The sequence below is a fragment of the Micromonospora sp. NPDC050276 genome (assembly GCF_044459545.1).
GTDB lineage: Bacteria > Actinomycetota > Actinomycetes > Mycobacteriales > Micromonosporaceae > Micromonospora.
This window is the reverse complement of sequence record NZ_JBITJA010000008.1, coordinates 216,686-302,671: the sequence shown is the minus strand read 5'-3', so window position 1 is coordinate 302,671 and position 85,986 is coordinate 216,686. Positions and strand designations below refer to the sequence as shown.

The following is an 85,986-nucleotide window of genomic DNA, read 5'->3' as shown; positions in this document are numbered from 1 at the left end:
CACCGCACGCGTCGGATGGGCGGGCACCGCACGCGTCGGATGGGCGGGCACCGCACGCGTCGGATGGGCGGGCACCGCACGCGTCGGATGGGCGGGCACCGCACGCGTCGGATGGGCGGTACCGCGCACGCTGGCTGGGCGGTACGGCGCACGCTCGAGGCGTACTCGGCGGCCGACGCTGAGCCCGTCTGCACGCCTCAGAAGGCGGAGATGTGCCGAACTCGCTCGCTACGACTCAGCGCGCTGATCAGCGCGGACTGGCCATTGCGCCGCACGGCCAAGCGGACCAGCAGGTCGCGTACGGGGTCGAAGACCTCGGCCGGGAACTCCGGTGTGGGTACGCCGATGCTCACCGCCAGGTCGTCGGAGTGGACCACGATCTCCAGCTGGCGGGTGAGCAGGAACTCGCTGCGCGGAAGGGCCCAGCCCTGCCACGGGATCGGCACGACCTCACCGGCGGCCCGTCGCGACAGTAGGTCGCCGACCTCCTTCAGCGCCTGGGCGGACCGGGCGTGCAGGTCGGCCGGCCCGCGTGCGGCGTCGGCCTCGTCGGGGCCGGAGGCGACCGAATCCTTGTCCGGGGAGCCCTCGGTGACCCAGGCGGCCCGCTGGTAATGGTTGTCGGCCGACTCCAACACCGGCAGGTCGGTCGGCATCGGCAGCAGCTCCGCCGCGCGTACCGCCTGACGCCCGAGGTGGCACGCCAGGCCACCCACGGACAGGTGTGGCAACGCGCTGGGGCTCGACCACTGCTCGGTCACCTCGGGGCGTCGGATCAGGTCCAGCGCGATCGAGGCAGCGATCGGAAACGCGGCATCCAGGGCATCGACAGGGCGAAACATTCGCACATTCTGGCAGGCCCGACCGACCCGCGCCGAGCTGCGCGGCCCCGGCCCGGCGGCGCGACACGCAGCGGCGCGGCACGCACGTCACAATGTGATCGACTCGGCCTTCAGGAAGTCGGGGGGTCCCCAGCCACGGGACACCCCGACTTCAAGAAAACCGAGTCGATCAACCGCAAGCAGCCAATGAGGGTCAGCGCAGGCCGGCGGCGGCGAGCAGGTTGCCCTCGGGGAGCGCCGGGAGCGCCCGACCTCGCGACATCCGCTGCTCGGCCCGCTCGGCGGTAAACGCGGCGTCGTGCTGGATGGCGGCGGCGTAGCTGCCGGCGGTGCGCTGGGCGATCGCGGCCCAGCCGTACTGGTCGTGGACCATCCGGCGGGCGCGTCGGGCCATGACGCGGGTGCGGTCGGCGTCCGACAGCAGCGCGTCCACGGCGTCGGTCAGGCTGTCCGGGTCGTGTGGACGGAAGGTCATCCCGGTGACGCCCGGTTCGACGATCTCGGCGAGGCCACCGGTGGCGGCGACGGCGAGGGGAGCGCCGGCCGCAGCGCCTTCCAGGGCGACCATGCCGAACGGCTCGTAGATGCTCGGCACGGCGAAGCAGTCGGACGCGGCCATCAGTGCCGGCAGGTCGGTGCCGCCCAGGAAGCCCGGCATGCTGACCATCCCGCCCAGGCCGCGGCGGTGCACCTCGGCCTCCAACTCGGCCCGGTACGGGCCGTCGCCGGCGATCACGGCACGCAGCCCGGGGTGCCGTTCGCGCAGTCGGGGCAGCGCGGCGATCAGGTGCTGCACGCCCTTCTCGTAGACGAGTCGGCCGGCGAAGGTGACCAGTGGGCCGTCCCCGGCGAACCGGGCGCGGGCGGCCGCCACCGCGCTCGCGGGCACCCGCCAGCGGTGCGGTTCCACCCCGTTGGCGACCACGTCGACCCGCCCGGCCGGTACGCCGAACAGCGCGTTCACCTCGTCACGCATGTAGCCGGAGCAGACGATCACCCGGTTGGACTCGCTGTTGAGCCACTGCTCGACGCCGTGGATGGTGCGGTTCATCTCCTCCGGCAGCCAGCCCTGGTGTCGACCGGCCTCGGTGGCGTGGATCGTGCTGACCAGCGGGATGTCCAGGTGGTCGCGCAACGTCATCGCGGTGTGCGCGACGAGCCAGTCGTGGGCGTGGATGACGTCGTAGGCGCCGGCCTGGGTGGCGCGCAGGGCGGTGCGGGTGAGGGTGTGGTTGAAGGCCATGGTCCAGGCCAACAGCGACTCGGTGGCGAGCGGGAAGGCCACCGGGTCCTCTGGGGCGCGCAGGATGCGCACGCCCTCGGCGTACTCCTCCAGGGGTGCGCCCTCGGAGTGGCGGGTGACGACGGTGACCTCATGCCCGGCGGCGGCGAGCGCCACCGACAACGCGTGCACGTGTCGACCGAGACCACCGACGAGCACCGGCGGGTACTCCCAGGACAGCATGAGGATGCGACGGGTCTGCGGGGGCACCCCGGGGCCGGGCTGCGCCGGCACGACCGCGCCGGGCTGCGCGGACAGGCCGGACTGCGCGGAAAGACCGGGCTGGGTCGAAAGCTGGGGCCGGGAGGTCACGGTGGGCCGGTGGGCCCGGTCCTTGGTGGCAGCGAGCTGCTCGTCGACCCGCAGGGTCGTCACATCAATCTCCGTCCATGCATGGTGGTACGCGCCGGCGGCAGTGGCGGCGGAGCGAGAGGTGTAAGGGTGGCTGAGGGCCTGGCGGGACGCGCGCGGGCGCTTGCCCCCGAACAAGGAAAGTGCATCCGGGCCAAGAACGCATCTCGAAAAGGGCCATCGTGACGGAGGACACCCGATCGGTGTAGCGCGCATCAGACAGGTGGTTTCCGGTCATCGCCTGGAAGGATGGATTGGCGTGCCCGGGGGCAGGGCAATACCCGCGCACATGACCGTGCTTTGAAGGAGCGACATGCAGGTCTGGCCGGGCGAGCGGTACCCCCTGGGCGCCACCTACGACGGGATGGGCACCAACTTCGCCATCTTCTCGGAGGTGGCCGAGCGGATCGAGCTGTGCCTCTTCGACGAGTGGGACACCGGCGCGGAGCGCCGCGTCGAGCTGCGCGAGGTCGACGCGTACGTGTGGCACGCGTACCTGCCGGGCATCGAGCCGGGCCAGCGGTACGGCTACCGGGTGCACGGCCCGTACGACCCGGCGTTCGGGCTGCGCTGCAATCCGCACAAGCTGCTGATCGACCCGTACGCCAAGGCCATCGACGGTGACGTCGAGTGGGACCCGGCGGTCTACGACTACGACCTGGCCGAGCCGGAGCGGATGTCGGAGACCGACTCGGCGCCGTTCATGCCGAAGTCGGTGGTGGTCAACCCGTACTTCGACTGGGGCAACGACAAGCCGCCGCGCACCCCTTACCACCACTCGGTGATCTACGAGGCGCACGTACGCGGGTTGACCATGCGCCACCCGGACATCCCGGAGGAGCTGCGCGGCACGTACGCGGGCATCGCCTCCCCACCGATGATCGACTACCTGACCCGGCTCGGGGTGACCGCGATCGAGCTGATGCCGGTGCACCAGTTCATCCACGACAACCGCCTCGTCGACCTGGGGCTGCGCAACTACTGGGGTTACAACACCATCGGCTTCTTCGCCCCGCACCACGGCTACTCGGCGCTGGGCCGGCTCGGCCAGCAGGTGCAGGAGTTCCGGGGCATGGTCAAGGCGCTGCACGCGGCCGGCATCGAGGTCATCCTCGACGTGGTCTACAACCACACCGCCGAGGGCAACCACCTCGGGCCGACGTTGAGCTTCAAGGGCGTGGACGCCCCGAGCTACTACCGGCTCAGCGAGGAGGACCGCCGCTACTTCGTCGACTACACCGGCACCGGCAACAGCCTCAACGTCCGCAGCCCGCACTCGCTGCAACTGATCATGGATTCGCTGCGCTACTGGGTGACCGAGATGCACGTCGACGGCTTCCGCTTCGACCTGGCAGCCACCCTGGCCCGGGAGTTCTACGAGGTGGACCGGCTGTCCACCTTCTTCGAGGTGGTGCAGCAGGACCCGGTGGTCAGTCGGGTGAAGCTGATCGCCGAGCCGTGGGACGTCGGCCCCGGCGGCTACCAGGTGGGCAACTTCCCGCCGCTGTGGACGGAGTGGAACGGCAAGTACCGCGACACCGTGCGGGACTTCTGGCGCGGTGAGCCGGCCACCCTGGCCGAGTTCGCCTCGCGCATCTCCGGTTCCGCCGACCTCTACCAGGACGACGGCCGTCGACCGTTCCACAGCATCAACTTCGTCACCGTGCACGACGGGTTCACCCTCAACGACCTGGTGTCCTACAACGACAAGCACAACGAGGCCAACGGCGAGGAGAACCGGGACGGCGAGAGTCACAACCGGTCCTGGAACTGCGGGGTCGAGGGCGACACCGACGACGAGGCGGTGCTCGCGCTGCGGGCCAAGCAGCGGCGCAACTTCCTGGCCACCCTGATGCTGTCGCAGGGCGTGCCGATGATCGGCCACGGCGACGAGTTGGGTCGCACCCAGCACGGCAACAACAACGTCTACTGCCAGGACAGCGAGCTGGCCTGGGTCGACTGGGACAACGCCGACGAGCAACTGCTGGACTTCGTCCGCACGCTCACCGCGTTCCGCAAACGGCACCAGGTGTTCCGCCGCCGCCGGTTCTTCACCGGCCTGCCGGTGGGCGGGCGCGGCATCGACGAGCCGCTACCCGACCTGGCCTGGTACACCCCGGACGGGCGGGAGATGACCGGCGAGGACTGGGGCAACGACTTCGGCCGCTCGGTGGCGCTCTTCGTCAACGGCGAGGGCATCCGCGAGCGCGGCCAGTACGGCCAGAAGCACCACGACGCGTCGTTCCTGCTCTGCTTCAACGCCCACGACGCGCCGCTGGACTTCACCATGCCGGGCAGCGAGTACGGCCAGAAGTGGGAACGGGTGATCAGCACGGCCGAACCCGAGCCGGGCGACGCCACGGTGATCAGCGCGGGCGGCACCATCCGGGTGCCGGACCGCTCCCTCGTCGTGCTGGAGAGGATGATCTGACATGCCGGCCACCCCTCCACAGGCCACCTACCGGATCCAGGTGCGCCCCGGCTTCGACCTGGACGCCACCGCCGCGATCGTCGACTACCTCGACGACCTCGGCGTCAGCCACCTCTACAGCTCCCCGCTGCTGACCGCCACACCCGGCTCCCCGCACGGCTACGACGTCGTCGACCACCGGGCCGTCAACCCGGAGTTGGGCGGGGAGGCCGCCCGGCAGCGGCTGCTGCGCGCGCTGCGCGACAAGCGGCTCGGGCTGGTCGTCGACATCGTGCCCAACCACGCCGGGGTCGCCGTCCCGGCCGCCAACCCACCCTGGTGGGACGTGCTGCGCCGGGGGCGCGACTCGGCGTACGCCGACTGGTTCGACATCGACTGGGACCGGGGCCGGCTGCTGCTGCCGGTGCTGGCCGACGACGAGGCCGCCCTGGACGACCTCAAGGTGGTCGACGGGGAGCTGCGCTACCACGAGCACCGCTTCCCGATCGCCGACGGCACCGGCGACGGCAGCGCAGTCGAGGTGCACGACCGGCAGCACTACGAGTTGGTCTCCTGGCGTCGCGGTGACGCCGAGCTGACGTACCGTCGGTTCTTCGCCATCGCGGGCCTGGCGGGCCTGCGGGTGGAGGACCCGGCGGTGTTCGCCGCCACCCACGAGCTGATCCTGCGCTGGGCCGCCGCCGGGGAGGTCGACGGCATCCGCGTCGACCACCCGGACGGTCTGCGCGACCCCGCCGGCTACCTGACCCGGCTGCGGGCCGCCGCGCCGCACGCCTGGCTGGTGGTGGAGAAGATCCTGGAGTACGGCGAGGAGCTGCCGGACTGGCCGGTGGACGGCACCACCGGCTACGACGCCCTGGCCGCGGTCAGCGGGCTCTTCGTCGACACCGACGCCGAGGGCGACTTCACCGCGCTGGACACCCGACTGGCCGGGCGGCACACCTCCTGGGAGGACCTGACCCACGCCACCAAACTGGCCGCCGCCACCCGGCTGCTCGCCGCCGAGCTGACCCGACTGGCCGCCCTCGCCCCCGAGGTGCCCACCGAGCAGGCCCGCGCGGCACTCGCCGAGCTGGCCGCCGCGTTTCCGGTCTACCGGGGCTACCCGCCGCACGGCGCCCGACACCTCGCCGCCGCCCGCTCCGAGGCCGGACGCCGCCGCCCCGACCTGGCCGGCGCCCTGGACGCGATCACCCGCCGGCTGCGCGACCCCGCCGACGAGCTGGGCATGAGGTTCCCGCAGCTCACTGGCGCGGTGATGGCCAAGGGCGTGGAGGACACCGCGTTCTACCGCTGGACCCGGTTCGTGGCCCTCAACGAGGTCGGCGGCAGCCCCGCCCACTTCGGGGTGCCACCGGCCGAGTTCCACCGCTTCGCCGCCGCCCGCCAGGTCCGCTGGCCGGCCAGCATGACCACCCTCTCCACCCACGACACCAAACGCGGCGAGGACGTCCGGGCCCGGCTCGCCGTGCTCAGCGAGCTGCCGGGCCGCTGGGCCGAGCAGGTCAAGACCTGGATGGCGTACGCGCCGCTGCCCGACCCGGCGTTCGCCCACCTGCTCTGGCAGACCGCCGTCGGCGCGTGGCCGATCGAACGGGAGCGGCTGCACGCGTACGTCGAGAAGGCCGCCCGGGAGGCGGGGGCCTCGACCAGTTGGGCGGACCCCGACGCGACCTTCGAGCAGGCGCTGCACGCCGTGGTCGACCGGATGTACGACGACCCGAGCCTGCACGACGAGCTGACCGAACTCGCCGCCGCGATCACCCCGGCCGGCTGGTGCAACGCGCTCGGGCAGAAGCTCGTGCAGCTCACCATGCCCGGGGTGCCGGACACCTACCAGGGCACCGAGCTGTGGGACAACTCCCTCGTCGACCCGGACAACCGCCGCCCGGTCGACTTCGACGTACGCCGAGAGCTGCTGGCACGCATCGACGGTGGCTGGCGTCCCCCGATCGACACCGACGGAGCGGCGAAGCTGCTCGTCGTGTCGCGGACCCTGCGGCTGCGGCGGGCGCACCCGGAGCTGTTCACCACCTACCGGCCGGTGCCGGCACACGGCCCGGTGGGCCGACACGTGGTGGCCTTCGACCGGGGCGGTGCGATCACCGTGGCCACCCGCCTGCCGCTGGGTTTGGCGCGTGCCGGCGGGTGGTGTGACACAGCCCTGTCACTTCCCGTTCACGAGATGAAGGACCTGTTCACCGGCCGGGTCTACAGTGGCGGGGAGACGTCGCTGGACACTCTTCTGGCCGACTATCCCGTCGCTCTGCTGGCTCCTCTCACCGCTGCCGAGGAGGCCGTTTCATGACCGAATTCTCCGTCTGGGCGCCGGACGCCAGCCAGGTGCGGCTGCGCCTGGCCGGCGACACCGACCACGAGATGCGCGCTGCCGCCGACGGCTGGTGGCGGGTCGAGGTGCCCGACGCGGGCCCCGGCACCGACTACTCCTTTCTGCTGAACGACGACGCAACCCCCCTGCCCGACCCCCGGTCACCGTGGCAACCTGCGGGAGTGCACGGGCCCAGCCGCCGCTACGACCATTCCGCCTTCGAGTGGTCCGACAGCGCGTGGACCGGCCGGCAACTGCCCGGCAGCATCCTCTACGAGCTGCACATCGGCACCTTCACCCCGGAAGGCACTTTCGACGCGGCCATCGACCGCCTCGACCACCTGGTCTCCCTCGGTGTCGACCTGATCGAGTTGCTCCCGGTCAACGCCTTCAACGGCGAACACAACTGGGGGTACGACGGCGTCTGCTGGTACGCCCCGCACGAGCCCTACGGCGGGCCCGACGGCCTGAAACGGTTCGTCGATGCCGCCCACGCCAAGGGGCTGGGGGTGATCCTCGACGTCGTCTACAACCATTTCGGGCCCTCCGGGGCCTACGCGCCGCGGTTTGGGCCCTACCTCGCCGAGCAGAGCAACAGTTGGGGCCGCTCGATCAACCTGGACGGCCCGCACTCCGACGAGGTACGCCGCTACATCATCGACAGCGTGCTCATGTGGCTGCGCGACTACCACGTCGACGGGCTGCGCCTGGATGCTGTGCACGCGCTGCCGGACACCCGGGCGGTGCCGCTGCTCGAAGAGCTGGCCATCGAGGTCGAGTCGCTGTCGACGCACCTGGGGCGGCCGTTGTCGCTGATCGCCGAATCGGACCTCAACGACCCGCGGCTGATCACCCCTCGGGAGGCGGGCGGCTTCGGGCTGCACGCCCAGTGGAACGACGACGCGCACCACGCGCTGCACACGTTGCTGACGGGTGAGCGGCAGGGATACTACGGCGACTTCGGCTCCCTGGAGACGCTGTCCGACGTGCTGACCGGCGGGTACTTCCACGCGGGCACCTGGTCGAGCTTCCGCAACCGGCACCATGGGCGGCCTCTGGATTCCCGCGTCCCTGGTCATCGGCTGGTGGCTTACCTGCAGAACCACGATCAGATTGGGAACCGGGCTACCGGGGACCGGATCTCGGCTTCGCTGTCGCCTGCGCTGCTGCGGGTGGGGGCCATGTTGCTGCTGACGGCGCCGTTCACTCCGATGCTGTTCATGGGGGAGGAGTGGGCGGCTTCCACGCCGTGGCAGTTCTTCACCTCGCACCCCGAGCCGGAGTTGGCCTCTGCGGTGCGGACCGGGCGGCGGCGGGAGTTCGCGGCGCACGGCTGGCCGGAAGGGGACGTGCCGGATCCGCAGGACCCGGAGACGTTCGTACGGTCCCGGTTGGACTGGGCGGAGCTGGACAAGCCTGAGCATGCTTCGATGTTGTCGTTTTACCAGCGGCTGATCGCCCTGCGGCGGTCGTGCCCTGACCTGTCGGATCCTCGGTTGAACGCTGTTTCGGTGCAGCACGGGGACCAGTTTTTGGTGATGCGGCGGGGGGAAACGCTGGTGGTGGCGAACCTGGCTGGGCGGGGGCAGGGAGTGTCGCTGCCTGGGGTGGCTCGGCGGGTGCTGCTGGCCACGGGGGAGGGGGTCACCGTCATGCGGGACCGGATCCAACTGCCGGCGGAGACTGCGGCGATCGTGGCGCTCTAATGCGTAACGGCAGCGGAGCGAGTCCGGAGAAATCGCGCGAGGTCCACTCATGGCAGAAGAGGTTGTTCACCGCTATAATCGAGCGCCGCGAATAGCGGCTTAGCAAATTCAAGGAATCCACCCCTCGGTGTCCTGAGTTTCTCTGCTGCCAATGCGGCCAAGGCCGCACGAGAATCATGCGGAGTCAGGTAAAAAAGAATTGCTAGAGCGCCGCTATGCAAAAAAGACTGTTCTCTGCCGCTGTACTGAAGCCACCGGTTGGCAAGGTCGATCGCCTGCTCCCGCTCGGCATCTCCTAAATTCCATTGGCCGACCAATGGGCACTCTTTCATTGCCCATGCACAGAAACGCGAAAATTCTAGCGTACGCGACTGCTTCCATTGCCGAAGCAGTGCGATTTGAAGAGAATTGACCTGAGCTTTGCCAAGCTTTACGCGCTGCGCTGCCCATGCCATTGCCCATACATACATAAATGCAGCATCTTGAGGTAAGTCCTCGGTGTCTACCAAGCGCGCTATGACCAGCTCTACTGACTGTGTCGACTCAATGCGGTCTTGATAGAGGAACTGCATCAGTGCTCCGGCGCCATAAAGTACGACTTCGCGCTCTTCGCTGTTCAGCATTTCTAATGCCCACACGTCGGGTGAGGGCGGAGGGCTGGTTGATTTTTCAAAGTCCAGGGCCGCGAATACGGCAATAGCCGAACCGAACGGGTCAAGCGGTTCTTCCGTGTTCATTAGACGGTCAATCGCAATCTCGCGCACTGCCGCATCATACCGCCCGCCGTATAACATGTGTGCCGGATCTTGGTTGGGGTGGAATTCGTCCTGTGCCAACAGGCAGGTGACGATTGCCTTCCGGGCGAGTTCTGGGGCGATTGATGCTTCATCTACAAGGCAGCTTAAGATGTTGCTGTAACGCGCTGAGCTGGCATCCCGCCCCCAAGAGCCGTCCAGGCTGCCTTCCGGCCTATCTTCGAAATTGGGCGACAAGAGCGCTTGGACGATTTCGGAAGCCCGCTTGCCGGCCAGGACTGCTGTCAATGCGACGACTTCGGACCAAGATTCACTATTTAGTCTTCCCCTCAGCACCTCGGCCGGGCTTCGATCTTGGAGTGCCTGTGGCAGCCAGCCGTTAACGATCGCGAGTGCTGCGAAGTATTCTTGAAATGTGAGGTGCTTAAATTCGTATGTCGGCTTCAGTTCGCCGTTTATCAGCTTATGGCCGCTAAGCGTGAGAAGGCTACTCCGCTCCTCGACGCGTGAAATGAAGTCGCCCACTGAAATGCGTGCATAGCCAAGCAGTTCAGGCATGCTGCGCCGCGCATCCGCAAAGTGTCTTCCGAGTTCCGTGGCAGTGACCGTAGTTGCGCCTTGGGTCATCATCAGGAACGCCGCGTAGGCAAGTTGAGGGATTGTCTCATCCTGATCGAGGGGCTCGTGACCCTCGACATTCCAAGTCATTAGTAGGACCTCGACCGCCTTTTGATAAAGTACCGTTCGCTTGCGCGGAAGCTGCCCGACCCATCGCTTGACCAGCAGCAACGTCGTCAGCATAAGTGGATTTACGGCAAGACGGCGAACTCTGTCAGTACTTATTATCGACTCTGAGAGTCGGCTTGCTTCATCCGCGACATCTCCCGTCCTCCCGATGACTTCAGCATGCCACGCGTAAGTCAAGCTATGAATTGCTTCGTCAGAGAGGTTGCGGACCCTATAAGCGTCGCAAACTGGTTGAACGGCGGCAGCGACTGCGCGGAACCCTGCCTCCCGTGAGGTCATTACTACAGTGCAGTTCGGGTAAGTGCCGATAAAGGTCCGGAGTTGAGCGACGAATGCGGCCCGGTCTCCCGTAGAGCTGATTTCGTCGAGTCCGTCAATCAGTAGGAGTAGCCGTCCAGCGATCAGCTCGTTAGAGATTAGAGCTTGGAAAGCATCTCCCGCATCGATCAACTCCGCCTGGGCTGCTTGTGCCGAAAGTAAGTTCACGATGGGCTGACGGACGCTGGTGCCGAGGGAGCGGCATCGCAACAGCATCGGGAACCAATCTTTATCGGGAAGTTCATCCGTGCTGGCAGGAAGCCTGTCATGGCTCGCGTATGCAACAGCTAGGCGCTTCAACATCGTCGTCTTCCCGGAGCCGGGCAGGCCGAGAATAGCGATTCGTGAACTTATGGTTACTACTTCACCGAGACTAAAATTCGTCGTATCATCTTGAGGTGCGTCCTCGTCGTCGTAACTTATGGCATCATCCTCATCCTCCGTGTACGCTTCCTCCTCGGTCATCACTTCAACAGGGCCATCGGTCCCGTGCAGTGATTCCTCCGGGTCGGACGCGGGTTCGGAGGAGAGTGGGGCGGGCGACAGTGTTAGAGGGACGTAGAGATTCTCTAACTTGAATTGACGAGAATGGACTTCTTGATCAGCCGGCATGCCCTCGAGGGTGATAGCACCAAACTCCTTCGTTATAAACTCAAGGTATTGCACGCGAAGCGTAGAAGCGTGAGCAGAGTCGGGAATCAGTTTCAGGTTGATCGGCGGAGCGAACGTCAAGTTGTCGTCCGAAGAAAGAATCAGTCCGAGTAGGTCATTGGCGATGTTTGCTGCAACCGGTGTTCCATCGGCGTGCACGAAGCATGTTGCTGCCTCTGTCCTGGACGCTGAAGTCAACCCAATCAGCCAAATCCAGCCACCCTCGTGTCCTACCAAGATGGCTGTCTCGTCTGATGCCATTCTCAAACCGATTTTGGCGGCCGTGGACTCTGCGATGCTCGCAGCTCGATCTGCAGATATCACAATTTTGCCCGCAGCGAGTTCCGCAATGACGGCCGGGCCGTCTAACATTACGAATCTCTGGCCGCCGCACTCAAGCTCCTGCTCCACGGCCGAAGATGTAAACCCCGAGAGCGACACGAAGTAGCCATGGATAGTCGAGTCGGGATTTTTTCGACGCTCCGCGTCCAAAACTCCCGCAAACTTGTTTGTATCGGCTCCGCCGATAGGTCGCGCGTGATTCTTGCATTCTGCCACCATCGTTCTTGCTTCGAATCGATGCTGGGCTATTAGATCGACTTCCCTGCCGGCCTTAGAGACGTTGGTGCGGCACTCGTCGTAACCCAGTGTAAAGAACAAGTCCTCGGCCAGGCGGGTTAGGACGTCTCCCTTGCTGTTGATGTCAGGAGCTACAACTCTGATCGTGGCCCTCATGCGCCCCTCCCGCGTCGTTCGGACGTCCCAGTCAATGCTCGCGGATCCGCGAGGTCATGTCACCCACCGGAGGCTGTCCACTTGATGTGTCGTCCCTCTGGGCCCGTGTGCTGCCCGGAGAAGCGTGGGAAGGGTGCTGGAAGGCCCACAGGGCGACTCGTTCCCCTGCTAGGTCCACTGCGAAGGAGATGGAGTGGGTAAGCGTGTTGGCTTCAGGCGGATTGGTCCGTCCCCTGTCTAGTAGTTGCGGACTGGGGGTAGTCTCACATGTCGATAATTTTGCTTATGTCTTATTAAGCGACAATTGTGGTAGAGCATGGGTCGCTATGGCAGGCAGATATTTCGCCTTGGTGCATCGCCGCCGGGAGAGGGTGGAACTGTCGAGCCGCTAGCCAGGTATACCGGAGCCTCTTGGCCGCGTGCGCGCGTCGCTGCATCAACTCGGGTAGCGACGTTTCCGGGAAGAAGCTGCTCGGCCTCTGGGCGCGAAAAAAAGGCGATGTCTTCCAACTCCCGCCCCTGGAGTGCGAAGCCGTCAAGGCTCGCAACGTACCCGCAGTCGAAAGTGAAGCTGATAATAGGGCGTGGTCGGGGCCCGGCGGGCGGTGCCCAGTCGATCACGAGAAGTTGGCCCACCCCCACATTGACACCCAACTCCTCTCGGATCTCGCGAGCACACGCGTCGTGTGGGTACTCGCCCTCGTCCACGTAGCCCCCAGGGAAGGTCCAGTACTCGCGGTATGTGGGTTTCACGAGCAGAACGTTGCCGTCTGGATCGGTGATGAAGGCGGCGGCAGCAGCGTAGAAGGAGGCCAAGTTCGCATACCATGTGGCAGGTTCCGTCCAGGTCACCTCCATGACGCTAGCGGACCTGTCTAGCCGTGCTCGCGCTCTAAGGAGGCGGCCGCGAGGGCATGAAGAACTTCGGCGACCTGGGATGATGTCTGCTTCGGGCTGAGAGCGGCGGTGAGTTCGCGGACGCGCTGCTGCACGCGTGCCGAGCGGATGCCGTCAGTTTGCCGGGCTAACCGCCGACTCCAATTGCAGGCGGCATCTGTCTCTCCCCCACGGGCATGAGTCAACGCGATTAGGGCGGTATGCAGGGCACGCGTCCGTAGGTTCTGGCTGTTGAGGGTGAGGGCGTCGGGGGCGTGTCGGAGGGCTGGCTTGTATAGACGTAGATCGCTCAGGCATCTCAGCGCAGCCCCGGCCAGATGGGCCGGGCTGAAGTAGCCAACCCACCGCGGGCCAGGGTCATCTCCCGTCCGGTCGAGAGCGTTCTCAGCCCTAATTAGGGCGATTTGGCAGGCGCGCCGCTCGCCTGACTGTGCATACGCGGTGGCGGCGGTTGCATGCAACCGAGCGATCACGGCTGCCGGTGCCTGGCCGGCCCCGTCAATGGCTGCCTCGGCGAGCCGGGCTGCCTCTCGGGCGTGCCCCAGAAACACGGCCTGGGTGGCCAGGTTGGCCAGCAGGTGAGCGCCGTAGAGGCGGTCGCCAGCGGCCTTGGCGAGTCGCAGACCGAGGGTCACGTGATGTTGTGCCGTGGCATGCTCGCCCGCGTCGTACGACATGTAGGCGAGTTGGCCGGAGAGCGTTGCCGCTGCACGCATGAGGTCGCGCCCCACGGCGTCGGTGTAGGTGCCGCGCAGCATGGGCGCGACCTGACGGACGAGGAAGTCGGCCATGACGGCGCGGGTATGCGGCGAGCCGCTGCCGTGCCGCCGGTCGAGGTCGGTGAAGTGGTCCGCGAGCGCGTACAGCGATTGAACGTCGGTGGAGGTGACCTGTTGCCGGCCGTTCCGGCTGGTCGACCCGTCGGGCAGGTCATACCGCCAGCCGAGTGCTGCCTCCATCGCTTTGCCGCTATCGAACGTCCCGCTGGCTTGTTGGTTGAGGTGCTTGGCCAGCCTCGTCCAGATTTGCTCGGCCTTGTCGATTGCCCCATCGATTGACGTGGGGTAAGCGCACTCTCCGATGCTCTCGGTTGCGCCGAACCCCAACTCCATCACGCCGACTGAGCGACCGAGCTTGCGGGCAAGTGTTTCAGCCATCGCGGCCTGTACGTGCTCACCAGGCCGGCGACCGCGCAACCACCAGTAGACGCTGGCAGCGTCGTAGCGCCAGGCGCCCTCGTTGCGGCCGGCGTGATTGAGCTGCCGAGCAAAGGCGGCGTGAGCATTACCGTAGCCAGCGGCAAGTAGCAGCCTCTCGAACGCTGCGTTCGTCACCGGTCGCGCCATGGTTCCGCCTCCAGGCATCAGCCAACTACCAACAGTCACGAGCCTATGGCTTGGATCGGTCCTATGGAGACCCGCGCAACCCTGCGCAACCCACGCCCTGAGCAGCGCAACCGAGCGCATCGCTTGCCATCTGGTCCGTCGACCGGCAGCCCGCTTCGCTGATCGCAGGGGTCCTGAGTGACGGCGAACTCTGAACGTCACGCCCCGGCCAGCGGAGGTGTCGATGCAGGGCGACGAGTTAGCAAACAAGGGCGAGCAGTCAGAGGCAGCCGAGCGAGAGGCTGCCAAGCAGCGTCTCCTGGCGCAGGCCGAGGCGGAGCGCGTACCCGTGGAGGACACGACCCGCGCGGTCCCGGACCGGCGGTGGCGGCGTGACCAGCGATGACCTCCCGATCGGCCGCCGCGTGGCCCGGTGGCGGGTGCGGCGGTCGATGACACAGCAGATGCTCGCCGACCGGCTGCGCAGGTCAAAGAGCTGGGTGGACAAGGTGGAGCGGGGCGTACGCACCCTGGACCGGTACTCGGTGATCCAGGAGCTGGCCCACGTCCTGCGGGTCGACCCGGAAGTGCTGCTCGGCCAGCCTCGGAGCATTCCGGCGGGGACGCCGGACGGGGTGGACGACATCCGGGCCGCGCTCGCCCGCTACGACACCCCGCAGGCCCCACCGGAGGCGGACGAGCTGAGAAGGCAGGTCGGGTACGCCTGGTTGAGCTACCAGCACGCGCACTACGGGCAGTTGGTGCGAGTTCTGCCGGGTCTGCTCGACGCCGTTCAGGGTGCGCGATCATCGGAGTTGCTGGTGCAGGCGTACCGGATCACCTCGTCGCTGCTGGTGAAGCTCGGCGAGGCCGACCTGGCCTGGCTGGCCGCCGACCGGGCGATGTCCACTGCCGCCGACGACCCGGTCCTGGCGGCAACGGCGGCCATCTCGGTCGCCGAGGCGCTGCGCGCGTCGGGCCGCGACCGCCTGGCCCTGGCCGCGACGCTCGCCGCCGCGAACCGCATCACCTCGGCTCCGCAGCGGTGCGCGGGGGAGTGGGCTGTGGGTGGGACGTTGCTGCTCCAGGCCGCCCTGGCCGCCGTCGGCTGCGGCGAGCACCGCCGCGCCGACGAGTCGATCGACCGGGCCGCGGGGATCGCCGCCGGGCTGAGGGGGTACGACGATCGGCACCACACCAGCTTCGGGGGGCCGATCGCCGTCGAGCTGGCGCGGGTGGTGGTGGCGACGCAACGGGGTGACGCCGACGAGGCGCTACGAAGGCACCCGACGGTGGTGCGGCGGGAGGCGTGGCGGCGGTTGCCGGCCGAGTACCGGGGCGCGTATCTGGTCGACGTCGCGCGGGCGTACCTCCAGGTGGGTGACCTGCGCGGCGCTGCCCGCGCGCTCGTCGACGCGGACAGTGTCGCGCCGGCTGAGGTCCGGTGCCGGCCGTTGGCGCGTACCGTGATCGCCGATGTCGCCCGCGCGCAGCCGGCGCCGGCCGGTGTGGCGCGACTGGCGACGCTTGTCGGCCTCACCCGCTGACCGGCCTACCCGCCGGTCGCGGATGGCCTCACCTCGTCGCCAGCACGCGTTGGCCGTTGGCGAGCCGGGCGCTCTTGGCCTGCTCGTAGCGTTCGATGTCGGCGGACCGGCTCGCGATCGTGCGCCGCTGGTGCTCCACCATCGCCGCTTGCCAGATCGTCACGAGATTCGTGCTGTCCTTGCACGCGACGTCGGCCACCGCGGTCCGGCGCTCCACGTCGCTGGGATGGTCGGTGCTCCACCTCGGGTCGTCGTTGGCCTGCCAGGGGTCGGCGTAGGCGAAGCCCTTACCGGCCATGCACGTCGACCAGGCCCGGAAGCCGGCCTGAACGCGCGCGTCCTGCTCTGCCTGTTGGCCGGCCCGCAGGGCCATGTCGTACAGGAACGTTTCGCCGACCGGCGGCGCGCCCTCGGCCAGGCGCCGGGTTGCCTCGCCGAGGCAGCCGCCCGCAGGGATCCGGCCACCGGCCGGCTCCGGTCCGCCGGCGCCGAACCGGGTGCCGCTGAGCGCCACCGCCGTCTTCTCCGGCGGCGGTGGGCCCTTGTCCTCAGCCGCGTCACCGCCGGGTGCGGCGTGGTAACCGAGGCGCTGCGCCTGGTCGTGCTCCACCAGGCCGTACAACCCGTCCCGGGTGGCAGCCGGGTCGGTGTGGTGCGGTTCCGGCGGCCGGTAGGAGATGCCGAGCCGGCGCATGCAGGACACGACAAGTTTCGCCTCGGCCCGCTGGAGAAGGAGGTCCTCGTCCCGGGACGGAAACAGTCGGTCCAACGGAAGGCTCATGGTCGCCACCGGTGATGGCCCTGCGGGCCGCTGCGCGGGGCCGCTCGGGTCACAGGCGGCCCCGGCGCCAACGGTCAGGCAGGCCAGCACCAGGGCAGCGAATTCCTTGCGGATCGTGGGCATGGAGACCTCGCTCAGGGTGGAGGGGCTCGCGTGGACCGCTACCTCACGGCCGACGCGAGCCCCTCGATGCGGTCCTACGGGCGGCAGCGGGTCTGCGGCTGGCCGGCCCAGACGAAGCAGAACGAGCTGAATCGGTCGTTCCAGTCCGCCCCGTTCTGGTCGCGGTCCAGCGTCAGGTTCAGGGCCTCGTCGGACTGGCCGCTGTTGGCCTTCTGACGCCAGAAGTAGAGGCCCCGGTAGTTCTCGTGCTCGAAGAGGCGGACCGCATTCACCGGGTCGTAGTTGCGCAGTGAGCTGACGTTGTCCTGGAGCGAGCAGTCCGAGGTGCAGGCAGCCACGAACGACCATTGCCGAAAGTCCGCAGTGGTCGAGAGGGTGTCGTAGCGACCGCCGCGCAGGTCGTTGTGCTGCCACATGCACAGTTCGCCGCTCTCGCATACGCCGTTGCGCGACGTCGCTGCCTGGGCCGGGCTGGCCACGGCCAGGAGCCCGCCGGCCGCCAGCGCCAACGCACCGAAGAACGCCAGGATTTGTCGCTTCATGAGTCTCCTTAGCTGGGGGATCTTTCCGCCGGAGCTGCGTGATTGTGCTGGTGGCACCGGTGTGGACGAGGTCAGTCAACCCTGGGGGTAGCGGCGCAGCCGAGACATTCGAACCAGTTCGAATCTCGACCCTGTCCGGCGATGCCCGGGCTGCCGCTGAGGGGCCGCCCGGGTCTGGTGAGGGGCGGCCAGGTGCGCCCGCGCGGGCGTGGTCGGTGGGCGGCCGTTGGCGCGTACCGTGATCGCCGACGTTGCCCGCGCGCAGCCGGCGCCGGCCGGCGTGGCGCGACTGGCGACGCTGGTCGGCCTCACCCGATGACCGGGGTGACTCGTCCGAACGACAAGCTGACCCCGCCCAGCGGCGGTACGGCGCGCAGGGACCACCCGTCAGAGTGGTCCCTCCGCTGGTTCGCAGGTGGCTAGACTTCAGGCTGGTAGTTCACCTGTGCTCTGCTGCGGCGGGCGCAGCCTCGGGAGGGTGTTCCCGCACCCTCTCGAGGGGCCGTCCCATCAGACGGCGCCTACTCGCAGAAGACCCGCACGGTGGCATCGGGTGAATCCACCTCCACGGTCACCTCGTCGAGGTGCTCCACGAGCGCCTCCAACTGCTCGGGCTTGAGCTGCGTCAGGTCGATCGGCACACCCGATTCGCTGAGTGAGACATTGGCCTTGACCAGGGCCTGCGGCGGGACCAGCGCCGCCAGCCGGACACCAGCCCGCAGCAGTTGCAGTGGCACCCGCACGTTGACCCGCGACGGCTCGCCGTTGTCGGTGGCGTCCACCATGACCCGCAGGTACTTCACCTTGCCCTTCGGCCGGGCGTCGTGACTCGCCGTTGCCGGTGCCTGGTCCCGGTCCAGTGCGGCGATGAGCTGCTCCGCCTCCTCGGCGGTGATCTTGCCGGCGGCAAGCATGTCGAGGATGTCCTTGCGTTGTTCGGCCATTCGGACCTCTCCTATCGGATAGCCACGAGCACGGCCGTGCGGCCCTGCTCGATGTCGAAGCGGGCGCCGGGCAGCGCGGAGATGACACGCCAAGTGGCGCCGAGTGCCCGCACCACACCGATGCGGAACACGACGCAGGCCACGATCGCCGCCAGCACGACCAGGACCACGACCGGGAAGAGCACGAGCGCCACGGGGAGCACCGGAACCCAGACGCGGATGGGCCGGCGGTCCGGGCGGTTGACCTTGACGGTCACCAACTGCGGCATCACGCCCGGCCGTCCAGCTCGGCCAACGCCTGCTGTGCGGTGATCTCACCGCGGCGCAGCCGGTCGATGATGTCGGCTCGCGACGGCGCCGGGTCGGTCTCGACGAAGTCGAGCAGCTGTGTGATCCGGTTGAGTCGTGACTTGATCGTCGGGTAGCTCACCCCGAAGATGCGTTCCATCTCCTTGATCGAACCGTGGCAGCGCACGAACGCCGTGACGAAAACCTGATCATCGATGTTGAGCTGGGCCAGTTGCGGTGGCTCGAACTCGCCCTCGATCGCGACGCCGTTGCTCGCCAGGCGCACCCGCTCGACGACGAACGGCTGCCCTCGCGTCAGGCTGGTCAACTCCTGCCAGTCCATCGCCTGTTCTGCCATACCTGAATTTGTAGCTCAGGAATCCTCAACTTCCAAGAGGTTGATCTTAATTTTCTTAAGATCAGCCGCGAGGGCCGTGGGCCGTGGGCCTGGGTGGGCCGTCGGTAGGCTGCCGGGATGGGCAGGTTCCTTGCGCTCGTCAACGGCGCGGCTGACGAGGTCGGCAAGGCCGAACTCACCGAACAGCAGCAGACCGAGTTCATCAACGCGTGGGCGTCGTGGGCGCAGGCCAACGAGAAGGCTCTCGTCGACCCCGGCGCGCCACTGAACGCGAAGAAGCTGGTCACGGCGCAGGGCGTCGAGGACTTCACCGACGCCCTGACCGGCTACACCATTGTGGAGGCGGCCTCCCACGACGAGGCTGTTCAGATCTTCTCCGGGCACCCGCACCTGAGGCTGTTCCCCGGAAACTCGATCGCGGTCCTGGAGTGCCCGCCGCCGCCCAGCTGACACTCGCGAGCCGGCCGGGAAGAGAAGGGCTCAGTCGAGCACCGACTCACCGCCCGGATAGGCGAACGACGCGCGCGGTGAGTAGAAACCCCAGACGATCTCCAGCGGGTTGGCTGGACGCAGCGCGTACACCGGGTGGTCGGGTTCGAGGAACTCCAGCGACTCGACAGCGAACGGGTCGACCGGCTCCGCCACGAACGGGTAGTTGCCGCTGAGCAGCTTGCCGTCCAGCCGGGTGAGGTAGCGCAGCTGACCCTGGTTGACGGCGTCGCCGGTGCGCCCGACACGGGCCGTCGTCCTGATCACGGGTACGCCGTCCGCCTCGGTGGTGGCGATCAGCCGGTGCCCGCGTACCTCGATGGTGGTCTGTCCCGGGGTCGCCGGCACGCCCCGGGCGGCGGCGTACGCCCGGACCACCGGGCTGGAATTGAAGTAGTGCGTCCACCAGCGACCGGGCGTGACACCGTCGGGGGCGTCCACCCCGGAGAGGTCCGGCCCGATGTACGTCAGGGAGTACGCGCCGAAGCCGGAGGTCTGCCCCGCGTCGTCGACGACGTACTGGTTCATGAAGACCTGGTGGTTCGGCGCTGGCCTGAGCCCGTCGGGGACCAGGGCGGCCACGGCGTCGGGGTCGGCCGGCAGCCAACCGAAGTAGATCATTCTGCTGTTGACGACGAGCTGCGGAGCGACGAGTTCGGTCACGAGGGGTCCTTCCGCTGGGCATCGATGCGTAGTCGCGACGCTACGGAGTCGCCCGACGCCCCGACAACGACGGATTGCCGACATGCGAGGGGATGGCTCGGTGTCGGGTGTCAGGTTGTCGCGATGCGGTCGAGGAGGAACCGCGCGGTGGCGTCGTCAGTGTCGGTTGGGCCTGCCGATCCTGCTCGCGGTGCGGATCGCCTGCTTCGCCGCGATCGGCTGGGGGCTGTTGGCGGGCCCACCAGGGCCTTCGTCGACCCTGACGGTTCGGGTAGCCTCCCGCCGGCCTCGCTCTGGCCGGGCCGCCGCCTCGCACCGGGGCGCGATCCACTCACCTTTCAGGATCGACTCGCCTTTACGGAAATCGGGGTGTCCCTGCTGCTCGGACACCCCGATTTCCAGGAAGCCGAGTCGATCAACCGCCGACTACGGGGCGAACCAGGTGACGGCCTGGTTGTTCGACGTCGTGTAGCAGGTGAACTGCATCATGTCGGCGCCGTTCGCCGTCGAGTTGCCCTCCACCGCCAGGCACTTGCCGGTGCTCCGGTTCTCCAACTGGTAGTAGTCAGAAGTCCCGGAGGTGAAGTTCAAGATCGGCAGCCACTGGTCGTTGAGGCGGGCGTCGCCGCACACCTGCGTGACGAGCTTCGCCCGCTCGGCGGACGAATCGCCGCGGACGGCCATGCACCGTCCGCCGGCGACGTCCTCCAACTCACCGGCGCCCTGTGGCGGGCCGCGACGGGCTCAGAGGAGCGCATGCTCGGGCTGATCCTCGACGGCCTCAGCACGCACCCGCGCTGACCGAGCGCCGGTGGCGCGGAGCCGATCCTTGGCCGTGCGGGACTGACGCGCGACTGCACGGCCAACCCCACCGAGGCGCACGAGCACTGCGCCACGGCCCAGCTCACCGAGGCAGGCGAACCACTGGTCCGCCGCGCCGCCCAGATCGGCACCCTGGCGCCGGACGTGACCATCACCGATCTGCTCACGCTGATCAGCCCCGAGCGCGCCTGATCCTGACCGTGATCATGGAGTTGTGGTGCCGGTTTGGGGGTAGGCCGCGGCTTTCGCGTCCCACCACAACTCCATGATCGACCGGCCAGGGTGGGTGGACGTCAGGGTGCGGCTGGTTGGGGTGCGGGGGTGAACGGGGCCAGGAGCAGCTCGGTGAGCCGCCGCTGGGCGTCCTCGTCGCCACGCAACCGCACCGCGCCCGATTCCACCGCCGCCGCCATCGTGATCTCGTGGCCGCAGACGGCCCGAAGGGTGTCGATGTCAGTGGTGAGCGCCGCATCGGCCTCGGACGCCCTGCCGCGCCGAAGCTGCACCGCGCCGTCGGCGACCTCGGCTAGGTACGTGTCCGCGTCGATGTGGAACTCGTAGCTGCCGGCGAGGTCGGGGGTGCGCGCCGGATCGAAGGCCGCCTTGATGCTGAGCAGCAGGGAGTCGATGCCGAGACTGCCGTCGGGCAGTTGGGGGGACTGGCTTCCCCAGCGCCCGAACTGCAGCAGGATCGGCTCCAGGGCGCGGCCCCAGTCGGTGAGCTCGTACAGGTGCACCCGCGTCGGCGGGCCCAGGTCCCGCCGCCGCACCACGCCGTGTTCGGTCAACTGGCGCAACCGCTGGCTCAGCACGTTGGGGCTGACCCCGGGCAGGCCGCCGAGCAGGTCGTTGAAGCGCCGGGGGCCGAGCAGCAGGTCGCGTACCACCAGCAGCGCCCACCGCTCACCGATGATGTCCAGTCCACGCGCGACACCGCACGGGTCTCCGTAACTACGCATGCCGCTCATGGCATCCACACTACCCGGATCCTAATTTAGGAGTATCACTTGTTCTGTAGGAGTTGAACCCCTAGCGTGGGTCCCATGAACCTGCCACCGCAAGGTGACGTGAAGCTGCTGGACACCCCGTTGGCGCAGCGGCTGCTCGCCACCTGCCCGGTGGCGCGCCTCGCGTACACCAGCCGGGACGGGACGCCGCGGCTGATCCCGGTGAACTTCCTCTGGACCGGCGACGAGCTGGTCGTCGGCGCGTTCGCCGGCACCTACAAGATCCGTGACCTGAGCGCCCGGCCGGACGTGGCGGTTTGCATCGACACCGCGGACGGGCTTCCGGAGGTGCTCATGCTGCGCGGGAAGGTCACCCTCGCCGAGGTGGAGGGCGTCCTACCGGAGTACGCCACGATTCAGCGCGCGGGGATGGGTGACGACATGGGCAACGCCTACCTCGCCGCGATCGACACACCGGGCCTGCGGATGGTCCGGATCGGCCTGCGCCCCACCTGGGTCGGAGTCGTCGACTTCCAGGACCGGTTCCCCGGCCGGACACCGGAACCGGTCCGAGCCGCGCTCGGGGGCGGCCAGTAACCAGCACGCCGAGGGCCCGGATCCCCGGGCTCACCGCACCATGACGGAGGACGACGTTGCGCAAGATTGTCGTGTCGATGTGGACCACCCTGGACGGATTCGTCGCCGGCCCCGACGACGAGATGGACTGGCTGCTGATCGACGACCACCTGCAGAAGTACGAGCGGGACCTGGTGGACAACGCCGGCAGCCTGATGCTGGGCCGGGTCACGCACGCCGACTTCGCCGGCCACTGGCCGCTGGTCGCCCAGGACCCCGACCAGCCGGACGAGGTACGAGGGTATGCCCAGCGGCTCGATGCGCTGGAGAAGATCGTCGTCTCCGCCTCGGGGAACACCGCGACCTGGGGTGACAGCCGCAGGCTCACCCACCTCGACCCCGAAGAGATCACCCAGCTCAAAGGTGAGCCCGGCGGCGACATCGTCGTCTACGGCAGCCTCACCCTGATCCGGTCCCTGGCCGACCTTCGGCTCATCGACGAGCTGCACCTCCTGGTGCATCCCGTGTTCCTGCGCCAGGGCAAGGCGCTGTTCGGCGGTGACCGACCGCCGGCACGACTGGAACTGGTGTCCGCCGAACCCTTCGCCTCCGGGGTCGTCCTGCTGAAGTACCGCCCCGCCTAGGGCGTCAGAGCTGGGCGACGACCACCCGGGTGGCCTCGGCGATGAGGGCGTCGTCCGGGGTGGCGTCCTTCGTGTCCCGGGTGGACAGCACCGCGAGCACGATGGGGGCCCGATCGGGCGGCCAGATCACCGCGATGTCGTTGCGGGTGCCGTACCCTCCGGTCCCGGTCTTGTCCCCGACCACCCAGCCGGCCGGCACCCCGGCGCGGACCAGCGCCGCGCCGGTGGTGTTGCCCCGCAGCCAACCGCGCAGCACGTCACGGTCCGCGGGCGTCAAGGCTTCCCCCACGGTGTACGCCCGGAGGTCGCCGGCCAGGGCCCGCGCGGTGCTGGTGTCCCGCCTGTCGCCCGGCGTCGCCTCGTTCAGCGCCGTCTCGTAGCGGGCGGGGTCGGTGGCCGTGTCGCCGAGCGCGCGCAGCCTCGACTCGAACCCGGCCGGCCCGCCGAGATGACGCAGCAGCAGGTTGCCGGCCGTGTTGTCGCTGTAGCGCACGGCGGCGTCGGCGAGGGCACGCAAGCTCATGCCCTCGCCGACGTGCTTCTCGGTGACAGGGGAGCGGGCCACCAGCTCCTGCGCCGAGTACCGCACGATCCGATCGAGCTGGGCGTCGGTGGTCCCGTCCAGCACCTCGGCGGCGGCGAACGCCTTCCACGTCGAGGCGTACGCGAACCGGTCGTCGGCGCGGTATTCGACAGTGCGGCCGCTGCCCGTGTCCACGGCGAAGATCCCCAACCGCGCCCCGAACTGCTGCTCCAACTGCCGGAACTCCTGATCGGCGGCCGGTGATGGCGACGGCGACGGGGGGAGCGACACCTGCGGGCTCGGTGTCGGGCGTGCCTCGGTGGCGTCGCCGGTGCTGCACCCCGTCGACCAGATCAGGGTCGACGCCGCAACCACCACGCTCGCCAGACGTCGGACAGAGACCACCACGTGTCGTTCCTCCTGTGCCGTCGGTCAGGGCAGGATCTCGACGTACCCGTCACTGCCGTGCACGCGGATCCGTTGCCCATCCTTTATCAACCGGGTGGCGTCGAGCACGCTGACCACGGCCGGCAGGCCGTACTCCCGAGCGATCACCGCGCCGTGCGTCATCAACCCGCCGACCTCGGTGACCAGGCCGGCGATGCCGACGAACAGGGGCGTCCAACTGGGGTCCGTGTGGGCGGTGACGAGGATGTCGCCCGCGTCGAGATCGGCCTGCGCCATGTCCAGGATGACCCGGGCGCGTCCCTCCACCGTGCCGGCGGACACCGGCAGACCGACCAGCGCGCCGGCCGGCACGTCGTCACGACGGTACGCCCCGGTGATCACCTCGCCGTCCGAGGTCAGCACGCGGGGCGGCGTGAGCGCCTGGTACGACCGGAACGCGTCCCGGCGCTGCCGGATCAGCTCGTCGTCCACCTGCCGCGAGCGCACCACCTCGTGGAACTCCTGGAAGGTGAGGTGGTAGACGTCGTCGATCTCGGTGAGCACGCCGGCGCGCACCAGGCGTTCGGCCTCGTCCAGCAGGGCTCGCTTGTAGATGAAGTAGCGGCTGATGATGTCGTACTTCGGGTACTCCCGATAGCCGATGAACGTCCGCACCCGGTCGATCATCCGCGCGGTTTCGTCGGCCTTCTGCTCCCCTTGCGGCAGCGCCCGCAGGCGTTCCAGCACCTCCTGTGCCTTCTGCTGGGCCTGCTGCCGGCCCTGCTCGAAGCGCCGCCGGGCCGCGCCCGGCTCGAAGAGCTTGACGTTGTCGAGGAGTACGGGCACGAGCGTGCTGGGGCGTTCGCTCCACCGCGGCCTGGTGATGTCGATCTCGCCGACGCAGCGCATGCCGTACCGGTCGAGGTACGCCTCGAGCGCGGCCCGCGCCTCGGCCCCGCCCGCGACCTTCGGCAGCTCGTCGAGGATGCCGTCGTCCGTGACGCCCTGCAGGAACGCCACCACCTCCGGGTGCGGACGGATCACGTCGGCGACGTCGAGCAGCGCCAGCCCCATCTCCGAGGTGATGTTGCCGGGGGCGGACAGGGTGAGGGTGTCCGCGGCGTTCTTCTCGCCCAGCCACTCGTGCAGCCGCTCGTTGAGCCACCAGGTGGCCTCTATCCCGGCCATGATCGCCTGCATGTTCAGCGGATCACCGAGGACCCGCTTGTGCTCTTGGAACGCCTCCAGCAGGAAGTCGAACAGGGCCGGGCCGGTCACCGTCGCGATGTCGCGCCGCAGGGCGGCGATGGACGCCTCGCTGCGCGCGATCAACTCGGTCACCACGGCCGGATCGGTCTCGATCGGCGCGGACGCGCCGCCGGTCGTCGGCCGGCCGGGACCACCGCCGTCCGGGAGCGTCGGAATGAAATCGTGGCGGTCGAGAAGGGTCTGCAGCGCGTCCTTCATCAGCGGATCGTCCCGCCCCGCCATCTTCAGGAAGCCGGCGCGGTTCGCGGGGGAGGCCAGCAGCCGGGTGGCGTCGACGAACAATCTCCCGCCGGCCTCCAGCATCGGGGCGATGGCCGTCAGTTGCCACATGGAGAGCCCCAGCGGCCGCATGGCGTCGGTCATCATCTGCTGGTGACCGACCGACAGGTAGACGTGGTTCTCCTGGTCATCGGCGGCGGGGATGGGGAAGAGCGTGGTGATCGGCCGGCTCTGCACGATCTGGAAGTCGTCGTCCACCAGGCACCACTCGATGTCCTGCGGGCGGCCGAAGTGCGCCTCGATCCGCCGCCCGAGCCGCACCAGCCGCACGACCTGCGCCTGCGTCAGCGCCGGCTGCTCCTGCCGGTGCGCTTCGATCGCCACCTCCCGCGTCCCGCCACCCGGCAGGGCGGTGACGGCACGCTGTTTGGCGGCGACCGCCCTGGCGACGACCTCCCCGTCGCGCACCGTGAAGACGTCCGGGTTCACCAGGCCGGACACCAGGGCCTCGCCGAGGCCGAAGCTGGCGTCCACGGTCGCGACCTTCCGGTTGCCGGTGACCGGGTCGGCCGTGAACAGGACGCCGGCCGCGTCCGGAAAAACCATTTCCTGTACGACGACAGCCATCTGGACCGTGCGGTGGTCGACGCCGTTGCGCAGGCGGTAGCTGACGGCCCGTTCGGTGAACAGCGACGCCCAGCACCGGCTGACGTGCCGCAGGATCGCCTCCGGTCCCACCACGTTCAGGTACGTGTCCTGCTGGCCCGCGAAGGACGCGGTGGGCGTGTCCTCCGCCGTGGCGCTGGACCGTACGGCGTAGGCGGCCTGCTCGCCGAACCGGCCAAGCGCCCGGGTGATCGCTGCGGCCAGGTCGTCCGGGATGGGCGTCTCCTCGATGCTTCGGCGAATCTGCGCGCTGAGCGTGCCGATCGCCTCCCGGTCATCCGGGTTCAGGCGCGACAGTCGATCGAGCCGCTCGTCGATCGACGGTGCCTGCGCCATCACCCGCCGGAAGGCGGCCGTCGTCACGCAGAACCCGGCCGGCACCCGGATGCCGTCGATCCGGGACAGCGCGCCCAGGTGCGCCGCCTTGCCACCGACCACCGACACCTGCGTCTCGTCGACCTCCCGAAGATCCACCAGCGGTGCCGGCTCGCGGCCCTCGTCCATCGACAACACACCCACGCCGTGCCCCCGTTACCTCGTCTGTGCAGGTCCGGCCGCCGATTCTGCGCCATGACCGGGGTCTTGCGGCAAGCCCCCAGGTGCGATATACGTTAGAAGTGGCAGGGAGAGTGATCTCCTTGCCGTTTGCTTTTTGCGCAGCCGATCGTGCCGTTCAGTCGAAGGAAAGTCGGCGTGGCTCGATGCTCAACCCTCGGCCGATCTGCCAGGAGGCGGTCGGCCAGGCCGCGATGAAGCCGGCTATCAGTCCGATCTGGCCGACGAACCAGAACGTCGGGCTGTCGGGCCGCAAAGGCGGCTCCGGAAAGACCACGCGATGCGCGAGCGTCAGCCACGCGAACAGCGCCACCTCGAACGCCGTGATGGTCAGCAGTTCAACCTTGACGACGGTCGACAGTGCGTGCCAGATCTTCGTGAGGCGGCGACCAGGCCCGGCGAAGTACCGAAAGAGAACAGCTATCGTCACCGCCATCAGGTAATCGCCGGCGTAGCCGACCCATATCGGGTCCGCAGCCGGGTCGAACCGCACGGCGTACAGGGCGATCTCGGCGACAACGAAGCCGAGAGCGCAGTGGGCGCCGCAGCGGGACACGTGGGTGACGACGATGCCCCGGTGCGGCCTTCGCGGTCGACCCTCCTGCCGCTGTCGAGCGAATGCCTCGGGTCTACCCCAGTTCCAGTAGAGGCGGACGGCGGCCAAACCGATGTAGAGGACGGTCACCAGCCAGACGATCTCCATGACCCGGACCGGCTGACGGTGTCCGCGGAGATAGGTGTCGGCCAGGACGATCGCGAAGCTGGCGACGCCGACGGCGAGCGAAGCCCACGAGAGCGCCACGAGCCAGGTTGGTTGCATTCCCGCCCCTTCCGCGCGCCGGGCCTCCCGGAACCGAACGTGAAGGGGAATTCGCTGGCCGGTGTCGGCGGCCGAGGGCACCTCGCAGTCTGTCATGCCGTACCCGTGGCGGCCGGACGATCGGGTGTTCCCGCCGGGCCGCTGGCCCACGGTGCGGAAGTGACGACTCCCCCTCGGGAAGCGGAAGCCCCTCGCTGTAGGTAATCACCTGGGCGGAGAGGATCGCCGGATAACTCCTCGCCCCGTGGGCGTCGGAATGCTACGAAGGGGCGTGCCTGACCTGACACGCTCCCTTGATGCCACGTCCCTGGAGACTCCGCGGCTGCTGTTGCGCCGCTGGCGCAGCGATGATCTGGACGGGTTGGCCACGGTCAACGCGCAGCCCGAGGTGATGCGCTACATCCATGACGGCCGAACGCTGGACCGGGCCGCGACCGCGCAGCGGCTGGCCACCTATCAGCGACACTGGGATGAGCACGGCTTCGGCCTGTACGCGGTGGAGGTCAAGGAGACCGGTGAGCTGGCCGGTTTCACCGGACTGGCGGTGCCGACCTTCCTGCCCGAGATCATGCCGGCCGTGGAGATCGGCTGGCGGCTCGGCCGCGTGTACTGGGGCCGGGGCCTGGCCACCGAGGCGGCCCAGGCCGTCGTCGCCCACACTCGTACCGAGCTCGGCCTGCGGCGGCTGGTCAGCATCCACGTCGTCGGCAACGAGGCGTCCGCGCGGGTGATGGTCAAGCTGGGCATGTCACTGGAGCGGGAGACCGTGCAGCCGGACACCGGTCGCCAGGTCCGGGTCTACGCGATGGACCTGTAAAGACCTTCGCGGCCAGAAGAACCGGACTGATGTCACCAACGTCCCGACCGAGCTGCTGCGCGCCGCCCACCAGGGCAACGGGACGCTGGTCGGCGGGTCGGGTTGACCGACGCTGCCGGTGGGCCGATCTGCGCCCGGGTGCGCCCGCCCGCCATCGCCTGGACGGTGGAGTGAGCGTCTTTCAGCTGCCGAAGTCGACTCCGGCGAGCGAGGCGGAGCGGTGCGCGGCGAGGTGTTCGGCCTGCGCGGTGATGGCCTTACGGGTGGCGTCCGACAGCTTCTGCCAGGGCTGGACGGCGACCGTGAACGTCTTGCCGGACTTGCGAGGGCGCCAGGTGCCGACCAGCTCGCCGTCGACCAGGACCGCGCCGGGGCGACCCAGCACCGGCCACAACTCCTTGGCGCGAGGGGCGTCCGGCACCAGCGTTGCCCGGTCCTTGGCCTGCAGAAACAGGTCGAACGGGCCGAGCAGGCGGGTGCCCCTGCCGTCGGCCGACTCCAGCGCCTCCTCGTCGGCGGCCAGCAGTGAGCGCACCTCCCGACCCACCGTCACGTCGACCACGTCCGCGGGCCAGTGCGCCTTCACGTCCTTCACCGGAGCATCGAGATAGTCGGCCACCTGTTTCGGGGTGGCCGGGCCGAGCAGGCGAAGGTACGCGCGGATGAGGTCGAATCGGTCGCCCGGGGTCGCCGCCTTTCGGAACCCGGTGATGCGTTGCAAGACCGGAGGTGAGGTGTCGAGCTGCAACTCCAGGCCGGCCCGCGTGGCGGCGAGTCGGAACGGCATCTCGTAGAGGTGCGTGGCGTCGCACGGCCGGCAGAACCGCAGATACGGCTCGGGCAGCACCGTCGCGAGGCGACCGGAGGCGTCTCCCTTGACGGTTGGCGTGCTGACGATGGCCCGCAGGCCGGCGGCGACCTCGTCGAGGGCGGCGAGGTTGCCGATGCCAGCGGCCTTCAACGGCTTGGACGCGTCGTAGATGCGCTTGCCCGCGTCGGCATCGGAGAAGGGCTCGAGCGCGGCCACCACCTTTCCCACGTCGGCCCGGCGGTAGAGGTGGGGGGCGCCGCGCACGGTCCACAGCAGGACCACGTCCGTGTCGGACAACGTCGTCACGTCGACCCCGCGTACCGCCAGCGCCCACCGGGCGCCGTCCGGACCGGTGTTCTGCACGCCGATGTCCAGGACAGCGGTGTCGGCGAGCGTGCCCTCGTCCCGGTCGAGCTGCTGGGCCTGGACCCGGAAGCTCATCACCTGGTGCCGATCGACCATGTCTGAACCCTAGTCGCGCCGGCGTCGCCGGTGGGTCCAGGCGCGCAGCGTACCCGTCTGCCCGGACGCGACCGGCCGCGCTGGTCGGCGTCATGTGGATGACCGACCAGCGCCGCTCGGCCGTCAGGCCACCAGCGAGACCCGGCCGTTGTCCAGGTCGTAGCGGGCGCCCACCACGCGCAGCGTGCCCTCGTGCACCTTCTCGGCGATGATCGTGCTGCGTGCCGAGAGCGCCCGCACCTGCGTGACGATGTTGGCGCGGACCGCGTTCTCCACCGGGTCGCCGGGCCGGTCCAGCACCGGCTCGACGACCGGGCGCAGGGCGTCCACGATGGTGCCGATGTGTCCTGGGGCGGCGCCGCCGGTGTGGATGGCGTCGATGGTGGCGGTGATCGCGCCGCAGCGCTCGTGCCCGAGGACGACGATCAGCAGGCTGCCGAACTCCTCCACGGCGAACTCGACGCTGCCGAGCAGGAGGTCGTCGACGATGTTGCCGGCCACCCGGTTGTCGAACAGGTCACCCAGGCCCTGGTCGAAGAGCACCTCGGGGGCCACCCGGGAGTCCGCGCAGCCGACGGTGATGGCGAACGGGTGCTGGCCGGCGGCGAGCCGGTGCAGGTCGGTCAGGCCCTGGTGCGGGTGCCGGCCGTGGCCGGAGGTGAACCGCCGGTTACCGTCCAGCAGCTGCCGCAGTGCCTCCGCCGGCGTACCGATCGGGTCGTCGGCGGGCTTGGCGGCGGTGGCGGCGGACGGGGCGACTGCGGTCGCGCCGAGCGCCACGGCGGCGGCGCCACCGGCGGTCAGCAGTGAACGGCGGGACAGGTGGGAACGAACCACGATCATCTCCCTGAGGTGAGGCAACTCGCCTCTTCCTACCAGCCCGCCGTCCACATGGGTGGTTGACGGGAGGTGGTCAGTAGGCGACGGCGAAGCGCCGCTGCCGGTGCTGCGGCTGCTCCACCTCGTCGATCACCGCCACGGCGTAGTCCTCGTCGGACACCATGAAGGTGTTCCCGTCGATGCACGCCACCGTGCCCGCGATGTCCCTCATCGGTCACCAGCCCGTTCACCTCACCGCGCGCCAACGCGTCCGTGACCTGCGCGGACACCTTGATGCCGACCGTTGGCTAGCTGGCGGGCTCGCCGAACCAGCGCGACAGGTGGGCGTCGAGGTCCCGCTGATCGTCGCCGATCCAGGCGACGTGGCCGTCGGGGCGGAGCAGCACGCCCGGAACGTCCAGCTCCGCGGTGGGATCCCCGAGGTAGTCGACCCGGTCCGCCCACCCGCCGACGGTCAGCCGTTCGGTCCGGTCCAGCAGCAGGCCGCGACCACGGTGCAGCAGACCGTAGAGGTGGCCCTGCCGCACGGCGATGTCGCGCAGCCGGCGACCGAGCAGGTCGGGGCCCGCGCCGAAGTCGTAGCGGATGCCGATTCCGGTGATCTTCTCGATCAGATGACGGTTGACCTCGTCGAAGTCCATCAGTTCGATGAGCAGCCTGCGCACGGCCTGCGGGCCTGACCCGGTGGACGACAGCTCCGTCTGGGCGCGGGTGTTGTCCAGCACGTCCGCGGCGACCGGTCGACGTTCGGCCTGGTAGGTGTCCAGCAGTGTCTCGGGTGCCCAGCCCCGGATCTGTGCGGCGAGTTTCCAGCCGAGGTTGAACGCGTCCTGAACGCCCAGATTGAGGCCCTGTCCGCCGAGGGGCGGATGGATGTGCGCCGCGTCGCCGGCCAGCAGCACCCGCCCGACCCGATAGCGTTCGGCCAGCCGGGTGGCATCCCCGAAGCGGGACAACCAGCGGGGGGAGTGCGCGCCGAAATCGGTCCCGGCGATGGCGCGCAACTGGTCGTGGAAGTCCGCGAGGGTGGGCGGTTCCGCGCGATCGCTGACACCCGCGGCGGGGACGACGACGCCGTAGACCCCATTGCCGAAGGGCCGGAGCCAGAATCTCCCACGGGTTTCCCGGGTCCTCGCCATCGCGGCGCCGATCTCCTCCGGCGGCGCGTCCAACATCATCTCGCCCATCAGCGTCTCGGTCCGGGCGGGCTCGCCGGGAAAGCCGACGCCGAGCAGTTTGCGCACCGCGCTGCGGCCGCCGTCGCAGCCGACGAGATAGCGCGAGCGCAGTTGTTCCCCGTCGGCCAGCTCGACGGTCACCCCGTTGGCGTCCTGCCGCAGACCGGTCACCGCGGCACCGCGCCGGGCCTGCGCGCCCAGGTCGATCGCATGCTCTTCGAGCAGCCCGACGATGACCGGATGGGGGATGCCCAGCAGGTAGGAGTGCGCGGAATCCAGGCCCTCGGGCGCGGGTTTGTCGATGGCCGCGAAGAAGCCGCCGGCCGGACGCCGCCGCCCGTGTTCGGCGACACGGTCCAGCAGCCCGCGCATCGCCATCAGCTCGATGCTGCGAATGTGCAGGCCGACGATGCGGGTGAAGGACGCGGGCGTGGTGTCCCTCTCCAGCACGAGTACCCGTACGTCGTGCAGCCGTAGCTCGGCGGCCAGCATCGCGCCGGTCGGCCCGCAGCCGGCGATGATCACGTCGAACATGGGGGACGCGTTGTCGATGAACGTGGTCGAGCGCATGTGTGTTGCCTTTCGGGAGTGCCTGGGTGGCGAGGCACTCCCGGCGACACCTACGTCAATCGCCCGACCGTGACGGCGAGGGGGAGCACCCACATCGGTACAGCGTTCATGGGTCTCACCTCCTCGGGCGGTGTCACGGGTCAGCTGCAAGCTACAAGCCGGGCATGACCCCGTCCAGTTCTTTACCCGCCCCGACCAACCCGGAGATTCTGCCCCGAACCGGGCGCACGCGCTCCGCGTACGACATAGCGTCACGGGGGCGGTGACCGCCGCCTCCGCCGTCGGACCGGCGGCCCACCGGAAGGGACCGGACATGAGTCGCGTCGACACAGTGCTCCTGCCGGAGCTGGACGGGCCGGTGCCGGCGACGCTGCCGAGCGCGCTCGGCCTACTGAGCCTGGCCCTGGGCGTGGGCGCCCTGGTCGCCCCCGGACCCGTCGCGCGGATGACAGGGGTGGACGACTCGCCGGCCGCCCGCTCCGTGCTTCCCGCCATCGGCCTGCGCGAGTTGGGCAGCGCCGCCGGCCTGCTCAGCGGCCGGCGCCCGGCCGGCTGGGTCTGGAGCCGGGTGGCCGGCGACGCGCTGGATCTCACCCTGCTCGGGCGAGCCCTCGCCGACCGCAGCGGTGACCGACGCCGCCGGGTCGCGCTGACCACCATCGCCATCGCCGGCATCGCCGCCGTCGACGTGCTCGCCGCCGTACGCGTCGGGCGGGCCCGACGGGCCCGCGACCGGGTGATCCGGATGGAGATCGCGGTGACGGTGAACCGCTCACCCGCCGAGGCGTACCGGTTCTGGCGGGACGTGGAGAACCTGCCCCGGTTCATGGCGCACCTGGAGTCCGTACGCGCCGACGACCTGCGCCGCTCGCACTGGATCGCGCGCGGCCCGGCCGGGCACCGGGTCGAGTGGGACGCCGAGATCATCGACGACCAGCCGAACAAGTCGATCACCTGGCGTTCGCTGCCGGGGACCGGGGTGCCCAACGCCGGCCGGGTCCGGTTCGTGCCCGCGCCCGGCGACCGGGGCACCGAGGTCCGGGTGGAGCTGCGCTACGCGCCGCCAGCCGGCGCGCTCGGCCGGGTGGTGGCGAAGCTCTTCGGCGAGGAACCAGAGCAGCAGGTCCGCGACGACCTGCGCCGGTTCAAGCAGGTGCTGGAGACCGGCGAGGTCGTCCGTTCGGAGGGCAGCCCCAACGGCATCTCCGTCCGCCAACAGGCAATGCAGCGCCCCGCCCAGCCGCTGCCGGCGTCGCGCCGCTGACCGGGTGAGCTTTTCCGAAGGGGACCAAGAATGAAGGCCACCGCCTGGATGGGCACCGACAGCGTCAAGGTGATCGACGTACCCGAGCCGAAGATCATGAATGCCCGGGACGCGATCGTCCGGATCAGCACCACCGCGATCTGCGGCTCCGACCTGCACCTGTACCACGGCTACATCCCCGCGATGCGCAAGGGCGACATCCTCGGCCACGAGTTCATGGGCGAGGTGGTGGAGGTAGGCCCGCAGGTCCGCAACCTCCAACCCGGCGACCGCGTGGTGGTGCCCTTCCCGATCGCCTGCGGGCACTGCTCGTCCTGCCAGCGCGGCCTCTACTCGGTCTGCGAGAACTCCAACCCCAACGCCGGTATCGCCGAGAAGATCATGGGGCACTCGCCGGCCGGCATCTTCGGCTACTCCCACCTGCTCGGCGGCTACGCCGGCGGTCAGGCCGAGTACGCCCGCGTGCCGTTCGCCGACGTCGGCCCGGTCAAGGTGCCTGACGAGATCAGCGACGACCAGGCGGTCATGCTGGCCGACGTGTTCCCCACCGGCTACATGGGCGCCGAGATGTGCGACATCAAGCCGGGGCAGGTGATCGCGATCTGGGGCGCCGGGCCGGTTGGGCTGCTCGCCGCGGCCAGCGCCCGGCTGCTCGGTGCGGAACGGGTGATCGTCATCGACCGGTTCCCGTACCGGCTGCGGCTGGCCGCGGAGCACGTCGACGCCGAGACGATCAACTACGAGGAAACCGACGTGCTGGACACGCTCAACGAGATGACCGCCGGCCGAGGTCCCGACGCGTGCATCGACGCGGTGGGTCTGGAAAGCCACCACGGCAATGCCGCCATGTACGCGTACGACCGGGCCAAGCAGGTCGCGCGGGTCGAGACGGAACGGCCGTTCGCCCTGCGACAGGCGATCCTCGCCTGCCGTTCGGGCGGGGTGGTCTCGGTCGTCGGCGCGTACGGCGGCTTCGTCGACAAGTTCCCGATGGGCGCGTTCATGAACCGGTCGCTGGTCATGCGGACCGGTCAGTGCCACGTCCAGCGCTACACCCGACCGCTGCTGGAGCGCATCCAGCGCGGGGAGATCGACCCGAGCTTCATCGTCAGCCACCGCATGCCGCTGCGCGACGCCCCGAAGGGCTACAAGCTCTTCCAGAAGAAGCAGGACGACTGCACGAAGGTGCTGCTCAAGGTCTGAGCGGGACGGTGGCGCCGCGTTGCTCGGTGCACCGGTCGACGGGCGGGCGGGGGGTCCAGGCCGTAGCCAGGCGTGGGTAGCCTCGCGTCATGTCGAACAGCACTCACCGAAGCCAGATTCGGGCAGACGTCCGCGCGGGCACGTCGGCTGATGCCGATGTGTTGGCGGGCCTTCGATGGCGGCGGCTGACCGAGGAGGGCGGCTACACGGGCAATGACCGCGACGACTTCGTGCAGCTGTTCACCACGTGGGTCACCGAGCATCTGTCGACCCACCGGCCGTTCGTCGCCGAGGTCGACGGCGAAGTGGTCGGAATGGCCTGGCTGATGGTCGCTGACCGGGTGCCTGCCCCCACGCACCGGCACCGTCGGACCGGGGACGTCCAGGCGGTGTACGTGGTGCCGGAGCGGCGCGACAGCGGGATCGGCGGGGCCTTGCTGAGTCTGGTGCTTGCCGAGGCGCGCGAGCTCGGCCTGGAACATGTGACTGTCCACTCCAGTGAACGGGCGGTGCCCCTCTATCAGCGGGTGGGTTTCCAGCACGGCCAGACCTGGCTCAGCTGGCAGCCCGAGTGACGTGAACGGCGTGCCGTCAATGGACTGCGGCCGTCCAGCAGTCCACGCGGCCGCGTCGCGTACGGTGGCGGCCGCAATCGGAGGCGTCCGGACCGCCTCCCGGAAGGGGCTCCCGTGCAGGCATACCGCCACCCAGGCACCGTCATCACCGACCACCGCTTCCCGGTGCCGCTCGACCACGCCGACCCGGCCGGAGAGCGGATCGAGGTGTACGCCCGCGAGGTCGTGGCCGCCGGTAAGGAGCGCGAGTCGCTGCCGTGGCTGCTGTTCCTGCAGGGTGGCCCCGGCGGCCGGTCGCCCCGCCCGGTGGGCCGGGACAGCTGGCTGGACCGGGCGCTGGACGACTACCGGGTGCTGCTGCTGGACCAGCGGGGCACCGGCCACTCCACCCCCGCCGACCGGCAGACGCTGCCGCTGCGTGGCGACGCGGCGGCCCAGGCCCGGTACCTGGCGCACTTTCGAGCCGACTCGATCGTCCGGGACTGTGAACTGATCCGCCGAGACCTTCTCGGCGTCGACGGCCGGTGGAGCCTGCTCGGCCAGAGCTACGGCGGCTTCTGCACCCTCACCTACCTGTCGTACGCGCCGGACGGCGTCCGTGAGGCCTTCGTGACCGGCGGTCTGCCCGGTCTGCGCAGCACGGCCGACGATGTCTACCGGGCTGCCTACCCGAGGGTGCGGCGCAAGGTCGAGGCGCACTACGCGCGTTACCCGGAGGACGTCGAGACCGTCCGGGCGATCGTGCGACACCTGCGGGAGCGGGAGGTGCGCCTGCCCGGCGGTGGGCTGCTGACCGCCGAGGCGTTCCAGGCGATCGGCATCATGCTGGGCACCGGTACCGGGTCGCACGCTCTGCACTACCTGCTCGAAGACGCCTTCCGGGCCGGGGTGCCCGGCCAGCCGCTGTCCGACCCGTTCCTCGCCGAGGTCCAGGGCCACCTGTCGTACGCGGGCCGCCCGCTCTACGCGCTGCTGCACGAGTCGATCTACGGCCAGCGGTCGGTGACGCCACGCGCGACGGATTGGGCGGCCGAGCGGGTACGGGCCGAGTTCCCGCAGTTCGACGTCGACCGGGCGTTGGCGGAGGACCAGCCGGTGCTGCTGACCGGCGAGATGATCTACCCGTGGATGGTCGTCACCGACCCCGCACTGGCCCCGTTGGCCGAGACGGCGGAGCTGCTGGCGCGGCGGACGGACTGGCCGGACCTGTACGACCTGGAGCAGTTGGCCCGCAACGAGGTGCCGGTCGCCGCCGCGATCTACCACGACGACATGTACGTCGACACCGACGACTCGTTGGCCACCGCGCGAGCGGTGCGCGGTCTGCGCCCCTGGATCACCAACGAGTACGAGCACGACGGCCTGCGGGAAAGCGAGGGTCGCGTCCTCGACCGGCTGATCCGCCTGGTTCGCGGCGAGGTGTGAGGCCGTGCCCTCCGATCGCGCGAAGTCCGGGTCGAGGGGTGACCTCGTTTGCGGCCAGGGAGCCTGGGAACTCGCCCCGTTCGTCCGCCGGCAGGCCTGACGGGCCGGTCCAGGAGACGGAAGGAGCGGGTCATGGAGTACGAGCAGATGATCGCCACGGTACGGCGGCGCGCGGGCCTCGGGGAGAACGAGGCCGTGCGGTCCGTACAGGCCGTTCTGTCGGTGCTCGGCGAACGGCTCGCCGGCCAGGAGGCCGACCACCTGGCGGCGCAGCTACCGGATCGACTGGACGCGTCGGTCACCCGTAATCCGCAGGGCCGCCGGTGGGACATCGGCGAGTTCCTGAAGCACGTCGGCGACCGGGAGCAGGTCGCGGACGCCGACCAGGTGCGTCAACACGCCCAGGCGGTGTTGCGGACCGTCGCCGAGGCGCTCGACGACGACGAGCGGCACGACCTGCTCGCGCAGCTTCCCGCCGGCATCATCGATCTCTTCGGCGTTCCCACCCCGCGCGGCTGAGCACCGCCACCGCGGGCCCAGCACCGAGGCCGACGCCGGAGCAACCGGTGTGCTGGTCGAGTCACGGCTAGCGGGGACGGACTCCGGACTCCACCGTCAGGGTCCCCGCCGTGGCATCGATGGTGGCCCGTGAACCGAGCGGAACGGTGAGCTGGCCATTGCCGTGGCCCAGTCGGAGCCCACCGAGGACCGGCACGCCCAGGTCGTAGAGGCGATCCCGCAACACCGCCGCCGCGTCCCATTCGTCGGGCCCACCGACGCTGTTGGTGATCTGGCCGATGGCCACCCCGGCGACCCTGGACAGCACGCCCACCCGGCGCAACTCGGTCAGCATCCGGTCAATGCTGTACGGCGCCTCGTCCACGTCCTCGAAGAACAGGATGGCGCCGTCGAAGGCCGGAGCGTCGTCGGCACCCAGCGATGTGGAGATCAGCGTGAGGCAGCCCCCGAGCAGGGGACCCGTCGCCCGCCCCGGCACCAGCACCGGGGCGGCCGTCTCGGCGGGATCCCGGGTGATGGTGACGGGGGCCGTCGTCATCACCGCTTGGCGGAGCGACTCGGCCGACTCCGGGCCGGTGCGGCTGTCGCTCCAGTTGACCATCGGACCGTAGAACGTGGCCAACCCGGTCTCGCGCCAGAGCCGGCCGTGGATGCTGGTGATGTCACTGAACCCGACGACCACCCGGGGATCGCGCCGGATGCCGGCCACGTTGATCTGATCGACGATCCGCTGGGTGCCGTAGCCGCCACGGGAGGCGAAGACGGCGCGGACTCCCGGGTCGTTGAGAGCGGCGTTCAGGTCGGCCAGCCGCTGCGCGTCGGTGCCGGCCAGATAGCCGTACCTGGCGAAGACGTGCGCGCCCAGCTCGACCTCCAGGCCCCAGCTCCGCAGAATCTCGATGCCGCGCGCCATGTTCGCGGGGTTGGGCGTGCCTCCCGGCGAGACGACCCGGACCCGGTCCCCGGGCGCCAGTGCCGGCGCGCGCAGCACCCGCTTCGGGCCGCCCGGCGCGGCCTGCGCCGCCTCGGCCGTGCCGACGAGCAACGCCCCGCCAGCGGCCGCCGCCCCGGCACTCAGCACGTGCCGTCGGGACAGGGCTCGGCTTGCGGATCTCGGGGTCGGGGTGCGGTCCGTTCCGGAAGTGGTCACAGGCGGTCCCCTCATCGGCGTCGATGTCCGCGCCGCAACAGCCTACGACAAACATCTTTGACTCGGGGGGCCGCGAACGGTGGGGGCGGCCGGTCCGGCGCGGAGTCGCTAGCGTGTCCGCAATGGAGGATGGTGACCCCGTCGTGCGGGCCAGCGAGTTCCGGGCGGGCCGGTGGCGCGACGGGTGCCTCTACAGCAGACTGCGCGACGACCCGTCACCCTGGGACCGACCGGGGGAGTGACGTCAGATCAGGGGATGGGCCACTCGTGCACCGGGCGGTTGCTGTGCATCAGGTCCACGTAGTGGCGGACCACCTCGCGCAGCGCCGCCGGCCGGTCCAGGTGGTCGGCGGTCTCCAGCCGGTGCAGCGTCTCCACCTGCCAGCTCGCGCCGTTGCGGCCGGTCAGGCAGCGCTGCTCGATGATGCCGAGCAACCGGTCACGCTCGGCCGGGTCGAGCCCCCACCGATCCAGGCCGTGATGCGCCATCGGCAGCAACCGGCGCAACACCAGCTCGGTGACGGGCAGGTAGCCGAGACCAGGCCAGAAGACCTGCGCGTCGATGCCGTACCGGGCGCAACTGGTGAAGTTCTCCTCGGCGGCGCTGAACGACATCTGTGACCACAGTGGCCGGTCCGATTCGGCGAGGGCCCGGACCAGCCCGAAGTAGAAGGCGCCGTTGGCGATGGTGTCCAGCACGGTCGGGCCGGCGGGCAGCACCCGATTCTCCACCCGCAGGTGCGGCCGGCCCCGTGACACGTCGTACACCGGGCGGTTCCACCGGTAGACGGTGCCGTTGTGCAGCCGCAGCTCGGCGAGATTGGGCACCTCGCCGGCCGCGAGGGCCTGCGTCGGGTCCTCCGGGTCACACACCGGCAGCAGCGCCGGGAAGTAGCGCACATTTTCCTCGAACAGGTCGAACACGCTGGTGATCCAGCGTTCGCCGAACCAGACCCGGGGGCGTACCCCCTGGGCTTTGATCTCCTCCGACCGGGTGTCGGTGGCCTGCTGGAACAGCGGGATGCGGGTCTCGCGCCACAGCTCCCGGCCGAAGAACAGCGGCGAGTTCGCGCCGACCGCGACCTGGATGCCGGCGACGGCCTGGGCGGCGTTCCAGTAGTCGGCGAACTGGGCCGGGCTGACCTGGAGGTGGAACTGGGTGCTGGTGCAGGCCGCCTCCGGCGTGATCGTGTCGGCGGCGACCGCCAACCGCTCCACCCCGCTGATGGCGATCGGCAGATCCTCGCCACGGGCCGCGAAGATCTGCTCGTTGAGCAGCTTGTAGCGGGGGTTCGCCGAGAGCGTCTCGGCGGTCAGGTGCTCGGGGCGCAACGTCGGCAGGATGCCGATCATGACCATGTGCGCGCCGATCGTCCGGGCCTTCACCTCGGCGGCGTTGAGGCTGGCCCGCACGTACTCCTCGAAGTCCGCCGTGCCGGTGCCGGTCAGCCGGCGCGGCGGCACGTTGATCTCGATGTTGAACTGGCCCAGCTCGGTCTGGAAGCTCGGGTCGGCGATGGCCGCCAGCACGTCGGCGTTGCGCATCGCCGGGTTCGACGCCTCGTCGACCAGGTTCAGCTCGATCTCCACGCCGGTCATCGGCCGGTCGACGTCGAAGCGGGACTCGCGCAGCATCTCGGCGAAGACGTCCAGGCAGCGGCGGACCTTGTCGCGGTAGCGGGCGCGATCCTCTCGACTGAAGGTTCGTACGCCGACGTCCTCGCCCATGGTCACCACCCTGTCACCGCTGGTCCCCCTAACCTCGCACGTGATCGCCGGGCGGGGGAAGACCCGAGGACCCTTTCCTACCCAACCGCCCGCCCCGTTAGCCCAGCCAGGGCGCACCGATAGCATTGCGGCCCGAGAGGTGGTGGCGTGCGGATGCGCGAGAAGGTGACCCGGCTGTTCGTCGCGGCGGCGATCGCCGAGGCCTGCTCCTGGCTGGCCCTGCTGGTCGGCATGCTGGTCAAGTACGGCCCGACCGACAACGAGCTGGGCGTGAAGATCTTCGGTCCGGTCCACGGCGGCCTGTTCATCGCGTACGTCCTGCTGGTGCTGGCCGTGGCCCGGCTGCACCGGTGGGGCCTGCTGGCCACGGCGCTGGCGCTGGCCAGCGCGGTGCCGCCGTTCGCCACCCTGGCCTACGAGCGCTGGGCCCGCCGCCGGGGAATGCTCGGCGTCGACCGGCAACCCGCCCGCGAGCCCACCCCGGTCGGCTGAGCCGCCAACCGACGAGCGCGCCGGCCCCGGGGGACTGCGCTGACCGGCCCTGATCGGGCCGGGTCGGGTCAGGTCAGCGCGGAGCAGGCCACCACGCCGGCCAGCAGCAGCGCGCCCAGGAACGCCTGCAGCAGCAGCGGCGGCCCGAGATGCGACCACAGCGTCGCGGTACGCGGGGTCAGCAACTGCCCGGTGGTGAGGTTGACGATCCGCTCGATCCGGGGTGGCAGCTCCGGGTCACGTTGCGGGCGCAGGGTGAGCTGCACCTGGTCCGCCGGGTGCAGGGCGCTCTGCGGCAGGTGGCCGTGCAGCTCCACCTCGCAGAGCTGGCCGGCGGTGTTGCGCAGCCGCACCGGAGTGACGAGATATTCCGGGCCCTGCTTCAGCTCCTTCCAGCGCCGACGGGTGCCGCCACCGCCGAACGAGAAGAGCGCGCGCAGCAGCAGGGCGGGCAACCGGGCGATGGCCGCCGCGGCGAGCACCGCCACCAGCACCGGCTGGCCGATGCGTACCTCCCGGGTGTAGCCGTCGAGCAGGCGGATCAGCCGCCCGGTGACGATTCGTTCCGTCGGGTGCACGATCCGTCGGGTATCGAGTCCGCTGTCCATCTCCACCACCGAGAGTTCGCTTGTGTTCACAGATCGTATCGACGTCCTCGGTTGAACGACGTGAATGAAACCTGGTCACGGGCTCACGACCGCGAGGTGACATCCCCGGCGACCCGGGTAAGCGGGGGGCCGAGCTGGAAAGGGGTCGAGCATGCAGCTGTCCTTCCTGCGCCCGCTCTACGACCGTCCCGGGCCGTGGTGCTCGGTGTATCTGGACGCCTCCGCGGACACGGAGGACGCCCACCCCGCGCTGGACCTGCGCTGGCGCGCCCTGGAGCGCAGCCTGGCCGAACAGGGGGCCGACGAGGCGAGTATCGCCGCACTGGACCGGGTGATCCGTGGGCACGACCCGATGGTCGGGGACTACGGTCTGGCGGTCTTCGCCAGCCACGGGCGGGTGGTGCTCTCCGAGTACCTGTCCGCGCCGCCGCGACGCGATCTGGCCAGCTTCGGGCCGTTGCCGCACGTGATGCCGCTGCTCGCTCAGCGGGGTGAGCAGGTGGCCTGGGTCCGCGTGGTGGCCGACCGGGTCGGTGCCGACGCGATGGCGGTCAGCGCCGGCGGGGTGCCCCGACGGGCGCACGTCGCCGGTCGGGACGAGTACCCGCTGCGGCGGGCGAAGCCCGGCGGCTGGTCCCAGTCGCGCTACCAGCGGGCCGCCATGGAGGCGTGGCACCAGAACGCCGGCGACGTCACCGCGGCGACCGTGCAGCTGGCCGACCGGGTCGGCGCGGATGTGGTGGTGGTGGCCGGTGACGTGCGCGCCACCGGGATTATCGCCGCCCAGATGCCGGAGCGCTGGCAGGACCTCGTGGTCCGTACCGACGCCGGGTCCCGGGCCGGTGGCGCCGACCAGACCATGCTGGACGACCTCACCGTGCAGACCATCGCGGAGCTCGCCGACCAGCGGATCAGCGCCGCCCTGGACAAGTTCGGCGTGCAGGAGGACGTGGGCGGCGGTCTCGACGCGGTCGTCTCGGCCCTGCAACGCAACCAGGTGGACATGATGCTCATCGTGGACGACCCGTCGGCCAACGGTGAGCTGTGGATCGGCGCGGAACCCACCGAAATCGCCGTCGACCCGGGACAGCTGGCCGCCATGTCGGTCACCGACCCGCAGCGGGTACGCGCCGACGCGGCACTGGTCCGGGCGCTGGTCGGCACCGACGCGGCGCTGACCGTGCTCGGCCCCGACGAGGCGCCCGACCTCACCGACGGCGTCGGCGCGGTGCTGCGCTACGTCGACCCCAGCACACCGGGGCGCGGCAATGGCTGAGCGGTCGGTGGCGGACGTCGTGGTGGAGCGACTGCTGGCCTGGCGGGTGCCGCGCGTCTTCGGGTACCCGGGGGAGGCGATTGCTCCGCTGGTCGAGGCGCTGGACGGCACCGGTGGGGAGCCGGCGTTCATCCCGGCCCGGCACGAGGAGACCGCCTCGTTCATGGCCACCGGGCACGCCAAGTTCACCGGCGGCATCGGGGTCTGCCTCGCCACCCAGGGGCCCAGCGCCGTCCAGCTGCTCAACGGCCTGTACGACGCCAAGCTGGACAGCAAGCCGGTGGTGGCGATCGTCGGGGAGGACATCTCCGGGCCGCTCGGCGGCGCGCACCAGGAGATCGGCCTGAGCCGGCTCTTCGGGGACGTGTGCAACCAGTTCGTCCGGTACGGCCGCAGCCCCGGGGACGTGGGGGCGCTGCTGGACCAGGCGTTCCGGACGGCGGCGGCGACCCGCAGCCCGACCTGTGTCGTGCTGCCCCGGCAGTTGCAGGAGACGCTCGTCCCCGACCTGCAGACGTACGCCGCCGGGGTGATCACGGCGACCCCCGGCGAACCGCTGGCCCGGGTCCTGCCGCACGAGGCGGACCTCGACGCCGCCGCGCAGTTGCTCAGCGGCGGCCAGCGCACCGCGATCCTGGTGGGTCAGGGCGGTCGGGACGCGGCCGCCGAGATCATCGATATCGCCGACCGGCTCGGCGCCGGAGTGGCCACGTCACTACTGGGCAAGCCGGTGCTCGACGAGCGGCTGCCGTTTCACGCCGGGGTGCTCGGCGAGGTCGGCACGCCGGCGGCGGCGGAGCTGATGGGCGGTTGCGACACGCTGCTGATGGTCGGCACCAACGACCCGTGGACCGACTACTTCCCGATGCCCGAGCAGGCCCGCACCGTGCAGATCGACATCGACGGCCGCCGGATCGGCACCCGCTACCCGGCCGACGTGCCGCTGGTCGGTGACGCCGCCGAGACGCTGCGGGCGCTGCTGACCCGACTGCGCGGTCGCCCCGAGCAGCAGTGGCGCGCCACCGTGGAGAGTTCGGTGGACCGGTGGCGGGAGGTCGCGGCCGAGCGGGCCGCCGCTGCCGCCGACCCGGTCAACCCGCAGCTGGTGCTCCAGGAGCTGTCCGCCCGGATGCCCGACACCAGCGCGGTCGCGGTCGACGTCGGCTCGGTCCTCTACTGGTACGCCCGACACCTCGTCCTGCCACCCGGGGTCAACGCGCAGCTGTGCGGCACCCTCGGCTCGATGGGCTGTGCGCTGCCGTACGCGGTGGCCGCGAAGCTCGCCGCGCCGGACCAGCCGGTGATCGCGCTGGTCGGCGACGGGGCCATGCAGCTCAACGGCCTCGCCGAGCTGATCACCGTGTCGCACCTCTGGCCACGGTGGCGCGACCCTCGACTGGTGGTGCTGGTGCTCAACAACCGGGACCAGAACGGCATGGGTGGCGGGCGCGAACCGTCGTCCGACCCGACCCATCGCCGCCCCGACGTGCCGTACGCCGGGTGGGCCCGGCTGTTGGGGCTGCACGGGGTGCGGGTGGACCGCCCGGAGCTGGTCGGCGCGGCGTGGGACGAGGCCCTGGCCGCGGACCGCCCCTGCGTGCTGGAGGCGGTTGTCGACGCGGCGGTGCCGCTGGCCCCGCCGGAGCCCGCGTTCGCCGACCTGCGTGGCCTGTACGCGGAGGGCGCTCCCGCCCGGAAGGTCCGGGAGCAGGTGGAGGTCACCGTGAACGCCGAAGACCTCGTTTAGCCGCTCCGGACCAGGGCATCAGTAGCGGCCCGACGACGCTGGAGGTCCCATGTCCGAGCCCGCTGACCGCCGCTACGGTCCGGCGACCCTGCCGGGGGCCCGCGGCCCGCTCTCCGCGGCGGTCGGCGCGGCTCTGCGGCGCCCGCCGCACGACCTGCCGGCCGATCTCGGCGTCGACCTCGACCCGGTGGATCCGATCACCGACGAGGACCTTCAGCTGACGCTGTTCCTCTGCTACGAGCTGCACTACCGGGGCTGGCTCGGGGTGGACGAGGCGTGGGAATGGCAGCCGAGCCTGTTGGCGCTGCGCGCCCGCTGCGAGCGGGTCTTCGAGGCGGCGCTGCGCCGGCTGGTCGGTTCGCCGCGGGTGCCCGCCGCCGGTGTGGCGGCCGGCCTGGCCGAGTTGGTCGCGGCCGACGACGGGCCGCCGCTGGCCGCCACGCTGCAACGCCGGGCCGACCTCACCCGGTTCCGCGAGTTCGTCATCCACCGCTCCGTCTACCACCTGCGCGAGGCGGACCCGCACAGCTGGGTGTTGCCCCGCCTCGGCGGTCCGGCCAAGGCTGCCCTCGTGGAGATCCAGACCGACGAGTACGGCAACGGGCGGCTGGACCGGATGCACGCCGAGCTGTTCCGGCGCACCCTCGACCGGCTGGGTTTGGACACCACGTACGGCGCGCACATCGACGTGGCGCCAGCGGTGACGTTGGCGACCAACAACCTGATGTCGCTGTTCGGGCTGCACCGACGGCTGCGCGGCGCGGTGCTCGGGCACCTGGCGGCGTTCGAGATGACCTCCTCGCTGCCCAACCGTCGCTACGGCAACGGGCTGCGCCGGCTCGGCTTCGACGAGGTGGCCACCGGCTTCTACGACGAGCACGTCGAGGCCGACGCGGTACACGAGCAGATCGCCGCCCACGACATGTGCGCCGGCCTGGTCCGCGTCGAACCGGCCCTGGCTGCCGACGTGCTCTTCGGCGCGGCGGCCGGGCTCGCGGTGGACCGGCTGTTCGCCGCGCACCTGCTGGACAGCTGGGCCGCCGGCCGCAGCTCCCTGCGCGCACCCGCCCCGCCGACCCTGCCGCCTACCGTCTCGCTTGTCGCGTCGACCGCGTCGACCGCGTCGACCGCGGCGGCCCCGCCGGCCCCGCCCGCGCTCGTCTGATCCGAGCGGCTCGCCACATCGGCGACGTGGGGTCAGCCCTCGCGGGTGGTGCCCGCGCGGAAGTTGATCGCCTTGTGGGTGCCGTCGCAGAACGGCTTGAGCGCCGACTTGCCGCACCGGCACAGCGCCACCGTGCCCCGGCGGGCGTCGATGTGCTCGCCGTCCGGCGTGACCAACGCGAAGTCACCGCGGACCAGCAGCGGTCCGTCCTCGTACGGGGTGATCGTGGCGGCGGCTGGCTCGCTGGTGTCGTCGGTGCGCATGGCCCCGGAAGTGCCCGCCCTGGCCCTGGCGAAACCGGGCCGTCCGTCGAGATCGACTCGGATTTGGCAAAACCGTGGTGTCCCGTCGACGCGGACACCCCGGTTTCAAGAAATCCGAGTCGATCGCCCTCGGCCGACCCCCTCCCGACGCCCGCTGCGGGATCGTCGCCGAACGCCGGTGATGACCGGGGCACCCCGCTGACCAGCGGAATGTGCCGCCGGGTGGGTGATGCCCCGTTTGAACCCCATCGGGACGGGAAGCCGGGCCGCGTGGTGAGCGAACGAGGCAAGGTGGGGCCGGTGCACAAGATGCACAAGGGGCTCACGGCCGATGGTGCCGGTCTCGCCGGCGACCGGGTCGTGGCGGCCGGCAGCGCCGCCCGGGTGCTGGTCGCCGCCACCGCCCGGGCGCTACGCGGGGTGGACTGCGCCGACCTTGGGCACACCGGGCCGACGTCGCGGTTCCCCGGCGCCCCCGAGCCGGTACGCCGTGCCGCCGTCACCCGCGCCGCCGGCCGGGTCGCGCTCACCGTCGACCAGGTCGGCGAGGTGGACGCCGCCCGGGTGGCCCGTTGGTTCGTCGACCAGTACCCCCGTCGGCGCTACCCCGGGCTGCTGATCGGCTCTCCGCACGGCGCGGCGGCGCACCTCGCGGTGGCCCTTGGCGTGCCGTGGCTACCGGCGGGCTTCGAGATGACCGTGCACTGGTCCGACGGCGGGGTGGACCGCCCGGCGGACGCCCTGGAGCACGGCGCGGCACTCGCCACCCGACTGCTCGCCGGTAACGCCGACCTGCACCTGCGTCAGGTGCACTGCCCGGCCAGCCGTGGTCCCCTGACCGGGGCGACGGTGTCGCTGACCGCCGCGTGGCGGGCCCTACCGGCCGCGTACGCGCAGTTCCTGGCCGACCGGCTGGTCCCGGGTGCCCCCGTGCTGCTGGTCCGCGACGCGCGCACCTGGCCGGTGCTGGAGTGTGGGCCGGGGCACAGCTTCCAGGTCGGCTGCCCGGGCAGCGGGCTGGACCCGGTGGACTTCCACCCGGACAGCCACGCCCTGCGGCAGGTGCTGCGGTCCGTGGGCGGCGACGCGACCCGGTGGGAGCCGCCCGCGGTGTCCGTCCCGTCGGCGTACGCCGAGCACGGCGTCGACTCGGGCTTCGAGCTGGCCGCACGGGACTGGTCGGCCCGGCACGAGCACCCCCTGCACCGGCTGCTGGTGCCCCGGCCGGCGGCCCTGAGCGCGGGCGTGGCCGACCTGTACCGGCGGTGGCTGCGGCGTGCCGGCAAGACCGGTGACCGGTTGGTGGTGGAGTGCGGCCGGCTGCTCGACCCGTGGCAGGTGGTGCGGGCGGGGCTGGTGCCGTACTGGTGTGAGAACGCCACCCGGCGCAGCGTCGACGAGGCCGAGTGGTGGCTGGCCGGCAGCGAGGCGTTCAGCTCGGTGGACGTGCTGCCCGAGCCGCCCGGGGTGCGCTCGCCCGCCCTGGCCGGGCTGCCGCAGTGGCTGGCCGTGGCCGGGTTCGGCCGGCGGCGTCGGGCACTGGACCGCGCCACCGCCCGGGGCTACCCGGTCACCTCGGTGCCCACCCGCCGGGCCACGGAGGTGCTGCGGGCCCAGCCGTACGACCTGCCCGCGCCGCCCCCGCTGGGGGTCGCCGAGGCCCTCTCCGTGCTCCGCGACAGCGGCGGCCACCAGGGGTTGTTGGTCTCCTGAGACGGAGGACGCCGAAACATCCTCGCGAACCCGGGGTCCCGTGATTGAGTACCTACGGAGCGGGAACATCGCTGGCTGCGACGGCCTGATTGCGCTGCGTAGAGGCGGTGTCGCCCGCTGGCATCCCAGTCACTGACCCACTTTCCGGCCCGGTGCGTGGCTCGACCACGCGCACGACCGGTTTCCCGATCCGGGCGGGGGACCTTCCTGAGGGAGGCGCGGATGTTCGGACAGACGAGCACGACCACGACCACACCACCACCCACCGATCGGGGTCTGGAGGATCTCGACGCGGCGGCACTGGCGTACGCGGCCCGGATCGCCGGGCTGCCGCCCGAGCGGCGCGGGGAGGCCCGGGAGGACCTGGTGCGCTTCGCGCTGCCGTTCGCCGGGCGGCTCGCCCGCCGGTACCGGGGGCGGGGCGAGCCGCTGGAGGACCTGGAGCAGGTGGCCCGGCTGGGGCTGGTCAACGCCGTCGACCGCTATGACCCGGAACGCGGCTCGTTCACCGCGTACGCCGCGATCACCATCGTGGGCGAGATCAAGCGGCATTTCCGGGACCGCACCTGGGGCGTACACGTGCCGCGTCGGCTGCGCGACCTGATCCTCGAGGTGGGGCAGGCCACCGCCGCCCTGACCAGCGAGTTGTCCCGGGCCCCCTCGGTGGCCGAGCTGTCGGCCCGGTTGGAGACCCCGGAGGAGGAGATCCTCGCCGCGCTGGAGTCGGCGGCCGGTTACAGCCCGGCCTCCCTCAACGCCCCGGTGGGCGGCGAGAGCTCCGCCGAGTTCGGGGACCTGGTCGGCGAGTCGGACAACGCGTTGGAATCGGTCGACGACCGGGTGACGGTGAGCGGCCTGCTGCACCGACTGCCCTGGCGCGAGCGACGGATCCTCGCGATGCGCTTCTACGGCAACCAGACCCAGGCCGAGATCGCCGCCCGGTTCGGCATCTCGCAGATGCACGTGTCCCGGCTACTGTCGCGGGCGCTCACCTGGCTGCGACAGGCGATGCTCGCCGACGCCCCACCGCCGTGGCAGAACGGCGCCGCCGAACCCGACCCGGGCAAGACCCGGATCTCGGTGAAGCAGAACGGCGACTCGGTGGTGGTGGAGGTGGGCGGCGAGATCGACCGCGACGGCGCGGACCAGCTGCGCCGGGCCATGCTGGAGGCGGTCACCGGCCAGCCCAGCGAGGTGGTCGTCGACCTGGTCGGTGCGGGTGGCTTCGACGCCGGTGGGATCGCCGCGCTGATGGCCGGACGGGACGCGGCGGAGCGGACCGGGGTGCCGCTGCGGCTGACCCGGGTCCAGCCCGCGGTGCGCCGCTCGCTCACCGCCGCCGGCCTGGCGCCGGCCCGGGACTGACCGCAGCCGGACGACGGAAGGGCCGACACCCCCTGCGGGTGTCGGCCCTTCGCTGCGCGTACCCCTGGTCAGCGCTCGTCGGGGTTGCGGTTGCTGCGCGGGTGGCGCCACCGCTCGTGCGGCTTCGGCGCGTCCTCGGCGTCCTTCGGCGAGTCGCTCTGCTCGAAGCTCGGCCGGCGGACCCCCTCGGGCTCCGGGACGTCCACCGGCCGGGCGCCGGAGCGTGGCGCCGGCTGGTAGTCGACCGCGTCGCGGGCACCGTGCGCGCCCTCGGCGGACGGCGACTCCGGGGCGTGGTGTTCCATTCTCAGCTCCTCGACGAACTGCTGTGGTGGCTTGGTGGTGCGCTGCGGCAGGTCGCGGCCCAGATCGGCGACGAGCGGGCCGTACTTCAGGTCGAAAGCGGGGCGCTCGGAGCGGATCCGGGGCATCCGGTCGAAGTTGCGCAGCGGCGGTGGGCAGGTGGTGGCCCATTCGAGGGAGTTGCTGAAGCCCCACGGGTCGTCCACCGTCACCATGGCCCCGTACCGCCAGGACTTCCAGGCGTTGTAGATGAAGAACAGGGTGGACAGGCCGAGGATGAAGGCGAAGATGCTGGAGATCGTGTTCAGCGTGGTGAAGCCGTCGGTGGGCAGATAGTCGGCGTACCGGCGTGGCATGCCCTCGCTGCCCAGCCAGTGGTGCACCAGGAAGGTGCCGTGGAAGCCGATGAACATGGTCCAGAAGTGCGCCTTGCCGAGCCGTTCGTCGAGCAGCCGCCCGGTCATCTTGGGCCACCAGAAGTAGTAGCCGCCGAAGAGGGCGAAGACCACGGTGCCGAACACCACGTAGTGGAAGTGCGCCACCACGAAGTAGCTGTCGTGGGTGTGGAAGTCCACCGGAGGGCTGGCCAGCAGCACGCCAGTGAGACCGCCGAGCAGGAAGGTGACCAGGAAGCCGATGGCGAACAGCATCGGTGTCTCGAAGGTGAGCTGGCCCTTCCACATGGTGCCGATCCAGTTGAAGAACTTCACCCCGGTGGGCACCGCGATCAAATAGCTCAGGATGCTGAAGAACGGCAGCAGCACCTGGCCGGTGGCGAACATGTGGTGCGCCCAGACCGTCATGGACAGCACGGTGATGGCGATGGTGGCCAGCACGATCCCGGTGTAGCCGAAGAGCGGCTTGCGGGAGAAGACCGGGATGATCTCGGTGATGATGCCGAAGAACGGCAACGCGATGATGTACACCTCGGGGTGGCCGAAGAACCAGAACAGGTGCTGCCAGAGCATCGGGCCGCCGGTGGCCGCGTCGTACACGTGCGCGTTGAGCAACCGGTCGGCGGACAGCGCCAGCAGCGCGGCGGCCAGCAGCGGGAAGACCAGGATCACCAGCACGCTGGTGAACAGCATGTTCCAGGTGAAGATCGGCATCCGGAACATGGTCATGCCGGGCGCGCGCAGGGTGAGGATCGTGGTGATCAGGTTGACCGCGCCGAGGATGGTGCCGAGCCCGGACACGATCAGGCCGACCACCCACATGTTCGCGCCCACGCCGGGGCTGTTCTCGACGCTGCTGAGCGGGCTGTACGCGGTCCACCCGAAGTCCGCCGAACCGCCCGGGGCGATGAACCCGCCGATCACCATGAGGCCGCCGAAGAGGTACAGCCAGTAGGCGAGCGCGTTGAGGCGGGGGAACGACACGTCCGGCGCGCCGATCTGGATCGGCACGATGAAGTTGGCGAACCCGAACGCCGCGGGAGTCGCGAACAGCAGCAGCATCACCGCGCCGTGCGAGGTGAAGAGCTGGTTGTACTGCTCCGAGGAGAGGAACTGCATCCCCGGTCGGGCCAGCTCGGCGCGCATCACCATCGCCTGTAGCCCGGCGACCAGGAAGAACCCGAAAGAGGTCAGCAGATACAGCAGGCCGATCTGCTTGTGGTCGGTGGTGGCGAGGAACTTGATCAAAGAGTTGCCGGGGATCGGGGTGCGTACCACCCCGGGGAAGCCCCCGAAGCGGGCCGGCGCCAGGATCGCCGGGCCCCGATCGCGACCGGGCTCCGTGGTTACCCGCTTGGGCATGGCTGCTCACCCCGTCGTGACGGCAGAAAGGACGGGCGTGCCTACCCGACCCTCGCACCATGTAACCAGGCCAGAGCGGTAATTTCGGTCAGAACGCTGGTACCGGTGGCAAGCGCCTCGAACGCTCAGGTTGCCGGCAGCATCGCCCAGACGGCCTTACCCTGACCGGCCGGCACGCTGCCCCACCGCTGGGCCAGCTCGCGGACCAGCATCAGCCCCCGCCCGCCCTCGGCGTGCAGGTCCGTGCCACCCGGGCGGGCCTGCGCGCTGCTGCCGTCCACCACCGCGAGGTGCAGGTACGGCCGGCGCAGGGTCACCGTCACCTGCATCGGCGTGCCGGCGTGCCGCACCACGTTGCCGACCAGCTCGCTGAGCACCAACGCGGCCGGACCGGACGCGTCCGGCAGGTTCCACCGCGTGCAGGCGTCGGTGACCAACTCCCGGGCTCGCCGGCACGCCTCGGCCACCGGCTCCAGCCGGGCCCGCATCCGCAGTGCGGACGTCGCCCCCGCCAACCGGGTCGCCTCCGCGCAGTCGGCGGACACGGGCAGCACCCGGCACGTGGTCGACTCGGCCAGCCAGCGCGCGGCCAGCGGCGACGGTGCGCAGAGCAGCACCGGCACGGCCGGCCACTCCTCGGCCCGGCGGGCGGTCGCGGCGAAGACGGACAGCGCCAGTCGGTCCTCGACGTCAACCCCGCCCATGTCGACCACCAGCGCCTCCGGCTGGTCGACGAGCGCGTCGTTCAGCGCATGGTGCACCGAGCGCATGGTGCCCAGGTGCAGCGCGCCGGTGAGCCGGACGACCGCCACCGGTGCCGTGGTGCGCACCTCGCAGGTGATCCGGCTGGACATCGTCGCCTCGATTCGCTGCTGGGTCGGGATCTGCCAAGTACCCGAGGCCGTTCCGGATAAAACCGGACCAACGGCCGGGGGAGGCAGGTCACGGCCCCGCTGGGCCTGGTCACGGCCGGGGTCGGCCGGTCAGGACGCCCAACGCGATCATGCCGGCGCCGAGGCCCAGGTGCAGCCAGTCGTCGGCGGCGTTGACCGGTAGCACGTTCGCCCCGGTGTCGTGGTCCACCGCCAGCCCGTAGAGCCAGAGCACCAGGTAGACCGCGCCGCCACCGATCAAGAACGTCCGCGCGCCGGTGACCGTCCGCGCCAGCACCAGACCCGCCACCCCGAACGCCAGGTGCACCAGGTTGTGCAGCACCGACACCTGGAAGACGCCGAACAGGAACGCGCCCGAGTCGTGGCCGGCGACGCGCAGCGCGCTCGTGCCGCTGGTGATCCCCGGCACGAAGCCGAGCACGCCGACCAACAGGAACAGCACCCCCACCGTCGCCGCCGCACGACGGACCGGCGGCTTGCCGTCGGCCGGGTTGGCCCGGGCCCGGGAGTGCGCCATCGGTCCGACCATCACCGGCTCCTCATCGCGCGACGGCATGAGCGCTGCCGGCTACCCGCTGCCGCGGTCGACAAACCGCCGCCACGGCGACGGGTCAGGCCGGCAGCAGCCTCGGCGCGCTCGCCAGCTGCCGGACCCGCTCGTACAGCTCCACGTAGCGCTGGGCCATCACCGCCGGCGTGAAGCGCTGCGCGGCCACCCGCCGGCACTCGTCGGGGTCGAGCAACTCGGCGGCGAGTACGAGGTCAGCCAACTCCTCCTCGTCGGTGGTGAGCAGCCCGGTGCGGCCGTGCTCGATCAGCTCCGGCAGGCAACCCCGGGCGGTGGCCACCACCGGCGTGCCCAGGGCGAGCGACTCGACGACCGCCGTGCCGCCCGGCTCCTCCCAGCGCAGCGGGAACAGCGACGCGCGGGCGCTGGCGAGCAGGTCGTCGCGGTCCTGCCCGGCCACGGTGCCGACCCAGCGGACCAGGTCACCGTCGACGTGCGGCGCCACCTCGTCGAGGAAGAACCGCACGTCCGGGTTCTGCCGGGCCTCGTCGCCGGCCGCGGCCAGGTCGGCCGGTCGATGGTACGGGCCGACGGGGCCGGCCAGCACCAGCGGAAGCCCGACCCGCTGCGCGAGCCGGGCACCCACGTCCTGCCCCTTGCCCGGGTTGATCCGGCCCAGGATGAGCAGATGCTCGCCCTTGCCCGGTCGGGGGCGCCGGTCGGCGTCCACGGCGAGCGGCGTGGACAGGTGCACGTGCCCCACCGAGTGCTCCCGCAACGCCTGCGGGGCGCGGGCCAACTGCGACGCGGAGACACCGTTGACCCGTACCCGGTCGCCGCCGTCCAGCCCGCCGTAGAGGGCCGGGTGCTTGGCCAGGTCCCAGTGCAGGGTGTGCAGGGTCGGTGGCCCGGCCGGCCCCATCGCGGCGAGGGTGGCCAGCCCGACCGCCTCGACATGGTCGTGCACCAGGTCGATGTCGTCGCGGGCGTGCAGCTCACGGACCACCCCGGCCAGGTGCGCCTGGGCGATCCCGCAGACCTGGTTGTACGGCCGCTGCAAGGCGGCGAACTGCCCGTCGGGGAAGACCGACACCTGCTCGTCCACCGGCAGGGTGCTGCTGCCCACCGAGGCGAGCACCACCCGTACGCCGAGTCGCCGCAGCTCCGGCACCAGCGTGGCGATCACGTTCTCGATGCCGCCGTAGCCGGGCGGTGGCACGGACAGCCACGGGCCGGCGTTCATCAGCACGGTGAGGCTCATCGGGCCCGCCCCTTCCGGACGCTCACTGGTTGGTCGGTTCGCGACTGCGGGGCTCGCCGGACCGGCTCACTCCTCGCGCTCACTGGTTGGTCGGTTCGCGACTGCGGGGCTCGCCGGACCGGCTCACTCCTCGCCCTCACGCGGCGGCCACCCGCCGCCGGGGCACCCGGTGGCGCAACTCGGCCAAGGGTGGGCGCTCCTCGATGGACACGTCACTGACCACGATCTCGCGGTCCAGGTTCGGCAGGGTGTCCGAGCCACCACGACGGAACTGGGTCAGCAACGCCTCCGGTGCGAACCCGGGCGTCGCCCAGCCGCGCCGCTGCAGCCGGGACCAGGCGGTCAACATGATCTGGGCGGACATCCGACCGAGGGCCGCGGTGTCCTGGTGCCGGTGCTTGCGCTCACCGAGGTCGACCTGCGCCAGCGCGTCCAGGCCGACCAGATCGAGCAGATCGATCATCATGGCCGTCTCCACCCCGTACCCGGAGACGAACGGCACCTGGGCCAGTACGTCCCGGCGACCCGCGTACTCGCCGGCGAGCGGCTGCACGAAGCCGGCCAGTTCGGGCCAGAAGAGGTTGAGCAGTGGTCGGGCCATCAACTCGGTCACCCGGCCCCCGCCGTCCTGCTCCACGCTGGCGGTGCCCATCAGGGGCCGGTGGTAGAAGCCCTTCACGAAGTCGACCGACGGGTCGGTCAGCAGCGGGCCGAGCAGCCCGCTCACGAAGTGTGGCCGAAACTCCCGCAGGTCGGCGTCGATGAACGCCACCACGTCCCCCTCGGCGGCGGCCAGCCCGGCCCAGAGCGCGTCGCCCTTGCCGGTGAGCCGGGGCAACCCCCGGGTCATCGCGTCCTGGCTGACCACCTCCGCGCCGGCGGCACGGGCCACCTGCGCGGTGCGGTCCGTCGACCGCGAATCCACCACGATCAGCTCGTCGACCAGGGCGACCCGATCCATCAGGTGTTCCCGGATCGTCGACACGATCGCGCCGACGGTGGCCTCCTCGTTGCGCGCCGGCAGCACCACGCTGACCCGGGTCTCTCCCTTGGCACGCAACAGTCGACGAGTTGGCCAATCGGCCGCCGACGTCGTCCGGTACGTGGCCCACGCCTCCACCACCGGTGACACGCTCGATGTCGTATCCCGCACGGGCACCCCTCCGTTCGTGCGTGGAAAAACCGAAATTGGTTGTTCCCATTCCTCATCACCCGCTAACCGCTTTCTCGGCAACAGCTTGATCACAGAGGTGACGTCAACGGGTTCCCGGGGGATGAACGTTTGATTGCGCACACCCCAGGGGACTGCTCCCATCGCACATGAATAAGTCTTCGAAGGGGTGTCGGGATGCGGAGATGCCGGGTGGGTCTGGTCGGTGCCGGCGGCGTGGCACAGCGACACGCGCGGGTGCTGGCCGGGTTCGACGACGTGGAGCTGGTCGGGGTCACCGACGTGGCGCCGGAGGCGGCGTCCGCGCTGACCGCGCAGCACGGCGGGCGGGCCTGCGCCGACGTGGCCGAGCTGCTGGCCACCAGCCCGGACGCCGTGTACGTCTGCGTGCCGCCGTTCGCGCACGGCCCCGCCGAGGAGGCGGTCATCGAGGCCGGGGTGCCGATGTTCGTGGAGAAGCCCGTCGCGGTCGACCTGGGCACCGCCGAGCGGATCGCCGAGCTGGTCGCGCGGCGCGGGCTGCGCACCGCCGTCGGCCACCACTGGCGCTATCTGAGCGTGCTCGATGAGGCCCGCGACCTGCTCGCCGACCGTCCGGTGCGGATGGTCAGCGGTGCCTGGCTGGACAAGGTGCCCCCGGTGGCGTGGTGGTCGCGGCGGGACCGCTCCGGCGGCCCGGTGGTCGAGCAGGCCGCCCACGTGCTCGACCTGATCCGCGTGCTGGCCGGGGAGGTCACCGAGGTCGCCGCGTACGGCAACGGCACGCCGCCGCCGGTCGACGGCGCCGACATCGACTCGGTGACCACCGCCGCGCTGCGCTTCGCCGACGGCGCGGTCGGCACGCTCAACGCCGCGTGCGTGCTGGGCTGGAAGCACCGCGCCGGCCTGGAGATCCTCGCCGACGGGTTGGCCCTCGCGATCACCGAGGACGGGCTGTCGATCCGCGACGCCGACGGCGAACGACACGTCGCCGCCGACCCGGAGGCCGCCCGGGTGGCGGTGGACCGCGCCTTCGTCGACGCCGTTCGCGGCACGGGTGACGACGTACGCGTCCCCTACGCCGAGGCGCTCGCCACCCACCGCCTGGCCCTCGCGGTGGCCGACTCGGCCCGGACCGGATCGACCGTGCGGCTCACCACCCCGACCGCGCCGACGGTGCTGGCCACCGGGGTGACCGTCGATGCGTGACAAGGTCGTGGTCGTCACCGGCCCCGGCCGGGTCGAGCTGGTCGAGCAGGACGCCGCGCCGCTGCGCCCCGGCACGTTCCGGGTCGAGACGCTGTTCAGCGGTGTCTCCGCCGGCACCGAGCTGAGCTACGTCAAGGGCACGAACCCCTACCTGAACGTCACCTGGAACCCCGACCTGGGCCTGTTCCAGCCCGGCCCGGCGAGCACGCCGTACCCGGTGACCCGGCTCGGCTACATGCAGGTGGGCCGGGTGGTGGAGAGCGAGACCCCGGCGATCGCGGTGGGCACGGTCGGCGCGATGACGTACGGGCACCGCACCGGCTGGCTGGCCGACCCGGTCGCCGAACGGTTCGTGGCGCTGCCCGACGACCTGGACCCGCTGCTCGGCGTCTACGTCGCACACATGGGCCCGATCTGCGCCAACGGTCTGCTGCACGCCGCCGCCGACCTGCACGGCGCCGACGTCCGCGCGCTCGGCGACGGGGTACGCGGCCGACGCGTCGCCGTCGTCGGCGCCGGGGTGGTGGCGCTGCTGACGGCGCTGTTCGCCCGGCGCAACGGTGCCGCCTCGGTGGTGGTGCTCGACCCCACCCCGCACCGCCGCCAGGTCGCCGAGGCACTCGGCCTGGAAACCCTCGACCCCGACCCCGACGCCGACGACCCGGCGGTCGTGCTCAAGACCCGCTGGGCGCACACCGCCGGCGACCGGGGCGCCGACGTGGTGTTCCAGTGCCGGGGGCAGGCGTGGGCGTTGCACCTCGCCCTGCGGCTGCTGCGGCCCCAGGGCACCGTCATCGACCTCGCCTTCTACCAGGGCGGCGCGGACGCGGTCCGCCTCGGTGAGGAGTTCCACCACAACGGCCTGTCGCTGCGCTGCGCGCAGATCGGCCGGGTGCCGCGCGGGCTCGCCCCCAGCTGGGACCGCGAACGGCTCTCCGCCGAGACCGTCGACCTGCTCCGCGCGTACGGGGACGCGATCCGCAAGCACCTCGTCTCGGCGGTGGTGCCGTTCGACGAGGCGCCCACCCTGCTCACCGACCTGGCCGACCGTCGCCGCCACGAGCATCAGGTGGTGCTCGCCGGCTGACCTGACCCGAGCGCACTCGGCGGGGTGACGAGGCCGGCTACCGTTCCCGGCATGAGCACTGTGCAGGACCGGCCGGCCGCCCGCCGCACCTCCAACGGCCGGCCGATCGGCCTGACCGCGCTGCTGCCGTACCTGCGGGAGCACCGCGGCACCCTGGTCGTGGTGGGCGCGCTGTCGCTGGCCGGCTCGGCGGCGTCACTGGCGCAGCCGTTGCTCACCCGGTCGGTGCTCGACCGGATCGGCGCCGAGCAGGGCGTGTCCCAGCTGGTGGCGGTGCTGGTGGCCCTGGTGGTGCTCGGCGCGGCGATCGGCGGGCTGCGCGACTATCTCCTGCAACGCACCGCCGAAGGTCTGGTGCTGGGCACCCGGCGACGGCTGGCGGGGCACCTGCTGCGGCTGCCCATCGCCGAGTACGACCGCCGCCGCACCGGCGACCTGCTCTCCCGGGTCGGCTCGGACACCACGCTGCTGCGCGCGGTCGTCACCTCCGGGCTCTTCGAGACGGTCACCGGGGCGGTGACGGTGGTCGGCGCCGGCACCGCCATGGTGCTGCTCGACCCGCTGCTGTTCGGCGTCACCCTGCTCGGGGTGGCGCTGGGGCTGGCCTTCGCCGCCACCTTCGCCCGCCGGGTCCGGGCGCTGGCCCGAACCGCCCAGGAGCGGATCGGCGAGATGACCTCGGCGGTGGAGCGGGCCATCTCCGCGGCCCGGACGATCCGGGCCAGCCGCGCCGAGAGCCGGGAGACGGAGACCGTCACCGGCAGCGCCCGGGAGGCGTACGCGGCGGGGCTGCGGGTGGCCCGGGTGCAGGCGCTGGTCGGCCCGATCGGCTCGGTCACCGTGCAGGGCGCGTTCCTGCTGGTGCTCGGCATCGGCGGGGCGCGGGTCGCCGCCGGGGCGATCTCCGTCGGCGACCTGGTCGCGTTCGTCATGTACCTGTTCCTGCTGGCGCTCCCGCTGGGCCAGGTGCTGCGGGCGTACACCCAGTTGCAGTCCGGCCTGGGCGCCCTGCAGCGGATCGAGGAGATCCTCGCGGTGCCCGCCGAGGGCGCGGACGACCGCCCGGCGCCCGCCGCCGCGACGGCGACCCCGCGCCGCCCGACCCCGATGATCGAGTTCGACCGGGTGGCGTTCGGCTACCCGGGTGGCGAGCCGGTGCTGCACGAGGTCAGCTTCGCGGTGCCCGCCGGCACCCGGACCGCCCTGGTCGGCCCCTCCGGCGCGGGCAAGTCCACCCTGCTGGCCCTGGTCGAACGCTTCTACGAGGTGAGTGCCGGCGCGATCCGACTGGACGGCAACGACGTCCGGGACCTGCCCCGCGACGCGCTGCGGGCCCGGCTCGGCTACGTCGAGCAGGAGGCGCCGGTGCTGGCCGGCACGCTGCGGGAGAACCTGCTGATCACCACCCCGGACGCCACCGACGACCGGTTGCGCGAGGTCCTCGACGAGGTCAACCTGGGCCACCTGGCGCAGCGCACCCCGCAGGGCCTGGACGTGCAGGTGGGGGAGGGCGGCGTCCTGCTCTCCGGGGGTGAACGGCAGCGACTGGCCATCGCCCGCGCGCTGCTCGCCGGCCCGCCGGTGCTGCTGCTCGACGAGCCGACCAGCAACCTCGACTCCCGCAACGAGGTCGCGCTGCGCCGCGCCATCGACGCCGTGGCCGTCCGCCGGACGCTGTTGATCGTGGCGCACCGGCTCGCCACCGTGGTCGACGCCGACCAGATCGTGGTCCTCGACGGTGGCCGGGTGGTGGCCGTGGGCACCCACGCCGAGCTGACCGCCACCGACCCGCTCTACCGGGAGCTCGCCAGCCACCAGCTGCTGGTCGGCTGACTTCGTCGCCGCGAGGCCAACTTGCCGGGCGACCGGGCCGCGCACGCCGGCCCGAATCGCGTACCGTTGCCGCTCATGGGTGTGTCGCAACGGTTCAAGAGCAAGTTCCGGCGGTTCCTCCAGCGCCCCGGCTCGACCGTGGATCTTGCTCCGCTGGAGAAGCTGCTCCCCGCGATCGAGGCGCGCGAGGCTGACCTCGCCGCGCTCGACGACGCCGAGCTGACCGAGGCCGCGGGCGCCGCTGTCGGTTACGAGGAGATCTGCGCCGTCGGCCGCGAGGCCGCCCGCCGTGGCCTCGACCAGCGGCCGTACGACGTGCAGCTGCTCGGTGCGATGTCGCTGCTCTCCGGCAAGGTCGCCGAGATGGCCACCGGTGAGGGCAAGACGCTGACCGCGACGATCGCCGCGTACGGGCACGTTCGGCTCGGCAACGGGCCGGTGCACGTGCTCACCATCAACGACTACCTGGCCCGCCGCGACGCCCAGTGGATGGAGCCGGTCTACACCCTGCTCGGCCTCACCGTCGGCTGGGTCAACGAGGCTTCCACCCCGCAGGAGCGGCGCGACGCGTACGCCTGCGACGTCACCTACGTCTCGGTCAGCGAGGCGGGCTTCGACTACCTGCGCGACCAGCTGGTCACCGACATCGAGGACCGGGTGCAGCCCACGCTCAGCACCGCGATCGTCGACGAAGCCGACTCGATCATGATCGACGAGGCGCGGGTGCCGATGGTCCTGGCCGGCGCGGTGCCGGGCGAGCAGGACCCGGTGCACGCCGCCGCCGCGCTGGTCCGTGGCCTGCGCAAGGGCAAGCACTACACGGTCGCCGAGGACGGGCGGAGCGTGGCGTTCACCTCCGCCGGCCTGGCCGCCATCGAGGCCAAGCTCGGCATCGACCTGTACGACGAGGAGCACGTCGCGCAGCTCTCCGCGGTCAACGTGGCACTGCACGCCCAGGCCCTGCTGCACCGTGACGTGGACTACATCGTCCGGGACGGCTCGGTCGAGCTGGTCGACGAGATGCGCGGCCGGGTGGCCCAGCGCCGCCGCTGGCCGGACGGTCTGCAGGCCGCTGTCGAGGCCAAGGAGGGGCTGGACGCCACCGCCGAGGGTGAGGTGCTGGGCACAATCGCCGTGCAGGCGTACATCGCCCTCTACCCGAAGGTCTGCGGGATGACCGCCACCGCGGTGCTGGTCGGCGACCAGTTGCGGGAGTTCTTCGGCCTTGAGGTCGCGGTGATCCCGCCGAACACGCCGTGCATCCGTGAGGACGAGCCGGACCGCATCTACGCCACCCGGGCCGAGAAGGACGAGGCGCTGATCGACGAGATCCAGCGCTGGCACGCCAAGGGGCGGCCGGTGCTGGTCGGCACCCTGGACGTCAAGGAGTCCGAAGGGTTGGCCGCCGGGCTGAACGCCGCCGGGGTGCCCTGCGTCGTGCTGAACGCCAAGAACGACGACGAGGAGGCGGCGATCATCGCCGAGGCCGGCGCGTACGGCGCGGTGACCGTCTCCACCCAGATGGCCGGCCGGGGCGTCGACATCCGCCTCGGCGGCAGCGACCAGAGCGACCAGGAGCGGGTTGCCGAGCTGGGCGGGCTCTACGTGATCGGCAGCGGCCGGCACGACAGCCGCCGGGTGGACGACCAGCTGCGCGGTCGCGCCGGCCGGCAGGGCGACCCGGGTGGCTCGGTCTTCTTCGTCAGCCTGGAGGACGACCTCGTCGTCCGGCACGCGGCCGACTCGGTGCCGGCGTCACCGCGGATGAACGCCGACGGCCTGGTGACCGATGAGCAGGTGGACTACGCGGTGGAGCACGCCCAGCGGGTCGCCGAGGGCGTCAATCACGAGATCCACCGCAACACCTGGCGCTACAGCGTGGTGATCGAGCAGCAGCGCAAGGCGCTGGCCGCGCGCCGGGAGCGGCTGCTGACCAGCGACGTGGCCGCCGTGATGTTGCTGGAGAAGGAGCCGGAGAAGGCCGGCGAGATGGACGAGGACCTGCTCGCCCGTGCCGCCCGGTCGATCGCGCTCTACCACCTGGACCGGCTCTGGGCCGAGCACCTGGCCGAGTTGTCGGAGGTCCGCGAGGGCGTGCACCTGCGCGCACTGGGCCGGCTGGACCCGCTGGACGAGTTCCACCGGGCCGCGGTGCCGGCGTTCAACGACCTGATCCCGGAGATCGAAGCCCGCACCATCGCCACCTTCAACGAGACCGAATTCGATGAGGACTGGCAGCCCGACGACGGGACCCTGGTCCGGCCCACCGCCACCTGGACGTACCTGGTGCACGACAACCCGTTCGGGTCCGAGCTCGACCGCCTGATCGCGTCGATCGGCCGGCGGCTCAGCGGCGGCTCGCGCTGACGTAGATCGCCGGGGCCCCGGCCGCGCCCGCGGTTGCGGCAGGGTCCCCGATTTACGCCGTTTCGACCCGTGTTTCCCAGGGTAGTAGGGCTGGTCGGCCGAGTCGGGAGAGAGCAGACGATGACACAGGTGACGATGCTTGCCGGGCAGGCGCGAGAGGGCACGGAGGCGGCGAACCGGTGAACCTCGACACGCGGGAACCGGTGGTGCACACCCTCGGCGTCCTGGAAACAGCCGCACTGTTACGGGAGCTGACCGCCGGTCTGATCGCCCTGACCGACTTTGATGAGGCGCTGCTGGCGCTGGTCCGGGTCACCCGGGACGCGGTGGCCGGAGTGCGCTGGTGCGGCTTCACCGCCCTCCGCGCCGGCGAACCGGCGGGAGTGGCCGCCTCCGACGAGCGGTTGGCCGGGCTGGATGACCTGCGCCACGAGCCGGACTCGCCGGCGATGAGCGCGATCCAGCGCCGCGAGATGATCCTCGCCGCCGACCTGGCCGGTGAGCCCCGCTGGCCGGCCTGGACGGCGCGCGCCCGCGACCTCGGCGTACGCGGGGTGATCTCCGCGCCGGTGGACATCGACGACCAGGTGATCGGGGCGATCAACCTCTACGCCGCCGCCCCGGACCTGTTGACCCCGCAACACCAGTTGACCGCCATGCTGCTCGCCGAACACGCCGGCCTGCTGCTCGCCGCCGTCCGCGACCGTGGCCGGCAGCTCACCCTCGCCGGCGAACGGGACGCCTCGCTCCTGCAGGACGGCGTGGTGGGCCAGGCCGTCGGTGTGATCATGACGCAGCGGGGGTGCCCGCCGGCCGAAGCCCTCGACGTGCTGCGTACCGCCGCGTCGTCGCTGGACATCCCGCTGCGCGAGGTGGCCGAACGGCTGGTCCGCACGGTCTCCCGCCAACGCGACAGCTGACCTCGCCAGCGGCGTGGGCGCCGTCGGCCGTGTTGGCCGCGTGGGCGCCGTCCGCCGCGTCGGCCGTGTCGGTCGCGCCGGCCGTGTCCGCCGTGTCGGCTGCGTGGGCGCTTTGATCGACTCGGGTTCTTTGAATCCGCGGTGTCGCCCGCGGATGGCCCGATTTCCCGAAACCCGAGTCGATCACCCGCCGGTCCGGCCGTTCGGCCTCGACGGGCGGTGGTCACCGTGCCCGTTCTCCCCGTGACCGGCGAGTCGGGCGGCATCGTTTCGCGTCGACCGACCTCGGGTAGCACTCTGGTCAGGTGAGCTGCGCCGACCCGGGGGAGGACCGATGCAGAGCCGGCTACGGGTGCAGGGGCATCCGATCCAACCGATGCTGGTGACGTTCCCACTCGGGCTCTTCGTCAGCGCCACCGTCTTCGACCTCACCGACGTCGTCGGCGGGCCCGCGTTCCTCGGCGAGGTCGGCTACTGGACCGGCGTCGCCGCGCTCGTCGCCGCCGCGCTGACCGCCGTGGCCGGCATGGTCGACCTGTGGGACGTGCCCGGCGACCGCACCCGCCGTACCGCCGTGGCCTTCAACCTGGTGAACGCGGTGATGGCCGCCATGTTCCTGCTCACCTGCCTGGTCCGGTCGCACTCCCCGCAGCGCGGCGCGTCGGTAGCGATCCTGGTCACCGAGCTGGTCGCACTGGCTGTTGGCGGGGTCGGCGTGCACCTGGGCGCCCGGCTGATGCGCCAGTTCGACTCCGGCCGCGCCGAGACCGGCGGCCTGGATGCGCTCGCCGGCGTCGATGCGGCTGGTCGGTCCACCAGCCGCGGATGACCTCGTCTCTGGACACCCTTCCGAAGATCGGTGCGCCGGCGACCCGCGCCCTGCACGGCGCCGGCTACACCGCGCTGCGCCAGCTCGCGGGCGTCCCCCGGGCGGATCTGGCCAAGCTGCACGGCATGGGCCCGAAGGCGCTCGGAATCCTCCAGGCCGCCCTCGAAGAGCACAGGCTCAGCCTCGGCTGACGTTGACCGCTGACGCCCGGGTTGGGCGGCAAATGGGGTTGCGGCCCGGGTGACCGGCCGCGAGGCTGACCGCCATGATTGCCGAGCGTGACGCCGAGGAGTTGATCGCGGAGGCCGCCGCCGCGCCCGTCGATGGGTGGGGCTTCGGTTGGCTGGCCGGCCGGGCCACCGAGGAACGGCCACCCTGGGGGTACGCCCGGCTCGTCGCCGACCGGATGGCGCAGGCCGAAACGGCCCTGGACGTGGACACCGGCGGCGGGGAGGTGCTCGCCGGGGTGCCGCGTCCACCGAAGCTGTTGACCGCCACCGAGGCGTGGCCGCCGAACGTCGAGGTCGCCCGGCGCACCCTGCGTCGGGTCGGCGCGACGGTGGTGGCCGTCGCACCGGATGGGCCGCTCCCGTTTCGTGGCGCCTCGTTCGATCTGGTGGTCAGTCGTCATCCGGTGCGTACCGACTGGGCCGAGACGGCGCGGGTGCTGCGCCCGGGCGGAACGTTCCTGTCGCAGCAGATCGGCGCGGGCACCATGCGGGAGTTGAGCGTGGCGATCCTCGGTCCGTTGCCGCCGCCGACCCAGCGACACCCCGAGGACGCAGTCGCCGCCGCCGAGGCCGCTGGGCTGCGGGTCGTCGACCTGCGCCGGGCCACCCTGCGGGCGACCTTCTCCGACATCGGCGCGGTGGTCTGGTTTCTGCGCAAGGTGGTCTGGACGGTGCCCGGCTTCACGGTCGACCGCTACCGCGCACCCCTGCACGCGCTGCACGCCCGCATCACCACCGAGGGCCCCTTCGTCGCCCACGCCCAACGCTTCCTCATCGAAGCCACCCGCCCCTGACCTCTCACTCCGCGCCGATCTTGCACTTGCTGTGCTCGCAAAAGCCGCGTACCCGGTCATTTAGACCACCGAAACTGCAAGATCGGCGCGGCGGGGGCTGGCGGCGGGGGCTGGCGCGGGGTGGGGCGGGGCGGGGGAGGGGTTAATGGGGGTGGGTTTTTCGGTGGGTTGCTAGGACGTCGGCGCCGAAGTCGCTGGCGGGGCGGCGCAGCACGGTGTGCGCGTGGTTGCCGTCCGCGCTGGTGTTGTCGTACTCGATCAGCAGGTCGTCGCCCTGCACCCGGTAGTAGTGCCGCTGCCCGGGGACGGTCGGGCCGGCCCAGGCGAAGTGCAGCGGGCCGGCGTCCAGCCGCGCCGCCTCCCGGATGGCCAGCTCGGGCGGCAGTCGGTCGAGGTAGAGCGCGACCACCTGGTCGAGCAGCGCACGGCCGGTGGGTCCCAGCCGCTGCGCCGGTACGCCGAGCGGTTCCAGCGGCGCGTCGACCCGTGCACGGGTGGCGCTGATGATGTCCGCCGGCGCCTCGTCGGCGATGATCGCGGCGGCCCGTTCGGCCGGCCCGAGCGCGTCGAGCAGGGCTCGGGCCAGGTCCTCTTCGACGCCGAGTGGGCGGGAGACCGGGCGACCGGCGTAGCGGACCGCGGCCGGGTTCGCGCCGAAGAAGATCGGCGCGGGGGACACCTGACCGTCCACCACCGTCATGTTCACCGACAGGTGGTGTCCTTCGAGTCGCCACGCCCAGCGGTCGTCGCGCGCCGGGTCGCCGAACACGGCCACCCAGTAGTCGGCGCTGTGCCGCCCGCGCTGCCAACCCTCGGCCCGGTCCAGCACCTCCTCCAGCGAGATGATCGCCATCGCCTGCGCGTACGCCGAGGGGCTGAGGGCGGTGGCCAGCAGCCGATGTGCGGCCTTGCGGCCGGCGACGTCGAGCTCGGCGAGGCAGACCCCCGGTCGGGGCCGCGGCCGGTATTCCAGCCAGCGTCGCGCCGACTCGTCGTCGAACGGGTGCACGGCGCTTTCGCGGGCGGCGGGGTCGAGAGCGGCCAGCAGGGCGGTGCTGGCAGCCCGCATCTGCTCCGGCAGAGGATCTTCCACCGACCCTGTATACCGGCCGGCCGTGCCGGTGTCAGCCGACGCGCAGCAGCTCGGTCATCTCGGGCAGGTCGAAGAACTGCGCGCACTCGATGGCCGACGGGTTGCCGTGTGCCGGGTCCGCGCCGGCGGCGAGCAGCGCGCGGACCGCATCGGCGCTGCTGCGGAAGACCGCCGCGGCCAACGCGGTCTGACCCCGGTCGTTGGCCCGGGAGTGGTCGGCGCCGCGACTGAGCAGGGCGGCCACCGTGTCCGGGTGGGCGTGGTACGCGGCCAGGATGAGCAGCGTGTCGCCCTTGTCGTTGGTGAGGTTGACCGGCAGGCCGGCGTCGACCTGTGCGGCCAGTTCCTCGGTGGAGCCGGCTCGGGCCAGGTCGAACATCCGGTGCGCGAACGCCAGCGTCTCGGCGTCGAGGTCCTCGGTCACCGAACCAGGATAGGGCGTGCCTCCCGGTCTCGCCGGGACGAGATCCAGGAGGCCCGCACCGGCCCTGATAGGTTGCTCGGCCGGCGCGCTGGGGGAGGGTCCGATGGGTGAGACGGTGTACGTGGGCAACGCGGGCGTCGACGGTGCCACCAACGCGGGTTGGCTGCTCGGACACTTCGCGCCGCCGGGGGAGATCCGGCACAGCGCCGACGTCGAGGTGAAGTGGGGCGTGCATCCGCCCGGGCAGGCCCGGTCCCGGTGGGCGACCGGGGAGGTGCGGACCACTCTGCTCGTCCTCGTCGAGGGGTGTTTCCGGGTGGAGCTGCCGGACCGGACGGTGCGGCTGGCCGCGCCCGGCGACTACGTGGTGTGGGCCCGTGGGGTGGACCATTCCTGGTTCGCCGCGCGGGACTCGGTGGTGTTGACCGTGCGCTGGCCGTCGCTGCCGGGTTATCGGGCGGACCCGCCCGTACTGCGCTGATCGGCCCGGTGCGGACGACTCGCGTCCCAACAGACGGAATTACCTACTAAACCTATAGGCTTTGCCGTCTAGAGTACGAGGGCAGCCCGCCGAACGACCCGCGAGGAACCGCCATGACGCACCACCGGAGCCCGACCTGCTCACCGTTGCCGCCGGGTGGGCCGACCCGGCGGGCTGGCCGGTCGCCTTGTGCTTCGACCCCGCCGAGCGCTGGTACGCCCGCCTCGCCGTCAGCGACGAGCACGAGGTGTGGGCGCTCAGCTGGCTGCCGGGGCAGGGCACCGACCTGCACGATCACGGCGGCTCCTCCGGAGCGTTCCGGGTGGTCGGTGGCGTGCTCACCGAGGAGACGGTCGCCGCCGGCCGACTGCGCCCCCGACTGCTTCCCGCCGGCGCAGGTCGCCGCTTCGGCCCCCGACACGTGCACCAGGTGACCAACCGGGGCTCGGTGCCGGCGGTCAGCGTGCACGTCTACCGGCCGGCGCTGCTGCGGATGACCCGCTACCACCTTTTGGACGGGCGGCTACGGGTCGCCGAGGTCGCCGAGGCCGGCCGGTCCTAGTAGGCCGCGCGCACCGAGATCCCCTGTCACCGGAAGGAACCGAGAATGCAACTAGCCGCCGAGCCCTGTCCCGCTCCCGTGCCGCCGCCGGGCTCCCGGGGCATCGACGAGATCCTGGCCGCCGCGCGGGCCCGACTGCACCGACTGGAGCCGGAGCGGGCCCACCTCGCGTACCGGACGGGAACGCTGCTGGTCGACATCCGCCCGGCCGCGCAGCGCGCCGCGCACGGCGTGGTGCCGGGCTCGCTCATCGTCGAGCGCAACGTGCTGGAGTGGCGCTTCGACCCACGCTGCCCGGCCCGGCTGCCGCAGGCCGTCGACTACGACATACCGGTGATGATCCTCTGCCAGGAGGGCTACACCTCGTCACTGGCCGCCGCCGCGCTGCAGGACCTCGGCCTGCATCGGGCCACCGATGTGGTCGGTGGGTTCGCGGCCTGGCGGATCGCCGGCCTGCCGGCCCTCGGCCCCATCCCCCTGCACCATCGCTCGCCCCTCGCGTCCCCGGTCAACGCCGGGTGGGCGCGCCACTGACCGTCACGCCACACCCGGCGTGGCGGGCGTACCGCCACTGGAGGCACCATGTCCGTCGTCGCCATCCCGACCCGCCGCCACCCAGGGTTGCGCCCGGCCCGACCGCGCACCGGCCCGACCCTGACCATCACCCTCGACCTCGCCCCGGGCCCGCTGAGCCCTCGGCTGGCCCGGTTGGTGCAACTACTCGGCGAACTGGCCGAATCGGGAGAGGGTCAACTGCGTGCCGGGCAGGACGGAGCGTCGGCGCCGGGGCCGGCCGCGCGCCCCGCCTCCGCCGAGCCGGACCACATTCGCATCCTGGCCGGCTCGCGGATGGTCCGCCAAGGTGGTCGGGTCATCCCGCTGACCCGCATCGAGTACGAGCTGCTGCTGTTCCTCGCCGAGCGGCCCCGCCGGGTCTTCACCCGCCTGCAACTGCTCTCCAGCGTCTGGGGCTACGAGCACGCGGTGGCCCGGACCGTGGACGTGCACGTCCGCCGGCTGCGCGCCAAGCTGACCGGCGTCGAGGTGGTCACCACCGTCTACGGGGTCGGTTACCGGCTGGCCGACGAGGCCCCGATCACCGTGGATCACCGCAGCTGAGCCCTGGTCCGGCGGCGATGTGACCGGCCTGATGGACCGGTCGGGGACCCCCGTATCGGGGCATCTCGACGACTCTGCTGTAATCATCAGGCCTCGTACGCAGAGCGAGCATCTGGCTCCGATGTGTTCGTCAATTGTCACATTCATGCAACGCAGCCGCCTCTTGACCCTCGCCCAGGCGCCGGGAAGCATCGATGAAGCGGCGTCCCGGGCCGTGGGGAGATACCCGGACCAGCCCAAGGAGGACCATGTCGGTCAGCCCTGCCTCGTCGCGCGCCGGATGGCATACGTCCCAACCCGCGGTGCCCGGTCGACCTCCGGGCGGCCAGCGTCGCCCGGCGCACACCGCCGCTCCCGTGCTCACCGTGACGCTGTCCATTCCGCTGGCCTGTGAGGAGTCGCTGACCCCGGCGGCGCGTCGGCTGCTGGAGGCCGCCCGGGAGATGCTGGAGCGGGGCGAAGGCGTGATCATCGGCTCGGTTCCGGCCGAACGCCGCCCCGACCAGGCGCCCGCCGGCCGGTCACCGGCCCGCCCGCTCAGCTCGACAATTCCCGCCCTGCACATCCTCGCCTCGTCGCGCTCGGTGCTGCGCGACGACGAGCCGCTGCCGCTGACCCGACTGGAATTCGACCTGCTGCTGCACCTGGTCGCCCACCCACGCCGGGTGTTCACCCGGCTGCAACTGCTCAACGCCGTCTGGGGCTACGAGCACGCCGGTGTGCGGACCGTCGACGTGCACGTGCGTCGGTTGCGCGGCAAGGTCGGCGTGGACGTCCCACTGGTCACCACCGTCTACGGCGTGGGCTACCGGCTGGCCGACGACGCCCGGGTCACCATCGACCGCACCGGCTGACCAGCGTCACCCGCTCACCCGACCCGGGGCAGGATGGTCCGGTGCGTATCCGCCCCATCTCGCCCGACCTGCTCGTCACCGAGTTGACCGGCCGGCTGGCCGACGCGGCGGCCCGCGTCGCGACCGCCACCGCCGGGCCCGCGCGGCTGCGGGTGGCGGTGGACGGCGCTCCCGCCGCCGGCGTCGACGAACTGGCCGCCGCGCTGGTCGACCCGCTGCGCGCCCAGGGCCGCCCGGTGCTGCACGTCCGCGCCGCCGACTTCCTTCGCCCCGCGTCGCTGCGCTTCGAGTTGGGGCGCACCAACCCGGACTCCTTCTACGAGGGCTGGGTCGACGAGGCCGGGCTGCGCCGCGAGGTGCTCGACCCGGCCGGCCCGGGTGGCAGCGGCCGGCTCCTCCCGTCGCTCTGGGACGCCGACGCCGACCGGGCCAGCCGCGCCGGCTACGTCGACCTGGCACCCGGTGGCGTCGTCCTGGTCAGCGGTTCGCTGCTGCTCGGTGGAGGTCTGCCCTTCGACGTCACCGTCCACCTGGAGCTGTCCCCGGCGGCGCTGCGCCGGCGTACCGAACCGGCACAGCTTTGGGCGCTGCCGGCCTTCGACCGGTACGCCGAGGAGGTCGTCCCGGCGAGCTTCGCCGACGTGGTGGTACGGGCCGACGACCCCCGCCGACCCGCGCTCGTGGAGCCCGGCGAGGACGGCTGACCCGCACCGAAAATTTGTCGGTTTGCGCGGCTGATCCGGCGGGTACTCGCCCGGCTCACAGAGCGCGGGTGATCGCCCGCGTACCGAACGCGACCGTGACCGGGGCCCCGCGCCGCCGGCACCCGGTTCACCTTGAGCCACAGGCCCAGGAAAGGCAGGCAGCGATGCTCGTCCACGACACGGTCGGTGCGACCCGGTCCCAGACGGAGATCGATCAGATCCGGCAGTCCCTCCAGGCGCGCTACGACGAGCTGACCGAGGAGTACGACCAGGCCGTGCTCCAGAGCCAGGTGCTGCGGCTGGTGGAGGTCGGCGACACCGCCGGCGACGACCAGGCCGACAGTGGCACCAAGACGGCCGAGCGGGACACCGCCCAGTCCCTGTTGCGCACCATCCTCGACCGCCGCGCCCAGTACGAGCACGCCCTCGGCCGGTTGGCGGAGGGCACCTACGGCTGGTGTGAGGGCTGCTCGGCGGCGATCCCGGTGGAGCGGCTGGAAATCTTCCCGTCCGCCACCACGTGCGTGACGTGCAAGCAAAACCGCGAGCGGCGGGCGGCCTGAGCGAGGCCAGCGGTTGCCGGTCGGTCCGCGACGCGATGGACTTCAGCCATGGGTGACATCCTGGTGGGCACCGCGTCCTGGACCGACCGCACGCTGCTGGACTCGGGGTGGTATCCGCAGACCGCGGACACCCCGGAGAAGCGGCTGGCCTACTACGCCCGGAAGTTCCCGCTGGTCGAAGTGGACGCCACCTACTACTCGCCGCCGGCCGAGGCGACCGCGCGGCTGTGGGCCGAGCGCACCCCGGCCGGCTTCACCTTCAACATCAAGGCGTTCAGCCTGTTGACCGGGCATCCGACCCGGGTGAGCGCCCTCTACAAGGACCTGCGCCCGGAGACCGACAAGAAGAACGTCTACCCCGACGACCTGCCCGCGCAGTCGTACGAGGAAGTGTGGACGCGCTTCCTGTCCGCCCTGGACCCGCTGGTCGAGGCGGGCAAGCTGGGCGCGCTGCTGTTCCAGTTCCCGCCCTGGTTCACCATCAAGCGGGCCAACAAGCAGTACCTGCTGGAGGTGGCGAAGCGCTGCGCGCCGCTGCGCCCGGTGTTCGAGTTCCGGCACGCCTCCTGGTTCGACGGCGACAACGCCGACGAGACCCTGACCTTCCTGCGCGAGCACCACCTGCCGTACGTCTGCGTGGACATGCCGCAGGGCCACCGCTCGTCGCTGCCCCCGGTGCTGGCCGCCACCGCGGACCTCGCGGTCATGCGTTTCCACGGCCACAGCGACAAGTGGACCAGCAAGGACATTCACGAGAAGTTCGGCTACCACTACTCCAAGCGGGAACTGGCCGACTGGGCACCGAAGCTGCGGGAGTTGGCCGACGAGGCCGGGCAGACCCACGTACTCATGAACAACTGCTACCGCGACTACGCCCAGACCAACGCCGCGACGCTCATTGGCTTGCTGAACAGGTAAGATGTACCGATCCGCCGTGCTGGGAGTGTGGCATGTCGCTCCTGGTTCCGATAAACGCGCGCCTCATGATTTCACGGCCGCGACAGCCGCACCCGGATTTGCTGTCCGGGCACGGCGGGGCGTCGCCGCTACGGCACGACGCCGCCGGTGGGCCTGTGGTGTGTCGCAGGCGGCGGGGAAGCGTGACGGGTGGGCACACCGGCAGTACCGTCGGTGATGGTGGCCCGTCGGTGTAGAAGTCGGCGGTGCCGCTGCCCAGTCCTCTACCTGGGGTGGCAGTATGACTGAACCGTCGTTTCCTGGCCGGATGCTCGAGCTCCGCAGAGAGCGAGGCTTGTCTCTGCGCGACTTGGCCAGGCTCACCTACCACGGGAAGACGTACCTGCACGAGCTGGAGACCGGAGTGAAGGTGCCCACCCCGCAGGCCGCCCAACGCGTCGATGATGCTCTCCAAGCCGGCGGTGAGCTGGCCGCGCTCGCCGCCGTGCGTCCGGGTATCCGACGCCGCGAGTTCGTCGCCGCTGCCGGACTGGCCGCTGCTCTTCCGCACACCGTGCTCGCCCACGGCCGCCACGTCGGCAAGGCCTTTCCCGGCCGGCTCGCTGATCGCACTGCACGGCTTCGCCGGCTCGACAACTACCTCGGCGGCGCCGACACCCAGCCGCTGTACACCGCTGAGGTTGCTTCCACGACACGACTGATTCAGGACGGTTCTTACAGCGAGGCCACCGGCCGGCAACTGCTGGCCATTCTTGCCGAACAGGCGCAGTTGGCCGGGTGGGCCGCGTTCGACGCTGGTGACCATTCGGACGCCGAGCGGCTCTACCGGGTCAGCCTCGCGGCAGCCCGCGACGCCGAGGACCAGGCGCTCACGGGCAACGGACTGGCGTTCCTGGCCTATCAGCAGCTCGCCAGCGGTGGCAAGGCGGCCGATACCGCCAGCGCGGCCTGCGACGCTGCTGGTACCACCGCTACGCCGGGAGTGCGGGCACTTCTGCATCTGCGGGCCGCGTGGGCATTTGCTGTCACGGGTGACGCGATGGCGGCGGACCGGCACCTCGGCATCGGCATGACCTTCCTCGTTGGGCATGATGACCGGCCCGAGCCGGATTGGGTGTACTGGGTCGATCGCCTCGAAGGCGAGATCATGACGGGTCGATGCTGGACGGTACTTCACCGGCCGATCCGCGCGATTCCCGTACTGGAGCGAGCTCTGGGCACCTATTGCGACACGCAGGCCCGCGACAAGGCGCTCTACCTGTCGTGGCTTGCCGACGCCTACCTCGACGCGAACGAGATCGAGCAGGCCTGTCAAGCGGCCGGTAGCGCCGTCCGCCTTGCCAGCGGCGTCGGCTCCATCCGCCCGGGCCAACGCCTCGACGCGTTCCTGCACCGCCTGGAGCCGCACGCCGCGATGCCTTGCGTCGTCGAGCTGCAGGCCCTAGCGGCCGCCGCGTCTACCCGTCCTCGACTGAGCGGCTCAACCACGTCAGGTACTCCGTAGAACCCTGCACGATAGGCACTGCGCTGAGTTGCGGGTTCGTCCAAGGATGCTCATCAAGAACGAACCGCTCTAGCTGCGCGTACCGCTCTGCTGTCGTGTAGAGCAGCACCTGCCACTCTTCGCCCGAACCCTGCTCCCCGTGGTGCCAGAACACGCTCGTGACCGGCCCGATGACTTGCGCGCTGGCGGCGAGCCGAGCGCCGACCGCCCCTTCAGCAAGTCGCACGCCGACGTCGCGCGTCTCGGTGGCCGTTGACACCTGCAGGTAGTCGCTCACCCGCCACACCCTAGCGGCGTTGCTGTCCGCGGACAGCGAGGACAACCAGCGGACACTGCCAGCCTGGATCACCCCGGCTGCCGCCGAGATGCTATCTGCACAGGCAGGGCGCGAGGCCCCGGCGAACGATTCTCTGATCGAGGCCCGGCCGCGTCCGCGAGTGGAGGGAGCAGATCCCGATGGACACCATCGTCGAGCTGTGGCGGCTGCTGTGGCACCGACCGGGGCCCCAACGGCAGGCACCGATGCCCCCCGACAACGGCCAGCGCATCCAGGAACGCGAGCAGGCTGCAGCCCAGCAGCGGGTGTTCGCGTTGGCTCGGCAGCGGCGGGCCGAGCACCTGTACGACGGGCTGAACCGGTGACCGCCAGGACGATGCCTGCCCCGGGCACGTGCCTGTCGGTGCGGGCCGGCGAGTGGCAGATCGCGCCTGGGCAGCCCGGCCACACCTGCCACGACATTCGGATCGTGTCCGTCCACGACTCCCATGACCCCGCCTGGGCCTGGGTGTGCGGACACGGGCTGGAGTGCGCATGGGAGTCCTCCGACTGCACGAAGCCGTGGTGCTGGGAGCTGCTGGTCAAGGTCGACGTCCTGGCCGCGACCGCCGCGGGTGACCGGCGGTGACGGCCGACGCCCTGGTCCGGTTGGCGGCACGGTGGCGGCAGACCCTCGTCGAGCACCAAGGTGTGAAGGGCCGCTGCCCGCGTTGCCGGACCGCCGCCCGGTGCTGGGAATGGGCGGAAGCGTTCGGCCAACTCACCGTCCATGACCTGCTACTCCCCGAGTAAGCCGCATCGATGACCGGCCGTACCCGACGGCCGGCTGAGAGAAGGAGATACATCGTGGACCAGCTCAACTTCGTACGGCCCGAGAAATGCGACAACTCCGGCTCGAACTGCTTGGAGGTCGCCATCGACAGGGACCGCAGCCGGATCCTCCGGAACTCGCAGCGCCCGGAGACGCAGATCGTCGTCGATGAGGACGAGTGGTTGGCGTTCGTCGATTCCGTCCGCGCGGGCCAGACCTTCTGACCGATGGAACACGAGGGGTCGGCTCCCAATTCGGGGCCGGCGCCCCAGCCGCGCCCGTCGAAGTGTCTCGGCTGCATGACCCGGATCTTCGTCCCGAAGCACACCTGCGGCGGCGACCGTATCCCGAGCGACGAACTCGGCTGGTACTGCGACTGCCCGGAGCCGGAGTGCCGGCTGCGGCAGCGGGGCATCTGGCCGACCGACCCGGGGGCCGGTCGATCCCGGCGGCGCCGGGCTGTGGGAACTGATGACTTCGTCGCGGGGGTGTAGGAGTTCCGGCGACTTGGCGGCGACGCCGAGGGCGAGGACCAGGCGCGGTTCGGTGGTAAGCAGGTCGCTAACGCCCAAACAGACAACTGCTACCGCGACCACGACCCTGGGCGGGCTCCTCGGCACGGACTGATCCGGCGTTCCCGCCTCACCCGATCGGGGTGAGGCCGCCTCACCCGACCCGGGAGCAGGGTGGACGCGGTGGGTACGGCCGTCCGTGGACGGTCGACGCCGGAGACGACACGGAGGTGACGGGGATGACGGTTCGACTGGTGACGGATCGACGGCGCGGTGCCGTCCTGCACGTGGTCGGCACGGCCGACAACGCCCGGCGCGCCCCGCAGGGCAGCCCGGTGCGGGCGCGCCGTGGCCCGGTGGGGCCGCCACGGCGCGCCGACGACCGACGGTGGGACACCACGGAACGGGGGTCGACCGATGGCTGACTCGATGATCTCGGCGTTCGAGTCCTCGCTGGACAAGACGAACCTCATTCTCAAGGACATCGAAAACGCCTACGGCTGGCCGAAGGAGCGACGCAACCAGTCGTACGCGGCCCTGCGCACCGTGCTGCACCTGCTGCGCGACCGGCTGCCGGTGGACGAGAGCGTGGAGTTCGCCCAACAGTTGCCGGTGCTGGTCCGGGGGATCTACTTCGACGGTTGGGTGCCGTCCGACGTACCGATCAAGCTCAACCGCGACGACTTCCTCTACGAAGTGCGGCAGGGCTTCCCGTACGACGTGGAGGGCGGCCCGGAGCGGGTGACGCAGGTGGTGTTGGACACGTTGCGCCGACACGTCACCCAGGGCGAGTGGCAGGACGTGAAGGACACCATGCCCAAGGATCTCGCCATGATGTTGCCGTGACGGCCTGACGCCGTGAGCCCGCCCGACCGCCGTCGGGCGGGCTCAGTCGTCGGAGGCGTCCGCCTCGGCGGCGCTCGGTACCCGCGACACCGGATGCCCGGCCCGTCGGGCCAGCGCGGCGAACGCGACGGCATCCACGATCGCGGCGCCGCCCGGGTCGTTGTTGAAATACACGTACGCCGGCTCGTCCGCGCCGAAGGCGTCGGTCAGCCGCCCCAACCAGGAGCGCAGCGCGGCACGACCGTAGCGGGGCCAGGGCCGCGCCCGACCCTCGTGCAGCCGCAGGTACCCGAAGTCGGTGGTGCGCCAGTGCGGCGCGACCGGGCGGCCCAGCCGGTCCGCCCAGACCAGCGACGCCCGACGCCGCTCCAGCACCGCCCGGGTGGCGTCGGTCCACCAGGAGGGGTGCCGGGGCTCCACCGCGACCCGCACGTCGGCCGGAAACAGGCGCAGCGTCGCGTCCAGCGCCTCGACGTCCGAGCGCAGGTTCGGCGGGAGTTGCAGCAGCACCGGGCCGAGCCGGTCGCCGAGCGCGGTGGCGCGACCGAGGAACCGGGCCACCGGCTCGGCCGGGTCACGTAGCCGCTTGATGTGGGTGAGGTAGCGGCTCATCTTCACCGCCACGCAGAAGTCCGCCGGGGTCCGTGCCCGCCAGGCGGCGAAGGTGTCCCGCTCGGGCAGCCGGTAGAAGGCGTTGTTGACCTCGACCGTGGCGAACCCGGCGGCGAAGTGCTCCAGCCAGAGTCGCTGCGGCAGCCGTTGCGGGTAGAAGCGGCCGCGCCAGTCCCGGTACTGCCAGCCGGATGTGCCCACCAGGATCACCACCCCATCCTGGCACTGACCCCGCCGCGAGTGAACCGCCCGTGTCGCCCCGGTTCGGCGTCTACGGTGAGGGTTAGAGAAGATCGCGCGTGGGGTACCACCCGCAGCATGACGGACCCCGGCGCTACGGCGGGGCGGCACACCCGAGGGAGTACCGATGGCACTCAACGATGACGACATGCAGACCACCGGCGGCGGCGGCGCGGAGGGCCCGGCCGACGGTGGTGCCACTCCGGGTCAGTACGACGGTGGCGCCGATGGCGGCGCGGAGGGTCCCGCCGACGGTGGTGCCACTCCGGGTCAGCACGACGGTGGCGCGGACGGCAGTGCGGAGGGTCCCGCTGACGGTGGTGCCACTCCGGGTCAGCACGACGGTGGCGCGGACGGCAGCGCGGAGGGTCCCGCCGACGGTGGTGCCACCCCGGGCCAGCAGGACGGTGGCGCTGACGGCAGCGCCCGGTAGTAGCGGCACGCCATGACGTACCTCGACCCGCCGGGCGGCCATCACCGCCCGGCGGTTTCGTCCCCGGCTGCCGCCGCGGCGCTGGCCCGCTGCGTCTCGGTGGAACCGGCCAAGTTCGCCGCGGCGCACTGGGGACACACGCCGCTGCTGTCCCGCGCCGCCGACCTGCCCGACCCGGCCGGCTTCACCGACCTGCTCAGCCCCGCCGACGCCGACGAGCTGCTGAGCCGGCGGGGTCTGCGTACCCCGTTCCTGCGCGTCGCCAAGGACGGCCAGTTGGTCGCCGCGTCGCGCTGGACTGGCGGCGGCGGCGCGGGCGCCGAGATCGGCGACCAGGTGCTCGACGAGCGGGTCCTGGAGCAGTACGCCTCCGGCGCCACCCTGGTGTTGCAGGGTCTGCACCGGATCTGGCCGCCGCTCGTCGACTTCGCCCGTGACCTGGGCCTCGCGCTCAACCAGCCACTGCAGGTCAACGCCTATCTGACCCCGGCCGGCAGCCAGGGGTTCGCCACCCACTACGACACCCACGACGTGTTCGTGCTCCAGGTCGACGGCCGCAAGCACTGGCGGATCCACCCGCCGGTGCTGCCCGACCCGCTGGAGAAGCAACCGTGGGGTGGGCGCGCCGACGAGGTCGGGGCCACGGCGCAGGGCCCGGCCGCGCTGGACGTGGTGCTCGCCCCCGGCGACGCCCTCTACCTGCCCCGGGGTTGGCTGCACAGCGCGCAGGCGCAGGACGCCAGCTCGCTGCACCTGACCGTGGGCATCCGCGCGCTCACCCGCTACGCCCTGGTCGAGGAGTTGCTGGCGCTGGCCGCCGAGGACCAGCGGCTGCGGGCCACCCTGCCGTTCGGCACCGACGTCGCCGACCCGGACGCCATCGAGCCGGAGCTGACCGAGACCGTGGAGGCCCTGCGGGACTGGCTGCTGCGCGCCGACCCGAGCGCGGTCGCCGCGCGGCTGCGACAGCGCGCCTGGCCGGCCGCCCGCCCGGCGCCGATCCGACCACTCGCCCAGGCTGACGCGCTGGCCACCCTGGACGCCGACTCCCGGGTCGCCCTGCGGCCCGGCCTGCGCTGGCAGTTGGTGCCGCACGGGTCGGACACGGTGGCGATCCGGCTGTTCGACCGCACCATCACCCTGCCGTCGAGCTGCGAGCCGGCCGCACGCGCCCTGCTCACCGGCACCGTCACCCGGGTTGGTGACCTGCCCGGCCTGCCCGACGACGCCGACCGGGTCACCCTGGCCCGCCGGCTGCTCCGCGAGGCCGTGTTGGTCCCGGCCTGACCGGCAAATGCTCGACCGCTCCCGACCGGACGGGCGGGTCGCTGATCGACTCGGTTTTCAGGAAGTCGCGGTGTCCGGAGGGCGGGGACAGCGCGGTTTCCAGAAAGCCGAGTCGATCACGCCGCCGCCCGCCCGGCGGGAGGGCCAAACCGGCGCGCGCCGCCCGACGCGCGTCGCCCGGCGCGGGCCGGCGGGCGCGGGCCGCCGCATGCGGGGGTCAGCGGCCGAGGATGAGCAGCAGCGCCGTGGTCAGCAGACCCGCGCCGATCACCACGGTGATCGGTCGGGGGCCGAGCACCGCGTGCCGGCGATCGGCCAGCACCCGGGCCGGCACCAGGCCGACCAGGGGCCCGAGCAGCGTCACCACCAGCGCCAGCACCGGCAGTCCGACCGCCAGGTCGCCGCCGTAGCCGGCGCCGAGCGCACGGGCGCCGGCACCCAGCGCGTACGCCAGCACACCGCCGGCCACTCCACAGAGCGCCAACAGCGGGTTGACCGAGCCCGGCAGCTCACCCGGCTGCCCGGCCCGGTCGAGCAGGTCGCGGGCCTTGGCGAGCAGCGGCACCGGATCGGTGGCACCGGTGCCGTTCGTCGGGGCGGGCGGGCCGCCGAGACGGCGGGCACCGAGGCGCGAGCGGACCTGCTGCCACAGGTGAGCCACCTCGGCGTCGACCCGTTCCTGCTGCTCACGGGCGGCGACCAGCTCCTCCTCGGCGCTCTGGAGCTGCTCGGCCGCGTCGGCGACGGCCCGCTCGGCGGCGGCGCACTGCCGCTCGTGCCAGGTGTGCGCCTCGGCGCGCTGCTCGCGCACCCGCGCGGTCAGGTCGGCCAGCCGTCGCAGCTGCGCGGCGTACGTCTCGCTGGTCACCGGTTCGTTCATCGCGAGGGTCCATACGGAATGATCACCTGTCCGGTGCGGTGGACCGCCCGGTCGAAGAAGAGCCCCCGCCAGGGACGGGGATACCAGTCCGGGCCGCCGGTGCCCGGGTAGAGCGAGGAGCCCAGCTCGCCGCCGTGCGCGTCCAGGGCGACCCAGGCGCCGATCTGGTCCGTGCGGGCGGCCGGCCCACCAAGGTCGGCGCGCATCCGGGCGACGCCCCGCCACCAGGCCAGCACGTGCGTCCGTCGTTCCGGCCCGTCGTGCAGGATCCGGCGCAGCTGCTCCAGGCCGGTCCGCCGTCCCGCGCGGGCGGCCAGCGCGCCCGCTGCCGCGTCGACCGCGAACAGCAGCAGATAATGCGGGCTGCCCGGACCGCTGAGCCCGTCGGCCGTCTCGGCCATCAGCTCACCGACGGTCTCCTCGTCGTACCAGGCGGCGTCGTCGGCCAGGTCGTCGTAGAGGGCGCGGGCGATCGGATCGGCGTCCGGGTCGAGGCAGGCGATGGAGAACCGCGCGGTGCCCGGCGGGTGCTGGCGGGCCAGCGACCGGGCCGCCGCGTCCAGCACCGCGCACGCCTCGTCGACACGGGTGCCCAGCACCGCGAGGTTGCGGCCCGGGGCGCGCGGCAGCCGCAGCGCCGCCGAGCGGGACTGCACGTCGATGATCTCGCCGAGCAGCGCCACCGGGTTGCGCGGCGCGGTGCCGTCCGGCGGCGCGGCGAGCGCCCGGAAGTCCGGGGCGTCCGCCAGCTGGGGGATCGCGTCGCCGTCGAAGAGCCGGGCGGGTGCCGCGTCGGCGGGGCGCATCCGCCACAGCCGGTGCTGCAACCCGCTCCAGGTCTCCCAGTCGCTGGCCGACGGGATGCGGGCGACCTCGTTGCCCTCCACCATGCCCGACTCGGCGTTGACCACCGCGTGCCAGCGCGGCAGCGACTGCGCGGCGTCGTTGCGCTCGGCCAGGATGCGCAGCGCCTTGGGCAACGCGATACGCAGGGTGAACTGGGCGACCAGCGCGGGGCGGCCCCACAACGCCTCGATGCCCCGCACGTCCTGGGAGGCGAGGACCAGGTGGATGCCCTGGGAGCGGCCGCGCCGGGCCAGGTCCTCCAGCAGGTCGGCCGCCTCCCGGGCGACCACGTCCCGGCCGGCCAGCAGCATCTGGAACTCGTCCACCACCGCGACGATCCGGGGCCAGTGCCCGGTCGGGTCGACCGCCCGCAGCTCGGCCAGCTTGGTCACCTCGTGTTTCTTGGCCGCGTCGGCGCGCCGGCGCAGCTCCTCGGCCAGGAAGCGCAGCAGCGCCAACCCGAACTCCCGGTCGGTGTTGACGTTGATGCCGACCAGGCGCATGTGCGGCAGCCAACTCGGGTCGCGCCGGCCCTGCGCGAACCGTGCGAAGGAGACCCCCTCCTTGAAATCCAGCAGGTAGAACTCCAGCTCGGCGGGGGAGTAGCGGGCCGCCAGGGCCCCGATCCACGCGAAGATCAGGTTGGTCTTGCCGGTGCCGGACGGCCCGCCGATCAGCGCGTGCGGCGGATAGTCGCCCAGCGTCAACCGCACGGGCCGGCCGTGCGGACCCTCACCGATCGGCGCGGTCAGCCCGTCGGCGGAGTCCTCCCGCCACATCAGCTCCGGCGGCGGCAGCAGGTCGGTGAAGGGGGTCGGCGGCGGGCCCGCGTTCACCCGGGCGGCGACGTCCCGGCAGGTCTCGGTGACCAGCGTCGCCGGCGGCGGTGGGTCGAGCCGGACCGGCAGCCCGGCCGACCCGCCGATCCGCGCGCCGGACACCCCGGCCACCACCCGGGTCACCGTCGGATCCTCCGGCACCGGCACACCGTGCACCACCAGGTGTACGCCGCAGGCCGCGCCGGCGCGCACCACCCGGTCCAGTTGCCCGCGCTCGTGCCGGTTCAGCTCCTCGCCGCCGAGCAGCACCGCCACCCGCCACGGCTCGGGTCGTCGACCGGTCGCCGCCGCCAGCTCGCGCAGCGACGCGTACTCGCCGGCGAGGACCGTCTCGTTGATCCGGCGGATCTGCTCCACCAGGTCGTCCAGCAGCGGGCTCAGCCCGCCGGGGCCGACGAAGGTGAGTAGCCCCGCCGTGCCCAGCGGGGCGAACCCGGCCAGGCCGCCACCGAGCTGATCCGGGTCGTACCCGATCAGGCGTACCGCCCCGGGGTCGGCGCGGCCGACGGCCCGCAGCAGCAAGGCGGAGACCACCGCGTCGCAGCCGGCGCGGTCGTCTCCGGAGAGGTGGACGTGCCCGGCGTCGAGGAGCGGCACCAGCGCGGGCACCGGGTCGACGCCGTCGATCCGGACCGTGCCGACCCGCAGCGCGCCGGGCGGCTCGGCCCGCCGGGCGGGCGTCGGCGCCCACCCCGCCCAGTCGGCCCCCGCGCAGCCGGGCGCCTCCTGACGGGCCGCGTCGGCGGCCCGCCGGGCCAACTCGGCGATCCGGGTGGAGTAGCGGGCATCGATCTCGGCGATACGGCGGTCCCGTTGGGCGCCCACCCGCTGCGGTACGGCCGCTGCCGCCCGCTGGACCCGGGCCAGGCGTTCCCGCCCGGCGGTCAGGTCGGCCTGCGCCGCGGACAGCCGGGTACGGGTGGCGCCCAACGCCTCGGCGAGGGTGTCGCGGACCCGGCTGGCCAGCTGACCGCGCCGGTCAGCCATCGGAGCCCCGACGCGTCGGCGCGTCCCGCCAGGGGCTGCCCGAGCGTGCGGGCAGCCCGCCGGAGCGCGGTGGAAGGCCACCCGAACGCGGCGGCAGACCACCGGAGCGCTGCGCACCGGCGGTGCCCGGCCGCTGAACCGCGCCGCCGGCGCGGGGAACCGCGCCCGCCGGCCGCCCGGTCCCGCCCGGCTGCACCGCGCCCGCCGTTTGTCCGGCCCGCGCCGGCTGCCCCGCGTCGCCTCGCTGCCCCGCGCCGGCCGGCTCTCTCGCGCCCGCCGGCTCTCTCGCGCCCGCCGGTTCTCTCGCGCCGCCGGCCGGCAGGTCCCGGCCGAGGCGGGCGAGCAGCAACCCGGTCGCCACGCCGGCGGTCACCGCGGAGTCGGCGGCGTGCGGTGGCTCCCCGGACGCGCGCGGCGGCGGCATCCGGCACACCCGGGTCAGCAGCGTCTCCAGCACCGGCGGTGGCAGCCCGGGCAGCAGGTCGCGGACGCGCCCGTCCAACTCACCGCGCAGCCGCCCGAGGTCGGTGGCGCGAGGCGGGTGCCCCAGCAGCTCACCGGCCAACTCGCGCAGCAGCGGTGGCGCCAGCGCTGCCATGCCCAGCCCCACGTCGGCCGGGGCCCGGCGCAGCTCCGTGCGGAGCCGGTCCCGGTCGCCGGAGCGGACACCACCCACCACCCGGCGCAGCAACTCCTGGGAGTCGTCCACCCGCTCGTCGGGTTCGTCGTCGGTGCCCGCTCGCCCGCCGGTCAGCTCGGCCACCCGCACCGACCACCAGCGGCGCATGCGCACCTGCTCAGCCGGCTCCGGTGCCACGGCGGTCGGCCCGGCGTCGGGCGGCGTGTCGTGTCGGGGAGCGCGTTGCTCACCGCGAGGAGCCGGGGCGCCGTCCGCGCCGAGCCCGATCGCCGTCAGGTACGCCGACAGCTGTTCCTGTGCCACCCGCAGCGCGTAGCCGGCGCTCTCGGCGTGCTCGGTGGCGGCGGACAGCTCGGGCACCCCCATCGGGTTGGCCGACTCCTGTCGTACCCAGCGCAGCCGCTCCGCGGCCAGGCCGAACTTCTCCAGCGCCTGCCCGAGCAGGGCCACCGGGAACTCCTCGGTGGCGGCACGGACCTGCCCGCCGACATCCTCGATGATGGACATGGCGGCCTACAGGGTGGAGACGTAGAGCTGCGCCTGCTCCACCGCGACAAGTGTCGCGGCGAGGCAGTCCTCCAGCTCCTGACTGGCCTGGGTCAGCGACGCCTGGGCCGCCTCCACGGTCTCGTGCCCGCTGCCCTCCAGCGCCCCGGCCAGGGTCTGCTGTGCCTCGGACAGTTTCTCGCCGGCCGCCTGCACGGCTGTCTGCCCGTCCCCGATCTGTTGGAGGGCGACATCGATGGCAGCCTTCAGCTCGGCGACGCTCGCCACGGCGGAACCTCCTGGGGGCGGGGAGATCTCCATTAGAGCCTATCGCCGGTCGCGAAAGAACATCCGCCCTGTCGGTGTTCCTGCCCGCCTGTCCGGTAGGCCCTCGGAAGTGCCGGGAGTCCGATCTGTGGGAGTCCCAGTGCGAGAATTCCTCAGTTGCTGGTCGGGGTCTCGCGGAGCCAGCGCGGGCCGTACACCTCGGCGCCCAGCGCCGTCACCCGCCCCCGCAACTCCCGGTCGGCGGTGATCACCAGCCGGCGACGCCGTGGCGCGCCCTCCACCAGCTCGACCACCGTGTCGTCGCCGGAACCGGCCGCGGAGACCACCCGCACGCCGTCGGTGCCCGGCACGTCCCGTGCGGCCCCCTCCACCACCAGGACCACCTCCACCGGGGCGGTCAGGCGGGCCGGCAACCCGACGGTCGCCACCGGGGCGAGCGAGTCGCGCAGCCGGGCCGCGGCCCCAGCCCGGTCGCGCCACCACCCGTTCGGGCGGGAGCCCACCACGTTGGCGCCATCCACGATCAGCAGCGGGGTCTCATCCATCCCGTCAGCCTGCCACCAACGACCCGTCCCGGCCCGACGCCACTCCCGACCTGCCGGTGCCCCGCCGGCTGCGGCGTTTGTCGGGGCGCGCGCCGGGTAGCCCCTGCCGACCGTGCCGAGCCCTACTGCGGAGGACAGACATGATGGGACCCGGTGACATCGGCTCCGACCCGTGGGACGAATTCCTGGCCAGGTACTTCGGCCGGGGCGAGGGAGGGCGCCGACCGCCGCACCGGGTCGACATCACCCGACTGATGACGGCCGACGCTCGGGAGATGCTGGCCGACGCGGCCCGGCGGGCCGCGCAACGGCAGAGCAGCGACCTGGACACCGACCACCTGCTCTGGGCGGCGCTGCAACGCGAACAACTACGGGACCTGGTACGCCGGGCCGGCGCCGACCCGGACACCCTGCTCAACGCCCTCGGCGGCAAGGGCGACGGCGCGCCACGCGGGGAGGTGCCGCCGAACCTGTCGTTGACCCCGGCCGCCAAGCGGGCGCTGCTCGACGCCCACCAGCTGTCCCGGGCGATGGGCGCGAACTACATCGGCCCCGAGCACATCCTGATGGCGTTGCCGCTCAACCCGGAATCGCCGGCCGGGCGGATGCTGGCCGCCGGCCGGATCCAACCCGAGTCGTTGCAGGCCGCCAACGCCGAGCGCGGGCCGATGACCGGGCCGAAGCCGGACCGGGGCACCCCCACCCTGGACCAGTACGGGCAGGACCTCACCGACCTGGCCCGCAACGATCAGATCGACCCGGTGATCGGGCGGGCCGACGAGATCGAGCAGGCCGTGGAGATCCTGTCCCGGCGTACCAAGAACAACCCGGTGCTGATCGGCGAGGCCGGCGTCGGCAAGACCGCCATCGTCGAGGGGCTGGCCGAACGGATCTGCGACGGCGACGTACCGCAGACCCTGCTCGGCAAGAGGGTCGTCCAACTCGACCTGGCCGGCCTGGTCGCCGGCACCCGGTACCGGGGCGACTTCGAGGAACGGCTGAAGAAGGTGATCGACGAGATCCGGGCGCACCGGGACGAGCTAATCATCTTCATGGACGAAATCCACACCCTGGTCGGGGCCGGTGGCGCCGGCAGCGAGGGCGGGATGGACGCGTCCAACATGCTCAAACCCGCCCTCGCCCGAGGCGAGCTGCGGGTGATCGGCGCGACGACGCTGGACGAGTACCGCAAGAGCATCGAGAAGGACGCCGCCCTGGCCCGACGCTTCCAGCCGGTGCTGGTGCCCGAGCCCAGCGTCGACGACACCATCGCCATCCTGCGCGGGCTGCGCGACCGCTACGAGGCCCACCACCAGGTGCGTTTCACCGACGAGGCGCTGGTCGCCGCCGCTGAGCTGTCCGACCGGTACGTCACCGACCGGTTCCTGCCGGACAAGGCGATCGACCTCATCGACCAGGCCGGTGCCCGGGTGCGGTTGCGCACCCGTACGCCCGCGTCCGACGTGCGGGAGCTGGAGCAGGAACTCGACGAGGTACGCCGGGACAAGGAACAGGCCGTCACCGACGAGCAGTACGAGCGGGCCTCCGCGCTGCGCGACCGGATCGCCGAGCTGGAGGCGGACATCCGGCGCGCGAACGGCGAGAACGGCTCGTCCAGCTCCCAGGTGCCCGAGGTGGGCCCGCAGGAGATCGCCGAGGTGGTCTCCCGGGCCACCGGCATCCCGGTCAGCCAGCTCACCGAGGAGGAACGCGACCGGCTGCTGCGTCTGGAGGGCCACCTGCACCAGAAGGTGGTCGGTCAGGACGACGCGGTCACCGCGGTCGCCGAGGCCGTCCGTCGCTCCCGGGCCGGGTTGGCCGACCCGGAGCGGCCGATGGGCAGCTTCCTGTTCCTAGGCCCGACCGGCGTCGGCAAGACCGAGCTGGCGCGGGCGCTGGCCGAGGCGTTGTTCGGCGAGGCGGACCGGATGGTCCGGGTGGACATGAGCGAGTTCCAGGAGCGGCACACGGTCAGCCGGCTGGTCGGCGCGCCGCCCGGATACGTCGGCTACGAGGAGGCCGGCCAGCTCACCGAGGCGGTGCGTCGCCGACCGTACGCGGTGGTGCTGCTCGACGAGATCGAGAAGGCCCACCCGGACGTGTTCAACATCCTGCTCCAGGTGCTCGACGACGGGCGGCTCACCGACAGCCAGGGGCGGACGGTGAACTTCAAGAACACCGTCCTGATCATGACGAGCAACCTCGGCTCCGAGCTGATCACCGGTACCCAGCGTGCGGTGGGCTTCGGCACCGGCGCTCCGGGCAGCGACCAGGAGAACGACGAGCTGCGCGAACGGTTGATGCGTCGACTCCAGGAGAACTTCCGACCGGAGTTCCTCAACCGCATCGACGAGGTGATCATCTTCCGCCGGCTGGAGGCCGAGCAGTTGCGCGACATCACCGCGTTGCTGCTGGAGGAGACCCGTCGCCGCATGCACGCCCAGGATCTCCAGGTGGAGTTCACCACCGCCGGCATCGACTGGCTCGCCGAACACGGCTACCAGCCGGAGTTCGGCGCCCGCCCACTGCGCCGGGTGATCCAGCGGGAGGTGGACAACCACCTGTCCCGAATGCTGCTGGAGTCGGCGATCTCGCCGGGGCAGAAGGTCACGGTGGACGCGCGTGACGGCGCGCTCACCTTCGACGTGACCGCGGGCGAGCGGGGGTACACCGCCGCCACGACCACACACCCGCGATGAGTGGGCCGGCGCGAAGGGACGAACACGAGGACCCGCACGAGCCCGCGGAGTCCGCGAAACCCCGGGACGAGGACGACCATCCCGGCCCGATCCTGGCGCCGCCCACCGCGAACCCCCGCCGCACCCGGGTGCCCGCCGAGGGCCTGCATCCGAAGACCGACCAGGACGACCCGGAGACGTCCGGGCCACCACCCGGAGAGGAGACCTGATGGTACGCGAAGCGCGGCTCGACCCCGAGGTGGAAGTGCTCTGGGAGGACTTCCACGCCGAGGTCAACGTCCCGTCGGAGCAGCTGCGGACCTGGCTGCTGACCCGGGGTTCCGGGGAGGAGTCGTTCGGCCCGAACCCGAATCTCGACCTGCCCCAACCGGGACGGGAGATCCTCAAGGTGCTCAACAAGCGCAAGGTGGACCTCACCCCGGAGGACATCGAGGTGATGCGGGAGGCGGTCGAGCGGATCCGCGAGCTGATGGACGCCAAGCCCTCGCGCGGCAACGCCGACGACACCTGGCGGCACTCGCTGCTGGACCTGGGCCACGACCCGCTCGTCGAACGCTGAGCGAGGCCACCCGCGGCGGGGGGGGGCGGCCCCCCGGGGGCCCCCCCCCCCGGGGGGGGGGGGCCCCGGGGGGGGGGCGGCGGGCGGCGGGGGAGAACCGCCCCCGCCGCGGGGGGGGCCCGGGGCCCCGGGG

General features: G+C 71.3%; 86 protein-coding genes. 48 read left to right on the top strand and 38 right to left on the bottom strand.

What is annotated here, in order from left to right; all coding sequences use genetic code 11:
• Window positions 1–197: 197 nt before the first annotated feature.
• Window positions 198–842 (bottom strand): maleylpyruvate isomerase N-terminal domain-containing protein, encoded by a 645-nt coding sequence (locus tag ACIBF8_RS20095; protein WP_396784725.1) that lies wholly within the window; start codon window positions 840–842, stop codon window positions 198–200.
• A 193-nt stretch (window positions 843–1,035) separates the two neighbouring features.
• Entirely contained in the window at window positions 1,036–2,499 is a 1,464-nt protein-coding gene (locus ACIBF8_RS20090) for a glycosyltransferase family 4 protein (protein ID WP_396784723.1), read from the bottom strand.
• 289 nt (window positions 2,500–2,788) lie between these two features.
• On the opposite strand from ACIBF8_RS20090, the gene glgX reads away from it, so the two are divergent.
• From glgX to treZ, 3 genes are read left to right on the top strand one after another with little or no spacing between them, the layout of a single operon-like run.
• Window positions 2,789–4,906 (top strand): glycogen debranching protein GlgX, encoded by a 2,118-nt coding sequence (glgX, locus tag ACIBF8_RS20085; RefSeq protein WP_396784721.1) that lies wholly within the window; start codon window positions 2,789–2,791, stop codon window positions 4,904–4,906.
• Between the two features lies 1 nt (window position 4,907).
• Window positions 4,908–7,214 carry a malto-oligosyltrehalose synthase gene (treY, locus tag ACIBF8_RS20080; protein WP_396784720.1) on the top strand — a complete coding sequence of 769 codons (2,307 nt, stop codon included), beginning with the start codon at window positions 4,908–4,910 and terminating at the stop codon, window positions 7,212–7,214.
• A complete protein-coding gene (treZ, locus tag ACIBF8_RS20075; RefSeq protein WP_396784718.1) occupies window positions 7,211–8,941 on the top strand; it encodes a malto-oligosyltrehalose trehalohydrolase in 1,731 nt (576 codons plus the stop codon). Before treY ends, treZ begins: the two co-directional genes overlap by 4 nt.
• A gap of 47 nt (window positions 8,942–8,988) precedes the next feature.
• Here the strand turns inward: treZ and ACIBF8_RS20070 are convergent, their stop codons facing one another.
• The 3 genes from ACIBF8_RS20070 to ACIBF8_RS20060 all read right to left on the bottom strand — a co-directional run bounded on the left by ACIBF8_RS20070 (window position 8,989) and on the right by ACIBF8_RS20060 (window position 14,390).
• Entirely contained in the window at window positions 8,989–12,147 is a 3,159-nt protein-coding gene (locus tag ACIBF8_RS20070) for an NACHT domain-containing protein (RefSeq protein ID WP_396784717.1), read from the bottom strand.
• 324 nt (window positions 12,148–12,471) lie between these two features.
• Complete coding sequence (locus tag ACIBF8_RS20065) at window positions 12,472–13,005, bottom strand: NUDIX domain-containing protein (protein WP_396784716.1); 534 nt, start codon at window positions 13,003–13,005, stop codon at window positions 12,472–12,474.
• Window positions 13,006–13,022: 17 nt separating this feature from the next.
• Window positions 13,023–14,390, bottom strand: coding sequence for a hypothetical protein (locus tag ACIBF8_RS20060; protein ID WP_396784715.1), 1,368 nt, complete (start codon window positions 14,388–14,390; stop codon window positions 13,023–13,025).
• A 371-nt stretch (window positions 14,391–14,761) separates the two neighbouring features.
• Here ACIBF8_RS20060 and ACIBF8_RS20055 point away from each other — a divergent pair, with 371 nt between their 5' ends.
• Window positions 14,762–15,916, top strand: coding sequence for a helix-turn-helix domain-containing protein (locus ACIBF8_RS20055; RefSeq protein WP_396784714.1), 1,155 nt, complete (start codon window positions 14,762–14,764; stop codon window positions 15,914–15,916).
• Between the two features lie 28 nt (window positions 15,917–15,944).
• Here the strand turns inward: ACIBF8_RS20055 and ACIBF8_RS20050 are convergent, their stop codons facing one another.
• The 5 genes from ACIBF8_RS20050 to ACIBF8_RS20030 all read right to left on the bottom strand — a co-directional run bounded on the left by ACIBF8_RS20050 (window position 15,945) and on the right by ACIBF8_RS20030 (window position 18,952).
• Window positions 15,945–16,820, bottom strand: coding sequence for a hypothetical protein (locus tag ACIBF8_RS20050; RefSeq protein WP_396784713.1), 876 nt, complete (start codon window positions 16,818–16,820; stop codon window positions 15,945–15,947).
• Between the two features lie 74 nt (window positions 16,821–16,894).
• Window positions 16,895–17,362 carry a peptidase inhibitor family I36 protein gene (locus tag ACIBF8_RS20045; protein WP_396784712.1) on the bottom strand — a complete coding sequence of 156 codons (468 nt, stop codon included), beginning with the start codon at window positions 17,360–17,362 and terminating at the stop codon, window positions 16,895–16,897.
• 521 nt (window positions 17,363–17,883) lie between these two features.
• Entirely contained in the window at window positions 17,884–18,306 is a 423-nt protein-coding gene (locus ACIBF8_RS20040) for an SHOCT-like domain-containing protein (RefSeq protein ID WP_396784710.1), read from the bottom strand.
• Window positions 18,307–18,317: 11 nt separating this feature from the next.
• Window positions 18,318–18,575 (bottom strand): hypothetical protein, encoded by a 258-nt coding sequence (locus ACIBF8_RS20035; RefSeq protein ID WP_396784709.1) that lies wholly within the window; start codon window positions 18,573–18,575, stop codon window positions 18,318–18,320.
• Entirely contained in the window at window positions 18,575–18,952 is a 378-nt protein-coding gene (locus ACIBF8_RS20030; RefSeq protein ID WP_396784708.1) for a DUF2089 domain-containing protein, read from the bottom strand. Before ACIBF8_RS20030 ends, ACIBF8_RS20035 begins: the two co-directional genes overlap by 1 nt.
• Before the next feature lie 117 nt (window positions 18,953–19,069).
• Here ACIBF8_RS20030 and ACIBF8_RS20025 point away from each other — a divergent pair, with 117 nt between their 5' ends.
• Window positions 19,070–19,402, top strand: coding sequence for a hypothetical protein (locus ACIBF8_RS20025; RefSeq protein WP_396784707.1), 333 nt, complete (start codon window positions 19,070–19,072; stop codon window positions 19,400–19,402).
• Between the two features lie 30 nt (window positions 19,403–19,432).
• Here the strand turns inward: ACIBF8_RS20025 and ACIBF8_RS20020 are convergent, their stop codons facing one another.
• From ACIBF8_RS20020 to ACIBF8_RS20010, 3 genes are all read right to left on the bottom strand, one after another.
• On the bottom strand, window positions 19,433–20,104 hold the full coding sequence (locus ACIBF8_RS20020) for a hypothetical protein (RefSeq protein ID WP_396784706.1): 672 nt from the start codon (window positions 20,102–20,104) through the stop codon (window positions 19,433–19,435).
• Window positions 20,105–20,530: 426 nt separating this feature from the next.
• Complete coding sequence (locus tag ACIBF8_RS20015) at window positions 20,531–20,788, bottom strand: RICIN domain-containing protein (RefSeq protein ID WP_396784705.1); 258 nt, start codon at window positions 20,786–20,788, stop codon at window positions 20,531–20,533.
• Between the two features lie 431 nt (window positions 20,789–21,219).
• Window positions 21,220–21,885: a winged helix-turn-helix transcriptional regulator gene (locus ACIBF8_RS20010; RefSeq protein WP_396784704.1), complete on the bottom strand. Its 666-nt coding sequence runs from the start codon at window positions 21,883–21,885 to the stop codon at window positions 21,220–21,222.
• 84 nt (window positions 21,886–21,969) lie between these two features.
• Here ACIBF8_RS20010 and ACIBF8_RS20005 point away from each other — a divergent pair, with 84 nt between their 5' ends.
• Together ACIBF8_RS20005 and ACIBF8_RS20000 are read left to right on the top strand one after the other, a co-directional pair.
• On the top strand, window positions 21,970–22,470 hold the full coding sequence (locus ACIBF8_RS20005) for a pyridoxamine 5'-phosphate oxidase family protein (RefSeq protein WP_396784702.1): 501 nt from the start codon (window positions 21,970–21,972) through the stop codon (window positions 22,468–22,470).
• Window positions 22,471–22,526: 56 nt separating this feature from the next.
• On the top strand, window positions 22,527–23,093 hold the full coding sequence (locus tag ACIBF8_RS20000) for a dihydrofolate reductase family protein (RefSeq protein ID WP_396784701.1): 567 nt from the start codon (window positions 22,527–22,529) through the stop codon (window positions 23,091–23,093).
• A gap of 4 nt (window positions 23,094–23,097) precedes the next feature.
• Here the strand turns inward: ACIBF8_RS20000 and bla are convergent, their stop codons facing one another.
• From bla to ACIBF8_RS19985, 3 genes are all read right to left on the bottom strand, one after another.
• Window positions 23,098–24,024 carry a class A beta-lactamase gene (gene bla, locus ACIBF8_RS19995; protein ID WP_396784700.1) on the bottom strand — a complete coding sequence of 309 codons (927 nt, stop codon included), beginning with the start codon at window positions 24,022–24,024 and terminating at the stop codon, window positions 23,098–23,100.
• A 24-nt stretch (window positions 24,025–24,048) separates the two neighbouring features.
• Complete coding sequence (rph, locus tag ACIBF8_RS19990) at window positions 24,049–26,661, bottom strand: rifamycin-inactivating phosphotransferase (RefSeq protein ID WP_396784699.1); 2,613 nt, start codon at window positions 26,659–26,661, stop codon at window positions 24,049–24,051.
• Window positions 26,662–26,830: 169 nt separating this feature from the next.
• On the bottom strand, window positions 26,831–27,532 hold the full coding sequence (locus ACIBF8_RS19985; RefSeq protein ID WP_396784697.1) for a DUF4396 domain-containing protein: 702 nt from the start codon (window positions 27,530–27,532) through the stop codon (window positions 26,831–26,833).
• A gap of 271 nt (window positions 27,533–27,803) precedes the next feature.
• Between ACIBF8_RS19985 and ACIBF8_RS19980 the strand changes: the two genes are divergently transcribed.
• Both ACIBF8_RS19980 and ACIBF8_RS19975 read left to right on the top strand, forming a co-directional pair.
• Window positions 27,804–28,349, top strand: coding sequence for a GNAT family N-acetyltransferase (locus ACIBF8_RS19980; protein ID WP_396784695.1), 546 nt, complete (start codon window positions 27,804–27,806; stop codon window positions 28,347–28,349).
• Window positions 28,350–28,451: 102 nt separating this feature from the next.
• Window positions 28,452–28,523 (top strand): DUF5990 family protein, encoded by a 72-nt coding sequence (locus tag ACIBF8_RS19975; RefSeq protein ID WP_396784917.1) that lies wholly within the window; start codon window positions 28,452–28,454, stop codon window positions 28,521–28,523.
• Window positions 28,524–28,530: 7 nt separating this feature from the next.
• Here ACIBF8_RS19975 and ACIBF8_RS19970 read toward each other — a convergent pair whose 3' ends face one another.
• From ACIBF8_RS19970 to rox, 4 genes are all read right to left on the bottom strand, one after another.
• Entirely contained in the window at window positions 28,531–29,622 is a 1,092-nt protein-coding gene (locus tag ACIBF8_RS19970) for a winged helix DNA-binding domain-containing protein (RefSeq protein ID WP_396784693.1), read from the bottom strand.
• 123 nt (window positions 29,623–29,745) lie between these two features.
• Window positions 29,746–30,465: a carbonic anhydrase gene (locus tag ACIBF8_RS19965; RefSeq protein ID WP_396784691.1), complete on the bottom strand. Its 720-nt coding sequence runs from the start codon at window positions 30,463–30,465 to the stop codon at window positions 29,746–29,748.
• A 70-nt stretch (window positions 30,466–30,535) separates the two neighbouring features.
• Entirely contained in the window at window positions 30,536–30,673 is a 138-nt protein-coding gene (locus ACIBF8_RS19960; RefSeq protein WP_396784690.1) for a hypothetical protein, read from the bottom strand.
• Window positions 30,674–30,749: 76 nt separating this feature from the next.
• A complete protein-coding gene (gene rox / locus ACIBF8_RS19955) occupies window positions 30,750–32,174 on the bottom strand; it encodes a rifampin monooxygenase (RefSeq protein ID WP_396784915.1) in 1,425 nt (474 codons plus the stop codon).
• A gap of 349 nt (window positions 32,175–32,523) precedes the next feature.
• Here rox and ACIBF8_RS19950 point away from each other — a divergent pair, with 349 nt between their 5' ends.
• The 5 genes from ACIBF8_RS19950 (at window position 32,524) to ACIBF8_RS19930 (ending at window position 37,196) form a co-directional block, all read left to right on the top strand.
• The gene (locus ACIBF8_RS19950; protein ID WP_396784688.1) at window positions 32,524–33,474 is read left to right on the top strand and encodes an SRPBCC family protein; all 951 of its coding nucleotides are present in this window, start codon (window positions 32,524–32,526) and stop codon (window positions 33,472–33,474) included.
• 30 nt (window positions 33,475–33,504) lie between these two features.
• On the top strand, window positions 33,505–34,677 hold the full coding sequence (locus tag ACIBF8_RS19945) for a zinc-dependent alcohol dehydrogenase (RefSeq protein ID WP_396784687.1): 1,173 nt from the start codon (window positions 33,505–33,507) through the stop codon (window positions 34,675–34,677).
• Between the two features lie 89 nt (window positions 34,678–34,766).
• The gene (locus tag ACIBF8_RS19940; protein WP_396784685.1) at window positions 34,767–35,252 is read left to right on the top strand and encodes a GNAT family N-acetyltransferase; all 486 of its coding nucleotides are present in this window, start codon (window positions 34,767–34,769) and stop codon (window positions 35,250–35,252) included.
• A 114-nt stretch (window positions 35,253–35,366) separates the two neighbouring features.
• A complete protein-coding gene (locus tag ACIBF8_RS19935) occupies window positions 35,367–36,677 on the top strand; it encodes an alpha/beta fold hydrolase (protein WP_396784683.1) in 1,311 nt (436 codons plus the stop codon).
• Window positions 36,678–36,809: 132 nt separating this feature from the next.
• Window positions 36,810–37,196 (top strand): DUF2267 domain-containing protein, encoded by a 387-nt coding sequence (locus tag ACIBF8_RS19930; protein WP_396784682.1) that lies wholly within the window; start codon window positions 36,810–36,812, stop codon window positions 37,194–37,196.
• 67 nt (window positions 37,197–37,263) lie between these two features.
• Here ACIBF8_RS19930 and ACIBF8_RS19925 read toward each other — a convergent pair whose 3' ends face one another.
• Window positions 37,264–38,187 carry an LD-carboxypeptidase gene (locus ACIBF8_RS19925; RefSeq protein WP_396784914.1) on the bottom strand — a complete coding sequence of 308 codons (924 nt, stop codon included), beginning with the start codon at window positions 38,185–38,187 and terminating at the stop codon, window positions 37,264–37,266.
• Between the two features lie 408 nt (window positions 38,188–38,595).
• Window positions 38,596–40,074 (bottom strand): glutamate--cysteine ligase, encoded by a 1,479-nt coding sequence (locus ACIBF8_RS19920; RefSeq protein WP_396784680.1) that lies wholly within the window; start codon window positions 40,072–40,074, stop codon window positions 38,596–38,598.
• 153 nt (window positions 40,075–40,227) lie between these two features.
• Between ACIBF8_RS19920 and ACIBF8_RS19915 the strand changes: the two genes are divergently transcribed.
• Window positions 40,228–40,566, top strand: coding sequence for a DUF3817 domain-containing protein (locus ACIBF8_RS19915; protein ID WP_396784912.1), 339 nt, complete (start codon window positions 40,228–40,230; stop codon window positions 40,564–40,566).
• Window positions 40,567–40,634: 68 nt separating this feature from the next.
• Here the strand turns inward: ACIBF8_RS19915 and ACIBF8_RS19910 are convergent, their stop codons facing one another.
• Complete coding sequence (locus tag ACIBF8_RS19910; RefSeq protein WP_396784911.1) at window positions 40,635–41,183, bottom strand: hypothetical protein; 549 nt, start codon at window positions 41,181–41,183, stop codon at window positions 40,635–40,637.
• Between the two features lie 142 nt (window positions 41,184–41,325).
• Between ACIBF8_RS19910 and ACIBF8_RS19905 the strand changes: the two genes are divergently transcribed.
• The 3 genes from ACIBF8_RS19905 to ACIBF8_RS19895 are packed head-to-tail and all read left to right on the top strand — an operon-like array spanning window position 41,326 to window position 45,362.
• On the top strand, window positions 41,326–42,450 hold the full coding sequence (locus tag ACIBF8_RS19905; protein WP_396784678.1) for a Vms1/Ankzf1 family peptidyl-tRNA hydrolase: 1,125 nt from the start codon (window positions 41,326–41,328) through the stop codon (window positions 42,448–42,450).
• A complete protein-coding gene (locus ACIBF8_RS19900) occupies window positions 42,443–44,197 on the top strand; it encodes a thiamine pyrophosphate-binding protein (RefSeq protein ID WP_396784676.1) in 1,755 nt (584 codons plus the stop codon). The genes ACIBF8_RS19905 and ACIBF8_RS19900 overlap by 8 nt, the downstream gene beginning before the upstream one ends.
• Before the next feature lie 49 nt (window positions 44,198–44,246).
• Window positions 44,247–45,362: an iron-containing redox enzyme family protein gene (locus tag ACIBF8_RS19895; RefSeq protein ID WP_396784675.1), complete on the top strand. Its 1,116-nt coding sequence runs from the start codon at window positions 44,247–44,249 to the stop codon at window positions 45,360–45,362.
• A 32-nt stretch (window positions 45,363–45,394) separates the two neighbouring features.
• On the opposite strand, the gene ACIBF8_RS19890 is transcribed toward ACIBF8_RS19895, so the two are convergent.
• Window positions 45,395–45,625 carry a CDGSH iron-sulfur domain-containing protein gene (locus tag ACIBF8_RS19890; protein WP_396784673.1) on the bottom strand — a complete coding sequence of 77 codons (231 nt, stop codon included), beginning with the start codon at window positions 45,623–45,625 and terminating at the stop codon, window positions 45,395–45,397.
• 309 nt (window positions 45,626–45,934) lie between these two features.
• Between ACIBF8_RS19890 and ACIBF8_RS19885 the strand changes: the two genes are divergently transcribed.
• Window positions 45,935–47,338 carry a hypothetical protein gene (locus tag ACIBF8_RS19885; protein WP_396784909.1) on the top strand — a complete coding sequence of 468 codons (1,404 nt, stop codon included), beginning with the start codon at window positions 45,935–45,937 and terminating at the stop codon, window positions 47,336–47,338.
• Window positions 47,339–47,560: 222 nt separating this feature from the next.
• Window positions 47,561–48,703 (top strand): SigB/SigF/SigG family RNA polymerase sigma factor, encoded by a 1,143-nt coding sequence (locus tag ACIBF8_RS19880; protein ID WP_396784672.1) that lies wholly within the window; start codon window positions 47,561–47,563, stop codon window positions 48,701–48,703.
• 68 nt (window positions 48,704–48,771) lie between these two features.
• Here the strand turns inward: ACIBF8_RS19880 and ctaD are convergent, their stop codons facing one another.
• From ctaD to ACIBF8_RS19855, 5 genes are all read right to left on the bottom strand, one after another.
• Window positions 48,772–50,763, bottom strand: a complete 1,992-nt coding sequence (gene ctaD / locus ACIBF8_RS19875; RefSeq protein WP_396784670.1) for a cytochrome c oxidase subunit I — start codon at window positions 50,761–50,763, stop codon at window positions 48,772–48,774.
• A gap of 125 nt (window positions 50,764–50,888) precedes the next feature.
• Complete coding sequence (locus tag ACIBF8_RS19870) at window positions 50,889–51,617, bottom strand: ATP-binding protein (RefSeq protein ID WP_396784669.1); 729 nt, start codon at window positions 51,615–51,617, stop codon at window positions 50,889–50,891.
• Between the two features lie 109 nt (window positions 51,618–51,726).
• The gene (locus ACIBF8_RS19865) at window positions 51,727–52,185 is read right to left on the bottom strand and encodes a DUF4383 domain-containing protein (protein ID WP_396784668.1); all 459 of its coding nucleotides are present in this window, start codon (window positions 52,183–52,185) and stop codon (window positions 51,727–51,729) included.
• Window positions 52,186–52,267: 82 nt separating this feature from the next.
• Entirely contained in the window at window positions 52,268–53,425 is a 1,158-nt protein-coding gene (locus ACIBF8_RS19860) for a glycosyltransferase (RefSeq protein ID WP_396784667.1), read from the bottom strand.
• A 136-nt stretch (window positions 53,426–53,561) separates the two neighbouring features.
• Window positions 53,562–54,545: a glucosyl-3-phosphoglycerate synthase gene (locus tag ACIBF8_RS19855; RefSeq protein ID WP_396784907.1), complete on the bottom strand. Its 984-nt coding sequence runs from the start codon at window positions 54,543–54,545 to the stop codon at window positions 53,562–53,564.
• A gap of 228 nt (window positions 54,546–54,773) precedes the next feature.
• Here ACIBF8_RS19855 and ACIBF8_RS19850 point away from each other — a divergent pair, with 228 nt between their 5' ends.
• The 8 genes from ACIBF8_RS19850 to ACIBF8_RS19815 all read left to right on the top strand — a co-directional run bounded on the left by ACIBF8_RS19850 (window position 54,774) and on the right by ACIBF8_RS19815 (window position 63,844).
• The gene (locus tag ACIBF8_RS19850; RefSeq protein WP_396784666.1) at window positions 54,774–55,784 is read left to right on the top strand and encodes a Gfo/Idh/MocA family protein; all 1,011 of its coding nucleotides are present in this window, start codon (window positions 54,774–54,776) and stop codon (window positions 55,782–55,784) included.
• The gene (locus ACIBF8_RS19845) at window positions 55,777–56,871 is read left to right on the top strand and encodes a zinc-binding alcohol dehydrogenase (protein WP_396784664.1); all 1,095 of its coding nucleotides are present in this window, start codon (window positions 55,777–55,779) and stop codon (window positions 56,869–56,871) included. The genes ACIBF8_RS19850 and ACIBF8_RS19845 overlap by 8 nt, the downstream gene beginning before the upstream one ends.
• 51 nt (window positions 56,872–56,922) lie before the next feature.
• Window positions 56,923–58,704, top strand: coding sequence for an ABC transporter ATP-binding protein (locus tag ACIBF8_RS19840; protein ID WP_396784663.1), 1,782 nt, complete (start codon window positions 56,923–56,925; stop codon window positions 58,702–58,704).
• 75 nt (window positions 58,705–58,779) lie between these two features.
• Entirely contained in the window at window positions 58,780–61,071 is a 2,292-nt protein-coding gene (secA2, locus tag ACIBF8_RS19835; protein WP_396784662.1) for an accessory Sec system translocase SecA2, read from the top strand.
• 179 nt (window positions 61,072–61,250) lie between these two features.
• Entirely contained in the window at window positions 61,251–61,991 is a 741-nt protein-coding gene (locus tag ACIBF8_RS19830; protein WP_396784661.1) for a GAF and ANTAR domain-containing protein, read from the top strand.
• Window positions 61,992–62,325: 334 nt separating this feature from the next.
• Window positions 62,326–62,820, top strand: a complete 495-nt coding sequence (locus tag ACIBF8_RS19825; protein ID WP_396784660.1) for a DUF2231 domain-containing protein — start codon at window positions 62,326–62,328, stop codon at window positions 62,818–62,820.
• The gene (locus ACIBF8_RS19820) at window positions 62,817–63,011 is read left to right on the top strand and encodes a DNA-binding protein (RefSeq protein WP_396784659.1); all 195 of its coding nucleotides are present in this window, start codon (window positions 62,817–62,819) and stop codon (window positions 63,009–63,011) included. The genes ACIBF8_RS19825 and ACIBF8_RS19820 overlap by 4 nt, the downstream gene beginning before the upstream one ends.
• Window positions 63,012–63,085: 74 nt before the next feature.
• A complete protein-coding gene (locus tag ACIBF8_RS19815) occupies window positions 63,086–63,844 on the top strand; it encodes a class I SAM-dependent methyltransferase (protein WP_396784658.1) in 759 nt (252 codons plus the stop codon).
• A 142-nt stretch (window positions 63,845–63,986) separates the two neighbouring features.
• On the opposite strand, the gene ACIBF8_RS19810 is transcribed toward ACIBF8_RS19815, so the two are convergent.
• Window positions 63,987–64,937 (bottom strand): DUF3500 domain-containing protein, encoded by a 951-nt coding sequence (locus ACIBF8_RS19810; RefSeq protein WP_396784657.1) that lies wholly within the window; start codon window positions 64,935–64,937, stop codon window positions 63,987–63,989.
• Window positions 64,938–64,968: 31 nt separating this feature from the next.
• The gene (locus tag ACIBF8_RS19805; protein ID WP_396784906.1) at window positions 64,969–65,316 is read right to left on the bottom strand and encodes an ankyrin repeat domain-containing protein; all 348 of its coding nucleotides are present in this window, start codon (window positions 65,314–65,316) and stop codon (window positions 64,969–64,971) included.
• A 148-nt stretch (window positions 65,317–65,464) separates the two neighbouring features.
• On the opposite strand from ACIBF8_RS19805, the gene ACIBF8_RS19800 reads away from it, so the two are divergent.
• From ACIBF8_RS19800 to ACIBF8_RS19760, 9 genes are all read left to right on the top strand, one after another.
• Window positions 65,465–65,842, top strand: a complete 378-nt coding sequence (locus tag ACIBF8_RS19800) for a signal peptidase I (protein ID WP_396784654.1) — start codon at window positions 65,465–65,467, stop codon at window positions 65,840–65,842.
• 136 nt (window positions 65,843–65,978) lie between these two features.
• A complete protein-coding gene (locus ACIBF8_RS19795; RefSeq protein WP_396784905.1) occupies window positions 65,979–66,404 on the top strand; it encodes a cysteine dioxygenase in 426 nt (141 codons plus the stop codon).
• Window positions 66,405–66,449: 45 nt separating this feature from the next.
• Entirely contained in the window at window positions 66,450–66,938 is a 489-nt protein-coding gene (locus tag ACIBF8_RS19790) for a rhodanese-like domain-containing protein (RefSeq protein WP_396784652.1), read from the top strand.
• 48 nt (window positions 66,939–66,986) lie between these two features.
• A complete protein-coding gene (locus tag ACIBF8_RS19785) occupies window positions 66,987–67,523 on the top strand; it encodes a winged helix-turn-helix domain-containing protein (RefSeq protein WP_396784650.1) in 537 nt (178 codons plus the stop codon).
• Between the two features lie 248 nt (window positions 67,524–67,771).
• Window positions 67,772–68,377, top strand: a complete 606-nt coding sequence (locus tag ACIBF8_RS19780; RefSeq protein ID WP_396784648.1) for a winged helix-turn-helix domain-containing protein — start codon at window positions 67,772–67,774, stop codon at window positions 68,375–68,377.
• Window positions 68,378–68,418: 41 nt separating this feature from the next.
• Window positions 68,419–69,081 (top strand): uridine kinase, encoded by a 663-nt coding sequence (locus ACIBF8_RS19775; protein WP_396784646.1) that lies wholly within the window; start codon window positions 68,419–68,421, stop codon window positions 69,079–69,081.
• Between the two features lie 164 nt (window positions 69,082–69,245).
• Window positions 69,246–69,644 carry a TraR/DksA family transcriptional regulator gene (locus tag ACIBF8_RS19770; protein WP_396784645.1) on the top strand — a complete coding sequence of 133 codons (399 nt, stop codon included), beginning with the start codon at window positions 69,246–69,248 and terminating at the stop codon, window positions 69,642–69,644.
• 48 nt (window positions 69,645–69,692) lie between these two features.
• The gene (locus ACIBF8_RS19765; protein WP_396784644.1) at window positions 69,693–70,562 is read left to right on the top strand and encodes a DUF72 domain-containing protein; all 870 of its coding nucleotides are present in this window, start codon (window positions 69,693–69,695) and stop codon (window positions 70,560–70,562) included.
• Between the two features lie 280 nt (window positions 70,563–70,842).
• On the top strand, window positions 70,843–72,066 hold the full coding sequence (locus tag ACIBF8_RS19760; RefSeq protein ID WP_396784642.1) for a helix-turn-helix domain-containing protein: 1,224 nt from the start codon (window positions 70,843–70,845) through the stop codon (window positions 72,064–72,066).
• Here the strand turns inward: ACIBF8_RS19760 and cutA are convergent.
• On the bottom strand, window positions 72,020–72,352 hold the full coding sequence (cutA, locus tag ACIBF8_RS19755; protein ID WP_396784903.1) for a divalent-cation tolerance protein CutA: 333 nt from the start codon (window positions 72,350–72,352) through the stop codon (window positions 72,020–72,022). The two genes, ACIBF8_RS19760 and cutA, sit on opposite strands and share 47 nt — an antisense overlap.
• A gap of 170 nt (window positions 72,353–72,522) precedes the next feature.
• Here cutA and ACIBF8_RS19750 point away from each other — a divergent pair, with 170 nt between their 5' ends.
• From ACIBF8_RS19750 to ACIBF8_RS19725, 6 genes are all read left to right on the top strand, one after another.
• Entirely contained in the window at window positions 72,523–72,708 is a 186-nt protein-coding gene (locus ACIBF8_RS19750) for a hypothetical protein (RefSeq protein WP_396784641.1), read from the top strand.
• A gap of 104 nt (window positions 72,709–72,812) precedes the next feature.
• The gene (locus ACIBF8_RS19745) at window positions 72,813–72,971 is read left to right on the top strand and encodes a hypothetical protein (RefSeq protein WP_396784639.1); all 159 of its coding nucleotides are present in this window, start codon (window positions 72,813–72,815) and stop codon (window positions 72,969–72,971) included.
• Window positions 72,968–73,135 carry a hypothetical protein gene (locus ACIBF8_RS19740; RefSeq protein WP_396784638.1) on the top strand — a complete coding sequence of 56 codons (168 nt, stop codon included), beginning with the start codon at window positions 72,968–72,970 and terminating at the stop codon, window positions 73,133–73,135. Before ACIBF8_RS19745 ends, ACIBF8_RS19740 begins: the two co-directional genes overlap by 4 nt.
• A 54-nt stretch (window positions 73,136–73,189) precedes the next feature.
• Window positions 73,190–73,378, top strand: coding sequence for a DUF397 domain-containing protein (locus ACIBF8_RS19735; protein ID WP_396784636.1), 189 nt, complete (start codon window positions 73,190–73,192; stop codon window positions 73,376–73,378).
• Between the two features lie 527 nt (window positions 73,379–73,905).
• Window positions 73,906–74,091 carry a hypothetical protein gene (locus ACIBF8_RS19730; protein WP_112587444.1) on the top strand — a complete coding sequence of 62 codons (186 nt, stop codon included), beginning with the start codon at window positions 73,906–73,908 and terminating at the stop codon, window positions 74,089–74,091.
• Window positions 74,084–74,512: a DUF2267 domain-containing protein gene (locus ACIBF8_RS19725; protein WP_396784635.1), complete on the top strand. Its 429-nt coding sequence runs from the start codon at window positions 74,084–74,086 to the stop codon at window positions 74,510–74,512. Before ACIBF8_RS19730 ends, ACIBF8_RS19725 begins: the two co-directional genes overlap by 8 nt.
• 42 nt (window positions 74,513–74,554) lie before the next feature.
• Here the strand turns inward: ACIBF8_RS19725 and ACIBF8_RS19720 are convergent, their stop codons facing one another.
• Complete coding sequence (locus tag ACIBF8_RS19720; protein ID WP_396784632.1) at window positions 74,555–75,334, bottom strand: DUF72 domain-containing protein; 780 nt, start codon at window positions 75,332–75,334, stop codon at window positions 74,555–74,557.
• Between the two features lie 157 nt (window positions 75,335–75,491).
• Between ACIBF8_RS19720 and ACIBF8_RS19715 the strand changes: the two genes are divergently transcribed.
• Window positions 75,492–75,797 carry a hypothetical protein gene (locus ACIBF8_RS19715; protein ID WP_396784630.1) on the top strand — a complete coding sequence of 102 codons (306 nt, stop codon included), beginning with the start codon at window positions 75,492–75,494 and terminating at the stop codon, window positions 75,795–75,797.
• A 12-nt stretch (window positions 75,798–75,809) separates the two neighbouring features.
• Window positions 75,810–77,084, top strand: coding sequence for a cupin domain-containing protein (locus tag ACIBF8_RS19710; protein ID WP_396784629.1), 1,275 nt, complete (start codon window positions 75,810–75,812; stop codon window positions 77,082–77,084).
• 217 nt (window positions 77,085–77,301) lie between these two features.
• On the opposite strand, the gene ACIBF8_RS19705 is transcribed toward ACIBF8_RS19710, so the two are convergent.
• The 5 genes from ACIBF8_RS19705 to ACIBF8_RS19685 all read right to left on the bottom strand — a co-directional run bounded on the left by ACIBF8_RS19705 (window position 77,302) and on the right by ACIBF8_RS19685 (window position 82,595).
• Window positions 77,302–77,964, bottom strand: a complete 663-nt coding sequence (locus ACIBF8_RS19705; protein WP_396784628.1) for a hypothetical protein — start codon at window positions 77,962–77,964, stop codon at window positions 77,302–77,304.
• Entirely contained in the window at window positions 77,961–80,636 is a 2,676-nt protein-coding gene (locus ACIBF8_RS19700) for an FtsK/SpoIIIE domain-containing protein (RefSeq protein ID WP_396784626.1), read from the bottom strand. Before ACIBF8_RS19700 ends, ACIBF8_RS19705 begins: the two co-directional genes overlap by 4 nt.
• The gene (locus ACIBF8_RS19695; protein WP_396784625.1) at window positions 80,629–81,783 is read right to left on the bottom strand and encodes a hypothetical protein; all 1,155 of its coding nucleotides are present in this window, start codon (window positions 81,781–81,783) and stop codon (window positions 80,629–80,631) included. Before ACIBF8_RS19695 ends, ACIBF8_RS19700 begins: the two co-directional genes overlap by 8 nt.
• Window positions 81,784–81,789: 6 nt before the next feature.
• Window positions 81,790–82,050, bottom strand: a complete 261-nt coding sequence (locus ACIBF8_RS19690) for a hypothetical protein (RefSeq protein WP_030490934.1) — start codon at window positions 82,048–82,050, stop codon at window positions 81,790–81,792.
• Window positions 82,051–82,202: 152 nt separating this feature from the next.
• Window positions 82,203–82,595 carry a hypothetical protein gene (locus ACIBF8_RS19685; protein ID WP_396784624.1) on the bottom strand — a complete coding sequence of 131 codons (393 nt, stop codon included), beginning with the start codon at window positions 82,593–82,595 and terminating at the stop codon, window positions 82,203–82,205.
• A 140-nt stretch (window positions 82,596–82,735) separates the two neighbouring features.
• Here ACIBF8_RS19685 and ACIBF8_RS19680 point away from each other — a divergent pair, with 140 nt between their 5' ends.
• Genes ACIBF8_RS19680 through ACIBF8_RS19670 form a run of 3 tightly spaced genes read left to right on the top strand, consistent with a single transcriptional unit; the run spans window position 82,736 to window position 85,853 of the window.
• Window positions 82,736–85,294 (top strand): ATP-dependent Clp protease ATP-binding subunit, encoded by a 2,559-nt coding sequence (locus tag ACIBF8_RS19680; RefSeq protein WP_396784623.1) that lies wholly within the window; start codon window positions 82,736–82,738, stop codon window positions 85,292–85,294.
• A complete protein-coding gene (locus tag ACIBF8_RS19675) occupies window positions 85,291–85,503 on the top strand; it encodes a hypothetical protein (RefSeq protein WP_396784622.1) in 213 nt (70 codons plus the stop codon). Before ACIBF8_RS19680 ends, ACIBF8_RS19675 begins: the two co-directional genes overlap by 4 nt.
• Complete coding sequence (locus ACIBF8_RS19670) at window positions 85,503–85,853, top strand: DUF3140 domain-containing protein (RefSeq protein WP_396784621.1); 351 nt, start codon at window positions 85,503–85,505, stop codon at window positions 85,851–85,853. The genes ACIBF8_RS19675 and ACIBF8_RS19670 overlap by 1 nt, the downstream gene beginning before the upstream one ends.
• The last annotated feature ends 133 nt before the right edge of the window (window positions 85,854–85,986 follow it).

Excerpts from the sequence above, each read along its gene's own strand:
- ACIBF8_RS19895 (WP_396784675.1), top strand. The coding sequence starts at position 44,247 with ATGTCCGAGCCCGCTGACCGCCGCTACGGTCCGGCGACCCTGCCGGGG.
- ACIBF8_RS19670 (WP_396784621.1), top strand. The coding sequence starts at position 85,503 with ATGGTACGCGAAGCGCGGCTCGACCCCGAGGTGGAAGTGCTCTGGGAG.
- treY (WP_396784720.1), top strand. The coding sequence starts at position 4,908 with ATGCCGGCCACCCCTCCACAGGCCACCTACCGGATCCAGGTGCGCCCC.
- ACIBF8_RS19785 (WP_396784650.1), top strand. The coding sequence starts at position 66,987 with ATGTCCGTCGTCGCCATCCCGACCCGCCGCCACCCAGGGTTGCGCCCG.
- ACIBF8_RS19805 (WP_396784906.1), bottom strand. The coding sequence starts at position 65,316 with ATGTTCGACCTGGCCCGAGCCGGCTCCACCGAGGAACTGGCCGCACAG.
- ACIBF8_RS19815 (WP_396784658.1), top strand. The coding sequence starts at position 63,086 with ATGATTGCCGAGCGTGACGCCGAGGAGTTGATCGCGGAGGCCGCCGCC.
- treZ (WP_396784718.1), top strand. The coding sequence starts at position 7,211 with ATGACCGAATTCTCCGTCTGGGCGCCGGACGCCAGCCAGGTGCGGCTG.
- ACIBF8_RS19710 (WP_396784629.1), top strand. The coding sequence starts at position 75,810 with ATGACGTACCTCGACCCGCCGGGCGGCCATCACCGCCCGGCGGTTTCG.
- ACIBF8_RS20005 (WP_396784702.1), top strand. The coding sequence starts at position 21,970 with ATGAACCTGCCACCGCAAGGTGACGTGAAGCTGCTGGACACCCCGTTG.
- ACIBF8_RS19715 (WP_396784630.1), top strand. The coding sequence starts at position 75,492 with ATGGCACTCAACGATGACGACATGCAGACCACCGGCGGCGGCGGCGCG.
- ACIBF8_RS19780 (WP_396784648.1), top strand. The coding sequence starts at position 67,772 with ATGTCGGTCAGCCCTGCCTCGTCGCGCGCCGGATGGCATACGTCCCAA.
- ACIBF8_RS20050 (WP_396784713.1), bottom strand. The coding sequence starts at position 16,820 with ATGCCCACGATCCGCAAGGAATTCGCTGCCCTGGTGCTGGCCTGCCTG.
- ACIBF8_RS19730 (WP_112587444.1), top strand. The coding sequence starts at position 73,906 with ATGACGGTTCGACTGGTGACGGATCGACGGCGCGGTGCCGTCCTGCAC.
- secA2 (WP_396784662.1), top strand. The coding sequence starts at position 58,780 with ATGGGTGTGTCGCAACGGTTCAAGAGCAAGTTCCGGCGGTTCCTCCAG.
- ACIBF8_RS20065 (WP_396784716.1), bottom strand. The coding sequence starts at position 13,005 with ATGGAGGTGACCTGGACGGAACCTGCCACATGGTATGCGAACTTGGCC.
- ACIBF8_RS19760 (WP_396784642.1), top strand. The coding sequence starts at position 70,843 with ATGACTGAACCGTCGTTTCCTGGCCGGATGCTCGAGCTCCGCAGAGAG.
- ACIBF8_RS19825 (WP_396784660.1), top strand. The coding sequence starts at position 62,326 with ATGCAGAGCCGGCTACGGGTGCAGGGGCATCCGATCCAACCGATGCTG.
- ACIBF8_RS19770 (WP_396784645.1), top strand. The coding sequence starts at position 69,246 with ATGCTCGTCCACGACACGGTCGGTGCGACCCGGTCCCAGACGGAGATC.
- ACIBF8_RS19950 (WP_396784688.1), top strand. The coding sequence starts at position 32,524 with ATGAGTCGCGTCGACACAGTGCTCCTGCCGGAGCTGGACGGGCCGGTG.
- ACIBF8_RS19940 (WP_396784685.1), top strand. The coding sequence starts at position 34,767 with ATGTCGAACAGCACTCACCGAAGCCAGATTCGGGCAGACGTCCGCGCG.
- ACIBF8_RS19870 (WP_396784669.1), bottom strand. The coding sequence starts at position 51,617 with ATGTCCAGCCGGATCACCTGCGAGGTGCGCACCACGGCACCGGTGGCG.
- ACIBF8_RS19840 (WP_396784663.1), top strand. The coding sequence starts at position 56,923 with ATGAGCACTGTGCAGGACCGGCCGGCCGCCCGCCGCACCTCCAACGGC.
- ACIBF8_RS19865 (WP_396784668.1), bottom strand. The coding sequence starts at position 52,185 with ATGGTCGGACCGATGGCGCACTCCCGGGCCCGGGCCAACCCGGCCGAC.
- ACIBF8_RS19820 (WP_396784659.1), top strand. The coding sequence starts at position 62,817 with ATGACCTCGTCTCTGGACACCCTTCCGAAGATCGGTGCGCCGGCGACC.
- ACIBF8_RS19970 (WP_396784693.1), bottom strand. The coding sequence starts at position 29,622 with ATGGTCGATCGGCACCAGGTGATGAGCTTCCGGGTCCAGGCCCAGCAG.
- ACIBF8_RS20015 (WP_396784705.1), bottom strand. The coding sequence starts at position 20,788 with ATGGCCGTCCGCGGCGATTCGTCCGCCGAGCGGGCGAAGCTCGTCACG.
- ACIBF8_RS19675 (WP_396784622.1), top strand. The coding sequence starts at position 85,291 with ATGAGTGGGCCGGCGCGAAGGGACGAACACGAGGACCCGCACGAGCCC.
- ACIBF8_RS19800 (WP_396784654.1), top strand. The coding sequence starts at position 65,465 with ATGGGTGAGACGGTGTACGTGGGCAACGCGGGCGTCGACGGTGCCACC.
- ACIBF8_RS19985 (WP_396784697.1), bottom strand. The coding sequence starts at position 27,532 with ATGCAACCAACCTGGCTCGTGGCGCTCTCGTGGGCTTCGCTCGCCGTC.
- ACIBF8_RS20095 (WP_396784725.1), bottom strand. The coding sequence starts at position 842 with ATGTTTCGCCCTGTCGATGCCCTGGATGCCGCGTTTCCGATCGCTGCC.
- ACIBF8_RS19920 (WP_396784680.1), bottom strand. The coding sequence starts at position 40,074 with ATGGGCGAGGACGTCGGCGTACGAACCTTCAGTCGAGAGGATCGCGCC.
- ACIBF8_RS19880 (WP_396784672.1), top strand. The coding sequence starts at position 47,561 with ATGTTCGGACAGACGAGCACGACCACGACCACACCACCACCCACCGAT.
- rph (WP_396784699.1), bottom strand. The coding sequence starts at position 26,661 with ATGGACGAGGGCCGCGAGCCGGCACCGCTGGTGGATCTTCGGGAGGTC.
- ACIBF8_RS20045 (WP_396784712.1), bottom strand. The coding sequence starts at position 17,362 with ATGAAGCGACAAATCCTGGCGTTCTTCGGTGCGTTGGCGCTGGCGGCC.
- ACIBF8_RS19680 (WP_396784623.1), top strand. The coding sequence starts at position 82,736 with ATGATGGGACCCGGTGACATCGGCTCCGACCCGTGGGACGAATTCCTG.
- ACIBF8_RS20010 (WP_396784704.1), bottom strand. The coding sequence starts at position 21,885 with ATGCGTAGTTACGGAGACCCGTGCGGTGTCGCGCGTGGACTGGACATC.
- ACIBF8_RS19930 (WP_396784682.1), top strand. The coding sequence starts at position 36,810 with ATGGAGTACGAGCAGATGATCGCCACGGTACGGCGGCGCGCGGGCCTC.
- rox (WP_396784915.1), bottom strand. The coding sequence starts at position 32,174 with ATGTTCGACGTGATCATCGCCGGCTGCGGGCCGACCGGCGCGATGCTG.
- ACIBF8_RS19890 (WP_396784673.1), bottom strand. The coding sequence starts at position 45,625 with ATGCGCACCGACGACACCAGCGAGCCAGCCGCCGCCACGATCACCCCG.
- ACIBF8_RS19900 (WP_396784676.1), top strand. The coding sequence starts at position 42,443 with ATGGCTGAGCGGTCGGTGGCGGACGTCGTGGTGGAGCGACTGCTGGCC.
- glgX (WP_396784721.1), top strand. The coding sequence starts at position 2,789 with ATGCAGGTCTGGCCGGGCGAGCGGTACCCCCTGGGCGCCACCTACGAC.
- ACIBF8_RS19850 (WP_396784666.1), top strand. The coding sequence starts at position 54,774 with ATGCGGAGATGCCGGGTGGGTCTGGTCGGTGCCGGCGGCGTGGCACAG.
- ACIBF8_RS20040 (WP_396784710.1), bottom strand. The coding sequence starts at position 18,306 with ATGGCCGAACAACGCAAGGACATCCTCGACATGCTTGCCGCCGGCAAG.
- ACIBF8_RS19860 (WP_396784667.1), bottom strand. The coding sequence starts at position 53,425 with ATGAGCCTCACCGTGCTGATGAACGCCGGCCCGTGGCTGTCCGTGCCA.
- ACIBF8_RS19750 (WP_396784641.1), top strand. The coding sequence starts at position 72,523 with ATGGACACCATCGTCGAGCTGTGGCGGCTGCTGTGGCACCGACCGGGG.
- ACIBF8_RS19885 (WP_396784909.1), top strand. The coding sequence starts at position 45,935 with ATGCACAAGGGGCTCACGGCCGATGGTGCCGGTCTCGCCGGCGACCGG.
- ACIBF8_RS19700 (WP_396784626.1), bottom strand. The coding sequence starts at position 80,636 with ATGGCTGACCGGCGCGGTCAGCTGGCCAGCCGGGTCCGCGACACCCTC.
- ACIBF8_RS20060 (WP_396784715.1), bottom strand. The coding sequence starts at position 14,390 with ATGGCGCGACCGGTGACGAACGCAGCGTTCGAGAGGCTGCTACTTGCC.
- ACIBF8_RS19845 (WP_396784664.1), top strand. The coding sequence starts at position 55,777 with ATGCGTGACAAGGTCGTGGTCGTCACCGGCCCCGGCCGGGTCGAGCTG.
- ACIBF8_RS20035 (WP_396784709.1), bottom strand. The coding sequence starts at position 18,575 with ATGCCGCAGTTGGTGACCGTCAAGGTCAACCGCCCGGACCGCCGGCCC.
- ACIBF8_RS19695 (WP_396784625.1), bottom strand. The coding sequence starts at position 81,783 with ATGTCCATCATCGAGGATGTCGGCGGGCAGGTCCGTGCCGCCACCGAG.
- ACIBF8_RS19905 (WP_396784678.1), top strand. The coding sequence starts at position 41,326 with ATGCAGCTGTCCTTCCTGCGCCCGCTCTACGACCGTCCCGGGCCGTGG.
- ACIBF8_RS19965 (WP_396784691.1), bottom strand. The coding sequence starts at position 30,465 with ATGATCGTGGTTCGTTCCCACCTGTCCCGCCGTTCACTGCTGACCGCC.
- ACIBF8_RS20070 (WP_396784717.1), bottom strand. The coding sequence starts at position 12,147 with ATGAGGGCCACGATCAGAGTTGTAGCTCCTGACATCAACAGCAAGGGA.
- ctaD (WP_396784670.1), bottom strand. The coding sequence starts at position 50,763 with ATGCCCAAGCGGGTAACCACGGAGCCCGGTCGCGATCGGGGCCCGGCG.
- ACIBF8_RS19915 (WP_396784912.1), top strand. The coding sequence starts at position 40,228 with ATGCGCGAGAAGGTGACCCGGCTGTTCGTCGCGGCGGCGATCGCCGAG.
- ACIBF8_RS19705 (WP_396784628.1), bottom strand. The coding sequence starts at position 77,964 with ATGAACGAACCGGTGACCAGCGAGACGTACGCCGCGCAGCTGCGACGG.
- ACIBF8_RS19960 (WP_396784690.1), bottom strand. The coding sequence starts at position 30,673 with ATGAGGGACATCGCGGGCACGGTGGCGTGCATCGACGGGAACACCTTC.
- ACIBF8_RS19945 (WP_396784687.1), top strand. The coding sequence starts at position 33,505 with ATGAAGGCCACCGCCTGGATGGGCACCGACAGCGTCAAGGTGATCGAC.
- ACIBF8_RS19790 (WP_396784652.1), top strand. The coding sequence starts at position 66,450 with ATGCAACTAGCCGCCGAGCCCTGTCCCGCTCCCGTGCCGCCGCCGGGC.
- ACIBF8_RS19725 (WP_396784635.1), top strand. The coding sequence starts at position 74,084 with ATGGCTGACTCGATGATCTCGGCGTTCGAGTCCTCGCTGGACAAGACG.
- ACIBF8_RS19685 (WP_396784624.1), bottom strand. The coding sequence starts at position 82,595 with ATGGATGAGACCCCGCTGCTGATCGTGGATGGCGCCAACGTGGTGGGC.
- ACIBF8_RS19765 (WP_396784644.1), top strand. The coding sequence starts at position 69,693 with ATGGGTGACATCCTGGTGGGCACCGCGTCCTGGACCGACCGCACGCTG.
- ACIBF8_RS20025 (WP_396784707.1), top strand. The coding sequence starts at position 19,070 with ATGGGCAGGTTCCTTGCGCTCGTCAACGGCGCGGCTGACGAGGTCGGC.
- ACIBF8_RS20030 (WP_396784708.1), bottom strand. The coding sequence starts at position 18,952 with ATGGCAGAACAGGCGATGGACTGGCAGGAGTTGACCAGCCTGACGCGA.